Source organism: Pseudomonas sp. 2835 (assembly GCF_050435905.1).
Classification (GTDB): domain Bacteria; phylum Pseudomonadota; class Gammaproteobacteria; order Pseudomonadales; family Pseudomonadaceae; genus Aquipseudomonas.
In genome coordinates this window covers 1-110,707 of the sequence record NZ_JBNDLE010000003.1, presented here as the reverse complement: position 1 = coordinate 110,707, position 110,707 = coordinate 1, and the positions used below count along the sequence as shown (strand labels likewise).

At 62.1% G+C, this 110,707-nt stretch carries 110 protein-coding genes, 1 tRNA gene and 1 pseudogene (1 of these 112 cut by a window edge); 43 read left to right on the top strand and 69 right to left on the bottom strand.

Annotated elements, in window-relative coordinates:
• From ABIE20_RS04675 to ABIE20_RS04655, 5 genes are all read left to right on the top strand, one after another.
• Positions 1-359, top strand: the 3' portion of a protein-coding gene (locus ABIE20_RS04675) for a LysE family translocator (RefSeq protein ID WP_429503197.1). 280 nt of this gene lie to the left of the window's left edge; only the last 359 of its 639 coding nucleotides appear in the window; the start codon falls outside the window, past its left edge; its stop codon occupies positions 357-359.
• Positions 360-436: 77 nt separating this feature from the next.
• On the top strand, positions 437-976 hold the full coding sequence (locus ABIE20_RS04670; RefSeq protein WP_429503195.1) for an RNA polymerase sigma factor: 540 nt from the start codon (positions 437-439) through the stop codon (positions 974-976).
• Entirely contained in the window at positions 969-1,937 is a 969-nt protein-coding gene (locus ABIE20_RS04665; protein ID WP_429503193.1) for a FecR family protein, read from the top strand. Before ABIE20_RS04670 ends, ABIE20_RS04665 begins: the two co-directional genes overlap by 8 nt.
• A 69-nt stretch (positions 1,938-2,006) precedes the next feature.
• Positions 2,007-4,421, top strand: coding sequence for a TonB-dependent siderophore receptor (locus ABIE20_RS04660; RefSeq protein WP_429503191.1), 2,415 nt, complete (start codon positions 2,007-2,009; stop codon positions 4,419-4,421).
• A gap of 7 nt (positions 4,422-4,428) precedes the next feature.
• Positions 4,429-6,024: an alpha/beta hydrolase-fold protein gene (locus tag ABIE20_RS04655; RefSeq protein WP_429503189.1), complete on the top strand. Its 1,596-nt coding sequence runs from the start codon at positions 4,429-4,431 to the stop codon at positions 6,022-6,024.
• Between the two features lie 27 nt (positions 6,025-6,051).
• On the opposite strand, the gene ABIE20_RS04650 is transcribed toward ABIE20_RS04655, so the two are convergent.
• Positions 6,052-7,794 carry a SulP family inorganic anion transporter gene (locus tag ABIE20_RS04650; RefSeq protein ID WP_429503187.1) on the bottom strand — a complete coding sequence of 581 codons (1,743 nt, stop codon included), beginning with the start codon at positions 7,792-7,794 and terminating at the stop codon, positions 6,052-6,054.
• Positions 7,795-7,942: 148 nt separating this feature from the next.
• On the opposite strand from ABIE20_RS04650, the gene ABIE20_RS04645 reads away from it, so the two are divergent.
• Entirely contained in the window at positions 7,943-8,347 is a 405-nt protein-coding gene (locus ABIE20_RS04645) for a DUF2388 domain-containing protein (RefSeq protein ID WP_429503185.1), read from the top strand.
• A 255-nt stretch (positions 8,348-8,602) separates the two neighbouring features.
• Positions 8,603-9,814, top strand: a complete 1,212-nt coding sequence (locus ABIE20_RS04640) for a tyrosine-type recombinase/integrase (protein WP_429503183.1) — start codon at positions 8,603-8,605, stop codon at positions 9,812-9,814.
• A 10-nt stretch (positions 9,815-9,824) separates the two neighbouring features.
• Here ABIE20_RS04640 and ABIE20_RS04635 read toward each other — a convergent pair whose 3' ends face one another.
• From ABIE20_RS04635 to ABIE20_RS04570, 14 genes are all read right to left on the bottom strand, one after another.
• Complete coding sequence (locus ABIE20_RS04635) at positions 9,825-10,037, bottom strand: helix-turn-helix transcriptional regulator (RefSeq protein WP_429503181.1); 213 nt, start codon at positions 10,035-10,037, stop codon at positions 9,825-9,827.
• Positions 10,034-10,660 (bottom strand): hypothetical protein, encoded by a 627-nt coding sequence (locus ABIE20_RS04630; protein WP_429503180.1) that lies wholly within the window; start codon positions 10,658-10,660, stop codon positions 10,034-10,036. Before ABIE20_RS04630 ends, ABIE20_RS04635 begins: the two co-directional genes overlap by 4 nt.
• Positions 10,653-11,195 (bottom strand): DUF2786 domain-containing protein, encoded by a 543-nt coding sequence (locus ABIE20_RS04625; RefSeq protein WP_429503178.1) that lies wholly within the window; start codon positions 11,193-11,195, stop codon positions 10,653-10,655. Before ABIE20_RS04625 ends, ABIE20_RS04630 begins: the two co-directional genes overlap by 8 nt.
• The gene (locus ABIE20_RS04620) at positions 11,179-11,412 is read right to left on the bottom strand and encodes a hypothetical protein (RefSeq protein WP_429503176.1); all 234 of its coding nucleotides are present in this window, start codon (positions 11,410-11,412) and stop codon (positions 11,179-11,181) included. Before ABIE20_RS04620 ends, ABIE20_RS04625 begins: the two co-directional genes overlap by 17 nt.
• Positions 11,405-11,614, bottom strand: a complete 210-nt coding sequence (locus tag ABIE20_RS04615; protein ID WP_429503175.1) for a hypothetical protein — start codon at positions 11,612-11,614, stop codon at positions 11,405-11,407. The genes ABIE20_RS04620 and ABIE20_RS04615 overlap by 8 nt, the downstream gene beginning before the upstream one ends.
• A complete protein-coding gene (locus ABIE20_RS04610) occupies positions 11,607-12,224 on the bottom strand; it encodes a hypothetical protein (protein WP_429503173.1) in 618 nt (205 codons plus the stop codon). The genes ABIE20_RS04615 and ABIE20_RS04610 overlap by 8 nt, the downstream gene beginning before the upstream one ends.
• Before the next feature lie 2 nt (positions 12,225-12,226).
• Positions 12,227-12,490 (bottom strand): hypothetical protein, encoded by a 264-nt coding sequence (locus ABIE20_RS04605; protein WP_429503171.1) that lies wholly within the window; start codon positions 12,488-12,490, stop codon positions 12,227-12,229.
• Between the two features lie 76 nt (positions 12,491-12,566).
• Positions 12,567-12,950 carry a hypothetical protein gene (locus ABIE20_RS04600; RefSeq protein WP_429503169.1) on the bottom strand — a complete coding sequence of 128 codons (384 nt, stop codon included), beginning with the start codon at positions 12,948-12,950 and terminating at the stop codon, positions 12,567-12,569.
• A gap of 50 nt (positions 12,951-13,000) precedes the next feature.
• Positions 13,001-13,144, bottom strand: a complete 144-nt coding sequence (locus ABIE20_RS04595; protein WP_429503167.1) for a hypothetical protein — start codon at positions 13,142-13,144, stop codon at positions 13,001-13,003.
• Positions 13,145-13,196: 52 nt separating this feature from the next.
• Positions 13,197-15,905, bottom strand: a complete 2,709-nt coding sequence (locus tag ABIE20_RS04590; RefSeq protein ID WP_429503678.1) for a toprim domain-containing protein — start codon at positions 15,903-15,905, stop codon at positions 13,197-13,199.
• Between the two features lie 315 nt (positions 15,906-16,220).
• Positions 16,221-16,583, bottom strand: a complete 363-nt coding sequence (locus ABIE20_RS04585; protein WP_429503166.1) for a hypothetical protein — start codon at positions 16,581-16,583, stop codon at positions 16,221-16,223.
• Positions 16,580-16,858: an ogr/Delta-like zinc finger family protein gene (locus ABIE20_RS04580; protein WP_429503164.1), complete on the bottom strand. Its 279-nt coding sequence runs from the start codon at positions 16,856-16,858 to the stop codon at positions 16,580-16,582. The genes ABIE20_RS04585 and ABIE20_RS04580 overlap by 4 nt, the downstream gene beginning before the upstream one ends.
• Complete coding sequence (locus ABIE20_RS04575) at positions 16,855-17,325, bottom strand: YmfL family putative regulatory protein (RefSeq protein ID WP_429503162.1); 471 nt, start codon at positions 17,323-17,325, stop codon at positions 16,855-16,857. Before ABIE20_RS04575 ends, ABIE20_RS04580 begins: the two co-directional genes overlap by 4 nt.
• Positions 17,326-17,354: 29 nt before the next feature.
• Complete coding sequence (locus ABIE20_RS04570) at positions 17,355-17,567, bottom strand: DNA-binding protein (protein WP_429503160.1); 213 nt, start codon at positions 17,565-17,567, stop codon at positions 17,355-17,357.
• Between the two features lie 84 nt (positions 17,568-17,651).
• Here ABIE20_RS04570 and ABIE20_RS04565 point away from each other — a divergent pair, with 84 nt between their 5' ends.
• From ABIE20_RS04565 to ABIE20_RS04555, 3 genes are all read left to right on the top strand, one after another.
• Positions 17,652-17,984 carry a helix-turn-helix domain-containing protein gene (locus tag ABIE20_RS04565; RefSeq protein WP_429503158.1) on the top strand — a complete coding sequence of 111 codons (333 nt, stop codon included), beginning with the start codon at positions 17,652-17,654 and terminating at the stop codon, positions 17,982-17,984.
• Positions 17,985-17,994: 10 nt separating this feature from the next.
• Positions 17,995-18,342 (top strand): DUF2511 domain-containing protein, encoded by a 348-nt coding sequence (locus ABIE20_RS04560; protein ID WP_429503156.1) that lies wholly within the window; start codon positions 17,995-17,997, stop codon positions 18,340-18,342.
• A 130-nt stretch (positions 18,343-18,472) separates the two neighbouring features.
• Positions 18,473-18,634 carry a hypothetical protein gene (locus tag ABIE20_RS04555; RefSeq protein ID WP_429503154.1) on the top strand — a complete coding sequence of 54 codons (162 nt, stop codon included), beginning with the start codon at positions 18,473-18,475 and terminating at the stop codon, positions 18,632-18,634.
• 34 nt (positions 18,635-18,668) lie between these two features.
• Here ABIE20_RS04555 and ABIE20_RS04550 read toward each other — a convergent pair whose 3' ends face one another.
• The 26 genes and pseudogenes from ABIE20_RS04550 to ABIE20_RS04425 all read right to left on the bottom strand — a co-directional run bounded on the left by ABIE20_RS04550 (position 18,669) and on the right by ABIE20_RS04425 (position 37,376).
• Entirely contained in the window at positions 18,669-19,928 is a 1,260-nt protein-coding gene (locus ABIE20_RS04550; RefSeq protein WP_429503152.1) for a phage late control D family protein, read from the bottom strand.
• Positions 19,925-20,365, bottom strand: a complete 441-nt coding sequence (locus tag ABIE20_RS04545; RefSeq protein ID WP_195883575.1) for a phage tail protein — start codon at positions 20,363-20,365, stop codon at positions 19,925-19,927. Before ABIE20_RS04545 ends, ABIE20_RS04550 begins: the two co-directional genes overlap by 4 nt.
• A 6-nt stretch (positions 20,366-20,371) precedes the next feature.
• On the bottom strand, positions 20,372-23,065 hold the full coding sequence (locus tag ABIE20_RS04540; RefSeq protein ID WP_429503150.1) for a phage tail tape measure protein: 2,694 nt from the start codon (positions 23,063-23,065) through the stop codon (positions 20,372-20,374).
• The gene (locus tag ABIE20_RS04535; protein WP_115087735.1) at positions 23,055-23,177 is read right to left on the bottom strand and encodes a GpE family phage tail protein; all 123 of its coding nucleotides are present in this window, start codon (positions 23,175-23,177) and stop codon (positions 23,055-23,057) included. The genes ABIE20_RS04540 and ABIE20_RS04535 overlap by 11 nt, the downstream gene beginning before the upstream one ends.
• Before the next feature lie 8 nt (positions 23,178-23,185).
• Positions 23,186-23,512 carry a phage tail assembly protein gene (locus tag ABIE20_RS04530; RefSeq protein WP_195883577.1) on the bottom strand — a complete coding sequence of 109 codons (327 nt, stop codon included), beginning with the start codon at positions 23,510-23,512 and terminating at the stop codon, positions 23,186-23,188.
• Positions 23,513-23,566: 54 nt separating this feature from the next.
• Positions 23,567-24,082 carry a phage major tail tube protein gene (locus ABIE20_RS04525; protein WP_429503148.1) on the bottom strand — a complete coding sequence of 172 codons (516 nt, stop codon included), beginning with the start codon at positions 24,080-24,082 and terminating at the stop codon, positions 23,567-23,569.
• A 47-nt stretch (positions 24,083-24,129) separates the two neighbouring features.
• A complete protein-coding gene (locus tag ABIE20_RS04520) occupies positions 24,130-25,302 on the bottom strand; it encodes a phage tail sheath protein (protein WP_429503146.1) in 1,173 nt (390 codons plus the stop codon).
• 97 nt (positions 25,303-25,399) lie between these two features.
• Positions 25,400-25,957, bottom strand: coding sequence for a hypothetical protein (locus ABIE20_RS04515; RefSeq protein WP_429503144.1), 558 nt, complete (start codon positions 25,955-25,957; stop codon positions 25,400-25,402).
• 9 nt (positions 25,958-25,966) lie between these two features.
• Positions 25,967-28,252 (bottom strand): phage tail protein, encoded by a 2,286-nt coding sequence (locus ABIE20_RS04510; RefSeq protein ID WP_429503142.1) that lies wholly within the window; start codon positions 28,250-28,252, stop codon positions 25,967-25,969.
• Positions 28,249-28,857, bottom strand: coding sequence for a phage tail protein I (locus ABIE20_RS04505; protein ID WP_429503140.1), 609 nt, complete (start codon positions 28,855-28,857; stop codon positions 28,249-28,251). Before ABIE20_RS04505 ends, ABIE20_RS04510 begins: the two co-directional genes overlap by 4 nt.
• On the bottom strand, positions 28,854-29,768 hold the full coding sequence (locus ABIE20_RS04500) for a baseplate J/gp47 family protein (protein WP_429503676.1): 915 nt from the start codon (positions 29,766-29,768) through the stop codon (positions 28,854-28,856). The genes ABIE20_RS04505 and ABIE20_RS04500 overlap by 4 nt, the downstream gene beginning before the upstream one ends.
• Positions 29,768-30,121: a GPW/gp25 family protein gene (locus ABIE20_RS04495; protein WP_429503138.1), complete on the bottom strand. Its 354-nt coding sequence runs from the start codon at positions 30,119-30,121 to the stop codon at positions 29,768-29,770. Before ABIE20_RS04495 ends, ABIE20_RS04500 begins: the two co-directional genes overlap by 1 nt.
• Positions 30,118-30,678: a phage baseplate assembly protein V gene (locus ABIE20_RS04490; RefSeq protein WP_429503136.1), complete on the bottom strand. Its 561-nt coding sequence runs from the start codon at positions 30,676-30,678 to the stop codon at positions 30,118-30,120. Before ABIE20_RS04490 ends, ABIE20_RS04495 begins: the two co-directional genes overlap by 4 nt.
• A 75-nt stretch (positions 30,679-30,753) precedes the next feature.
• On the bottom strand, positions 30,754-31,206 hold the full coding sequence (locus ABIE20_RS04485; protein WP_429503134.1) for a phage virion morphogenesis protein: 453 nt from the start codon (positions 31,204-31,206) through the stop codon (positions 30,754-30,756).
• Positions 31,199-31,720 (bottom strand): phage tail protein, encoded by a 522-nt coding sequence (locus ABIE20_RS04480; protein WP_429503132.1) that lies wholly within the window; start codon positions 31,718-31,720, stop codon positions 31,199-31,201. The genes ABIE20_RS04485 and ABIE20_RS04480 overlap by 8 nt, the downstream gene beginning before the upstream one ends.
• Positions 31,717-31,980: an Rz1-like lysis system protein LysC gene (gene lysC / locus ABIE20_RS04475; protein WP_429503130.1), complete on the bottom strand. Its 264-nt coding sequence runs from the start codon at positions 31,978-31,980 to the stop codon at positions 31,717-31,719. Before lysC ends, ABIE20_RS04480 begins: the two co-directional genes overlap by 4 nt.
• Positions 31,904-32,266: pseudogene (locus tag ABIE20_RS04470) on the bottom strand (Rz-like lysis system protein LysB); the annotation flags it as partial. The pseudogene ABIE20_RS04470 and the gene lysC, both read right to left, overlap by 77 nt.
• A complete protein-coding gene (locus tag ABIE20_RS04465; RefSeq protein ID WP_429503128.1) occupies positions 32,263-32,469 on the bottom strand; it encodes a hypothetical protein in 207 nt (68 codons plus the stop codon). The gene ABIE20_RS04465 and the pseudogene ABIE20_RS04470, both read right to left, overlap by 4 nt.
• Before the next feature lie 27 nt (positions 32,470-32,496).
• Entirely contained in the window at positions 32,497-33,345 is an 849-nt protein-coding gene (locus ABIE20_RS04460) for an N-acetylmuramidase domain-containing protein (RefSeq protein ID WP_429503126.1), read from the bottom strand.
• Positions 33,342-33,620 carry a phage holin family protein gene (locus ABIE20_RS04455; RefSeq protein WP_429503124.1) on the bottom strand — a complete coding sequence of 93 codons (279 nt, stop codon included), beginning with the start codon at positions 33,618-33,620 and terminating at the stop codon, positions 33,342-33,344. Before ABIE20_RS04455 ends, ABIE20_RS04460 begins: the two co-directional genes overlap by 4 nt.
• 1 nt (position 33,621) lies before the next feature.
• Positions 33,622-33,975, bottom strand: a complete 354-nt coding sequence (locus ABIE20_RS04450; RefSeq protein WP_429503122.1) for a putative holin — start codon at positions 33,973-33,975, stop codon at positions 33,622-33,624.
• Positions 33,976-34,002: 27 nt separating this feature from the next.
• Positions 34,003-34,212, bottom strand: a complete 210-nt coding sequence (locus tag ABIE20_RS04445) for a tail protein X (RefSeq protein ID WP_195883591.1) — start codon at positions 34,210-34,212, stop codon at positions 34,003-34,005.
• The gene (locus tag ABIE20_RS04440; RefSeq protein WP_429503119.1) at positions 34,212-34,676 is read right to left on the bottom strand and encodes a head completion/stabilization protein; all 465 of its coding nucleotides are present in this window, start codon (positions 34,674-34,676) and stop codon (positions 34,212-34,214) included. Before ABIE20_RS04440 ends, ABIE20_RS04445 begins: the two co-directional genes overlap by 1 nt.
• 102 nt (positions 34,677-34,778) lie before the next feature.
• Complete coding sequence (gpM, locus tag ABIE20_RS04435) at positions 34,779-35,480, bottom strand: phage terminase small subunit (protein ID WP_429503117.1); 702 nt, start codon at positions 35,478-35,480, stop codon at positions 34,779-34,781.
• A gap of 3 nt (positions 35,481-35,483) precedes the next feature.
• Positions 35,484-36,491 carry a phage major capsid protein, P2 family gene (locus ABIE20_RS04430; protein WP_429503116.1) on the bottom strand — a complete coding sequence of 336 codons (1,008 nt, stop codon included), beginning with the start codon at positions 36,489-36,491 and terminating at the stop codon, positions 35,484-35,486.
• Between the two features lie 30 nt (positions 36,492-36,521).
• Positions 36,522-37,376, bottom strand: coding sequence for a GPO family capsid scaffolding protein (locus tag ABIE20_RS04425; RefSeq protein WP_429503114.1), 855 nt, complete (start codon positions 37,374-37,376; stop codon positions 36,522-36,524).
• Positions 37,377-37,526: 150 nt separating this feature from the next.
• Here ABIE20_RS04425 and ABIE20_RS04420 point away from each other — a divergent pair, with 150 nt between their 5' ends.
• Entirely contained in the window at positions 37,527-39,281 is a 1,755-nt protein-coding gene (locus ABIE20_RS04420) for a terminase ATPase subunit family protein (protein ID WP_429503112.1), read from the top strand.
• A complete protein-coding gene (locus tag ABIE20_RS04415) occupies positions 39,281-40,318 on the top strand; it encodes a phage portal protein (protein WP_429503111.1) in 1,038 nt (345 codons plus the stop codon). Before ABIE20_RS04420 ends, ABIE20_RS04415 begins: the two co-directional genes overlap by 1 nt.
• A gap of 110 nt (positions 40,319-40,428) precedes the next feature.
• On the opposite strand, the gene ABIE20_RS04410 is transcribed toward ABIE20_RS04415, so the two are convergent.
• The 7 genes from ABIE20_RS04410 to ABIE20_RS04380 form a co-directional block, all read right to left on the bottom strand.
• A complete protein-coding gene (locus tag ABIE20_RS04410; protein WP_429503109.1) occupies positions 40,429-41,070 on the bottom strand; it encodes a hypothetical protein in 642 nt (213 codons plus the stop codon).
• Positions 41,070-42,044, bottom strand: a complete 975-nt coding sequence (locus ABIE20_RS04405; RefSeq protein WP_429503107.1) for an ImmA/IrrE family metallo-endopeptidase — start codon at positions 42,042-42,044, stop codon at positions 41,070-41,072. The genes ABIE20_RS04410 and ABIE20_RS04405 overlap by 1 nt, the downstream gene beginning before the upstream one ends.
• A 908-nt stretch (positions 42,045-42,952) precedes the next feature.
• A tRNA-Gly gene (locus ABIE20_RS04400) sits at positions 42,953-43,026 on the bottom strand.
• Between the two features lie 157 nt (positions 43,027-43,183).
• Positions 43,184-44,068, bottom strand: coding sequence for an alpha/beta fold hydrolase (locus ABIE20_RS04395; RefSeq protein ID WP_045197581.1), 885 nt, complete (start codon positions 44,066-44,068; stop codon positions 43,184-43,186).
• Positions 44,069-44,390: 322 nt separating this feature from the next.
• Positions 44,391-45,083 (bottom strand): pseudouridine synthase, encoded by a 693-nt coding sequence (locus ABIE20_RS04390; protein WP_429503105.1) that lies wholly within the window; start codon positions 45,081-45,083, stop codon positions 44,391-44,393.
• A 27-nt stretch (positions 45,084-45,110) separates the two neighbouring features.
• On the bottom strand, positions 45,111-45,332 hold the full coding sequence (locus tag ABIE20_RS04385; protein ID WP_429503104.1) for a cysteine-rich CWC family protein: 222 nt from the start codon (positions 45,330-45,332) through the stop codon (positions 45,111-45,113).
• An 8-nt stretch (positions 45,333-45,340) separates the two neighbouring features.
• On the bottom strand, positions 45,341-46,819 hold the full coding sequence (locus ABIE20_RS04380; RefSeq protein WP_429503103.1) for a sensor domain-containing diguanylate cyclase: 1,479 nt from the start codon (positions 46,817-46,819) through the stop codon (positions 45,341-45,343).
• Positions 46,820-47,032: 213 nt separating this feature from the next.
• Here ABIE20_RS04380 and ABIE20_RS04375 point away from each other — a divergent pair, with 213 nt between their 5' ends.
• Positions 47,033-47,410, top strand: coding sequence for a hypothetical protein (locus tag ABIE20_RS04375; protein WP_429503102.1), 378 nt, complete (start codon positions 47,033-47,035; stop codon positions 47,408-47,410).
• An 8-nt stretch (positions 47,411-47,418) separates the two neighbouring features.
• Here the strand turns inward: ABIE20_RS04375 and ABIE20_RS04370 are convergent, their stop codons facing one another.
• Positions 47,419-48,528 (bottom strand): enoyl-CoA hydratase/isomerase family protein, encoded by a 1,110-nt coding sequence (locus ABIE20_RS04370; protein ID WP_429503101.1) that lies wholly within the window; start codon positions 48,526-48,528, stop codon positions 47,419-47,421.
• Positions 48,529-48,654: 126 nt separating this feature from the next.
• Between ABIE20_RS04370 and ung the strand changes: the two genes are divergently transcribed.
• The 4 genes from ung (at position 48,655) to ABIE20_RS04350 (ending at position 55,966) form a co-directional block, all read left to right on the top strand.
• Positions 48,655-49,347 carry a uracil-DNA glycosylase gene (ung, locus tag ABIE20_RS04365; protein ID WP_429503100.1) on the top strand — a complete coding sequence of 231 codons (693 nt, stop codon included), beginning with the start codon at positions 48,655-48,657 and terminating at the stop codon, positions 49,345-49,347.
• 128 nt (positions 49,348-49,475) lie between these two features.
• Entirely contained in the window at positions 49,476-51,398 is a 1,923-nt protein-coding gene (locus tag ABIE20_RS04360) for a hypothetical protein (protein ID WP_429503099.1), read from the top strand.
• 188 nt (positions 51,399-51,586) lie between these two features.
• Positions 51,587-53,479 carry a hypothetical protein gene (locus ABIE20_RS04355; RefSeq protein WP_429503098.1) on the top strand — a complete coding sequence of 631 codons (1,893 nt, stop codon included), beginning with the start codon at positions 51,587-51,589 and terminating at the stop codon, positions 53,477-53,479.
• A 222-nt stretch (positions 53,480-53,701) separates the two neighbouring features.
• Complete coding sequence (locus tag ABIE20_RS04350; protein ID WP_429503097.1) at positions 53,702-55,966, top strand: autotransporter outer membrane beta-barrel domain-containing protein; 2,265 nt, start codon at positions 53,702-53,704, stop codon at positions 55,964-55,966.
• Between the two features lie 46 nt (positions 55,967-56,012).
• Here the strand turns inward: ABIE20_RS04350 and ABIE20_RS04345 are convergent, their stop codons facing one another.
• The 5 genes from ABIE20_RS04345 to ABIE20_RS04325 all read right to left on the bottom strand — a co-directional run bounded on the left by ABIE20_RS04345 (position 56,013) and on the right by ABIE20_RS04325 (position 61,387).
• Positions 56,013-57,044 (bottom strand): AbrB family transcriptional regulator, encoded by a 1,032-nt coding sequence (locus tag ABIE20_RS04345; protein ID WP_429503096.1) that lies wholly within the window; start codon positions 57,042-57,044, stop codon positions 56,013-56,015.
• The gene (locus ABIE20_RS04340) at positions 57,037-58,551 is read right to left on the bottom strand and encodes a tripartite tricarboxylate transporter permease (RefSeq protein ID WP_429503095.1); all 1,515 of its coding nucleotides are present in this window, start codon (positions 58,549-58,551) and stop codon (positions 57,037-57,039) included. The genes ABIE20_RS04345 and ABIE20_RS04340 overlap by 8 nt, the downstream gene beginning before the upstream one ends.
• 1 nt (position 58,552) lies before the next feature.
• On the bottom strand, positions 58,553-59,011 hold the full coding sequence (locus tag ABIE20_RS04335; protein WP_429503094.1) for a tripartite tricarboxylate transporter TctB family protein: 459 nt from the start codon (positions 59,009-59,011) through the stop codon (positions 58,553-58,555).
• Between the two features lie 71 nt (positions 59,012-59,082).
• Positions 59,083-60,063 (bottom strand): Bug family tripartite tricarboxylate transporter substrate binding protein, encoded by a 981-nt coding sequence (locus ABIE20_RS04330; RefSeq protein ID WP_429503093.1) that lies wholly within the window; start codon positions 60,061-60,063, stop codon positions 59,083-59,085.
• 34 nt (positions 60,064-60,097) lie between these two features.
• Positions 60,098-61,387 carry an OprD family porin gene (locus ABIE20_RS04325; protein WP_429503092.1) on the bottom strand — a complete coding sequence of 430 codons (1,290 nt, stop codon included), beginning with the start codon at positions 61,385-61,387 and terminating at the stop codon, positions 60,098-60,100.
• Positions 61,388-61,588: 201 nt separating this feature from the next.
• Between ABIE20_RS04325 and ABIE20_RS04320 the strand changes: the two genes are divergently transcribed.
• Both ABIE20_RS04320 and ABIE20_RS04315 read left to right on the top strand, forming a co-directional pair.
• A complete protein-coding gene (locus ABIE20_RS04320; protein WP_429503091.1) occupies positions 61,589-62,260 on the top strand; it encodes a response regulator in 672 nt (223 codons plus the stop codon).
• Entirely contained in the window at positions 62,253-63,632 is a 1,380-nt protein-coding gene (locus ABIE20_RS04315; RefSeq protein WP_429503090.1) for a sensor histidine kinase, read from the top strand. The genes ABIE20_RS04320 and ABIE20_RS04315 overlap by 8 nt, the downstream gene beginning before the upstream one ends.
• Here the strand turns inward: ABIE20_RS04315 and ABIE20_RS04310 are convergent.
• Together ABIE20_RS04310 and ABIE20_RS04305 are read right to left on the bottom strand one after the other, a co-directional pair.
• Positions 63,629-64,435 (bottom strand): HDOD domain-containing protein, encoded by an 807-nt coding sequence (locus ABIE20_RS04310; RefSeq protein WP_429503089.1) that lies wholly within the window; start codon positions 64,433-64,435, stop codon positions 63,629-63,631. The genes ABIE20_RS04315 and ABIE20_RS04310 overlap by 4 nt on opposite strands.
• A gap of 55 nt (positions 64,436-64,490) precedes the next feature.
• A complete protein-coding gene (locus ABIE20_RS04305) occupies positions 64,491-65,432 on the bottom strand; it encodes a YgfZ/GcvT domain-containing protein (RefSeq protein WP_429503088.1) in 942 nt (313 codons plus the stop codon).
• A 165-nt stretch (positions 65,433-65,597) separates the two neighbouring features.
• On the opposite strand from ABIE20_RS04305, the gene ABIE20_RS04300 reads away from it, so the two are divergent.
• A complete protein-coding gene (locus ABIE20_RS04300) occupies positions 65,598-65,852 on the top strand; it encodes a succinate dehydrogenase assembly factor 2 (RefSeq protein ID WP_045185642.1) in 255 nt (84 codons plus the stop codon).
• Entirely contained in the window at positions 65,836-66,288 is a 453-nt protein-coding gene (locus ABIE20_RS04295) for a protein YgfX (RefSeq protein WP_429503087.1), read from the top strand. Before ABIE20_RS04300 ends, ABIE20_RS04295 begins: the two co-directional genes overlap by 17 nt.
• On the opposite strand, the gene nadB is transcribed toward ABIE20_RS04295, so the two are convergent.
• Positions 66,257-67,873, bottom strand: coding sequence for an L-aspartate oxidase (gene nadB / locus ABIE20_RS04290; protein ID WP_429503085.1), 1,617 nt, complete (start codon positions 67,871-67,873; stop codon positions 66,257-66,259). The genes ABIE20_RS04295 and nadB overlap by 32 nt on opposite strands.
• 432 nt (positions 67,874-68,305) lie before the next feature.
• Between nadB and rpoE the strand changes: the two genes are divergently transcribed.
• From rpoE to pdxJ, 10 genes are all read left to right on the top strand, one after another.
• Positions 68,306-68,887: an RNA polymerase sigma factor RpoE gene (gene rpoE, locus ABIE20_RS04285; RefSeq protein ID WP_010220971.1), complete on the top strand. Its 582-nt coding sequence runs from the start codon at positions 68,306-68,308 to the stop codon at positions 68,885-68,887.
• A gap of 31 nt (positions 68,888-68,918) precedes the next feature.
• Positions 68,919-69,509 (top strand): RseA family anti-sigma factor, encoded by a 591-nt coding sequence (locus tag ABIE20_RS04280; RefSeq protein ID WP_038999040.1) that lies wholly within the window; start codon positions 68,919-68,921, stop codon positions 69,507-69,509.
• A gap of 12 nt (positions 69,510-69,521) precedes the next feature.
• Positions 69,522-70,487 (top strand): MucB/RseB C-terminal domain-containing protein, encoded by a 966-nt coding sequence (locus ABIE20_RS04275; RefSeq protein ID WP_429503082.1) that lies wholly within the window; start codon positions 69,522-69,524, stop codon positions 70,485-70,487.
• 171 nt (positions 70,488-70,658) lie between these two features.
• Positions 70,659-72,089: a DegQ family serine endoprotease gene (locus tag ABIE20_RS04270; protein ID WP_429503080.1), complete on the top strand. Its 1,431-nt coding sequence runs from the start codon at positions 70,659-70,661 to the stop codon at positions 72,087-72,089.
• 193 nt (positions 72,090-72,282) lie between these two features.
• The gene (lepA, locus tag ABIE20_RS04265; protein WP_026001187.1) at positions 72,283-74,082 is read left to right on the top strand and encodes a translation elongation factor 4; all 1,800 of its coding nucleotides are present in this window, start codon (positions 72,283-72,285) and stop codon (positions 74,080-74,082) included.
• Between the two features lie 5 nt (positions 74,083-74,087).
• Positions 74,088-74,942, top strand: a complete 855-nt coding sequence (gene lepB / locus ABIE20_RS04260) for a signal peptidase I (protein ID WP_429503077.1) — start codon at positions 74,088-74,090, stop codon at positions 74,940-74,942.
• A gap of 248 nt (positions 74,943-75,190) precedes the next feature.
• Positions 75,191-75,880, top strand: coding sequence for a ribonuclease III (gene rnc / locus ABIE20_RS04255; protein WP_010220977.1), 690 nt, complete (start codon positions 75,191-75,193; stop codon positions 75,878-75,880).
• Positions 75,873-76,775 (top strand): GTPase Era, encoded by a 903-nt coding sequence (gene era / locus ABIE20_RS04250; RefSeq protein ID WP_115085573.1) that lies wholly within the window; start codon positions 75,873-75,875, stop codon positions 76,773-76,775. Before rnc ends, era begins: the two co-directional genes overlap by 8 nt.
• Before the next feature lie 57 nt (positions 76,776-76,832).
• Positions 76,833-77,516, top strand: a complete 684-nt coding sequence (gene recO / locus ABIE20_RS04245; protein ID WP_429503074.1) for a DNA repair protein RecO — start codon at positions 76,833-76,835, stop codon at positions 77,514-77,516.
• 63 nt (positions 77,517-77,579) lie between these two features.
• On the top strand, positions 77,580-78,305 hold the full coding sequence (gene pdxJ / locus ABIE20_RS04240) for a pyridoxine 5'-phosphate synthase (protein WP_429503674.1): 726 nt from the start codon (positions 77,580-77,582) through the stop codon (positions 78,303-78,305).
• Between the two features lie 81 nt (positions 78,306-78,386).
• On the opposite strand, the gene ABIE20_RS04235 is transcribed toward pdxJ, so the two are convergent.
• Both ABIE20_RS04235 and ABIE20_RS04230 read right to left on the bottom strand, forming a co-directional pair.
• Positions 78,387-79,778 (bottom strand): heavy metal sensor histidine kinase, encoded by a 1,392-nt coding sequence (locus tag ABIE20_RS04235; protein WP_429503072.1) that lies wholly within the window; start codon positions 79,776-79,778, stop codon positions 78,387-78,389.
• The gene (locus ABIE20_RS04230; RefSeq protein ID WP_429503070.1) at positions 79,775-80,449 is read right to left on the bottom strand and encodes a heavy metal response regulator transcription factor; all 675 of its coding nucleotides are present in this window, start codon (positions 80,447-80,449) and stop codon (positions 79,775-79,777) included. Before ABIE20_RS04230 ends, ABIE20_RS04235 begins: the two co-directional genes overlap by 4 nt.
• A gap of 204 nt (positions 80,450-80,653) precedes the next feature.
• Between ABIE20_RS04230 and ABIE20_RS04225 the strand changes: the two genes are divergently transcribed.
• From ABIE20_RS04225 to ABIE20_RS04205, 5 genes are all read left to right on the top strand, one after another.
• Positions 80,654-81,907 (top strand): TolC family protein, encoded by a 1,254-nt coding sequence (locus ABIE20_RS04225; RefSeq protein ID WP_429503068.1) that lies wholly within the window; start codon positions 80,654-80,656, stop codon positions 81,905-81,907.
• Between the two features lie 37 nt (positions 81,908-81,944).
• Positions 81,945-83,159 carry an efflux RND transporter periplasmic adaptor subunit gene (locus tag ABIE20_RS04220; RefSeq protein ID WP_429503066.1) on the top strand — a complete coding sequence of 405 codons (1,215 nt, stop codon included), beginning with the start codon at positions 81,945-81,947 and terminating at the stop codon, positions 83,157-83,159.
• 13 nt (positions 83,160-83,172) lie between these two features.
• Complete coding sequence (locus ABIE20_RS04215) at positions 83,173-86,337, top strand: CusA/CzcA family heavy metal efflux RND transporter (RefSeq protein ID WP_429503064.1); 3,165 nt, start codon at positions 83,173-83,175, stop codon at positions 86,335-86,337.
• A 100-nt stretch (positions 86,338-86,437) separates the two neighbouring features.
• Complete coding sequence (locus tag ABIE20_RS04210) at positions 86,438-87,766, top strand: OprD family porin (RefSeq protein WP_429503062.1); 1,329 nt, start codon at positions 86,438-86,440, stop codon at positions 87,764-87,766.
• Between the two features lie 98 nt (positions 87,767-87,864).
• Entirely contained in the window at positions 87,865-88,071 is a 207-nt protein-coding gene (locus tag ABIE20_RS04205) for a hypothetical protein (protein WP_429503060.1), read from the top strand.
• Between the two features lie 70 nt (positions 88,072-88,141).
• Here ABIE20_RS04205 and cmoB read toward each other — a convergent pair whose 3' ends face one another.
• The 3 genes from cmoB to ABIE20_RS04190 all read right to left on the bottom strand — a co-directional run bounded on the left by cmoB (position 88,142) and on the right by ABIE20_RS04190 (position 90,322).
• A complete protein-coding gene (cmoB, locus tag ABIE20_RS04200) occupies positions 88,142-89,098 on the bottom strand; it encodes a tRNA 5-methoxyuridine(34)/uridine 5-oxyacetic acid(34) synthase CmoB (protein WP_429503058.1) in 957 nt (318 codons plus the stop codon).
• Positions 89,095-89,838 (bottom strand): carboxy-S-adenosyl-L-methionine synthase CmoA, encoded by a 744-nt coding sequence (cmoA, locus tag ABIE20_RS04195; protein ID WP_429503056.1) that lies wholly within the window; start codon positions 89,836-89,838, stop codon positions 89,095-89,097. The genes cmoB and cmoA overlap by 4 nt, the downstream gene beginning before the upstream one ends.
• An 85-nt stretch (positions 89,839-89,923) precedes the next feature.
• The gene (locus tag ABIE20_RS04190) at positions 89,924-90,322 is read right to left on the bottom strand and encodes a protease inhibitor I42 family protein (RefSeq protein WP_429503054.1); all 399 of its coding nucleotides are present in this window, start codon (positions 90,320-90,322) and stop codon (positions 89,924-89,926) included.
• A 121-nt stretch (positions 90,323-90,443) separates the two neighbouring features.
• Between ABIE20_RS04190 and ABIE20_RS04185 the strand changes: the two genes are divergently transcribed.
• The 3 genes from ABIE20_RS04185 (at position 90,444) to ABIE20_RS04175 (ending at position 93,700) form a co-directional block, all read left to right on the top strand.
• Positions 90,444-91,607, top strand: coding sequence for an alpha-xenorhabdolysin family binary toxin subunit A (locus tag ABIE20_RS04185; RefSeq protein ID WP_429503052.1), 1,164 nt, complete (start codon positions 90,444-90,446; stop codon positions 91,605-91,607).
• 12 nt (positions 91,608-91,619) lie between these two features.
• Positions 91,620-92,630 carry an alpha-xenorhabdolysin family binary toxin subunit B gene (locus ABIE20_RS04180; protein WP_429503050.1) on the top strand — a complete coding sequence of 337 codons (1,011 nt, stop codon included), beginning with the start codon at positions 91,620-91,622 and terminating at the stop codon, positions 92,628-92,630.
• An 80-nt stretch (positions 92,631-92,710) separates the two neighbouring features.
• A complete protein-coding gene (locus ABIE20_RS04175; protein WP_429503048.1) occupies positions 92,711-93,700 on the top strand; it encodes a hypothetical protein in 990 nt (329 codons plus the stop codon).
• A gap of 69 nt (positions 93,701-93,769) precedes the next feature.
• Here the strand turns inward: ABIE20_RS04175 and lon are convergent, their stop codons facing one another.
• From lon to ABIE20_RS04155, 4 genes are all read right to left on the bottom strand, one after another.
• Positions 93,770-96,193 (bottom strand): endopeptidase La, encoded by a 2,424-nt coding sequence (gene lon, locus ABIE20_RS04170; protein WP_429503046.1) that lies wholly within the window; start codon positions 96,191-96,193, stop codon positions 93,770-93,772.
• A 128-nt stretch (positions 96,194-96,321) separates the two neighbouring features.
• Positions 96,322-98,730, bottom strand: a complete 2,409-nt coding sequence (locus tag ABIE20_RS04165; protein WP_429503044.1) for a glucose/quinate/shikimate family membrane-bound PQQ-dependent dehydrogenase — start codon at positions 98,728-98,730, stop codon at positions 96,322-96,324.
• A 30-nt stretch (positions 98,731-98,760) separates the two neighbouring features.
• Positions 98,761-100,119: a carbohydrate porin gene (locus ABIE20_RS04160; protein ID WP_429503042.1), complete on the bottom strand. Its 1,359-nt coding sequence runs from the start codon at positions 100,117-100,119 to the stop codon at positions 98,761-98,763.
• A gap of 253 nt (positions 100,120-100,372) precedes the next feature.
• Positions 100,373-102,433, bottom strand: a complete 2,061-nt coding sequence (locus tag ABIE20_RS04155) for a TonB-dependent receptor (RefSeq protein ID WP_429503040.1) — start codon at positions 102,431-102,433, stop codon at positions 100,373-100,375.
• A gap of 197 nt (positions 102,434-102,630) precedes the next feature.
• Here ABIE20_RS04155 and ABIE20_RS04150 point away from each other — a divergent pair, with 197 nt between their 5' ends.
• On the top strand, positions 102,631-102,852 hold the full coding sequence (locus ABIE20_RS04150) for a VF530 family DNA-binding protein (protein WP_045197670.1): 222 nt from the start codon (positions 102,631-102,633) through the stop codon (positions 102,850-102,852).
• Positions 102,853-102,856: 4 nt separating this feature from the next.
• The gene (locus tag ABIE20_RS04145) at positions 102,857-103,510 is read left to right on the top strand and encodes a Pr6Pr family membrane protein (protein WP_429503038.1); all 654 of its coding nucleotides are present in this window, start codon (positions 102,857-102,859) and stop codon (positions 103,508-103,510) included.
• A 9-nt stretch (positions 103,511-103,519) separates the two neighbouring features.
• Here the strand turns inward: ABIE20_RS04145 and ABIE20_RS04140 are convergent, their stop codons facing one another.
• Together ABIE20_RS04140 and ABIE20_RS04135 are read right to left on the bottom strand one after the other, a co-directional pair.
• On the bottom strand, positions 103,520-104,287 hold the full coding sequence (locus ABIE20_RS04140) for a siderophore-interacting protein (RefSeq protein ID WP_429503036.1): 768 nt from the start codon (positions 104,285-104,287) through the stop codon (positions 103,520-103,522).
• A complete protein-coding gene (locus ABIE20_RS04135) occupies positions 104,284-104,853 on the bottom strand; it encodes a PadR family transcriptional regulator (RefSeq protein WP_429503034.1) in 570 nt (189 codons plus the stop codon). Before ABIE20_RS04135 ends, ABIE20_RS04140 begins: the two co-directional genes overlap by 4 nt.
• Before the next feature lie 223 nt (positions 104,854-105,076).
• On the opposite strand from ABIE20_RS04135, the gene ABIE20_RS04130 reads away from it, so the two are divergent.
• Positions 105,077-105,571, top strand: a complete 495-nt coding sequence (locus ABIE20_RS04130) for a C40 family peptidase (RefSeq protein ID WP_429503032.1) — start codon at positions 105,077-105,079, stop codon at positions 105,569-105,571.
• Here the strand turns inward: ABIE20_RS04130 and ABIE20_RS04125 are convergent.
• Positions 105,568-108,702, bottom strand: a complete 3,135-nt coding sequence (locus ABIE20_RS04125) for a transglycosylase domain-containing protein (protein ID WP_429503030.1) — start codon at positions 108,700-108,702, stop codon at positions 105,568-105,570. The genes ABIE20_RS04130 and ABIE20_RS04125 overlap by 4 nt on opposite strands.
• A gap of 436 nt (positions 108,703-109,138) precedes the next feature.
• On the opposite strand from ABIE20_RS04125, the gene ABIE20_RS04120 reads away from it, so the two are divergent.
• Complete coding sequence (locus ABIE20_RS04120) at positions 109,139-110,560, top strand: amino acid permease (protein WP_429503028.1); 1,422 nt, start codon at positions 109,139-109,141, stop codon at positions 110,558-110,560.
• Positions 110,561-110,707: the final 147 nt, after the last annotated feature.

Here is a 110,707-nt window from a genome sequence, read left to right as displayed (position 1 = left end):
GCCCGGGCAACGGCGATGGCGAGCAGGGGCCGGTGCGCAAGCCGTTCTGGCATGGCGTGGTGTTCGGCCTGACCAACCCCAAGGCCTACCCGGTGGCGGTGGCGACGTTCACCGCCTTGCTCTCGAGCCGCGCCGAAGCGCTGGACTGGTCGATGCTGCCAGCCTTGATCGCCCTGAGCTTTGTCGGCGGCTTGCTGGCCTACCTGATTCTGATCGGTGTGGTCGGTGCCCGTCATGTGCGCACCCTGTACACCCGCTACGAGCTGTGGATCACCCGCGCCTGCGGGGTGATGTTCATCGGCTTTGCCGTCAATGCCCTGGCCCACGCCTTGCCGGGGCTGCTGCCGCGCAACAGCTGAGGGCTGGCAGAAGGCCGCACAGGTATGTGAGAATGATATGAATTCCTATTCATGTCTTTCTCCCACGCCGGACCTTCATGACTTCGCTCTCAACGCCCTGGACCGCCGCAGCCCCGGCCTTGCAGGCAGTTGTCCACGACCTGCTGGCAAACTACAGCGACTTGCGCCGTTACCTGTGTGGGCGCCTGCGCAACCCGGATGATGCGGCCGACATTGCCCAGTCGAGTTTTGCCCAGGCGTATGCCCACGCCTTGAGCGCGCCGGTGGTCAACGCCCGGGCGTTGTTGTTCCAGGCCGCGCGCAACCTGTGCATCGATCAGTACCGGCGGCGCAGCAACGAGCTGGCGGCGCTGGAAGACTGGCTGACCCGCGCCGATGTGCTGAGCCCCAGCGTTGAAGACATCATCATCGCCCGCGAGCAGTTACAGCAACTGATCGAGCGTATCGAGCGCATGCCGCGCCTGCGCCGCGAGGTATTCGTCCGCGTGCGTTTGCACGGCCAGCCCCATCGCCAGGTGTGTGCCGAGCTTGAGCTGTCGGCCAAGGCCGTGGAGCTGCACATCGCCCGGGCAGTGTTCGATTTGTCCGAGCTGAGCCTGGCGGCACGGCATGCCTGAGTCGTCGCCGGTTTCTCCACGCAAGGTGCAGCAGGCCCTGACCTACCTGGCCGCGCTGAACAGCGACGACCCGCAGCGGGTGCAGCAGGTACACGGCCAGTTGGAGCGCTGGCGCAGCAAAAGCAGCGAGCACGAACGGGCCTGGCAAGAGGCTGAGCAACGCTGGCAACTGGTCCATCGGTTGACCCCGCAACTGCGTACGGCAGTCACGCCGGAGCCGCTCAATGTTAGCCGTCGGCGTCTGCTGCGCCAGGGCGGCGGCTTGCTGGTGGCGGTGGCCGGGGCCAGTTGGCTGGGTTGGCTGTGGCGGCGTACGCCGCAGTTCGATCGCCTGCTGCAGACCGTGCATGCCGAACCGCCGCGCCGGGAGACCCTGCCCGATGGCAGCCAGTTGTTGCTGGCGGCCGAAACCAGCCTGCGTATCGAGTACAGCAACGGCCTGCGCCAGGTTCGCCTGCTGCAGGGCAATGTTTGTTTCGATGTGGCACGCGAGCGCTTGCGGCCGTTTCTGATCACGACCCGCCTGGGTGAAATCGAGGTGCTGGGCACGGCATTCAGCGTCAGCGATCGCGGTGGCGAGATTCAGGTGGCGGTGGCTCGCGGGCGGGTCGAGGTACGTGGCCTGCGCGAAGGCGCGCAGGTACTGCGGGCCGGTGAGCGCATCAACCTTGATGGGCAAGGCCGCTTGCTGACGCTCAGGGCCGACCCGCATGCAGCGGCGAGTATCGAGCACTGGCAGCGGGGCTGGTGGTCGTTCACCGATGCGCCGCTGGCCGAGGTGATCGCCGAGGTCAACGCCTATGCCCTGCAACCGGTGACCCTTGACGATGGCGCCGCCCAGTTGCACCTGACCGGCAGCTTCCCCAGCGACCAGCCGGAAATGCTCCTGCAGACGCTGCCGAAAATTCTCCCGGTGAGCCTGGTCAAGCAGGGGCAGCAGCGCACCCTGCAACGGCGCTGAAAAAGTTTTGAGGGGTAACGGCGAAGTGGCCCGTCTTCATCGCTGAACCCACCTCTGCAAGGACAGATCATGTCGCTTTCCCATGCCCGCCCGGCACATCCTGTGGCTTTCCCCGGTACCCTGCGTCGGCTGGTGCTGGCCTGTGCCCTGGGCAGTGCCAGCCTGTTGCCGTTGAGCGCGGCCCATGCCGCCGTCCTGGCTGCCGATGCGCAAGCCTTGAGCCTGAACCTGCCGGGGCAGTCCCTGGAAGCCGCTGTGCATGCCCTGGCCCGCGAAGCCGGCGTGGCGATCGCCGCCGACAGCCAGTTGCTGGCCGGCCGCAGTGCCCCGGCTTTGCAGGGCCGGTTCACCCTGCAGCAGGCCTTGCAGCGCTTGCTGGCCAACAGTGGCCTGGTGGCCAGCGAAGAAAACGGCGTGATCATCCTGCGCAGCCTCGACAGCGATGGCGCCCTGACCCTTGGCGAGCTGAACATCAACGCCAGCAGCAACCCCAACGGTATCCCCGAGGCCTACAGCGGTGGCCAGGTCGCCCGCGGCGCGCGGCTGGGCATGCTGGGCAATCGCGATGTGATGGAGACGCCGTTCAACGTCACCTCCTACACCGCCCAGCACATGGAAAACCAGCAAAGCGGCACGGTTGGCGCGGTGCTGCGCAGCGACCCGTCGATCCGCTTCAGCACCGGTGAAGGCCACGCCTACGAGAACTTCATGATCCGTGGCTACTCCCTCGATTCCACCGAGCTTGCACTGAACGGATTGTACGGCCTGGCCCCGGACGGCCACGTGGCGACCGAGTTCCTTGAGCGGGTCGAGGTGCTCAAGGGGCCCGGCGCCTTGCTCAACGGCATGGCGCCCAACGGCGGCGTCGGCGGGGTGATCAACCTGGTGCCCAAGCGCGCCGGCGAAGCACCGTTGACGCGCCTGACCAGCAGCTACGTGTCCGACGGTTATGTCGCCAACCATATCGACCTGGGCCGGCGCCTGGGCGATGAGCAGCGTTTCGGCATCCGCTTCAACGGCGTTTACGGCAGCGGTGAAACCGGCGTCGACCAGCAATCCAAGGACCGCACCCTGGCCTCCCTGGGTATGGACTATCGCGGCGATGGCTGGAAGCTCGAGCTGGATGCCTACGAGAGCCATGAAAAACTCGAAGACGGTAGCCCGATGATGGCCGGCTTCAGCAAACTGGGTCATGTCACCAAGGCGCCGAAACCGGACACCAACATCCTCGACGGTATCTCGGCCAAGCAGATCAGCAAGGCCGTGGTGCTGCGCGGTGAATACGACCTCAACGACGACTGGACCGCCTACGCCAGCGTCGGCAGCGCTCGCACCCGCTACAAGGGCTTTCTCAATGGCACCCGGGTGATTGTCACTGGTGCCAACGGCGATGCCAGCGGCGAGACTTACAACCAGGCCGGCTACACCCACAGCCTGTCCACCGAAGCCGGGGTACGTGGCAACTTCGTCACCGGCCCGGTAAACCATCAGGTGGTGTTGAGCACCACCTTGCTGCACCAGGACATCGGCCGCGCCGCTACCGTGACCAGCAAGAAGTACGTGACCAATATCTACCACCCGGGCAAGCCGATCATTGCCGGCGATATCGGCTCCAGCGACAAGACCGGCGACAACACCCTGTCCAGCTTCGCCGTCGCCGACACCCTGGGCTTTATCGACGACAAGGTGCTGCTGACCCTCGGTGTACGCTCGCAGCGGGTGCGGCAGAAGATGAGCAACCCGGCCTACGACGAACGCGCCCTGACCCCGGCCCTGGGCCTGGTGCTCAAGCCCTGGGACGCGCCGGTGTCGCTGTACGCCAACTACATCGAGGGCCTGACCCAGGGCGGCATGGTCACCGACCTTGCCGCTGCCAACTACGGCGAGCAGTTCGCCCCGTACAAGGCCAAGCAGATGGAGGCCGGGGTCAAGTGGGACCTGGGCGACTTCACCCACACCCTCAGCGTGTTCCAGATCGAGAAGCCGAGCATGCTTCTGGATCGGGCCAGCAACCGTTACACCGACGATGGCGAGCAACGTAACCGCGGCGTTGAATGGAACCTGTTCGGCTCGCTGACCCCGAGCGTGCGCCTGCTCGGTGGCGTCACCTACACCCGCGCCGAACTGACCCGCACCGCCGGCGGCACCTTCGACGGCAACACCGCCCGTGGGGTGCCGGCCTGGTCGGCCAACCTCGGCGCCGAGTGGGATACCCCCTGGATCGAGGGCCTGACCCTGACCGCGCTGGGCATCCACAGCAGCTCGCAGTACCTCGATAGCGCCAACGACCTGAAGATCCCGCAGTGGACCCGCTACGACCTCGGCGGCCGTTACAGCACGCGCATCCTCAGCAAGGACGTGGTGCTGCGCGCAAGCCTTGAGAACGTCGAGAACCGCGCCTACTGGGCCGGGGTGTTCAACGACGGTTACGCGACGGTCAGCGAGCCGCGCACGCTGAAACTCTCCGCCAGCATCGATTTCTGAGGTGACCATGCAGACCTTCAATCAATGGCGCTGCGCCCTGGCGCTGGCCCTGTGCGTGAGTGGCAGCGCGATGGCAAGCACCGATAACATCCTGCAACCCGGGCAAACCGTCAGCGCCAGCTTCGCCCAAGGGCTGCAACCGGTCTGGACCTTGCAGCTCAAGGCCGGCGACCTGGTCCAGGGACGACTGCAGGGCGATGCCAGCCTGCGCCTGCTCGATGCCCAGGGCCAACCTGTGCGGATGTTGATCGATGGCCAGGACCAACCGCGCGAGTTCATCTTCATCGCCGAACGTGATGGCGCCTACGGCCTGCGTGCCGAGGCGCTCGCCAGCCGGCCGCAAGTTACCTACGCATTGACCCTCAAGCAGGTGATCGCATCTGCTGAACAGAAGCGCAGCGCTGACCCGTTGCAGAGCCAGACCTTGCGAGCGCTGCAGCAACAACTGGCCCAGGGCGCGAGTACCGAAGCGTTCTGGAGGGCGCGCCAGCAGCAGGGCACGCCGATGGTCGAAAACGTGGCAGACCAGCCCGGCATGGCCCTGGTGACCTTCCTCTGGCGCGGTGCGCAGGACAACGTGCGTGTGTTCGGCGCGCCCTCGGGCAATCATGATGAGCTGCAACACCTGGGCGACAGCGACGTGTGGTTTCGCAGCTATCTGCTGCCGGCGTCTGCGCGCCTGAGCTACCAGATGGCCCCGGATGTTCCGGCCTCCGATGATCGGCGGATGATCCTCGCCAGCACCCGCCGCGATCCCCTCAACCCCAACGGCTTTGCCGATGGCAGCGGCGACCCGTTCCTCTCGCGCTCGCGCCTGGAGCTGCCGGCAGCACCGGAGCAACCCTGGGTTGCCGAGCGTCCCGGCATTGCCCGGGGCAGCCTGGAACGCAAGGTGTTGAGCAGTAAATTGCTGGGCAACGAGCGTGACGTTTACCTGTACCGCCCGGCGCAGTGGCAGGCGGGAGCAAAAGGGCAGGGCTTGCTGGTGCTGTTCGATGCCCACGCCTATACGCGCCAGGTGCCGACCCCGACGATTCTCGACAACCTGATCGCCGACGGCCTGATTCCGCCGACCGCGGCGCTGATCGTCGCCAACCCCAGCGACCTCAGCCGCCAGCAGGAACTGCCGCCCAACCCGCAGTTCGCCCGCTTCATGGCTGAAGAACTGATGCCCTGGGCGCGCCGGCAAGGTCTTGCGGCAGCGCCAGAGCGCACCGTGGTGGCCGGTTCCAGCTACGGCGGCCTGGCGTCGGCCTACCTGGGCCTCAAGCACCCGCAGCTGTTCGGCAATGTGTTGAGCATGTCCGGTTCCTATTGGTGGGGGCGTGAGGGCGAAGAGCCGGGCTGGCTCACCCGCGAATACGTCAAGGCACCCAGGCAAGCGCTGCGCTTCTACCTGCAGTCGGGCCTGTTCGAAGGGCCGAAGATCCTCGATACCAACCGCCATCTGCGTGACGTGCTGCTGGCCAAGGGGTATGCGGTGGCGCAGGTCGAGTACCCGGCCGGGCATGATTACCTGCAGTGGCGGGGGAGCTTGCCGTGTGGCTTGATCAGCTTGATCGGCAACGTTGCGCAAGTGCCCGAGGCCTGTCAGCTCCGGTAATGGCTCGATCGCGGGGCAAGCCCGCTCCTACCCATCTGTAGGAGCGGGCTTGCCCCGCGATGCCGTTTCCATCCCCGGCACCGTTGCCCTGCGACTGCGATTGCGCCACAACCGATATGCCCTGATCCCCGAACGCACCGAGCCAAACAGCAAGCCGTTCTCCATCTCCCGGGCGATCCCCGAGCGCACCAGCATGCGCAAGAAACGCCCGCGTGCCCGGGCGATGCCGAAGTAGATGCCGCGGGCTGTCAGGGTATCGCGCACCTCGCGCAGGGCAGCAATGCCGCTGACATCGATGGAGCTGACCGCTTCGGCATCGAACAGCACCGCGCGTGGTTGCTCCTCGCGCTGTACCGCCTCGAGCAAACGCATCTTGAAGTAGTCAGCGTTGAAGAACAGGATCGCATCGTCAAAGCGATACACCACCAGCCCCTGCACCGTGCGCGCATCCTGGTGGCGGCGGATGTCGACCTGGCCTTCGATGCCCGGCACCCAGCCGAGCACCGCATCGGTGGGCTGGTAGATGCTGTAGAGCAACCGCAGGATCGCCAGGGTCACAGCGATGATGATGCCCGGCAGCACACCGACGCCAAGCACGCCGACGGTGGTCAGCACGCACAGCCAGAACTCGAAGCGGCTGAGGTGGTAGATTTTTTTCAGCGACTGCACATCGATCAGCCCCCAGCCGGCCATCAGCAAAACTGCACCGAGGGCAGCCTGGGGAATCCAGGCCATGGGCGTGGTGAAGGCCAGCAGGATCAGGGCGATGACCAGCGCGGCGATGATCCCCACTAACTGGCTTTTGCCGCCGACCATGTCGTTGACCGCGGTACGCGAGTCGGCGCCGCTGATGGCAAAGCCCTGGGATACCCCGGCGGCAATGTTGGTGACACCAAGGGCCAGGAACTCATGGTTGGCATTGATCGCATAGCCATGGCGGGCAGCAAAGCTACGCGCGGTGAGCATGGCGCTGCAAAAGCTCACGGTGGCGATACCCAGGGCATCGCGCAGCAGGTTTTTCATTTCTTCCAGATTGGTTTGCGGCCAGGCCAGTTCCGGCATGCCGGCCGGCACCGGGCCGAGAATCGCCACGCCAAAACGGTCGAGGCCGAACAATCCGACTATCAGGGTGGCCACGGCCACGGTCACCAGCGCCGCCGGCAGGCGCGGGTAACGGCGCGGTAGCCAGATCAGCAAGCCCAGCCCGGCGAGGCCGATCAGCAGGGTCAGCCAGTGGATTTCACCCAGGCGCTGCAGCAGGTTGATCAGGCTGAGGACAAAGCCGTTACCCTCGACTTGAAAGCCCAGCACCTTGCCCAGCTGCCCGGCCAGCAGGCTCAGGCCGATACCGTTGAGGTAGCCGATGAGGATCGGCCGCGAGAAAAAACTGGCGATGAACCCGGCCCGCGCCAGCCCGGCACCGATCAGCATCAGGCCGACGAGGATGGTGACGATCACCGACAGCTGCGCCAGCCGCGCCGGGTCGCCCATGGCCAGCGGTGCAATCGCCCCGGCAACCATGGCGCAGGTGGCGGCATCCGGGCCGACCATCAGCTGCCGGGAACTGCCGATCAGCGCGTAGACCATCATCGGCAGGATGCACGCATACAGCCCGTATTGCGGCGGCAGGCCGACGATCTGCGCATAGGCAATGGCGATGGGGATCTGGATCGCCGCCACCGACAAACCGGCCTGCAGGTCATGGCGAAACCATTCGCGGCGGTATTGCAACAGATTGGCCAGGCCAGGCAGCCAGCGGGAGAGAAACATGCACGGGTCCTTTCGAGTGTTTCGCGGTGGGCTATTAAAGCGCAGCGCGCGGCGCCTGGGCAGGGCGTCAAGTCAAAAACACTGCTGTTAAGTCTGGCTCAAGCCGTGGAGAATGCCGGCCGATTACAGGGGCACTGAATGGACGCCGATGGAACGCAAGATCAATAGCTGGAAAAAGCCCGCAATTCTGCTGAGCCTGGCCTGGTGCTGCAGCGCTCAGGGTCAGGGCGACATCTTTGGCAGCGGCGGCGACGTCGACGGCATGTTGACTCTGGGAGCAACGGTTTATCTGCCCTTCATGCTCACTGGCGCTACCACCTATGGCCCCACCATGGCCTCCGAGGCCAGTTCCGGCAAAGATGGCAAGCAAGTGATGGCGCAAGCTCGCGACGATGCTGCGGCGTTCATTGCCAGCAACGGCGCTTACCGGGGTGTCTACCTGGAGTCGGCGTTGAATTGGTTGCGTAGCGAAGGGCGTGCGCCTGGCGCAACGGATCGTGAGCTGGCCCAGGGAATACTGGTGCTGGCAGCAGTTGAAGCGAAGGGGCGTTAGCGAAACAGCCACCAGGGCGGTGGCCAAGGCCTCAGCTGTGCTGGCGCCTGGAAGAAGCTGGAGCGGGTGAAGGGAATCGAACCCTCGTTATCAGCTTGGGAAGCTGGGTCTGATGGTGTATCAGGCAGGTTCAGTCTGTATCATTTCGCCCGTAAAGCCCCGTAGTACGGGCCTGCCCGGGGAACGGCCTGTTTCAAGCTGTTTCACCCAATTTCATATTGCTTCGGCCAAACGGCCCCCATAAACGGCCCCCAAATGCTAACTGAGAAACAAATCAAGGCAATGAAGCCTGGCGAAAAGGAATACACGGTCTCGGACGGCCGCAGTGCGAGGGGGGAGGGCGTGCTCTTTCTGCGGGTGCGACCCAACGGCACCAAGGAGTTCTACTTCCAGCGGCGGGTCAACGGGTCCAAGACAAAATCTAAGCTGGGCACTTGGCCGACAATGGGGCTAGCGGCCGCGCGTGAGCTGAGCCGGGTGGAGAAAGAGGTGGCGGTAGCTCCTGCCACTCTCCTGGACCTGATGGACAACTACGTCAACAAGCTGGTCAGTGAAGGCGCGGCCTCTGCCGAGGATGTGAAGTGGTCGTTCAAGCGTTATATCGCCGAGCCATTTCCCGCTCTGGTCAAGCGGCCTGCCTGCCTGATTGGGCCTGCGGACATCCGCGACATCCTGTCCCGAATGATCGCCGGCGGCGTGACTACCTACTGCAACCGCGTCCGATCGCGGCTGCACGCAGCCTTCCAAGTCGGTCTTGAACAAGAGTTCAACCCGCGCAGTTACCAGAAGACGGACCGCAAATTCGGTCTCTCCAGCAACCCCGTGGCCAGCGTCCCCGTCCAGGCCGACTGGGAGCAGCCCGGCGATCGAGCACTGTCGGCGGAGGAACTGGCGTACCTCTGGCAAGTCCTGCCGGAGCACCTGAGCTTGGTGACCTCGGAGCTGATCAAGTTCCTGATCGCGTCCGGGGGACAGCGGCCGGAGCAACTGTTGGCGACTGAGCGACGGAGCTATCTGGACGACCACCTGGTGATCCGCAACAAGAAGGGGCGCGGCATCGAGGGCGAGCGATCGCTGCACGTCGTCCCATATAACCAACTGATGCGTGACAGCCTGCAGGTGATGGATGAGATCAGCGACACCAGCGCCTACCCATTCCAGGGCAAGGCAGAAGGCACGGCGTTGCACACTAATTCGCTGTCCAGGGCGGTGACCAAGCTGTATGGCCGGCACGCCGACAAGTTCAACGGGCCGTTCACGCTTCGGGATCTCCGGCGGACCTGTAAGACGCTGATGGCCAAGGCCAGACTGAGCAAGGAGTTACGGGACCGCATCCAGGGGCATGCGTTCGGGGATGTGTCGTCGAAGCATTACGACCGTTACGACTACTTCGACGAGAAGCGGGCAGGGCTGCGCCGGTGGGAAGCTTGGCTGCGGAAAAACGTCATTGCAGCCGAACAGGAATAGATGAGGCCGCTTACGCGGCCTCGGTGATGGATGTTTGCCAGTTGTCCGGATCGTTCTGCCAGGCCTGCACAGCGGACTGTCTCCAGCCCACCCGGCCGGCAGAGATCACAACCGATGCTGGAAATCTGCCGCGTTTGATCTGCCGCCACAGCGTGGAGCGGGAAAAGGACGTCACTTCCAGGACGTCTTTCTCAGAGATGAAACGATCAAGAGTTCTGGTCATGGCGCATTCTCTTCGCCACAGTTAGGGCAGATGTTGAAACGCTGCCGATCGTTAAGGAAACGCCCGCAGCCACCGCAATTGATCAGGCTGCCATAGCTCTTGGTGCGTTGGCGTTTTGGCGGGGACAGCTTGAGATCTACTGCCCGTAGCGCCTGCTTGTGGTCGAGCTGCACGGCTCGCACGACCGGGCGCGAACGATCGACGATGTAGCCGCACGGCCAGAGCTCAAAGCCTTTCGACCGGTAGCTGGCGGAATCCGGGGCACCAGGATGAATTGCGTCTTCCAGGTTCGCGGTCGGGCCTGTACCGCCGAGCCAGACAAGATCGTTTCCATCCCAGTCGCGTGCGTAGGCCACGTAAAAACGACCATCTACGTTGTGGTAGGCCTCGGCCTCGGATCTGGTGAGGTACTGGCAATCGACTCCTATTTCGGCCCGTGCCCGGATGTATTCCATGGGCCAGGGTAGGTCGGTTTCCCTGCTTTCGTACTGCCTGACTGCGCGTTCACGTGTGAACTGCTCGGCCTCATTGAGGTTTGAGGTATAGCCGCCGCCTAGGCGCCAGAACATTGTTCGGCTACCCACGTTGTTACGACTGTCCTGGAGGTAGAAGAAATCAGTCATGGGTGGCCTCCCTTTGATGTACTAGGCGAGGGTTAACCGCTGTGGGCTGGATAGTTGAAGCCATAGTCATTACGCGGAAGTCGCGCTCGGACAACAGCGGTTCAACGTCGTCGCTGGGTGTAGTCGGAAACAGACGGTTGGCTTGCACGAATGCCGAAAAAGCATCCTGGAAATGCGCTTCGAGGGCTTTGCGCAGCGTGTCGTAATGAAGCTCAAACTCGACAGCCTCCGCCGGGGTTACCTTAACCCCGATCTGCTTCGGCCGCTGCTTGCTGCGGTAAGCGTCGGGACTATCTGTGTTACACACCTTTGCGAGGATCTGGGCAGCGAGGCGGGTTTCGAACTTGGAGGGAGCAGGGAACCAGCAGATTTCGCGACGCTCATCAGCCAGGTCATCAAGCTTAAGTCCATGGCGTGCGAGCAGCGTTTCAAGCATTCGCTGTGCATTAGCCTTCTCGCCTCCCACTCCGCGTTCAGCCAGGGCCTGCAGCTTGCGCAGTTTCTCCTGGACCTTCTGATCAATTGACTGCGTCATTGATAGCCTCATCAACGGGATGGAAATGGAAAAGCACGTGGCCTTGGGGAAGGTGGTTACTGTCTTGCTCCTGCAGCTCGCCACCCCAGAGTTCAAGCTTGCGTAGCAGAGCAACGGCCGCTTGAAGCGGCCCTTCCGAGCGACTCGCGCTGGTCTTCCGCCCTTTGGCGCGGGCCATGTAGCTGCCCAACGTTGGTTTGACGATGATCTCAAGCATGTCGACGTACCTTCTGTGCGTGCTTGGCTTCGACGTTGGCCATGTAGGCTTCCCATTCGGCGCATTTCCGCTGCTGGCGGATCTTGCTGCAGCGCTGGTGGGAGCGCGTTGAACGGGCCTTGCCACATACATCGCAGATGCAGGGAAGGTCGAGAAAGTGAACGGCCAGGCGCGGCCGCTGTTGAGTGCTTGCCTTATCCACGGCTTACCCCCTTGGCTGCTTTGAATGCTTCCTCACGGGCATTCCGGGCCGTTTCGTACTCACTGGCGGTGATCTCGATGACACCTTCGATCCAGCCGTAGGAGGGCTGGCCAGCCGCTACTTTCTCCAGGTGTTTGGCCTGGTCGAGGTGATAACCCAGATTGAAATAGGCCACGCCATCCAGCTCGAACTTGATCCCACCATTCAGCAACAGGTTGCCGGTGTTGATGCCGGTCTTTTCCCAGTAGGTATGGTTGCTCAATCGTGGAGGGCATAGCTTCGCCCAAAGCTCCAGCAGACGGCTGTGCTCAGCTTTGTAAGCTGCCCGATCTTCCTTGCTGCCACCCTTTGGAAGCAGGGGGGTACTTCGAAGGCTGCGATACCCATATTCGTCTGGGCGCCGCCAGTACACGTCCAGTTCTTTACTGGCACTGAGTTTCACCCCACCGGCGTAGTGGCAAGTGATGTCCCGCATCGAGGCGACCTGGCCGCCGAAGGCCTCACCGAGAACTACCAGTGCTGCCTGCTGCTCAGCCTTTTTGGTGTAGAACTCCTGCACGATGGCCACAATGGCTGGAGCTTCTGTTTTGTAAAAGTGACGGATGCTCATAATCAACGCTCCCCCATCAGGGCGCGGGTCAGGGCGTTCGGCTGTCCAGCAGGTGTCAGCTTTTGCAGTGGCTGTACGCTGCAGCGGCCATTGCCGCCCCGAATGGTTGCAACCTGGCCATCGATCTCGATGATCTTCCCGGTGCGGGCACTGAGGCGGTAACCGCGACCTTCTTTCCGCATGGCAACATAGGAGACCTCGTCGCCGACCTGGAAAGCGGTTGTGGTAGCCTGCTCGGTGCTGACTTCTTGGGTTTGTACTTGCATGGTGCTTCTCCTTGGGGTTGGTAGGCGCTGGGGAGTTGCCGCTCTCCAGCGCCGTCTTTTTTCCGGTTATCCGGTTTCAGTTGAGGCGGTACTGCTTGCTGTCCTCTATCACGTACAAATCCACGTCACGCAGGCGGTACAAACCGCCGGGCCCCCCATGAATGACGTAATCATCAAACGGTGCCTTTTTGACACGGACTGAAAAGACTTCGCCCGTCTGGTGGGCGTACTCGCTGGTTTTCTTGAGTTGGGCGTAGAGCTGCTGACCGGCAGGGGCACAGCCAGCTGGGCCGTGTGCGGCCTCAAACCCTAGCCACGCCGCGCGGGTCTCCAAGTTAAGGAACGTGGTGTCGGTCCCCGACAAGTCTCTGGACAGGTCGTAGCCTCGCGGAACCGCCCAGTCCTCGAAGGCCATGACCATTTCAAGATTGTCGATTTGTTTAGTGTTCTTTGTTTGCACAGTGCTTCTCCTTGGGGATACCCAGGCGTTGCCGCGCCCGGGCGGGTTGATCAATGAACCAGGTTGTTGAGCAGATCAGGAACGGCGTAGCCGACTGCCAGCAGCAGGGCCAGGGTCAAGCCACTGGCAATCAGGGTGGCCAGCGTCTCGCGCCGACTGGGGTGGTAATGCTCGTCGTGGTTCTCGTTGCGCATGGTGCTTCTCCTTGGGGTTGATACCTGGGCGTTGCCGCGCCCTGGCGAGTTGTCAGGCCTGGAACATCCAGCACCGGACGGTCTTGCTGGTGTTGAACGCGTCTGTCTGTCTCGCTGAGTTGACGGGCTTGTTCGACTCCAGAAATTTGGGGGACTTGCTGGTTTTGAGTAGGCGCTTCAGTTCGCTCAGGGCCGGCACTTGTTGGCGCTTGTTGGCAGCCAGCTCGACAAATTCATTGAGGTTCACGGCAATCAGGCCTTGTTTGCGGGCATGGTTGAGGGCGCCGTTGTCATCCATGCCGTTGAGGAAGTCGTAGAGGTCCCAGAACTCGCGCACGGTTGGGTGATCGGCGTTGATAGCCTGCTGGCGTTCCTCGGCCATACGGCCGATTTCTTCATGCACCAGGGCGGCGCGCTTGTCGCCAAGTGGCACGACAAGGCACAAGCCATCAACCAGGCTGCGCAGTTGGGCGTGGTTTTTGGCAATACGCACGGTACGGATGCCAGGGCGCTCAAGCAGCTCCTGCTCATACTGGGAAGTCCGCTCTTCCAAGAGCCGCATAATCTCGGCTTCGCGCTGCAGGGCTTTGATCAGAAAGCCGCTGACCCGCTCCATCGGCATACGCTCCAGTTCTTCGGCGAACAACTTGGTCTCCGGCGTGTGGTGCTCGCGGGTCAAGTGAACGTGGCAGATCCGCTGCAAGATCGGCTCGGAGGCATTGACCGGGTTGTTCTGGGCAATCAGCAGCGCGCCACGGAAAGGCGGTTCGCGGGTGTCGTTGCCGTTGTTCTTGACGCCGGTAGAGCGGACGCTGCGGCCGTTGTAGGCGGTCTTCAGTTCGTCCCAGTCGAAGTGCTTCACCGGCGCACCATCCTTCTGCTCTCGTTCGGACTCGATCAGAACCACGGGCAGATTGCCCACCTGGGCGAAGTTACGGGCACGGCTCACCGGGGTGGCCTTGGACGGGTCGAAGCCTTCGTATTCCGTGCGCCCTACCAGCTTCCAGAACAGTTCCACGAGGGTGGTCTTACCTGAGCCCGCTTCGCCGACAAGTTCCAGAAAGCAGATGGTTTTCTGCTTCTGGCGGATTTGCTCGGCGGTCAACGCACCCAGCCACCAGGCCAGCACCACCACGCCACGCACGCCGAAGCAACGCCAGAACACCTCGAACCAGCCCTCGTTGTAGCCATTGAGGTCGGTATTGATGGTGAGCACCGGTGACTGGCTCTGCGACTTGATGCTCAGTTGCCCGAGGTCGAAGAAGTCTTCCTCGTTGAGCTTGTGGACCTTGCCGTTTGTGATGGCGATGTCATTGAAAACATAGACCCCGTGCTCGCGTGAGTAGCCGATCCAGTCAATGGTGTTTACGGTTTTCAGGCGATCGAGCTGCGGTTCAATCAGACGCTCCAACTGCAGAGCGGTGCCGGTGAACATGGCCCCGCTGGAAATGTTGAGCAGTCGCTTCTTGAACTCCGGGGCAGACGATAACTGTGCGGCGCTGAAGGTACTTTTGATTGCCGCAGCGTCAGGTCGCTCGACGCGGAAGTAGTACCAGGCCTCGTCGGTCAGTTCGTTGCGCATGAAATACAGTGCTTGAAAGTGGCAGTTGGCAATGCGAACTACGTGGCCGCATTGGCGCATAGCCTTGTCGCGCTTCTGCTGATCGTTGAGCAACTGATCCTCTTGGCGATCCGAGGTTTCAAGGTCCCGCATCGCACGATCGAACTTCTCCAGGTCGAACCTGAACCAATACAGCCGTGTCCTGAAGGTGAAAGAAAACTCGCTGCGTGGGTGCCAGTCATACATCAACAGCCCTTTTTCCTCAGCGGACTCGGCCAGTAACAAGGCCCCCTCATGCCGGGCTTCCTTCAGGTCTTTTTCAACCCGCTTGGTACGCTCGTCGTCGCCTTCAATGAAGGTCCAGCGCAGGTGCAAGTCGTTCCAATCAAGCTTTTTGCTCCCGGTCTGCGGGATCATTGCCGCTTCACAGGTGAAGCCCAGCTCGCGGGCTTCCTTCACCCAGCGGCGGGTGTTGGCGCGTGCGACCGGTTCGTTGTCCAGAGCCCAGACCAGTCTCGGGAGGCGCTTCCCCGCGTCCTGGCGCAGCTTGATCAGGTCCTTGAGTGAGTCGATCGGCAACGGTGCGCTCGACATCATCGATACTGCGGCAGTGTCATGGTGCAGGAGGGCGATGGCATCAAAGATGCCCTCGACAATCCACAGTTCATCGATTGCTAGCAGGTCCACACTGGGTGGACACCACCAGACACCCTTGTAGCTTTCCCCGGGTTTGAAGCGAGCCTTCTGCTTGCCGAAACGCTCAGGCCGGTCAATCAGGCGTTCCCAGTGGCCGCCTTTGTCCAACGGGAAACGCACAGTGGCGCTGCCGGCGTTGATATCCCTGCTCCAATAGTTTTCCTGGGTGAACCAACCCTTGATCAGGTCGATTCGAAAGCCCCGGGCGAATTCCAGATAGGCGCGAGCGGTGGCAACGGGATCTTCCTGGGTTGCCGGTGCTGTCTTACTCCAGTCGTTGAAGAGGTCATCGTAGATGTCCTTGATGTGTACCCGGTGGCCACACTTTTCTGGGCGTCCACAGATCAACATCCACGGCGAGTCATGGAATGTGTACAGGGTATTTTTCTGGCACCGGTGCGCCGGGCATTTGCCTTTGCGCATGTAATTGGTGCCGGTCATGTGCTTCAGGCCGTAGTCGCGCTCAAGGCGATTCAGCACTTCGCTCCTGAGTTTTTCTTTCATCTGCATGGCGTGGGCCTTAATGATTGGCTTCGAGGGCAGCCCGCAGGGCACCGATCGTTTGTTTATGGCCGTCCAGGGCGGGATAGTCGTCGAGGATTCGCCGGCTGCGCAGAGGCTCAGGAACCTGGCGATAACGGTCGTCGTACCAATGCTCGGACAAGCAACGGCGCAACTCACTGCGCAGGTTCGATAACAAGGCCTGGGCCACTGTTTTGGGCATGTCCAGCTTTATGGCGATGGCGTCTGGCATGGCGTCTACCTCGAATTTCGGATGCAACTTCCCCAAACCCACGACGTGGGACTGGGAATCAAGGGTTAATAGGTGGCCAGTTCGGCCTGGAACCGATGCGGCAGTACACGCAACGGAATCGGTGCACGGTCGCCAGACACAATGTCTATAAGGTGAACCACTCCTGTGGCACAGCTTGGGTCCATTTCCAGGCGGAACAGCCTTGAGCACTTGCCCGGTGTCAGCATGCCCATGGCCTGGCGGACCAGGTCGGGAGCCATGAAGGCCGGCACCTCTAGGTTGTCCACCAGGTAGTGGGTAGTTCGGTCGTGCAAGGTGCCATCGTCCCCCAGGTGTTCAGCCTTGTGACGCTGCAGGTAACTCAACGCCGCCAGCTGCATGCTGGTGCGGTAGTCCTTTTCGCAATCAAGCGGCGTGACAGAGTTCATGCTGTGGCCTCCAGGAGGTCGAGCTGTGTTTCGTTGGGGTTTTGCATCGCATCACGACGCAACGCTGCAGGTGCAACAGGTAACCGAACAGTAGGGTTCGGCATGCCGGAAGGGCTCATTTCGTGGGTGATTTCGAACTGGGCGCGGAAGGTGGCGCCGCAGGCTTCATTGGTGCATTGCAGGTAAGCCGTGCGCAGGAACACATGCTGTCCAACGCTGGTGCGGATACGCAGCGATTTGTGGCAATGCGGGCAGATAAGCTTGTAAGTGCTCATTCCTTGGGCTTCCTGTGCAGAGTAATCACTGCGCCGACCTCAGCGTGGCGAGCGGCGATATGCTCCCGGTGGGCCGCGACAATTTCGGCAAGCTCGCCTTCGTCGATATCACCGTTGGCCAATGCCTTGGCGATGACCTGGTCGACACGGCCTTCTTTCACGTCGGCATCCAGACTGAGTCGATACAGCTCGACATTGTCCAACTCGACACGCTCAGGCATCGGAACAAAGACGCCGCCATACAGACCTGCGGCGTAATCGGCCAGGTAGGCCGTGCCGGTTACTTTCTCAAGCTGGAACAGTTGCTCGTCGCTCAGCGGCCTGTGCCCGGCGCTTTCGTAGGCCTGGTTGTCAAAACGTTTGATGTCCAGGCCCAGGTGCGCTGCTGCACAGTCACGGCCACCGGGATACGCGGTGATGATGGCGCTGACCACCTTGCGGCGGCTTTCGAGGATAGGGCGTTTCATGTTCTCGTTTCCCTCCTTGGCTCGCCGCACTACTGTTCACTCACGTTTTGTTTGAGACCCAGGAGTACAGCTGCGCGGTGAGCTTCACCACGTAGGCACTTCTTTTGTCCCAGAAGAACGGCGTAGACGGTGCTGGGGTGAAGATCATTCTTCAAAGCGAACGCTTTGACGGTCACACCCTGCTGTTCAAGGCGTTTGCGGGCGTCTTTGCAGGCTTGCTCGGATATACAGGTGGCGTGCATAGTGGTTAATCGTGCAAATTCGTGTAGTGGTATGCGAAGGATGATGCACGATTGTTCATTTGTAAATAGGCAGAGGGAACGTTTGTGCATCTTTCTGAAGAAATAGGTGCGCGCCTTCAGTCCGAGCGTAAGCGTCTCAATCTCAATCAAGAGCAATTTGCCGGCATCGTCGGGGTTTCCAAGCGGACCCTGGCCAGCTATGAGGCAGGAACCCGTGAGCCGGGTGCTCTTCTGCTAAATCTCGCTGCTTGCGCAGGTGTAGATGTTCTCTTCGTCATCACCGGGCAGCCGCTGCCTGTGTCTGAACGAGAACTTTCGGTAGATGAGATCGAGATGGTGAATCACGTCCGGGAACTGGGCGAGGAAGACAAAGGTGCGGTTAGGCGCCTGTTGATGGCCTTCAGCCGCAAACCATAAGGAGTGACGAATGTTAAAAGGGATTTCGCTGACAGCGCTGCTCGTTGCAACGCTGGCCATGGCTGGCTGCGGTGCTGATGAGAAAGTGCAGAGCATTTCCAGCAAGGACTACGGCGGGGCTTGGCCTTTCACGGTCGACAAGCTGGATCTGATGTGTGAAGGACCATCACCGAAAGCGCTGGCGAGAACATCGGATGGGACGGTGTACGCGCTGAGCGGCAGCGCTCGAAGTGTTGCCAAGGAACGTGGCTGGGCCGACGGCCGAGATATAACAAAGCCTGATCCTTCGATGCCAAGTGTAAAAATGGACTACAGCGATGTTGTCCAGCGTGCCCAGGCATTGTGTGGAAATTCATAATTTTTATGCCTGAATTCTTTTCGTAGGCTGGTGGCACACCAAATCATGCTGAAAATCGCTCATTCCCCGGGTGCTTTGGTTGGCACCGAAACTGGTGCCGGGTACCCGATCGTGTTGAATGGAGTGACACATGTCGGTGATAGAAAAGGTGCAGACCAACCAGCCCGAAAAGCTCGAGCAGCTTGAACTCAATCAGCGCGAACGGATGATAGTGCTGATGTTCCGGCGACTCGATAAGCAAGGCCAGAGCGATATCATCCGGTTTCTCGATGCGCTCTTACCCACGAAATAGAAATTGAACCCGGCCAGCGCCGGGTTTTTTGTGCTTAGGCTTTCTCGGCCTGCAGCCGTCGCCACTCACGATCAACCGCACGTTTAGCACTACCCTTGCTGGCGTAGAGGTGCGTGAGCCGCTGAGGGTTGGCCTGGTCTCCAGCCGTGACAGTCTTTTGCTTGCCCGTTTTCTCATCGCGGTAGGTGGCGATGATGCCTGTGTAGTTTGTCTTTTTATCGACCAGGTCTTCCACGCCGTCCTGGTCCGGCAACTTGGACTCCAGATCCATGCTGGTGGTGAAACTCTCTGAGGTGAAGCTGTGCCGAAGGTTGCCGCCCAGCCAGATGATTGCGCTGATCTCGGCCTTTACCCCCACCAGGCTGTAGGTCTGGTCGGGCGTGAGTTCTGGCCGGCCTTTGGCCAGGGTGTAGCTCAACGTGGCAGTACCGCGTTGCAGGCGGTTCCACTCGGCTCGGGCCGCCTGCAGCGCGCTGGCCTGGTCGGTGTAGCTGTGCCGCAATTCCTTGAGGTTGTCGCCGGCGCCGGCGATGGCCTCTTTCTTTTCGGCGCTGTTGACCTGGTAGTAGTACGCCTTGACCCCGGTGTAGCTGTCGCGGTCGGCCTGCAGGAAGCGGTGTTGATCGCCGTCCTCTCGGGTCAGTACAACGTGGGGTAGGGCGGCGCCACTGGCGGTGACGCTTTTGCCGGCAGGCATGAACAGCAGCCGGCCAGCCTTCACCGCGGATATCGCATCGTGTTCTGTCCCCAGGCGGGTCAGCAGGTTGGCGTCGCTTTCATTGGTCTGGTCCAGGTGCAGCAGCTCGATCGCGGCCAGCACCGGGCTGATCACCGGTGCCAGGTCATGGGCGGCAGCGATGGCGCCAATCACCGTGCCCAGGGTAGAGCTGCTCCAGCTGCGTTCCTTTTTGACCTTGAGGCCGCCGCGCAGGTCTGCGCTGCGTGCGCGAATGCTGAGGGTGTCCGGGGCCCCGCTGTGCTCGGTTTCATCCACGGTATAGCTACCCTTATCGATCAGCCCGGTATCGCTCCAGCCCAGCCACAGGCGCACTGTGGCGCCGCGTGGTGGGATGGCCAGCAGGCCGTCGTGGTCGCTGAGGTTGATGTCGAGCTGGTCAGCCTCCATGCCCCGGTTGTCGGTCAGCTCGATGCTGACGAGGCGCTGCTCGACGGTGCCGGTAATGTCCTGGCCGTTGACCACGACACGGCAGACGGGACGTGGGTAGGCAGTCGCTTCACGGTAACGGCTGGCTGCGTCCTGGAGCAGATTATCCGCTTGTTCCAGGAGGGTCACAGGATGGCCCTCAGCAGGTTGCCGGCGGTACCGGACAAGGTGCCGAGCAAGTCGACGCGGCCATCATCGATGCGGGTGAGCTTGAGGGTGAACTCGATTCGCCTGGCAGCACCGTCACGGAAGAACACCGTCCGCGTATCACTCAGCGACTCGATCACCCACAGGCCGTAGATCTTGCCGGTACCCTCGACCAGGGGCCAGGCCTTACCGGTGTTGCCCATCATGCGCAGGGTGTCGAGGCTGAGCGGGCTACCGATCAGGCCTGGCAGCAGCACGCCGGGCAGGGTGATGCTGTCGTCACCACGGCCCAGGAACTGTCGCGCAGGGTTGGTCCCGATGCGCGAGGTGCTGCCGTGGCGCCAGTCGGTCTGGCGTTGGAACTCCTGGTACGCGAGGGTTTCCAGGCTGAAAATGAACATGCCGAGGGCCATCATCATGGGGCTTTACTCACTGTCTGATAGCGCGCTACGGCCGCGCGCCTGGGTGGCTCGTTGCTGTTTGGCGACTTCGGCGGCAACCAGGCGGGCCAAGGCCTGCTCGTCCATGCCGGCAGCCGGGTGAATGTTGAATACCATTGGTGGTGGCTGCGTGCTGATGCCAGCGCTTCGTCCTGCGGCCGGTGCCGCAGACAGAGGCGGGCGGTTGTCCACGGTCATGCTCGGGGCGTCACCGAAGTTGAAACCCACAGCGGTGGCGAGGTTCTTGCTCATCGCGGCTACGGCATCCAACGGGCCGCCTTGAGTTTTCGTGGTGATGCCCTGGGCTTCGCCGCTGAGCGTGAATGCACCGGCAGTGGTGAGCTGCTTTCCCAAGGCGGTGACGGCTTCCAGCGGGCCGCCCTGATTGCCCGTCAAGCCCTGTTCGAGGCCCGCCATGGTGAAGCCGCCCAGCTCGGCGAATACCCGGGAAGGGGAGTGGATGCCGAGTTTCTCTTTGAACCAGCCGATGGTGGCGTCACCGGCGCCGGTAATGGCGTCCTTGACCGCACCGAGCTTGTTGGTGATGCCGGATACCAGGCCGTCCAGAAGCATGCCGCCGAAGTCGCTGAACTTGGTCGGCAGCTCGACGCCGAAGTAGTTCATCACTGACGCGAACGCGCTGTAGAACATGCCTTGCGGGCTGAAGTTGGCGATCAGGGCGAGGATGCCGGTAAGGCCTGAGCTGAAGCCTGCCTCGATCTGGGTCCACAGGCCGAGGAAGAACGTTTTGATCGGCTCCCAATTCTTGTAGATCAGGTACGCGGCGCCGGCGATTGCCGCGACGGCCAGGCCGATGGGGTTCATCAGCAGGGCGCGGCCGACGATCATCACCGCTTTACCAACCCACAGCAGAGCGCTGCCGAGGCCCTTGAACGCAGTGACGGCGCCGAGGCTCTTGATACCGACCAGCGTCATCGCGTAGCGGACCATGGCGAACGGCCCGAGCATGCTGGCCAGCATGATGCTGATACCGCCACCGGCTGTCAGCAGCATTGCCAGGCCCGCTACCGTTTTGAAAATGGCTGCTGTAAGCGCGGGGTTGGCGCTGACCCAGTCCTTCACGCTTACGGCCAGCTCGCCAAGCCCGTTGATAATGTCTTTGAGTGCAGGGGCTACCGTAGCGCCGATCTCGGCCATGGCGTTGGTCCAGCTGCCCTGGGCGGCTTCGATGGTATTGGTCAGCGTGCCGAGTTGTTCGTTAACGCGGGTGCGCAGGTCGGCCTGGTTCTGCAGCTTCTGCTGGACTTCCTGATAGCCCGCGATGCCCTTGTTCATCATGGTGTTGAGCACTGTCAGCGTTTCGGAGTCGTCGCCGAACAGATCCTTGATAACCGTGGTGCGGTCTTCGTCGTTGAGGACCTTGAGCTTTTCGATCTGGGCGTAGAGGTTTTCAAGGCCGGCAAAGTTGCCGTCCTTGTTGGTGAAACTGAGCTGGATACCGCGCTTGCTCAAGGCGGCATTCTCGTTCACGTCATCGACGCCGTCCTTGTTCAGCCCGGCCTGGAAGATTTTGCGGTAGGCGTTGCCGGCAGCGCCGCCTTCCATACCGGCTTGGTCCATCATGACCAGCAGCGGGCCGAGCTCCTTCGCCGCATCGATGCCTGACTTCTTGATCACGTCCATTACCGGGGCGATCTTGCTGAAGCCCTGCAGCATGTTGGTGGGGTCGACGCCGCTGTAAAACCCGCGCTGGATGGTATCCATCAGCGCCATCATGTCTTTTTCCGAAGTCCGGGTTGCATCCTGCATCTTCGCCGCAAATTCGGCTGCTTGATCTGCGGGCATCTTCAATTGCACGCCCAGGTACGCAGCAGCCTCCCCGGTACCGCCAAGGATGCTCTGCGCGCTCAAGCCCTGCCGGCGCAGCATTGTCATCATGTTCTGAAAGTCTGCGGTGGAGCCCGGCAGCTTGTCGCCCAGCTTGGTGGCCAGGTCGCTGATCTTCTGGTAGTCACTGGAGACCTGGCCGATGCCATCCATCATCGACACTTTCAGTTGCGTGGCGGCGTCCTCGGCGGGGGCAAAGGCATCGACCATGCCCTGCAGCGGCCGGGAGAGGGCGTAGCCGCTTGCCAGGCCGGCAGCGCCACCTGCAGCCATACTGCCGGCAACATGCTGGGCCTTCTCGAAGCTGGCTTTGGCTGCAGCAGCCTGTCGCGTTTGCCGGCTCAGGGCCTCCATTCGCCGGCCCTGATCACTGATTGCCTGGTTGGTCTGGACGATACGCTGGCGCAGATCCCGTTCGTGCTGGCCGAGATTACGCGTGCTGATGCCGGCGCTGCCCAGCTTGTTGCGCAGCCCCTGGAGTTGAACCTGCTGCTCCTGGTGCTGTTGCTTCAGGCGTGTCGCTTCGCGGATGGCGGCCTTGAGATCGCGGGTCATCTGCCGCGTGGGTACGCTGGCACTGGCCTGCTCCTGGCCCAGCGCCTTGACGCGATCGCGTGCCGCTTGCAGGGCGGTACCGGTTTGTTCGCTGGCGGCGCGCAGGCTTCGCCAGCTGCTGACATCGCGTTGCTGGTCCTGCAGCACCTTCAGCTGGTCGCGGGACTCCTTGAGTGCCCGCCCCAGGCCAACGCTGCCTTGGGTAATGGCACGGATGGGGCGGGTGGCGCGGTCAATGGCCTGGAGAACCACTTCCATCTTCAGGCTATTTGCCATGGGTCTGCTCCCAGCGCGTTATGGCCCGCTCGCGCCAATCCATCAGCTCAGAAAGGGGCAATAGGTCCATGTCGGCCGGGCCCCAGTGAAAGACGATGGCCAGGTCGGCCATCACGTCGTCTACGCAATGAGGGCAGCTTCCCTGTCCGACTTCTTCAGCAAAAAACTGCCGACCGCCACACCGCACTGCAGGAGGTCGGCCGGGTCCATGCGGCCGATCTCGATATCGGTCAGGGTCGGGGTGGTGATGCGTGGCAACACCTTACGCAGCGACAGCACGTCCATGCTGGCCAGGTCCACCAGGCTGACCCCGCGCAGCTCGCCACTGGCTGGCTTGCGCAAGGTAACGGAGGTGATCGAGGTCTCGCCGCGGATGATCGGCGTGTCGAGGGTGATGGTTTCCTCGTTGAAGTTCTTGGCTGGTGCGCTCTGTTCTGGGGTTTTCATGCGGTTGCTCCTTGGTACTGAGGTTGCCGCCGGCAGTTGACCGGCGGTGCGGGATTAAATGCCCAGGGCCTTGCGGTGTTCTTCCAGGCGATCTTTGCCGTCGACGGCATAGATGAAGTTGAGCAAGTCGATCTCGACAATGACCTCACCGTCGACGGTGAGCTTGTAGTAGGTGAGGGCCGTGGTGATCTTGTGCTCGGTGTCTTCGCCGGGTTCGGCATCGCCGAAGTCGACTTCTTCGTGGCGACCGCGCGTGACGATCTCCACCGCGCTGACTTCGCCGGTGTCGTCGCGCTGCACCGAGGCCGAGAAGCGCAGTTGCACGCCGTCCACGCGCACGGCGGCGAACTGGCGCAGGGCGATCAGGTCCCAGCCGCCGAGGGTCCACTCCAGCTGCAGGCCGTCGTCGTTGTGGCCGAGGTCGACTTTGACCGGGCCCTCCATGCCGCCGCCCCGGTAGGCTTCGAGCTTGCGGCCGAGGGTGGGCAGGGTGACCGACTTGGCCACGCCCAGGTAGCTGTTACCGTCGTTGAACAGGTTGAGGTGCTTGAGTTTCTTGGGCAGGGCCATGGTCGGGCTCTCCTACGGCGCGGACGGGGCCACGCGGGCAAATGGGATCAGGCGTTGACGGCGGCAGCGAACTGCACCAGGTGGCGGTCGGTGATGCGCTGGCGCAACAGCAGGTTTTCCAGCGGCGGTACCGGGGTGTAGTCGTAGTCCAGGTACAGCTTGCCGGCCTTGAGGGTGTCCTTGTCGTTGGCCGCTTCGTCGTACCAGCACTCGCCGCCCAGCAGGTAACCGTTGCGCACCAGCTCGCGGAACTTGGCGTTGATGCCTTCGACGATGTCGCGCACCAGGCTTGAGTGCATCGGCTTGTCCACCGCCCAGAAGTGCGCCTCGGCCATGGTGTCGGCCAGCACCTGGGCAGACCGGGTGTAGTTCTCGAAAGCGAACAGCGGGTCGTCGGAGCAGGTGCGCGAGCCCCAGAAGCGGAAGCCTTCGCGGCGGATCAGGGTGGTGACTTCGTCAGCGTTCAGCAGGCCGGCGTCGGTGGCTGGGTTCTGCAGGTCAAAGAAGATGTCCTTGGACAGCCCCGAGACGCCATTGACGGGCACGTTCGAGAGGGTCTTGTGCCAGCCGACCTGCTCGTCGAGCTTGGCGCGTAAGCCCAGCGCCCGGGCGACGGCGGCGGCAGGTTTCTCGCTGCTGGTGGCGGTGTCCCAGTTGATGAAGTCAGGCCAGATCAGCATCAGTTCGCGGGCGCCGAAGCCTGCGCGGTAGGCCAGCGCTTCGGACACGGTCTCGCAGTCAAAGCAGTTGGCGTAGGCAAAGCCCCGCAGTTTTTGCGCGATGGCCACCAGTTCGGTGGTCACCGCCAGGTTGTCCAGACCAGGTACGCCGAGGATGCGCGGTTTGACACCGAGCTGCGCCTCAGCGGCCAGCAGGGCCTTGAGTCCGGTGTACTGACCGGTGGACGTGACGCTGCCGACGATGTTAGTGGTGGTTTGCGCCTCGGTCTCGCCCTCGGCAACCCGTACCACGACGGTGACTGGGCTGGCCTGGTCGGCAATCGCATCCAGGCTGCGGGCCAGGGTGCCGGCTTCACCGGCCTTACCGGCGGCGGTGAGGACGTCGGTCAGCAGGACGGGCTTGTTCAGGGGGAAGACGGTGGCGTCGGCATCCTGCGCGGTGCAGACCATGCCCACCACGGCGGTGGCGACCGTGCGAATGGGGCGGGTGCCTTCGTTGATTTCGAGGACGCGGACGCCATGATGGTAATCGGTGGCCATGGAGGTGTGCCTGTGCAGTGGGATGACACTGCACAGGCTGCCGCGCGCGCGGCGTACTGGCGATCAGGGCGGGTTGTACCCGTCTGCGCTACAACGATCACTCGATGGTTTGCACCACTGCATCCATTGCTTCGGTGATTTCCCGGGCGCGCAACAGCGCATCCTCACCGTCCAGGGCGAGCACCTCGCGCTTGCGCATGCGTAGCGCCGCCAGCTGCGCGAAGGCATCGGCCAGCGCCTCGGCCTGGCTGATGATGCGATCGGCGGCCGGTGCGGGTTCGAGCCCAGCCGCCTCGGCAAACGAGGTGATCCAGATCCCCGGCTCGCCGCTGTAGCCGGCCTCGCGATAGCGGCGCGCTGCCGTTGCGCGTTCGCGGTACTCGACTTCAAAACGGTTGAGGTAGGTGTACTGGGTCACGGCGTAGGCATCGATCCGCTGCACCAGCTCTGCCGGGGTCGGCAGGCTGGCCTGGCGCTCCAGCAAGCGCGGGTAGCCGTTGTCGTCGGCGACGATCTGTTTCATGTCCGACTGACCCTGCAGCAGCGCCTGATGATCCTCTTCGGTGATCTCGACCACATCGGCCGGCAGGGTGTCGGCATCAAACAGCGCGTCATCAAAGAAGCCACCGGTTGAAGCACTGTAGAAAATGGTCATGTGTACTCCTTACCAGCCATAGGAAACGTATCGGGCCGCCACGACGTTGTTGACCCAGGGGCCACCTGCCGCTGCCTGCGATTGCGTGAGCAAGCGGAAAAAGTTCGTGCCCAGCTCGCCGATGTAGCAGTTGTCGATATCGCCGGTGGAGTTGTAGGCACAGACGACGGTCTGAAAGTGTTCGTTCGGGTAGGTCATGGGCAGGGTGATAAGCGTGCCGTTCACCATGTCGCCGTTGTTGGCGTAGCCCCACTGGCGAATGATTCCGCTCGGTGACTTCTCCCAGCCGTTGGGCTGCTTGAGGCTGGCGAAACTGGCCAGCTTGTCCAGAACTGCCGTGCCGTTGACGAACCAATCACTGGTACCCACGCGGGTGAAGTACGCATCACCACCGGTGGGGATCACCACTACCGGCGTCAGCACACCCCCCACCTGCACCGTGTCAGTGCCGGCGCGACTGACAAACACCTGATTGGGCGCCATGTTCTGGAAGTGCAGCTTGCTGCCCACCGGCAACGAGCTGGCCGGGGGCAGCGTCAGCGTCTGGTTTTGTGCGGAACCGGCAAAGTAGATCAGCTTGCCTGCGTCCGTGGCCGGCAATTGCGCTGATGCGGTGTATACGCCTACGCCGCCGAACTGGTTACCGAAGCGCCGGACAAAGGCCGTCGACGCCAGCTGGCTGGAGTCGTCGAACAGTGCCGCCAGCGGCGTCGTCGGGGCGCCGGTCAGGGCCGGGCTGGCCAACGGCGCTTTGAGCGACAGGTAGTAGGTCATGGTCGCGGCAAAGTTCGGGTCGTTGCCCAGGGCGGCGGCCAGCTCTTTGAGCGTGTCCAATGCGCCCGGCGCCGAATCTACCAGCGCCGCAACCACCAGTCGGCAATAGTCCAGGCTCGCCGCCTGGTCACCCGTGGCGCTGACTGCTGCTGTGGGCACGCGGGGCACACCGGTAAACACCGGCGATGCCAGCGGCGCCCGGCTGGTATCGGTCGGATGCCGGTGATCCTCTCGCGCTTTCTTGACTGCCACACCGGCAGCGGCCACGCCATCCATCAGCGGGGCAGCACTGCCACGTTCGACCGCCAGTTCCTGCTGGACAAAGGCTGTGCTCGCCAGTCGGCCGTCATTTGCGCCTGTGCCCACCAGCGGCATGCTGTTCAGCCGGTGCAGGGTGCCGGTGCCCTGGGCAAACCATTCGGTGGGGCTGACCCGTACCAGCTCGAGCTCGGTGCAGGGGTACATTGTCAAACTGGCAACCGTACTGGCCCCGACCCAAATCCGCTCAGTTCCAAACGCGGCAAGCTCACAGGGCACGCCGCTCATGCTTTGCAGGTTGAGCTTACCGCCCGTGGGGAAGTCGGCGGCGCTGGGTAAGGTCAGTACCTGGCCAGTCGCGCCACCATAGAAGTAGATCAGCTTGCCTGCCTCAGCGGTGGTAATCGGGCCACCCACATTGCGCGGTGCGATTCCGCTGTACCCGGCAGCCACGTTCTGGAACTGCAGCGGTGTGGTGCCCACCACGATGGGCGCGTCGGTGACCAGCTTCCATTGAGTATCGGCCAGCTTGGCACCTTGCTCGACCGTCACCGTCAGTCCCGGAGTTACCTCGGCATTGCCATCCGCGTCCTGCGCCCGAGCCCACAGGCCAGGGCCGACGACGTACAGTCCGTTCTCCCGCCCTTGTACCTGGTCCTTGACCAGTACCCGGTCACCGGCTTGCAGGGTCACCCCGTCCAGGGTGGGGATCCCGCTGAGATCAATAGGGCCGAGGGTCGCGACACGTACGCTGTTCTTGCCATCGAGCTTGCCGATCTCTTCGGACAGGCGCAGTTCGACAAACTCCCGCGTGGCCAGCACCACGGCCGGGTCGATCTTCAAGGTAACGTTGGCGGCGCTGGTGACGATGAAGTTCATCCGCACCACCTGGGTCTTGCCAGTGCCCTGACTCAGCAGCGGCTTGAAGCTCGGCGCGCAGTTGGCCACGGCCACCAGGTCGTTGTCGGCGTCATACAGACCGATCTCGCGGATCCACCAGCCGCCGACGTCGGGCGGAATGATCTGCTCGGCGATGACGATGTTGGCGTTGGCTGGGTCGACCTTGACCTGGTTCAACGGCGCTCGGCGCCGCTCGTTGATCAGGCGGGTTTGCGTGCGTGAAGGGATCGGCTCGGTGCCGTTGGCATCACCAACGCCCATCTGGCTGAAGGTCCAGGGGATGCCCAGGGCGTTGGCATTGGCCTGCTTGGCTTCACCAACGGCGGTGAGAATGGCAAAGAACTGGCTGTTTTGGTCAGTCATGGGTAAACGTCCAGGGTTTCAATGGTGTGTTCGCGACCTGCGGGACCGAAGCTGCCGGTGACCACGATGTCGCGGGAAGTTGGCGGGTAGACGTCAATCTCATCGCCTTCATGGACGGCAGCCGCCAGGCGCAGATAGCCGGTGGTGGCCAGGGTGATCGCCAGCCCGGTGAGATGGCGGGTCAGGGGCCGGGCGTCATCGATGAGCCATACCAGTTCCTGATACATCTCTTCGGTGATGCCGGTATCGAGCACGCCGATCTTCAGGGCGAAGGTGCCGGGCACCCCCTGCGGCACGGTCTGGAACCACTCGATTACCTCGATCAGGTACCCCAGCGGCTCGACCACGCGGCGCAAAGCGCCAATGGTTCCCTTGCGCGAGTGAATGAAAAACGCGGATCGGATCGCGGTGCGTTTGGCGGCCTCGGGCCAGCGGCTGTCCCAGCGGTCAACGGAAAACGCCCAGGCCAGGTAGGGCAGCAGCGCCAGTGGGCAGCGGTCAGGGTTGACCAGGTCGCGCAACGGCACCGGCACCCGCTGCATTTGCGCAAGCGCCTCAGCCGCCAGGCGCTCCAGCGGCGTGGCATTGCCCGGCAGCAAGGTCACGGCTCGACGCCTGTGGTCAGGTGAATGGCGGTGCAGTAGGGCGCCTGCGCGCTGCTGGCGTTGAGGTCCTGCCAGTCGTCGAGCTCGACTTTACGCACGCCCTCGACGTGCAGCGCCGCATGGATGGCCGATTCGGATACCTGCATACCCAAGCGGCGGCGCTGGTGGACATAGGCCTGGAGCTTCTGGGTGGCGGCCGCGAGAATCGGCTCGCTCTCCGGCCCCTGGGTCTTCAGGAACAGCCGCGCCTTGACCTGGTAAGGCAGGACTTCAGCGCCCTGGACGATCAGGCGATCAGCAACCGGCCGGCGGTCTTCATCGTTGAGGTAGGTGCGGACTACTTCGAGCAGTGCGGCGCTAGCAGTGCCGTCGGCGATGATCGATTGCACCGTCACTACGGCCACGGCCGGGGATGGACTGTCTGCCGAGGCGTCGGCGACACGGCCATCTGCTCCACGGGCGTGGAAGATGTATGCATTGCGCGGCCCGGCAGTGCTCAAACCCTCAAAGGCCATCTGCGCCCGCTCCCGCAGGGCGTCGTCGCTTTCCTTTTCCTCGGCAATTGGCGGTACTGCGCGCGGGTTCGCGGCACGAATGACCAGACGTTTGACGTTGAAGTTGCCGGCGAGCTGGTCCAGGTCGCTGCCACGCGCCGAGCTGAGCATGACAGCGAGCGAGGCCTCGTTGACGCGCTGGCGCAATACCGTCTCGCGGTAGGCGCTCTCCTGTAGGAGTTTGGTGAGAGGCTCTGACTCCAGCTCCAGTGTGGCGGCAATGGCGGCTTGCTGTACTTCCGGCCATAAGCTCACGGCATAGACCTTGCGCTCGGCAAGGATCTGCTCGTAGTCGATCTGCTCCACTACGTCGGGCGCGGGTAACTGAGAGAGGTCGATGGGGGTAAAGGTCGTGATCATGCGGCGGACCCCAGAGTCAGCGGGACGCGAAGGCTGAACGGCTCGTTCGAATCGGCGAGGGCGCCCTCAACATCCAGAATGGCTTGGCCGGGAATGTCGCCCAGGCTGAGCTGAACACGCCCCAGGCGAATACGTGGCTCCCAGCGCATCAGCGCGGTAGCCGTGGCGGCATAGGCTTGCAGGCGCGTGGTGTTGTTCAGTGGCCAGTCGATCAGGTCGACCAGCTGGCTGCCGTACTCGCGGCGCATCACCCGGCTGCCGAGGGGCGTGGTCAGAATGTCGGCGATGGACTGGGCCAAGTGCTCCCGATCGGCGATTGTGCGGCCGGTGTAGGCGTTCATGCCGATCATTGCGTCGGTGCTCCCGATGTGCCTGAGCCGGGCATCACCCCAGACGTGCGGTGTTTGACCAGGCTGATGCTGTTGGCGCCGGCGATCACATCCTCGGATGCGGTCACTGTGCCGGTAATGGTGTAGTCACCGATATGGTTGATTGGGCCGACGATGTTGATACCACCGGGGCTGGTGAGGTCGGTTATGCCGCCCACGGGGAGAATGGCGCGCAGATGGTGGGCAACGCTGTCGTACTCGATTACCGCACCGTCGCGGTAGGTACGGCGGTGCAGGCCTTCGCGGTCGCCGTTGGGCGGGACCAGGTCACTGAACAAGCCGGTCAGCACTACGCCCTGGGCAAGCAGGCCAGAGGGGCTGATCAATATGACCTGCTCACCCTCGGTTGGCGGGTCCCACTCGCGGTCAGCACCGGCGCGCAGGCTCAACCAGGGGCGCCAGGCGGTGATGATGCTGCCGCTTTTAACCTTTACGCGGGGCGGCTGCATTTGCACCGCTTCGACGGTGCCGAGGCGGACAAGGTTTTCGATGAGTCGGGCGAGGTCGGCGATGTTCATGCCGGTCATGCTGCGATGCGCGCGCGTGAAGCGCACGGCCGGCGGTTTGTACCGGGGGGCACTACAGCGGCAGGGTCAGCGGGTGAGGTGATCGAGCAGGCGGTCGCGGATCAAATCGAGGTCGGTGTCGCTGAAGCCCAGTAGTTCGCGGCGCTCGTACCGGACCTCGGCGACGCCCTTGCCTGGACGATCCTGCAAGCCCTCTTGGTGGACCCGGGCAATGCGCGCTGTCCGCGCCATGAAGCCAATGGCGATAGAGTTCGGCGTGCTCTGTAGCTTCAGGTGCTTGGCCTGGCGCAGCTTACTGAACATCTGTCGCTTGATCCGGCCTGCCTTGCCGCGCAGTTGGCGCGGCTTGCGCTTGGCGTACGGTGAGCCGTCCGGGTTGCGCTGCGTGGCGATACGCTGCTGCTGACTGCGGCGTAGATCGCGGGCGATCTCCTGGTTCAGCTTGCGTCGAGCGCCGGGTTCCAGCCGAGCCAGCAAGGCACCGGCCCAGTCCTCCAGGGCGTGAAGGTTATCAGCCATGATGCGGGTGCGGGCTGGCGATATCGCCGCCGTCCTGGGCGGTGCTCTGCCATGCGGCGAGCAGGGATTCACCGGCGTACAGCTCCCATGCCCCGGCCGGGAGGTAGGGCACGAGCTGGGGCTCGTCCGGGTGGGCGACTTGCAAAATACCGTCATCCTGCTTTTTGACGATCACCCGTTCGGTCAGGGCCAGCGCGATCGACAAATCGACCTTGCTGTCATCGAGGATGTCGGCCTCAAACCGAATAGCTTCCTTGCCCTTTTCCAGGTTGGCCAGCAGTTCGTGCTGATGGACCAGCAACCAGGCCAGCAGGGGGATCATCACAGCATCTGGATGCCCGGCGAAGTCCGTGAGGATCACATTAAGGGTGTAGGCATACTCGAAGGAGAGCCCCACTGCAGCGGTGCTGCGAACGGTGCCATCGTCGATGTAAACCAACAGACGGTCGGGGTCCTTACTCAGCCCTGGAACGGCGGCGAGCAGGTGATTGCGCAGGGAGTCGGGCTTGTTCATGGCTGCTGCGCTTCTTGTTGGGCCTGGTAAACGGTGTCGACCTGAGCGGCGCAGTCGGCCCAGGCGGCTTCGACCAGCTCGACGTCTCGTAGTAGCTCGCCGTTAGCGGCTGGCTTCGCCGGCGGCAGGCTGCAGGGCACCACGGCTGGACAGCCACGCACGATAACCAGCGGCTCCGGTGATGGCGGGGCGCTCGCGCAGCCGGCGAGCAACAGCAGGCAGAGGCTGGCGGGACCAATCGCGAAGTTCATCGTTTTCATGCTCGAGCTCCTGAATCTGGTTGAGGCTGTCGGCCAGGCTCTGGCGCAGCTGGTTCTGGGTTGCCCGCAGTGAGGCCTGTGCGCTGCGCTCCGCCTGTACTTCGGCGCCGAGGCTGACGATGGTTGCGGCTTGACGGTTGCTGCGTTCAGTGACGGTCTGCAAGCGGTCTTCGGCGTTGGCCGATCTGGCTTTCTCGACCTGTAGGCGTTGGTGCTGGCCCCAGAACAGCAAGGCCAAAACAGCCGCCGCTGCAACGGCCAGGCCGATCTGGCGCAAGGTGTTCATGCCCGGTACCAGCCGGCGGCATTCATCGCGGCCACATCCAGGCGCCGGACATCGGCCATGACTACCAGACACTTAACGCCCGGACACGCCAGGTGAAGTGCTTCGGCGAAGTCCTTGGCCAAGTTGTAGTCAGTACCCTCGGGCAACACGAACACGTCGCCATCCTGGGGGCTGTGCTTGCGGATCTGGTCGATGTCGAGCATGTGAACTCCTGGGCCAGAAGTTGGCGGTCACGCGGCGTCGAGTGTGCAGCCGCAGTCGGCGTGCCGTTCGTAGGCGCGCTCAAGCTTCACGTCGTAGAGATTCCGGGCGTAGGCCGGGCCGTTGTAGAGCTTGGCGAACTGCGCCCACTTCTTACCCTTGAGGGCTTTGTGCAACGTGGCGTCGGCCTCGATGAAGCGGACGAAGGCTTCGAAGTGCTCGTTTTCGTCGCGGGACATCCGGGCAACAAAGTCGGCCAGGCTGGAATAGCCCAGGTATTGCCAGTGGTAGCCCATGACCTGGAAGGCGCCCCAACTGGCTGACTCGTCGGCGCGTTGGGCGTCGAGCATGCGCGCTTGCGCCAGGCGCTGATGCTCGCCGGCACCGCCGATGTAACCGCCTGGGCGCGGGTTAACCAGGTGGGGATGCGAGACCGCCAATTCGTCGGCGTGGCGCTTCAGCGCGGCGGCATCGTCGCCTTCGTGCTGCGGTAGTGCCAGGCGGTTGTACATGACGTGTCGCTCGAAGAGGATTTTCGGCTTGCCACTGGCGAGGAACCCGCCGCCCAGGCTCTCCACCTCGTTGACCGCGTAGATGGCGGCAAGCTCAACGCCCAGGCGCTTGGCTGCGGCTACTAAGGCGGCATTGCCAAGCAACTTGCGGCAGTCGGCCCCGGTCAGGGCGCCTTGGGTTTTCGGGCCGGCAATACCGTCATCGACCAGGCCGGACTTGGCCTGGAACGCGCGCACCGCCTTTTCGGTGGCGTCCCCGTAGTCACCATCGACTACCAGGGCAGGTTTGGCGCCGGCCTGGTTGAGTTGCTTCTGCAACTGGCTGACAGCTTGGCCACGGTCGCCGTGGCGTAGGGTGAGGGTCATACACTTGGCCTCAGCAGGGCGGCGACGTTGCCGCGCGATCGATATATCAGGGTGCAGAGCAATACGGCGGTAACGGCTTGCCAGAGGCTGACTGGTGGCCGGTACAGCAGCAGTTCAAGGCCGCACATGCACAGCGCGGCGCCGAACAGGCTGGCCAGCAGCGAGATACCGCGCCGGTACCGGGCGCTGCCTCTGCTGTAGCAGGCCAGGCGCAGGGCGCCGAGTAGGTAGGCGCTGGCGGTGATCAGCGGAATGACCAGGGCGACGATGGACATATCAGCTTCCCCCTCTGATGCGGCGCAGGATCTCGAACAGATCGGCCTGCTCGACCCAGAGCATGGCCTTGATGCTGATCGGGATGACTATCAGGGCGCAGGCAAATGCGGCGCCGCCGCTGTTGATGAACGGCGCGAGCTTCAGAGCTACCGGGGCGAACAGGTAGCCAACCCCGGCCGAAAGCAGCAGTGAACCGAGCCGCTGCCAGGCCTTGAGGTCGCGCTTGATACTGGTCACCAGCCAGGCGCCGAGGATGGCGCCGAACAGCGCCTCACCATCGATCAGCGGCACGGCGGTGGCCAGGCCCAGGCCCATCAGCAGGCCGGTGATAGAGCTGGAAGTCGGGTCAGCCATGGCTTGGGGTCCTTTGATTGGCGGCGGTCAGTCCCATAGGTTCACCACCTGGCGTTGTTCAACTTGAGGCGCGGCGTCCGGCAGGATGACCTGCGTGCCGTGCGCAATGATGGGGCCGTGATCGGCCAGGCCGGGGTTGGCTTCGAAGACGGCTTCGGTGACGCCGGCGGTGCGGCCGTAGTAACGCCAGCAGATGGCGTCGACGGTGTCGCCCTGGTTGGCGATCACGGCGGGCATCACAGCAGCTCCACGGTGGTGTGGCTGAGACCGAGCAGGGTGCGCAACGCCTTGCGGGCGTCGCGGCGCAGCTGGTCAGCACTGGTCTCTTCCTCGGTGACCTTCTTCTCGCCGCTGTTGGTGGCATCGAAGCTGCTGTAGCGCTCCACCAGCTCGGCCAGCGCGTTGCAGTAGATGACGCGGCGGTAGAGGTGCAGGAGCTGGCTTTCACCGCTGATCTGCTCCGCTGGCACATCTGCAAGGGCGGTGAAGCCTTTTGCCTCGTTGGCGGTCCGGTAGCCGGCAAGCTCCCGGTTGGCCTCGATCATGGCGTTGACGGCCGCGACTTCGAGGCGGTCGTCGGTGACAGCGTCGGTGATACGCATGGCGGCGCGCAGGTGCTGGCCGTCGATATCGGGCCAGAAGTCGCTGTTGCTGATCGGGAAGGCGGTGGTTGGGACGCCGCCGGCGATAAATCCGCTCATGCTCGCTGCTCGAATAGGTCGGCGGTGGTCGGGACTTCACAGCAGGGCAAGGAGTAAACCCGCTGATCCGTCCCGAGCCGCCGGGTGCGTGGGGACGCTCGGTTAGCTGGCGGGGCCAGCGTATTTCTTGAGGAGGCGCTCGGCGCGTTCCAGATCTTTCTTGCCACCGCAGCTGCTGTGCAGCTCGATTGCTCGCTTGAGTAGGTCGATGCCGGCTTGCAACTGGCCCGGCTGTCCTGGGAGCTCATCGGTGATGCCTTCCAGGGTTGCGCGGCCGAGGGCCAGGAACAGCTTGGCGCGGGCCTCGTCCGGCATGTCCTGGCCGTCGGTCAGCACGGCAGTGGCGGTGAGTACTTCCAGTGGGAAGGTGCCGCCGGCCTTTTGCGCTTTGAGCGCGGCGGTGGCCACTTCTTCAGCCACCAGGCAGCCGGTGGTGCGGTTGAAGCGGTCCGGCATCAACAGGCCATGGCGCAGAACGTACTCGGCGACCTGCAAGCCGCCGGCGTAATCGCCTGCGTCCAGTCGCCAGACCATCAGGGTGGTGAGCACGTCGTCCTGGGCGCCTTGGCCGGCCAAGAGCACGCCATCAACGTAGGGCACGTATTCCGGCAGGATCTCGGCCTTGAGCTGTGCCTTGCCCTCCTGGGACTGCACCTGTTTCAGCCGGAACTGGTCCTGCTGCAACTTGGCGAGCATCACTTCGTAGCCGGTGGCGCCATCCATCAGGGCGGCAGGGGCGACGGCGGCCGCCTCCTGGGCTGCGCGCTTGCGCAGCTGGTTGCGTTGGGCAAGGGTGAGGGCCATGGGTTATACCCGCTCGATGTTTTCGACCAGGGCAACGAGGCCGAGGTCTTCGATGACATAAGCGTCGTTGGAGGACTGGTAGTCGGCGATCCGGTCGTATTCCGGTTCGTCCTTGAGGTGTCGGCGACGGGCGCTTTCTTGCCAGTAGATGGCCAGGTTTGCCAGGGTGGTGACCAGCACGCCGCCCTCAATGAAGAACGGCGCGTCTTCGATCTTCAAACCGCCCACGCGACCTTTGGTGACGATCTCATCAGCAGCGTTTTCTTCCTGGTTGGAGGCAGCGCCTTTCTCAACAGCGGCCAACTGCTTTTCATGCAGCAAGGCGCGGTCGACGATAGCCACCAGATCGGGACGCTTGCGGTGCCATGGGTCCAGCATTTCGATGGCATCGAATACCAGGCCGTCGAGGGTCTTGTAGTCGCCAGTCGCACCAATGGTGACCTTGCCCGGGGTGGCACCTTCATCAAGCACGCGATCCGGAGCAGAAACGCGGATTTTCTGCAGCCAGCCGATATTGACGTCTTGCAAGAGCTGATTGGTAGCGCGGTTGGTAACGGCGGCGGCGCTGGTACCGTTGAAGCCGATCATGATGCGATCAAGGCCTTGGCGTTGAGCGATGGCGGTCGCCAGCTTCACCTGGAAGTCAGGGAACTTGGCCCAGGCATCCAGCAGCGCATAGGGGAAGGACGTATCGAAGTCCGTCTTTTTGCAGCTGTAACTGTCTTTTTTCAGGTCAGCAACGTTCGCTGGATTGCGGCGGTTTCCACCTGCGGTGTTGGTGCGGCTGGCAGTCGGGCCGTTTACGCCCAGGGCGATAGCTTCGCCTTCCTGGTCGTTCACGCCGATGATGCTGATCTTCTTCAGGAAGTCGCTCGACTCCTGGATGGCTGTTTCAAGCTTCTGCTGGACGGACGGGGTGACGTTGAAGCTTTCGGCAGCGTTGGGTACGCCGTTGAGCTTGGCGACGTGGGCCAAGAGGCCGTTGTAGACGAGGCGAGTTTCGTTACGCATTGGTGGTTCTCCGGTGATCGGTCGGGCGGATTAGAAGGTGGACAGCACGGCACCATCGCCGCCGGTCGCGACCGGGCGTTGCGTTTGCGCGTGATCTTCGGTGTCACCCAGGCGCTTGACCAAGTCGGTGAACGCGGTTTCCAGCTTCTCGAACTTGGTTTGCAGGTCCTGGCGGGCTTTCTGTTCAGCAGCGAAGGCGGTGGCTTGTTCGCTGCCGTGGGTGGCCAGGCTTTCAATCAGTTCGGCCAGGGCGGCGAAGCTGGCGGCGTCCTTGCCATCTTTTTCCTTGCTCTTGCCGAGTAGTTCGCCAACCTTGTCCTTCAGCGCTGTTAACATGCTGGGGGTGTCGGTGACTTCTTCGAATTCGAGGGTGGTTTCTTCCGCAGCGGTGAAGAGGTTGTCCTTGTCCTGCTTGCGGTTGGCCAGGGTGCCGTGCTGGGCGCTAAACGACAGCGCTTCGGTACCGAGGCTGGCCGGCGTATCGGTGACAGCGAGGCCGACCAGGTACGCCTTGCCGCTGTCGGCAAACTTCGGCTGGACCTCGATCGAGGTGTACACCTTCTGGCCAGCTTTGTTCAGGGCGAGCAGGGCGTCATTGGGCTGAAGTTGACCGAACAGAGCCAGTTTCTTGACCCCGGCAATCTCGACCTCTTCGGCTTTCAGGGCCAGCACATCGCCGTAGGCACCAAACTCACCACCGGGCCAGTAGCCCTTGATGTGCTCGCAATTGATTCGCGCGCCGTAGGTGTTGGGGCTGTAAGTGGTGGCCATGTCCTCGATCCAGCTGCGCTCGATGGTGCGGCCATCAGTGGTGGCGCCTTCAACGGCGATGCGAGTCCATTTGGAGCGGTACTTCTTGGCTGGGATGTCGGTCTTGCCGGCCATGCTGGGAGTCCTCATGCGGTGGCGTTGTGCCTGGCGATGAGGGCATGGTCGGCATCGCGCGATGGCGCGGCAACGTGGGGGAGTTGTAGCGGGACGGCCTACAGGGCGCGGCGATAGGGCCACGCGCGCGGGAACGGCAGCATCTGCGGCATGAACGCTATCGTCGACCTACCCACCGATCACCGCCGGCATGCCAAGCACCTGTATTGGCAGGGCTACCGTGTGTGCGAGATCGCCGAGCTGATCGGCGAGAAGGAAAAGACCCTTCACAGCTGGAAGACTCGGGACGAATGGGACCGGGCCACGCCGCTGGAACGCATCCAGGCAGCGACTGAGGCGCGCTTGGTTCAATTGCTGCTCAAGGATCCCAAGTCCGGCACGGATTTCAAGGAAATTGACCTGCTCCACCGGCAACTGGAGCGCCAGGCTCGAATCCAGCGCTACCAGGAAGGCGGTACCGAAACCGACCTCAACCCTGAGCTGGCCAAACGCAACGCCGGGGAGAAGCGTAAACCCAAGCGCAACGACATCCCAGAAGATCTGGTCGAGAAACTGGTCGAGGCGTTTCTTGATGGCTGCTTTGACTACCAGAAAGACTGGTACCGGGCAGGCAACCAGCGCACCCGCGCCATTCTCAAGAGCCGGCAGATCGGTGCGACCTTCTACTTCGCCCGCGAAGCCTTGATCGATGCGCTGACCACTGGGCGCAACCAGATCTTCCTGTCGGCCAGTAAAGCGCAGGCGCATATCTTCAAGGCCTATATCCAGGCGTTCGCCCGGGACACGGTTGGGGTGGAGCTGACAGGTGACCCGATCATCTTGCCCAACGGCGCCGAGCTGCACTTTCTCGGTACCAACGCGCGGACTGCCCAGGGCTATCACGGCAACTTCTACTTCGACGAATTCTTCTGGACGTTCAAGTTCAACGAACTGAACAAGGTCGCCTCGGGCATGGCGATGCAGAAGCAATACCGCCGGACGTACTTCTCGACGCCCAGCTCGATGGCGCACGAGGCCTATACCTTCTGGACCGGGGAGCGGTTCAACAAGGGCAAGCCGAGCGCCCAGCACCTGAAGCTTGATGTCAGCCACGACGCGCTGCAGCAGGGCAAGCTCTGTGACGACCGCATCTGGCGCCAGATCGTCACCATCCTCGACGCCGAAGAGCGGGGCTGCGACCTGTTCGACATCGACGAATTGCGGCTTGAGTACGACGCTGCGGCGTTCCAGAACCTGCTGATGTGCCAGTTCGTCGACGACGGGGCGAGCATCTTCCCGCTGAACATGCTGCAGCCGTGCATGGTGGACAGTTGGTCGATCTGGGAGGACTACAAGCCATTTGCTGCCCGGCCATTCGCCGACCGCCAAGTATGGGTGGGGTATGACCCGGCCGAGAACGGCGACTCTGCGGGGTTGATCGTGGTGGCACCGCCACTGGTGCCGGGGGGCAAGTTTCGCGTGCTCGAGCGCCACCAGTTCCGGGGGATGGACTTCACCGCGCAGGCCGAGACGATCCGCCAGGTGACGCGCCGCTTCTGGGTCACCTACATCGGTATCGATACCACAGGCCTTGGCAGCGCAGTAGCCCAGCTGGTGCGCCCGTTCTTCCCGGCCGTGCGAACGTTCTCCTACAACCCCGAGATCAAGGCGCGCCTGGTGATGAAGGCGTGGGACGTGATCAGCAAAGGCCGGCTAGAGTTCGACGCCGGCTGGACAGACCTTGCCCAGTCCCTGATGGCCATTCGCAAGACAGTCACCCCTGGCGGGCGGCAGTTCACTTTCGTTGCCGGGCGCAACGACAACACCGGCCACGCTGACCTGGCGTGGGCGCTCTTTCACGCATTGCACAACGAGCCGCTGGAGGGCCAGACCGTGGCCAACACCGGCATTATGGAGATCTACTGATGAACAGCCCCCAGGAACTGGCCAGCACGTCGACCGCAACAGAAGGCGAGCTCCTGGCCCAGAGCAAGGGCGGGCAGTCGATGGCCTTCACCTTCGGCGATCCGGTACCGGTGCTCGATGGCAGGGAGATCCTTGACTACCTGGAGTGCTGGTCCAACGGCCGCTGGTATGAACCGCCGGTATCACTGGACGGGCTGGCCAAGTCGTCGAAGGCGAGCGTCTACCTGCAGTCGGGTCTGATCTTCAAGCGCAACGCGCTGGCCCGTACGTTCATTCCGCACCGGCTGCTGACCCGCCAGGCCTTCGAGCAGATCGTCATGGACTGGGGCTGGTCGGGCAACCTGTACCTGGAGAAGCGCGACAACATGCTGCGCCAGGCCATCGGCCTGCAGCCGTGCCTGGCCAAGTACATGCGCCGGGGCAACGACCTGGTCACCTACTACCAGGTGCGCGGCTGGAAGGACGAGCACGAATTCAAGGCCGGGAGTGTGTGCCACTTGCGGGTGGCGGATATCAACCAGGAGATCTATGGCCTGCCCGAGTGGCTGCCTGCTCTGCAGAGCGCGCTGCTCAACGAGAGCGCCACGCTGTTCCGGCGCAAGTACTACCAGAACGGCAGCCATGCCGGTTTCATTATGTACATGACCGATGCGGCCCAGAATGAGGACTTCGTCAACGACCTGCGCACCGCGATGAAGAACAGCAAGGGGCCTGGCAACTTCCGCAATCTGTTCATGTACGCACCAGGTGGCAAGAAGGATGGCCTGCAGTTGATCCCGATCAGTGAGGTGGCAGCGAAGGATGACTTCGGTGCGATCAAGAACATCAGCCGAGATGATCAGTTGGCCATGCTGCGCATTCCGCCGCAGTTGATGGGGGTGGTGCCGCAGAATGCTGGGGGCTTTGGCTCGATTCGAGATGCATCGGAGGTATGGGCGATCAATGAACTGGAGCCAGAGCAAGCCAGGTTACTGCAGGTCAATGAATGGTTGGGGGAGGAGGTGGTGCGCTTCAAACCTTACGTGTTGCCAGTGTAGGAGAGCCGAAAAATGCTGCGGTACGATGGGCATTCAGAAGCCGCCCTTGAGGCGACTAGCTTTGAATCCAGGCTGATCGCAGGCAGGGAATACTGGAGAGTGGTTGGCGATCAATATGAAAGTAGCCAGCGGATATCGCTTGAATAATTGCTAAGGCACTCTAAACAGTGATCCTTGTTCCGGTCCGCTCCGAACGCAGCGCGCAGTACTTGATCGTACTTTGATTCACCGACTTGTTCCCTTGCTGCAATGACTTTTTGATTGACCTGGTCGAATCCAACAACATCGATCATGTCCATCATGCATGATTCAAGGCAGACAATTTTCGTTCGAAGGAACGCAAACGCCTCAAGCTGTTCATAATTGCAGATCGCTCGTAACGCTCGTTTATCACCGGTGAGGATTCGGTAATCGATCGCTTTTGAGTCATTGTCCTTGGCGTGCAGGAACAGGGCCTGCTCACCGGCATCAATGCTTGGGATCTCGTTCAGATGCTCCAGCAGGTCGAACTCTATAGGTGCTTCACTCAGTACCTGGCAGGTATCGAGCAGCTCGTTGATGCGCTCGAATGCCTGGGTGCTGCCCACATACCTTGCAATTGACTTGTCAGGATCGTTAAGTCGAAGGCTGTATTTTATGGTGCTGAGGACAAAGCAGTCCTTTCTGGTCGCCTCAAGGGACTCTAGCGCCTCTCCAATAAGGTCGCACTGAGCCAGCTTTATAATAAGGTCATTATCCGACAGTAGAATCATTATTGACCAACTAAAGTCCCTAATAATGCAAGGCTGTCTTCCTTGAGATCACTTTGCACATTTGCGAGCAGGTGCTGGGCGATGAGCTCTTGGTCTTTTCTGCCTTCGGCAAGAACGCCCAAAGTTGCAGTGCAAAGCGGCCAAAAATTCCCATTATGCGCGCTATTCAGCAGAACATGGGTTGGGTCGATTGCATGTTGTGTTCCAAACTCTTTGGCCATTCGAGCAAGCACTGGTGCTGCTACAAAGCGGCTGAGAGTAAGCTGGGCCTGCTTTCCTGCAAGCAGCTCTAGCGCGTAGGCATCGGCGGCTCGCTCGGCTTCGTCTTTACCATCTGGGTCATCCTGAATGTTGTTGTCAACGATGGCACCGTTGGGATCAAGATGACCAAGCGCTACATGCCCCAGCTCATGAGCCAAGTGGAACAGCAAATAGCCGCATGCTTTGCGGGACGAAAGAACGATAGTCGGCCGTCCTTTTGTAGCCATAGCGATACCATCCATCTTCCGCTTCATCAAACTTGATGCCAGATGGATAACAGGAATGCCCACTTTCCAGCAGTATTCGACCAGACCTTCGAGATCTACCCACGGCCTGCCGGTTGCCAAGATTTGACGCCGAACTTCTTCCGCAGAGTCTGGGCGTTGAAACTCACGATCAAATGCGGAAAGTACGAGCTTGCTTGCACTGCGCGCCAGAGCAACTGCAAGCTGTACATCGTCTTCCGTCGTACCCTTCATCAGCTTGAAACGTCGCATCTCAGGAAGGTCAAACTCCACACGTGGAGGATCTTCAACCAAGGGTCGAACCTTGAGGTTCAAGGCTTTTGCCACAATCAGTTTGGCTTGCTGAAGGCCTGCAGGAGTCTCCGCGATTCCGTCTTCCCACCACGAGGGTAAGATCGCTTGAACGTCCTTTTTTTTAAGGCCGTGCGCGGTGAGGGCGCTGTAAAGATTCTGGATAGATTCAGCCATTTCCCCCTCCTTTGGTTTGTGCACTGAGCTGTTGACGGCGCGGATGATAGCAAAACCACACGTTATTGCACGTATTAGCCATCACTTTGAATGTACCGCCGACCAGCTGCGTATTTCGCCTCGATTGACTACGGTGCGGACCGGTACCTCTCGGACCGGTACCTCTCTATGTATAGGTCTAGACCATCTTAACGGGTTTTTTCTCCCCGGTTGCTGCTCGGCTGCTCATACCCTGGCGCGCGCACTCGTCCCCCCGCCACGCCGGCGGTCTAAATGTGCCGTTTTTTCTGCACCCCTGTGGAGGAGGCGTGCCGGCCCGGGCTGTGGGCTGCTGGAGGGGTAGTCGGGACGTGGAAGCCTGCGAATCCCTGCACCAGGACCCCGATTTGAGGTGGTCAGCTAGTGGGGTGGAGTACGGGATAGGGGGGTATTTGAAAAAAGAGTAATTTCCGTAATCGTGGATGCCAGCTCTGCTGGAGCCCTTGTATTTCGGGGCTCTCACTGGTTACAGAAAGGAGTAACAGAGAGGTAATCGAAAAGGTAATTTTCTGCTAAGCCATTGATTTTAAAGGCATTTAAAGAGGTCCGATATCACCTTTAAAAAGAGTAATCAGATTACTTAAAGGTTACTTAAAGGTTACCTTAGGCCGAACCGCTAAAACCCTTTCTATTCAAGGGCTTGGGTGCGTCGATCGGTCAAGATTACTGATGTTACTCTTTTTGCAGACCCCCCTATACCTCAAATCTAGAGGCCTTGCGCACGGGAGGCGCGTGTATCGGCTTGCGCGTATGTTGTCGTGCGGTGGACTTGGCTATCAGCCGGATCGGCTGAAACTCGAAACGTCCCCCGAAACGTCCCCCAACGTCATGCAGCTATGTGCAGGTACCGCTGGAGGCCTTGAAAACATTGGAGCGGGTGAAGGGAATCGAACCCTCGTTATCAGCTTGGGAAGCTGGAGTAATGCCATTATACGACACCCGCTTTCAGGGCTGACTTTGTACCAGAACTTCGCCGCGATTTGAAGCCCTATGTTGCGGCGCAGCCATCTGCTGGTGGCCAGTAGCGCGAGGTCGTGCATCTTCTGTCGGGCCTTTTGGGCCGTTGATGCAGGAGGCTGCGCTACCGGCGACCGTGTCGCTCAGATAGCCAGTGCATGATGCTCCTGGGTGTAGCTGTAACGCGGGCGCGATTCTTTCAGTGCCGGCTTGAGGAAGCCCAGCAGGGCTTCGCGGGTATCGCGGCAGGCGGCCTTGTGTTCCATGTCGAGGAAGTGGCCAGTGGCGCGGATCTCGCGAAAGTGGCTGTTACGCACGTGCTGGCCGAACTGGCGGGCATCTTCGGTGGTGGTGTATTCGTCCCACTCGCCATTCATGAACAGCACTGGAATGTCGATCACCCGCGCCGCCCGCAGGGCATTGCCCAGGTCGTGGTCGAGCACCTGGTTGATGTGAAAGTGCATCTGCGCGTATTCGTGGTTGTCCAGGCTGCTGACGTGGCGGTAGTTGAAGCGCTTGAACAGCGACGGCAGGTGCTTGCCGATGGTGTCGTTGACCAGGTTGCCGACCCGGTAACGATCGCAGGCGCTCAGGTATTGGCAGCCGCGTTCGAGGTAGTCGCGCATCGGTTCGTTGATCACCGGCGAGAACGAGCTGACCACCGCCTTCTCGATGCGCCGCGGCTTGTGCGCCAGGGCCAGCAGGGTGCAGGCGCCGCCCCAGGAAAACGACATGACATGATCGGCGCCGAAGTGGTCGATCAGTTCCAGGAGGATCTGCCCTTCGGTTTCCTTGGTCAGCAAATGCTCGTTGCGGTTGTGCGCCTTGGACTTGCCAGCGTAGGGCTGGTCATACAGCACCACGTTGAATTGCGGGTGCAGGTTGCGCACCGTCTGGGCAAACGAGGCCGTCGTGGCCAGCGAGCCATTGATCAGGATGATCGTCTTCTCAGCGGCATCTGCGCGATAGAACTCCGTGTAAACCCGATACTGACCTTGTATATCAAGCACAGCGATTTCTGGCCTCATGTCGTCGACTCCTGGCGCAAAAAGGGTGTTCGCACATGCAAGGATGCGCGTTCTTTATGACAGGTAGGCATACGCCTTGAAGAGAAGCTGAGGGCCCTGGTCGATCCGCGTGGCACGTTGGTCGACCGGTATTGTTCTAGGAGGGCAATCTGCCGGACGCCGGCGCTTCGAGGCACTGGTCGCTGGCAAAAAGGTGTCTTGGACTACGGGCGTGACTGGTTGGTCACATGAAGACCGACGATTGGATTCAAGCAGGCACCCGGCCAACCCGCAAGTGCCGTTGGGACAATTGACGAAAAATTTCCGCCAGGCGGTCGCTGGCTCAGATCGCCTGGATTTCTTCAGGGTAGAGCGCGCGGTACTGGCCCGGTTGCAGGGTCGGGTCCAGATGCAGCGGGCCCATGCGTTCGCGGTGCAGGCGCACGACCTTGTTGTCGAAGTGGCCGAACATGCGCTTGACCTGGTGGTAGCGACCTTCGACGATGCTCAGGCGCGCGCTGCGCGGGCCCAGTAGGGTCAGTTCGGCGGGCAGGGTGGTGAGGTCTTCGAAGGCGAAGTAGAAGCCTTCGCGGAACTTGTGGATGTAGTGTTCGCCGATCTCTTGCTCGGTCTCGACGTAGTAGACCTTGGGCAGCTTGGTTTGCGGCTGGGTCAGGCGCCGCGACCACAGACCATCGTTGGTCAGCAGCATCAGCCCGGTGGTGTTGAAGTCCAGGCGCCCGGCAATGTGCAGGTCCTCGGTGTCGGGCAGGTCGATCAGTTCGATCACCGTGGGGTGCTGCGGGTCGTGGGTGGCGCTGACACAACCCTGGGGCTTGTGCAGCATCAGGTAGCGCAATGGGCGCCCGGCCTGCAGCACTTGCTCGTCGACTTCAATGCGGCTGAATTCGCGCACCTCGAAGCGTGGATCGCTGACCTGCTGGCCATCCACGCGCACGCGCAGCTGTACCAGCAGCAAACGGACTTGCTGACGGCTGAAACAAGGCAGGTTGCTGAGGAATCGATCGAGACGCATACAAAACCAGGTGCAGGGCGCGACAGTTTAACCGTCGGATGTGCCCTTGGCTGCCTGCAATTGCGCCTCGACCTCGGCGCAGCGCGGGCACAGGCAGGCCTTGTTGCGCAGCTCGGCGGGCAGGGCTTCGAGCACCTTAGGGTCGATGCTCACGCCGTAGCACCAGCAGACCTGGGCGACCGTGCGCGGGTCGGCCAGGCTGCAATCGTTGCTGGCGCCGCAGGCGGGGCAGCGGCGGCTGTCATTCATGATCGGGGCTATTCATTGTCAGATCGGGGTATCTCGCTGCAGACACGGTTGCGTCCACTCTGTTTGGCCCGGTACAGGGCACGATCGGCACGGGCGATCAGGCTGTGCAGGGTATCGTCGGCCTGCAGGTTGCTCAAGCCGATGCTGACGGTGAGGTGGATCGGTTGCTCGGCATAGGTAAAGGCCAGTGCTTCGGTCTTGCTGCGAATCTTCTCAGCCACCGCCAGGGCACTGTGGCTGTCGGTGTCCTTGAGCAGCACGATGAATTCCTCACCGCCCCAGCGACAGATGATATCAGCATGGCGCAGGCATTCTTCCAGCACCTGGGCGAACTGGCTCAGCACTTCGTCGCCGGCCAGGTGGCCATGGGTGTCGTTGAGCGCCTTGAAGTGGTCGAGGTCGATCAGCAGGGCGATCAACGGCTTGGGTTCGCGCTGGGCTTCCTGTAGCGCTTGCGCGGCCAGCAGGTCGAAGCCGCGCCGGTTGGGCAGGCCGGTGAGGCTGTCGAGGGTGGCCAGGGCTTCGATGTTGTCCTGGTGGCGCTTTACCATGGCATTGAGCAGCGACAGCACTACCAGGGTGATCATCGCGCAGATTGCCAGGTTCAGGTACAGCGATTGGCGAATGGCGTCCATGGCCCCGCCTTCACGCTTGTCGACGAACAGATACCAGTTCAGCTCCGGCACCAGGCGCACGTTGAGAAAATGACTGTGGCCATCGCTGCTGTTGTATTCGTGGCTGCCGCTGACCGGTTGCGGCATTTGCCCGAACCCGTCCAGCTCGGCCAGTGGCTGCCCGGTCCTGGCGCCATGGGGCCCGCCATTGGAGCCGGTAAGCACGATACGGCCCTGCGGGTCGACGAAGAACACCTGGCGCTGGTAGCGCTGCTGGTAATCATCGATCAGGCGGACCACTGCTTCTACCGTCAGGCCGATACCGGCAACGCCGATGAACTTGCCGTCGTAGTCGAACACCCGGTAATTGATGAATACCGTGAGGCGCTCCTGATTGGCCATGTCGAGGTCGACGTTGATCTCGTAGGGCGTGTTCATTTTCAGTACCCGCTGGTACCAGGCATCCCGCGGTTCCTGTGGGTCGATCTTCTTCAGTACGCCTTTGGTCTGGTAATAAATACCGGTGTTGCTGGAGACGAAGAACGCCGTATAGGCCTGGTACTGGCGCATGATTTCGCCCAGGTAGCGGGTGACCTGGGCGGTGTCGCGCTCGCCGGCCAGGGCCCAGTCGCGCAGGAAGGTGTCGTGGGCCATCATCGACGAGATCAGGATTGGCCGCACCAGGTCCTTCTGGATTTCCGAATAGACCGTTTCGGAGATCAATGGCAGCTCGGTGTTGACGATGTTGTCGCGGATCGAGCTACGGGAGGCGAAGTAGCTGAGCAGGGAGGTCGCCAAAAAGCCGCAGGCGAGCAACAGCAGTAATGTCAGGATCAGCGAGCGCTGCGAAAACAGGGCGGAACGAGGCGGCATGACATTCCCGGTCTGTGGGCCAATGGCCTTCATTCTAGTGGTGTGGAAGAAAAATAACTTTACGATTTTTAAGGGTATCGTCCTTGTTTCAATTTATTGCAGCAATGGCACCGGACCTGGTTTTGGCAGTCTTAATCAATGTCGATGAACGCTTGCCGATCGACGCCGACCAGCGCCGCTGGGATGGGCAGTTTCGCGGTCCAGGAGGCCGCCATGTATCGCCGACTTTTGCTGATTGTAGTGCTGGGTTTGCTGACAACCGCCTGTGTCCCCTATGGAGGTAATGGTTACTACCGCACTGAGGTCTACACCGCTGATCGCTATGGCTATCCGGGTTACTACCGGCCGTCCTATCCCTACAACCGTGGCTATTACGTAGCGCCGCAGCCTCGCTATCACGTGGCGCCACCGCCGCGCTACTACACGCCACCACCGCACTACTACCGCCCGGCGCCCCACGGTTACTACCGGGAAACGCCGCATAACTACTACAAGCCCTACCCGGGCCGCGGCCATGACCGCTACCGCCAGGGCTCGTCACGTCACGAACGCAATCGTGACGGCTGGCCGGATCGCAATTGGCGCCGTTGAGGCGCCATTCAGGCCAGGTCCGCCAACGGGTGACGACCTTCCCACGCCTTGCTGAAATGCGCTTGCACAACCGCCGTTGGCACCTGGGCAATGTCTGCCCAGTGCCAGCGCGGTTTCTGGTCCTTGTCTATCAGCCGCGCGCGTACCCCTTCGCTGAACTCCGGATGCTGGCAGCAATTGAGGCTCAGGGTGTATTCCATCTGGAACACCTGGGCCAGCGACAGGTACTTGGCACGCTGGATTTGCTCCCAGACCAGGTGCGCGGTCAGCGGGCAGCCTTCGAGCATGGCCTGCGCGGCCTTGGCCAGCAGCGGGTCGGCGTGGTTGCGCAGCGGGGCGATGGCGCGCCAGGCGCACACCGGGTCGGCGACATCGAGCAAGGCATCGATCTGCTGGCGCCTTGGCAGCCACTGGGCTTCGGGGCGTTGCGCCTGAGCGCCGTGCTGCTGAGCCTTGAGCAAGCTATTGAGCTGCAGGGCGGTCTGTTCCTGCCAGTTCAATTGCAGCAGGTCATCGAGTAGCTCCTCCTGCTGGCTTTCGCCGAGCAGGCGGTCGGCCAGGCCCAGGTCGAGGGCATCGCTGGCGTTGATCGGCGCGCCGGTAAGGCCGAGGAACAAGCCCAGCTTGCCGGGCAGACGCGACAAAAACCAACTGCCGCCGACATCCGGGTACAGGCCGATGCTGATCTCCGGCATGGCCAGGCGGCTGCTGGGGGTGACCACGCGCACACTGGCCCCCTGCAACAAACCCATGCCGCCACCCAGCACGTGGCCATGGCCCCAGCAGATCAGCGGTTTGGGGTAGGTGTGCAGGCGATAGTCGAAACGGTACTCGGCGGCAAAGAACTGCGCCGCCAGGGGCGGAACCCGGCCAGGATGGTCAAGGCAGGCCTGGGCCAGGCTGCGTACCTCGCCGCCGGCGCAGAAGGCCTTGGCGCCTTCGCCGCGCAGCAGCACGCAGACTACATCCGGGTCATCGGCCCAGGCCTTGAGCTGCTCGTCGAGTACCTCGATCATCGGCAGCGACAAGGCATTGAGGGTTTGCGGCGTATTGAGGGTGGCGACGCCGATGCGCGCGCCGTCGACGCCGGTGAGTTCTTCGCACTGTACTGCAGCCATGGGCGACCTCGTGGTTGATCCGCACAAGTATGGCCGCTGCTGGCGATTTCGGCGGTCGCCGGTCGGATCGATTGACAAGCGCAGGCGGCTTTCCTAGTGTCGCGCCATTGTTTTACGGACCCGACCATGACTGACGACGATCGCATCAAACTTGAACCGAGCTGGAAAGAAGCCCTGCGCGCCGAATTCGACCAGCCCTACATGCACCAGTTGCGCCAATTCCTGCGCGAAGAGCACGCTGCCGGCAAGGAGATCTATCCGCCCGGCCCGCTGATTTTCAACGCCCTCAACTCCACCCCGCTGGACCAGGTCAAGGTGGTGATCCTCGGTCAGGACCCGTACCACGGCCCAGGCCAGGCCCATGGCCTGTGCTTCTCGGTGCAACCGGGGGTGGCGACGCCGCCGTCGCTGGTGAACATCTACAAAGAGCTGCAGCGTGATCTGAACATCGAGATCCCCAAGCACGGCTGCCTGCAGTCCTGGGCCGAGCAGGGCGTGTTGCTGCTCAACACCACCATGACCGTCGAGCGCGCCAACGCTGCTTCCCATGCCAACAAAGGCTGGCAGTTCTTCACCGACCGCATCATCGAAGTGGTCAGCGAGCACCAGCCCAACAGCGTATTCCTGCTCTGGGGCGCCCATGCCCAGAGCAAGCAGAAGCTGATCGATGCCACCAAGCACCTGGTGCTCAAGTCGGTGCATCCATCGCCGTTGTCGGCCTACCGGGGCTTTCTCGGTTGCGGCCATTTCAGCCAGGCCAACCGCTTCCTTGAGCAGCGCGGGCTGACCCCGATCGACTGGCGCTTGCCACCGGTTTGAGGCCGGGTACCTAGCATTTTTGTCAGTTTCGGCCGATTTGAAATAGGCATCTAATACTTCCAGGTTTTCCACCGCAGCCGGCGACTAGCTGGCTGCCACGGTCCTCTTCTCTGGAAGGAGCTGCCGCCATGGCTCGCGATGCTGATGATCCTGCAAATCCCCGGGAACGCTACGCCGCGCCGGTCATCCCGGCCGCGATGGAACTGACGGACGATGACATTCTGGGGCATTTGGTCCGCAAGGACGATCAGTTACGCCCATTGGAAATCAGGATCGAGGAGATCTGGGCTGATTACAGTGCCGCTCCTCCGGACATGGATACGAAAGTTGAGTTCCTCTGGCGAAGCGATGTAGTTGAAACATTTACCTTTGCTCAGCCAGTCATCCCGGATGATGTGATCCCGGTTGTCTGCAAGATGCCCTCGGAGTACATGGCGGCGCCTGGCCCCGCCCGGGTCGAGTACCGCGTTACGGTATCGTTGAACCCGTCCACTTCTCACGCAACACACTTGTTCATCGACAAGCAAGCACCCAATGGCGACGAAGAAGCCCAGCCCTTGCAGTTCGACCAGGAGGTCCTGATCAGCGGCGTAACCGAGGATTATCTCAGCCGCCACGACACGGTCGATGCCCGGGTCGATCCTTGGCCAGACATCAGGGTGGGTGACCTGCTGACCTACTATTGGGAAAAGTTGCCGGTCATCGAAAGGGATGAACAATCACGTGAATTGCCCTATGCCGGTGAACTGCGCATTACCGATGTCAACGCTCCGATCATCGTCCAATACGATGCAATGCTGGTTCGTGAGAGCGGTTCAGGCCCGCATGAAGCCTACTATCGCCTGGAAGATCGAACCGGTAACCGCGGGCCAAAGTCCGAGGTCCAGCCAATTGAGGTAGTGCTGGATGAATTGCCGGGCGACCTGCCTGACCCTCGGGTGCCCAGGTTCGATGTCGATGGGCTGATTGACCTGGAAGATGCCCGGGCAGGTGTCGAGGTTCACATCGACGTCATCAGCGATGCACAGCAAGGCGATCAGGTTCAGGTCTACTGGCGTAGTTTGGCGCTTCGCCTTATCACCATTGCCGAGAACCAGCAGTGGCCTTTGAAGGCCCCGGTCAGTTGGGCAATCCTCGCGGCAGGCGGCTTTGCTGCACCTTTTGTTGATCGGGTGCACTACACCTGGCGACGTGGCGGGGCTTCGCTTACTTCTACGACCCTATGGGTGGACGTCGACCTGACGGTGGCCGGTCCGCCTCCCGGTCCGGATCCGGTCAACCCCTTGTTGCTACCGGCGGTGGTCAAGGGCCTGACAGCCGATGATGTACTCACAGGCGCCGATGCCGGGCAGGACGCGCGCGTCGAGATCCTTCTCTACGACAACCCGCAAGACGGCCAGGTGCTGGAGTTGTTCTGGGGGAGCCATCCGCAGGCGGTAGATCGCTATGAGGTGAGGGCTGAGGATGTCGGCGGGCAGTTAATTGTGCTGAGCGTTCCTTGGGCAATTATCCATAGTGTCGGCAATTCACCTGCCCTCCCGATGCAGTACACCACTTTCAATGGGGTTAACCGGCAACGGTCGCCCATTACACCCGTGCGTGTCGAGGTGCGAGTCATCGAAGGCCTGGCACCCGCCACTTTCCCAGACGCCGATCGAAACCAGTGGATCAACTGCAGTAACGAACCGTGGCTGGGCGTGCGGGTTGAAATTCCGAAAGACTCGCAATTTCAGGTAGATGACAAAATTACTCTGCACTGGGAAGGCGACTACGGCCAGATAGGCAATAACCCTATTCCCGGGACCCAGGCAAGTTTCGAACATGTGCTGACGCGTGAGGATCTTGAGTCCGAGCAGGGTTACATCTTTACCGTGCTGCCCTACGACCCGTTGATCAAGTTGGCAGCACGGGAGGACGGGCGTGGCGGCGGGAATGTCCGTTACCGACTTGATAAGGGTGACGGAAGCGGTGCGGGCAACTCTGGATTAGCGCGTGCGCGACTCTCTGTCGTCGATCTGAGCACGGGTTTGTACTGTGATCCGGAAACTTGAACAGTGTCGTGCATGAGGTTTTGTTCAGCATGGTGAAGTGCTGAGCAGCCGTACTTAAGGTGATGTTCTGCTTTGAACAATGTTTGGCTTTGTTACCACTTGGCTGCTGGACGGCAGGGTGGCGGCTGGGCCGACGGTGTGGTGCTGATGGTGTTCCAAATCTATTTATATTTTCAGGAGATACCAAGATGACAAGGTTTGAAGCGACAACCAATGTATCGGCCGCAAAAGCCAAAACGCGGGCCCCGAAGCCTAGGAACTTTCGAAACTTGTATCAACCGCCGGTGCCTACTAACACAGCGCCGAATATTCCCGGGGGGCAAATTAATTTACTGCGAACACCGAAAATTCCAGAAGGGCTCAAGGTGACAATTCCGGCTTTCCCTAGCGTGGGGCCGCCTGAATCGATCGATACGGTAACCGTTTATATTAACGAAAGGCCGGTTTATACCTTTGAGAAACCTGTGCCCCATGCAGACTCGAACCCCACTCCCCTGACGCTGCGAGACCCGGTGCTTGAGTCACACGGTGAGAAAATTGTCTATTTTGAAGTCGTCAACTCCCACAACCCCAATAATGGGACTTCGCAGAGTGTTAGGGTAACAGTAGACAGGCTCAGTCCGACTCATGGTGGTTTCCCGGAGGCCATCATTCTTCCGGCGGATCTGGTGGATGCTACGGTGACGCCCGAGTATCTGGAGGCGCACGACAATAAGTTAGTGTTGCAGATTCCAGACTACCTTGACCCGCAAGTGGGTGACTATTGGGCAATCCTCTTTGGCGATGAGCAGTCCCAACCCAACAAGGGCATGGTGGTCAGCGAAAGACCTATCATTGTAGAGATGACAAAGGACGAGCTGCTCCTTGCCGGGCCTGGCCTCAAGCGGGTGACCTATATACTGGAAGACCGGGCCGGCAATCCGACTAGCCTGGCGCACCGCCAGGAAGTGTTCGTCATCCTTGAGCCAACACCCATCGACTTGCTGGCACCCAGGGTGGATGCTGCACCCATTGATATTGTCGAAGCACGTGAGGGGGTGCTGATCAAGGTGGATGAGTATACCAATGCGGCGTCGAATGACGAAGTGCGCGTTTACTGGAATGATATTTATGTGGATCGGGTTTTTCTGCCGCCCACGCCTAACTGGCCTTTACTGTTTACTGCACCATGGAGAGTCATCTCCAGTGGCGTCGAAGGGACTGCGCATACGGCCCAGGTGCGCTATGAAGTCATCCGTAGCAAGACCTATCCCTCCCCAGTACTGGACGTGGAATTAGATCTGGAGTTGATTGGGCCACCTAATCCAGACGAACCCGAGCCGGTCAACCCGACGCTGGATGTGCCGCTACTGACCTCGTCGACGGGGGAAGAGAATCTTCTGCGCCCAGAGGATGAAGGCCAGCCTGCCGATGTCAGTTTTGCTCTTTATGACCCTGCGCAAATGGGAGAGGTTATTCGGCTTTATTACGGTACAGAAAGTCTGCTGGTGGCTGAATACACAGTGAGTGACACAGACAATCCCGGTGACTCGATCCCGTTGCAAATCAGCTGGGACGATATTGCCACGGTTGGCAATGGAACAGACATTCCGCTGTTCTACAAGATTTTTGCCAATGCCACTACCACCAATTATCAGTCGTCGGGTAGTCAGTTGGTGGATGTCAGTGCCATTCCATTGGCAGAGGTCAACGAGCCAACATTAACCGTGAAAAATGCCGGCGCTATTGCTTGCGAGGACGATCCGTGGAATGGTGTAACTGCCAAGATTGTTGATGCTCAAAATCTTCAAATAGGCGACACCGTTACGGTGTACTGGATAGGTCTGGAAGGCTTTGTTGACAAGCTGCCTGTCGAATCGACGCGTAGGTCATTTTCACGGGAGGTGCTCAATCAGAACGAAATTGATACTGGGGTAAACCTTACTATCCCGTGGGTTCCCTGCATGGAGCCGCTGTTCAGCGGATATGTCGAGTTATATTGGATTCAGGAACGTGGTGGCCAGGCTATCGGCCGTTCTCCAGTGAAATCTTACTATTACTATGGCGAACAGGGGACCGGGCTTTGCCCAGGAAGGCCATAAGCTGAGTGTTTGATGATGAATGAGGCCGAGCAATGCTCGGCTTCATCTTTTTCTATATAAACGCAACACCACCTGTTGATTACGCCTACTTTTTATGAGGAATATTCCTACATAAGATTTTGTCAGAAGTTTCTATTCTGCGCTCCGAACAAACGGGGCTTGAACTAGTTGGCTCTGTTTAATCCGGAACTGAATAGTCTCAATGCTGCGGAGTAGAATCTCATGACCAAGCCAAGCATTTTCAAACCCTCGGCGCTTTCGTGCGCCTTGCAGGCAGCCCTTGTCGCACCTTTGGTGATGGCATCGGCTCAGGCCCTGGCTATTACCAAGGTTGTCGAAAGCAACCAGACCTTTACCGCTACCTCGGGGACGCCGTCCTACAACTATCGCGTATTGGAAAATGCCACTCTGAATGTACAGGGTGCGCGTACCGAGCACATTCAAGTGCGCAAGGGCCAACTGAACATCGAGGGTGGCACCGTCACTGCCGGCGGCTCGAACAACGCTGTTGCCCTGGTGAGCAGTACCGCCCGTATCGCCAACGCACGAATCGATAGCGCCCAGGGCAACGGCCTGACGATTGGTCGATTGCTCGATGGTTCGGCGACCGGGTCCGAGGTCCAGGTCCAGAGCAGCGAAATCAACGGTGGCCGATTTGGTGCAACCCTCAGCGCCTATAGCAATCTGTCGCTCAAAGACTCGAGCCTGACCGGTGCTACGGCTGATGGTCTGTTGATGATCGGCGGCCAGGCCCAGGCGCACAACAGCGTGATCAAGGGCGCCGAGAGCGGTGTGCGTTTGTCTCATGAATACTATGGCTCTGAAGCCAACGAGCAGGCCCCGACGTTGCTCCTGGACAACAGCAAAGTGATCGGGGGGACTGGAGCGGCCCTGGTGGTGGATTCTGCAACCACCGCCCGTATCGACGTACTCAATGGTTCGAGCCTGGAAGGCGCTAATGGCACCTTGCTTGAACTCAAGGACGGCGGTTCGGCAGAGATGCAGATTGGCCGCAGCGACCTGGTCGGTAATATTCAGGTTGGTGACGGCAGCACTGCGCAACTGACCCTGAGCAATGCCAGCCTGGAAGGTGATGTGATTGTCGCCACTGGCGGCGCGGCGCAACTGAGCCTGAACGATCAATCGCTGTTCAAGGGGCGCCTGGAAAACGTCGACGCACTGGCGCTCAACGGCGACAGTACCTGGGCGCTGGTGGGTGACAGCCAGGTTGAACAATTGAGCCTGCAGGGCGGCCATGTGCAGTTTGGCGAGCCTGGCCAGTTTTATCGCCTGGACCTGGGCGAGTTGTCTGGCAACGGCACCTTTCATATGTCGGCTGACTTCGCCACTGGCGAAGGCGACCTGCTCAATGTCAGCGGTCAGGCCAACGGTCAGCACACCCTCGCCATCAGTGCCAGTGGTCACGACCCGGCCGCTGTCGAGCGGATTACCGTGGTCACTACCGGCGGCGGCGATGCCGAGTTCAGCCTGTTGAACGGTCCTGTCGACCTGGGTGCGTTTTCTTATGACCTGACCAAGGAAGGCAACGACTGGCACCTGGACACCGAGAAGAAGGTCATCAGCCCCGGTACCCGTTCGGTCCTGGCGCTGTTCAATACCGCACCGACCGTGTGGTACGGCGAGCTGTCGTCGCTGCGTACCCGCATGGGCGAGTTGCGCTACAACGAAGGTAAAAGCGGCGCCTGGGGCCGGGCTTACGGTAGCAAGTACAACGTTGCCGAGTCGTCTGGCACCGCCTACAAGCAAACCCAGCAGGGTTTCACCCTGGGTGCCGATGCCCAGGTGGGCGACAGCCAGTGGCTGGTCGGCGTGCTGGCCGGTCATAGCAAGTCCGACCTGGACCTGAGCCGCGGTACTACCGGTACGGTCGACAGCTACTACGCCGGTGCCTACACCACCTGGCTGGACCAGGACAGCGGTTACTACTTTGACGCGGTGGCCAAGGTCAACCGCTTCGACAACAAGTCCAAGGTGGCGATGAGCGACGGCAGCCAAGCCAAGGGCAACTACAAGACCAACGGCGTCGGTGCGTCGGCCGAGTTCGGTCGTCACATCAAGCTCGATGACGGCTACTTCGTTGAACCTTTCGCCCAAGTGTCGGCAGTGAGCATCCAGGGTGCGTCTTACGACCTGGACAGCGGCCTGAAGGCTGAAGGTGACCGCACCATGTCGGTACTCGGCAAGGCCGGTGCCACGGTAGGTCGCAACTTTGATCCTGGCGAGGGGCGCTTTGCCCAGCCGTATCTGCGCGCTGCCGCGGTGCACGAGTTCGCCAAGAACAACCAGGTCAAGGTCAACGACAACGTGTTCAACAACGACCTGTCCGGCTCGCGCGCCGAGGTCGGTGCCGGTATTGCCGTGTCGCTGTCCGAGCGCCTGCAGTTGCATGCCGATATCGACTACAGCAACGGCGACAAGATCGAGAAGCCGTTCGGTGCCAATGTTGGGGTGCGTTTCACCTGGTAAGCCCGTCACTGAAAAGAGGAAGCCTTGGCTTCCTCTTTTTTTTGCTTCAGTCGCAGCGTTTGTCCCAGTGCCTGAACAACGGCTCGGCCAGAAACAGCACGAACAGCAAACGCATAACCTGCAGCGCCGTGACCAGTGGCACCGACAGTTGCAGGGTTTCGGCGGTCAGGCTCATTTCGGCGATGCCGCCGGGCATCATCCCCAGGGTCAGCGAGCGCAGGTCGAGGTTGGTCATGACGCTGAGCACGCACGCGGCCAGGCCTGCGATCAGCATGGTCAGGGCTGTGGCAATCAAGGTGCGGCCGAGAAACGACGGTGCCCGGCGAAAGAACGCGCGGTTAAAGTGGCAACCCAGGCCGCTGCCGATTAGCCATTGGCCGATCTGGCTGGCGCCATCGGGCAGGGCCACCTGCAGGTTGGCGCTGACACTGGCCACCGCCGCCACCAGCAACGGCCCGAACAGCCACGGGTTGGGTTGTTTCAAGCGCTGCCAACCCAGGGCCAGCAACACGCCCAGCGGGCAGATCACTACCAGCCAGCTCCAGTTGACGCTGCCGGCGTGGGTCAACGGCACGCCATTGCCGAGCAAAAACTTGAACAGCGCCGGCACGCACAGCACCACCGCCAGCACCCGCAAACTCTGCGCTGCCGCCACCTGGCTGAGCACCGCGCCGTTGCGGGCGCCGAGGTTGACCATCTCCCCGGAGCCACCGGGCATGCTGGAAAAGAACGCCGTGGCGCGGTCTTCACCCGTACGGCGCAGCAACCACACCCCGACCACACTGGAGACGCTGGTGATCAGCGCCCCGCAGAAGATCAGACCGAAGTTGCTCGCCACCTGTTCGACCACCGCCGGGGTAAAGTGCAGGCCGATACCGATGCCGATGATCCATTGCCCGCACTTGCGCCCGCCGGGGATCTCGCTCAATTGCCAGGGTGTCAGGCAGCGCACGAGGATGATCGCCAGCAACGAGCCGACCATCCATGGCAGCGGCCAGCCGACCCTGCTGGCGAGGTAACCGCCGGCCAGGCCGACCAGGCCGGTGGCCCAGTACAGTTTCAGGCGGCCATCAGACATCGGCCAGGGCACGGCGCTGAAGGCTGCGCTTGCGCCAGATGCGCAGCAGCGGCAGGAGCATCATGGCGATGGTCAGGGCCCAGACACTGATGCTGATCGGGCTCGACCAGAGGATATCCAGCGCGCCATTGGAGATCGACAGCGCGCGGCGCAGGTTCTGCTCCATCAACCCGCCGAGGATGAACCCCAGCAAGATTGGCGACAGCGGGAAGTCCAGCTTGCGCAGGATGTAGCCGAAGATGCCGATGCCGATCATCAGGAACAGGTCGAAGGTGGTGGCATGCACCGCGTATACACCGATCGCGGTAATGATCGCGATCACCGGCACCAGTGCCCAGTTCGGCACGGCGAGGATGCGGGTGAAGATGCGGATCATCGGGATGTTGAGGATCACCAGCATGATGTTGGCGATGAACAACGACGCGATCAGGCCCCAGACGATGTCCGGTTGCTGGGCGAACAGCATCGGCCCCGGGGTGATGTTGTACAGGGTCAGGGCGCCGATCATCACCGCGGTAGTGCCCGAGCCGGGTACGCCGAGGGTCAGCATCGGCACCAGAGCGCCGCAGCAGGAGGCGCCGATGGCGGTTTCCGGTGCGGCCAGGCCGCGCTTGTCGCCCTTGCCAAAGGTACCGCTGGCACCGGCGATACGTTTTTCGGTCATGTAGGCCACAGCGCTGGCCAGGGTTGCGCCGGCACCCGGCAGCACGCCCATGATGAAACCGAGCAGGCCGCAGCGAATGTTGACCACGAACACCGAGGCCGCCTCCTTGACGTTGAACAGCATGCGCCCGGTGGCTTTCACCGCTTCGTGGCCATGGTGGGTTTTTTCCAGCAGCAGGAGGATCTCGCTGATGGAGAACAGGCCCAGCACCAGCACCACAAACTGAATGCCGTCGGCCAGGTGCACGCTGTCACCGGTGAAGCGGTACACGCCGCTGTTGGCGTCGATGCCGACACTGGAAAGAAACAGCCCGATCAGCGCGGCGATGAAGGTTTTCAATGGCCGATCGCCGGCCATGCCGCCGAGACAGACAATGGCAAACACCATCAGTACGAAGTACTCCGCCGGGCCGAAGGCGATCGCCCATTTCGCCAATAGCGGCGCGAACAGCACCATGCCGCAGGTGGCGATAAAGGCGCCGATGAACGAACTCCAGGCCGACAGCGACAGCGCCACCCCGGCCAGGCCCTGGCGGGCCATGGGATAGCCGTCGAGGGTGGTCATCACCGTCGAGGCTTCACCGGGGATGTTGAGCAGGATCGAGCTGATCCGCCCGCCATATTCGCAGCCCAGGTACACCGCTGCCAGCAGGATCAGCGCCGACTCCGGCGGCAGGCCCAGGGCGAAGGCAATCGGAATCAGCAGCGCCACGCCGTTGATCGGGCCCAGGCCCGGTAGCAGGCCGACCACGGTGCCGATCAGGGTGCCGGCGAGGGCGGTGACCAGATTGTAGGGGCTCAGGGCGACGCCGAAGCCCTGGCCGAGATAACCAAGCGTATCCATGTCAGTTCTCCAGAACGTCGAGCAGGCCGAGGGGCAGGGGCACATCCATCACGCGGTCGAACAGCCAGTACAGGGCGATGCTCATCAGGCCGATGATCACCACGCTGGGCAGCCAGCGCCCGCCATACAGGCGCGCCATCGGTACGCCGATAAGAATGCTGCTGACAATGAAACCCAGCGGCTCGAAGGTAGCGGCGAAGACCAGCAGCAAGGCGACGCACAGGCCGATCTTGATCAGGGTTTCGCGGTCCAGTTCAGGTTCGTCGTCCTTGTGCACGATCGGCGTGGGGCGAAAAGCCAGGTACAGCAAGCCTGCAGCCATCAGGCCGAGCATCAGCAAGGGGTAGGCGCGAGGGCCGACCGGTTCGTAGGAAAAGGCTGCCTGGTAGGGCCAGGCCATGACGGCCAGCGCGGCGCACAGCGCCAGCAAAAACAGGGCGAAGAGGCGTTGCAGGATCATTGGGGAATCCTCTATTCGCGGGGCAAGTGGGAGCGGGCTTGCCCCGCGATGCAGTCCGAAAGGTTGGAGGCTTACTGAATCAAGCCAAATTCCTTGGCCAGGGCTTTGTAGTCAGCCACCTGCTTCTTCACGTAGGTGTCCAGCTCGGCACCGGTCATGGCGAAGGGGAACAGCTCGCGCTGGTCGCGCAGCTTGGCGAACTCTTCGGAGGCCAGCAGCTTGTCGAACGAGGCTTTCCACCAGTCGTACTCTTCATCGGTCACTTTTGGCCCGAGGTAGAAACCGCGCACCACCGGCCAGACGATGTCGTAGCCTTGTTCCTTGGCGGTGGGGATGTCCTTCATTTCCGGCTCGTCCAGGCGGGTTTCGGCAAACACCGCAAGCAGGCGCATGTCACCGCTCTGGATGTGCGGCATGGAGTCGGAGATGTCGGTACTGCCGACCTGAATGTGCCCACCGAGCAGCGCCGTAGCGATTTCGCCGCCGCCTTCCAGGGCTACATAGCGCAGGTCGCGCGGGTTGATCCCGGCGGCCTTGGCGATCAGCGCGGTCTGCATCCAGTCCTGGCTGCCGACGGTGCCGCCGGAGCCGATCACCACCTTGCTCGGGTCTTTTTTCAGCGCCGCGACCAGGTCGTCGAGGGTTTTGTAGGGCGAATCGTTTTTCACCGCGATGGCACCGTAGCTGGTGCCCACCGCCGCCAGCCAGCGCACGGCGTTCTCGTCGAAACGGCCGAACTTGCCCTGGGCCAGGTTCAACAGCGAACCACTGGACCAGGCCACCAGGGTGCCGGCATCGGCCGGACGCTGGGCGACCACCGCGTTATAGGCCACCGCGCCGACACCGCCGGGCATGTAGGTGACGCGCATCGGCTTGCTGAGGATCTTTTCGTTGACCAGGGCGCTTTGCACCAGTTTGCAGGTCAGGTCGAAACCGCCGCCGGGCGAAGCCGGGGCGATGCATTCAGGGCGTTTCGGTTCGCCCGCCAGAACGTTGCCGGCCAGCAGCAGGCAACCGGTGGCGAGGGCAATGCGGCGCAGTGAAAAAGTCATCGTGTCTCTCCGTGAACGTTATTGTTATCAGGGATTACCACAGCGCAAGGCTGTAACTCACCAGCAGTCGCACTTCGTCGGCATCGCGGGCGAAGTTGGAACGGAAGGTGGCGTTGCGCAGGCGCACGGCGACGTTTTTCAGGGCGCCACTTTGCACCACGTACTTGAACTCGGTGTTGCGTTCCCACTCCTTGCCCTCGCCACCGTTGGCCAGGCTGACATTATCGCCGCTGATGTAGCGGGTCATGAAGGTCAGGCCGGGGATGCCGAGCTTGCTGAAGTCATAGTCGTAGCGCGCTTGCCAGGAGCGCTCGTCGGCACCGGCGAAGTCGTTGATCTGCACGAAGTTGACCAGGTACGGGTCGGCGCCATCGACATAGGGGAACGCGGTGTCGCCGGACAGATGCTGGTAGCCGGCGCTGAGCTTGTGGCCGTTGAGGCCGTAGCTGAGCATACCGTTGAGCGCGGTGTTGTCGATGTTGCCGCCGCGGGCCTGGCCCTGGTCGTCACTGAAGGCCATGCGCAGGTCGGCGCCGAAGGTGCCCGGGCCCCACGGCTGGGAGGCAATCAAGCCGACGAAGTGCTGGCGGTAGACATCATCGAGCTGGGCCCAGTGGTAGCTGCCGGTGATCTTGTCGGTGAATTTGTAGTCCAGGCCGGCCATGTCGAAATGGTTGCCGGCGACGGTGCCGAGAAAGCGGCTGTTCTTGTTGTTGAGGGCGATGTCCTCGTTGTCGGTGCTGTCGCGGTCGCGGGCTTTTTCCAGGCGCCCGCCGGTAAAGGTCAGGTTCTTGATCTCGCCCGAGGTCAGCAGGCCGCCCTCGAAGGTCTGCGGCAGGATGCGCCCGTCGTTGGGCTGCAGGGTTGGCAGCTCCGGGATCAGCGTGCCGATCTTGAGTTCGGTTTCGGAGATTTTCACCTTGCCGGTCAGGCCGAGCTTGGAATACTCGTCGGCGGCGCGGCCATCGTCGTGGGTTGGCAGCAGGCCGGTGCCGGTGCGGTCGGGGCTGGAGTCGAGCTTGATACCGAGCATCCCCAGGGCATCCAGGCCGAAGCCTACAGTACCGTCGGTATAGCCTGACTCGAAATTGAGCATGAAGCCTTGGGCCCATTCGTCACGCTTGGATTGCTGGGCGCTGGTGCCATCGCGAAAGTCGCGGTTGAAATACATGTTGCGGGTTTCAAAGCTCGCCTTGCTGTCATCAAAGAAGGCGGCCTGGCTCAACGGGGCAACGCCGGCAAGGGCGAGGGCGCTGGCAACTGCGGTCTGGCGGGAAGGTAGACGTCGGGTAGGCGCGTACGCCTGCGGCTGCATGGACAGCATCGTGGAGTGACTCCGTTATTGTTCTTATTAGTTCGGACCTTGGGTCCGGTTTTACGGCAAGCAGAGTGAGCCGTGAGAGGATGCTAGGGCGTGAACCTTTCGCTAACCTTTCAGCAGCTTTTGATTGCTGCGAAGGCTTCACAGGCGGGCTGTCGGCTGTACACTCCGCGCCATTGAACGCGACGCAAAGGGGAGAAATCGATGCGTGTGCTGCTCGTCGAAGACCATCTGCAACTGGCCGAAAGCGTGGCCCAGGCCCTGAAAAGCACCGGCCTGACCGTGGATGTACTGCATGATGGCGTGGCTGCCGACCTGGCCCTGGCCAGCGAGGAATACGCCGTGGCGGTGCTCGATGTCGGCCTGCCGCGCATGGACGGCTTCGAGGTACTGGCGCGCTTGCGGGCCCGCGGCAAGACCGTGCCGGTACTGATGCTGACCGCGCGCAGCGACGTCAAGGACCGGGTTCATGGCCTCAACCTGGGCGCCGACGATTACCTGGCCAAGCCGTTCGAGCTGACCGAGCTTGAGGCGCGGGTCAAGGCCCTGCTGCGCCGTAGCGTGCTCGGAGGTGAGCGTCAGCAGCGCTGCGGGCCGCTGGTCTATGACCTCGATACCCGGCGCTTCAGCCTCGGCGAAGAACTGCTGACCCTGACCTCCCGCGAGCAGGCTGTGCTCGAAGCACTGATTGCGCGGCCCGGGCGGGTGATGAGCAAGGAGCAACTGGCCGCCCAAGTGTTCGGCCTGGATGAAGAAGCCAGTGCCGATGCCATCGAGATCTACGTGCACCGCTTGCGCAAGAAGCTCGATGGCCAAGCCGTGGCCATCGTCACCTTCAGGGGGCTCGGCTACCTGCTCGAGCACAAAGATGCGTGAAAGCCACAGCCTGCGCGGGCGGCTGCTGTGGAACCTGGCGATCCTGCTGGTGGTGCTGATGCTGGCCAGCGGCCTGAGCGCCTACTGGAACGGCCGCGAAGCCGCCGACACGGCCTACGACCGTACCTTGCTGGCCTCGGCGCGGACCATTGCCGCCGGCCTGTCGCAGCGCGACGGCACCCTCAGCGCCGACGTGCCCTATGTGGCGCTGGACACCTTCGCTTACGACAGCGCCGGGCGTATCTACTACCAGGTCAACGACATTCACCAGCGCTTGATCTCCGGCTACGAAAACCTCCCGGCGCCACCGCCCAATACCCCGCGCACCGACGACTATCCGGCCCTGGCGCGCTTCTACAACGCTCGCTACCTGGGCCAGGATGTGCGCGTGGTCAGCCTGCTCAAGGCGGTCAGCGAGCCGAACATGAACGGCATGGCCGAAATCCGCGTGGCCGAAACCGAAGAGGCGCGGGTGCGCATGGCCCGTAGCCTGATGGCCGATACCCTGCTGCGCCTGGGCATGCTCGCCCTCGGTGCGCTGATGCTGGTGTGGTTTGCCGTCAGCGCTGCCTTGCGCCCGCTGGAGCGCTTGCGCAGCGCCGTGGAAGAGCGCCAGCCCGATGACCTGCGGGCCTTGCCGGTGGTCCAGGTGCAGCGCGAGCTGAGTCCGCTGGTACGCGCCCTCAACCACTTTACCGAACGCTTGCGCGGCCAGTTCGAACGCCAGGCGCAATTCATTGCCGAGGCCGCCCATGAACTGCGCACGCCGCTTGCGGCGCTCAAGGCGCGGGTCGAGCTGGGCTTGCGCTCGAACGATCCGCAGGTCTGGCGCGAAACCCTGGAGTCCGCCGCACAAGGTACCGATCGCCTGACTCATCTGGCCAATCAGTTGCTGTCACTGGCGCGGGTCGAAAACGGCGCCCGGGCGATTGCCGAAGGCGGCGCGCAATTGCTCGACCTGAGCCAATTGGCCCGTGAACTGGGCATGGCCATGGCGCCGCTGGCCCATGCGCGCGGCGTGGCCCTGGCGCTGGAGACCGAGGGGCCGGTGTGGGTACGCGGCGAGCCGACGCTGCTCAATGAACTGCTGAGCAACCTGGTCGATAACGCGATGGCGTATACGCCCAAGGGCGGCGATGTGATTTTGCGTGTGGTTGAACCGGGCATTCTCGAAGTCGAAGACGACGGCCCCGGGATTCCTGAACACGAGCGCGAAAAGGTCTTCGAGCGCTTCTACCGGCGCGGCGCCCAGGGCACCGGCCTGGGCCTGGCGATTGTCGGCGAGATCTGCCGCGCGCACCTGGCGCAGATCAGCCTGCACGATGGTGAGCGCGGCGGCTTGAAGGTGCGGGTCAGCTTCAGCGCTGACTAGTGGAACATCGCCTTGGCATTGAGCAGGTCGCTGGCCTGCAGTTCGGTACCGGTGGGCAGGCCGAGGTGCCGGTAGGCGGGCAGGGCGGCCAGCGGCCGTTCCTTGCTGTTGCTGCTGAGCACCTGGGCGATCTGCACGATGTCGACGTAGTCGACCTTGTCGGTGCCGCGGTCCAGGTCCTGGATCAGCCCGGGCAGGTGCACCAGTTGCTCAGGAAACTCCCAGACGCTGAGGATCTTGTCACCCAGTGCCGGGTGAATCTGTTCGATCACGTAGTTCAGGCTGACCGGGTCGGAAAGCAGCTCATTGTGCTCTTCGGCATACAGCAGGATCGGCAGCGCGCCAATCTGATGAACCAGCCCGGCGAGCGCCGCCTGGTCCGGCTTGAGCTGGGTGAAGCGCAGGCACAGCTCATAGCTGATGCCCGCCACTTCCAGACTTTTCGCCCAGATCTCACGCATCTTCTGTTCTACGACATCGGAGCGGGCATGGAAGATCTGCTCGATCACCAGGCCAATCGCCAGGTTGCAGCTGTAGTTGATGCCCAGGCGGGTGATGGCTGTGTGCAGGTCGGTGACCTCGGTGGCGGCGCGTAGCAAGGGGCTGTTGACCACCTTGATCAGGCGTGCCGACAACGCCGCATCGCGGCCGATCACCTTGCTCAGGGTGCTGACGCTGATCTCGCTGTCTTCGGCGGCTTCGCGAATGCTCAAGGCCACTTCCGGCAGGGTTGGCAGCACCAGGTCATCGTTGTCGATGGCGCTCAGCAGGTGGGCCTGGATCATCTCGGCCATCTTGTTCATGGTGGTTCTCTACCGCAATTGACGAGTGCCCCGCCCGTCACGGGCGGGAACAGGCTCAGCGCTGGATTTCGCGGTCGCGGTCCAGTTCGTAAGGAAGCGTCAGCAGTTCCAGGCGCGGGCCTTCGGCGCTGCCCAGGTGCAGGTTGTTGTCTGCAACCGCATCAGCGGTCAGTACGGCCAGCAGTTCGCTGCCCTGTTCGCTGCGGGCGGCCAGCACCACTTCACCAACGGAGGAGCTGTGGGTCGGCGAGAATATTTCAGTGCCGGGTTCCGGCAGGCTGCCGTCGGCCAGGGCCACGCGGTACTGGCGGCGCTTGAGCTTGCCCAGGTACTGCATGCGCGCGACGATTTCCTGGCCGGTGTAGCAGCCCTTCTTGAAGCTCACGCCACCCACGGCCTGCAAGTTGATCATCTGCGGGATGAACAGCTCGCGGGTCTGCAACATGACCTGGCCGATACCGGCGCGGATCTGCCCAAGCAGCCAGTCGTTGAGGTCGGCCTCGGCCAGCTGTGTCGCCAGTTGCGCTTGCACCGCCGGGGCCTGCTCGGCAGGTACCCACAACTCCACACGCCCGACCGAAACGGCTATGGCGATCAGGCCGTTGTGACGGGTGACGGCGTCGGTTTGCGCCGGTACTTCCAGACCCAGGGCCTGCAGCGCGGCTTCACCGTCGTGCAGGCCGAACCGCACCCAGGCGGCGCTGTCGTCGGTCAGCTTGGCCTTGGAGAACACCGCGTACTTCTTAAGGTCCGCCAGTTGCGGTTCGAGCAGTTCGCGGGTCATCGCCAGCAGGTAGCCATCGCCCTCGGGGAGGATGCGAAAGCTCGACTGCATGCGGCCCTTGACCATGCAGCGGGCGCCGAGGCTGGCGGTATGGTCGTTGAGGTAACTGATGTTGCAGGTCAACTGGCCTTGCAGGAACTTGCCGGCGTCCGAGCCGCGGACGGCGAGAACGCCTTCGTGGGAAAGGGTGCAGAAAAAAGCGGAATCGGCCATGGTTTATCGCAAGGTGATAGGTCTGGGGGCCATGATAGAGCGCTGTCGGCAAAATAGGTAGTTGAGTGCAGTCCTCTGTCATTATTTGCTCACATCTGCGGACCAACGTCGCGTGTCCCCCGGGCGCTGGCTCTGTATACTGGCGGCCTATTTTTGGAGGGCTTCATGGTCGAACAAATTGAACTCAACAAGCTCTTTTGGCACAGCCGCCGTGGCATGCTCGAGCTGGACGTGTTGCTGGTTCCTTTCAGCCAGGACGTTTTTCCAACCCTGAGCCCGGAAGACCGGGAACTGTACTGGCGCTTGCTCGGCTGCGAAGACCAGGACATGTTCGGCTGGTTCATGGAGCGCAGCGAGTCCGAAGACCCGGAGCTGCAACGCATGGTTCGCATCATCCTGGACCGTGTCCAGCCCAAGTGAGCGCTTCGAATGCCGCTGGCAGGGCTCAAGGGCCCTGCTGGCGGCGTACCTGGCCAGCCTGCTGCTGGCCTTGCTGGCCCTGAGCCTGCTGCAGGTGCCCCTGTGGTTGCGCCTGACGGCCATTGCCTTGTGCCTGCTGCACGGCGCCTGGGTCATTCCCCGGCGCATCCTGCTGACCCACCCCAACGCCATTACCGCCCTGCGCCGCGATGCCCACGGCTGGCAGTTGTTCAGCCGCGCCCAGGGCTGGCAGGCGGTGCAGCTCAAGCCCGACAGCCTGGCTTTGCCCGGCTGTGTGGTGCTGCGCTTTCGCCGGGCCGGGCGGCGTTTCAGCGAGGGGCAGTGCATCGCCTTCGACGCGCTGGAACCGGTGCAGCACCGGCGCCTGCGTTTGCGCCTGAAGTTCAGTCGGCGTAGGTGGGCGGCTGCAGGATAGTGTCGCGGGCTTCACCGAGCATGCCCGGGTAATCCAGGGTGTAATGCAGGCCGCGGCTTTCCTTGCGCTGCATGGCCGAGCGGATCATCAGTTCGGCAACCTGGGCCAGGTTGCGCAATTCGATCAGGTCGCGGCTGACCTTGTAGTTGCTGTAGAACTCGTCGATTTCATCGAGCAGCAGGCGTACCCGGTGTTCGGCGCGCTGCAGGCGCTTGTTGGTGCGCACGATACCCACGTAGTCCCACATGAAGCGCCGCAGTTCATCCCAGTTGTGGGCGATGATCACGTCCTCGTCCGAATCGGTCACCTGGCTGGCATCCCAGCACGGCAGCGCCTGGGGCATTGCAGTCTGGTCCAGGCGGGCGACGATGTCGTTGGCAGCCGAACGCCCGTATACGAAACATTCGAGCAGCGAATTGCTGGCCATGCGATTGGCGCCATGCAGGCCGGTAAAGCTGGTTTCGCCGATGGCGTACAGGCTCGGCACGTCGGTCAGGCCTTGCTCGTCGACCATCACTCCGCCGCAGGTGTAATGGGCGGCCGGTACTACCGGGATCGGCTGGCGGGTAATGTCGATGCCGAAAGTCAGGCAGCGTTCATAAACGGTGGGGAAGTGGCTTTTGACGAACTCGGCCGGCTTGTGGCTGATGTCCAGGTAGACGCAGTCCACCCCCAGGCGCTTCATTTCATGGTCGATGGCGCGGGCGACGATATCGCGCGGGGCCAGTTCTTCGCGCGGGTCAAAGCGCGGCATGAAGCGCTCGCCATTGGGCAGCTTGAGCAGGCCGCCTTCGCCGCGCAGGGCTTCGGTGATCAGAAAACTCTTGGCCTGCGGGTGGTACAGGCAGGTCGGGTGGAACTGGTTGAACTCAAGGTTGGCCACCCGGCAACCGGCGCGCCAGGCCATGGCGATGCCATCGCCGCAGGCGCCGTCGGGGTTGCTGGTGTACAGGTAGACCTTGGCCGCACCGCCGGTCGCCAGCACGGTAAAGCGCGCGCCGAAGGTGTCGACTTCGCCGGTATTGCGGTCCAGGACGTAAGCCCCGAGGCAGCGATCACCGTCCTGGCCCAGGCGCCGCTCGGTGATCAGGTCGACCGCCACGCGTTGCTCCAGCAGTTCAATGTTCGGTCGCAGTCGCGCTTGCGCCAGCAAGGTGGTGAAGATTGCCGCGCCGGTGGCATCAGCGGCGTGGATGATGCGCCGGTGGCTGTGGCCGCCTTCGCGGGTCAGGTGGAACTCAAAGCCGCTTTCTTCATCACCGGCGTGTTCGTCGCGGGTAAAGGGCACGCCCTGGTCGATCAGCCACTGGATCGCTTCGCGGCTATGCTCAACGGTGAAGCGTACGGCGTCTTCGTGACACAGGCCGCCGCCGGCATTGAGGGTGTCTTCGACGTGGGACTGCACTGTGTCGGTGTCGTCCAGCACCGCGGCCACGCCGCCCTGGGCCCAGAAGGTCGAGCCATTGGCGAGGTCGCCCTTGCTGAGCACGGCGATGCGCAGGTGCGTGGGGAGGGTCAGGGCCAGGCTGAGGCCGGCGGCGCCGCTGCCGATCACGAGAACATCATGTTGGAATTGTTGGCTCATGTCAGGACACTAGTATCTGAAGGGGGGGATCGGCACAATAGTCAGGCGCTTATGGCATTGTGAAACTATCGTGAATCTGGACCGGCTGCCTTTATAGCAGCCCCAAGGCCCTGATTTCCAATGGCGCTTGCGCAGTCCAGGCAGCCTTTTGTGGGAACTTTCCGTGATGTACGGATATCCATAGAAGGATGCCCGCACGCCACAATGCCGCGGCGACGCATGGCAGGTGCCCCTTGAAGGCACTGTTTGCGTATTCGAGACCCGATTATCGACGCAGCCGGCCGTGACCGCGCTGCGTTTTTCGTGCGAGCCGACCAAGGGCCGCAGGAAACTTGCTTGGAGGGGAGAACTTTTGCGAAAAGCCCGAGTCTATGGTTGCAAGCCTGAACGATGGCTGGTGCAACGCTCCTTCGAGTTCACTGAGGAGTGTTCATGCTAACCCAGGAAGAGGATCAGCAGCTTGTCGAGCGCGTGCAGCGTGGCGACAGGCGAGCTTTCGATCTGTTGGTGCTGAAGTATCAGCACAAGATTCTCGGGTTGATCGTGCGTTTTGTACACGACACCCATGAAGCCCAGGATGTGGCGCAGGAAGCTTTCATCAAGGCTTACCGGGCGCTTGGTAATTTTCGCGGTGACAGCGCTTTTTATACCTGGCTGTACCGCATTGCCATCAACACGGCAAAAAACTATCTGGTGTCTCGCGGTAGGCGGCCACCAGACAGCGATGTGAGTTCCGAGGATGCGGAATTTTACGACGGCGATCATGGCCTCAAGGATCTGGAGTCCCCCGAGCGCGCGTTGTTGCGAGATGAGATCGAAGGCACCGTCCATCGGACCATCCAGCAACTGCCAGAAGATTTACGTACAGCGTTAACTTTACGTGAATTCGATGGTCTGAGTTACGAGGACATTGCGAGCGTCATGCAGTGTCCGGTGGGTACCGTGCGCTCTCGAATCTTCCGCGCTCGGGAGGCCATAGACAAAGCCCTGCAGCCGTTGTTGCAGGAAACCTGAGACAGCGGCGACAGCCAAGAGAGGAACCGCCATGAGTCGTGAAGCTTTGCAGGAATCGCTGTCCGCGGTGATGGATAACGAAGCGGACGAACTGGAATTACGTCGGGTATTGAATGCCGTCGATGATCCCGAAACCCGTGCCACCTGGTCGCGTTACCAGGTAGCCCGTGCAGCCATGCACAAGGAACTGGTACTGCCACAGCTGGATATCGCTTCGGCCGTATCCGCAGCCCTGGCCGACGAAGCCGCTCCCGCCAAAGTCTCCCGTGGACCATGGCGCAGCCTGGGCCGCCTGGCCGTTGCCGCTTCGGTGACTGTCGCGGTACTGGCCGGTGTACGTCTGTACAACCAGGATGAAATCAGCGGTGCCCAGCTGGCTGCCCAGCAACCGGCCCAGCAAGGCTTGAGCTTGCCACAAGCACAGGGCCCGGCCGTATTGGCAGGCTATAGTGAAAGTGCAGAACAGCCAGGCCCGATGGCCAATGGCGTGCTGCAAGGGCAAACCGGCTGGCACGACCAGCGTCTGCCTGGCTACCTGCGTCAGCATGCTCAGGAAGCAGCCCTGAAGGGTACTGAGAGCGCTCTGCCGTATGCACGTGCAGCCAGCCTGGAAAATCGCTAAGTAAGGAGGATCATGCGCGCGCTACCTCTCATACCGCTGCTGCTGGGTGGCTGGTTGACGCTGCCGGCCCTTGCCGCCAACTCCTCTGCGCAGGCAGGTGACTGGCTCAAGCGTCTGGCCCAGGCCGAGCAACAGCAGAGTTATCAGGGTACTTTCGTTTACGAGCGTAACGGTAGCTTCTCCACCCACGACATCTGGCATCGTGTCCAGAACGGCAAAGTCAGCGAGCGGCTGTTGCAGCTCGATGGCTCGGCCCAGGAAGTCGTGCGTGTCGACGGGCAAACCCAGTGCGTAAGCGGGGCTCTGGTACCGGGAGTGGCCAACACTCCGGAATCTGCGGCGCGAGTGCTTGATCCTCTGAAACTGATGAGCTGGTACGACCTCGGGGTCGCCGGCAAATCCAGGGTGGCGGACCGTGAAGCGGTGATCGTCACCCTTACCCCGCGTGATCAACACCGTTATGCCTTCGAGCTGCACCTGGATAAAGACACCGGGCTGCCGCTCAAGTCGTTGATGCTCGACGACGGCGGGCGTTTGCTCGAGCGCTTCCAGTTCACTCGCCTGGATACCGCCGACGCGCCAAGTGATGAAGAGCTCAAGGCCAGTGGCATTTGCAAGCCGGTCGCCCAGCTGACCGCGCAGGCTACACAACCTGTCACGGGCTGGCGTTCGGACTGGTTGCCGCCTGGTTTCGAGCTGATCACAAGTTCCGTGCGCAAGGATCCGCAAAGCAAGAATGCCGTCAGCAGCCTGATGTACGACGACGGCCTGGCACGCTTTTCGGTGTTTGTCGAAGCCCTCGACAAAGGCACCGCCGCCGATATCCGCACGCAGCTGGGCCCGACTGTCGCCGTCTCGCGGCGCCTGACCACGCCCCAGGGCGAAATGATGGTGACGGTGGTCGGCGAGATCCCCATCGGTACCGCCGAACGCATTGCGCTGTCGATGCGCGCCCAGGGTGCCCAGGCTAAAAAATGAGGCGCAGGCAATGAGGCTGACAGGTCGAGGATTGCTTGGCTGACATGATTGGCAAGCTTTGCAGTTTGCAAAAACTCCAGAATTTTTCTATAGGTCAGTCCTTTCGGGGGCTGGCCTTTCCTGCTTCTGCAGGTCCCTACTGCTAACCACGCTCGTTGTGACGGGAGCCGTATGTCAATACCACGCTTGAAAACCTACCTATCGATGGTCGCTGCCGTGTTCATGCTCGGTCAGGCGCTCACCGCCCAGGCCGAAGCCCTGCCGGACTTCACTACCCTGGTCGAGCAGGCTTCGCCTGCGGTGGTGAATATCAGTACCAAGCAGAAACTGCCGGATCGCAAGTACGCTACCGGTCAGGTGCCTGATCTTGAAGGCCTGCCGCCGATGTTCCGCGAATTCTTTGAACGCAACATGCCGCAGACCCCGCGCTCGCCGCGCGGTGACCGCCAGCGTGAAGCGCAATCGCTGGGTTCGGGCTTCATCATCTCCAGCGACGGCTATGTGCTGACCAACAACCACGTGGTCGCCGACGCCGACGAGATCATCGTCCGCCTGTCGGACCGCAGCGAGCTGCAGGCCAAGCTGGTCGGCACCGACCCGCGCACCGACGTGGCACTGCTCAAGGTCGAAGGCAAGGACCTGCCGACCGTCAAGCTGGGTGATTCCGAGAAGCTCAAGGTCGGTGAGTGGGTGCTGGCCATCGGTTCGCCGTTCGGCTTCGACCATTCGGTAACCAAGGGCATCGTCAGTGCCAAAGGTCGTACCCTGCCCAACGACACCTATGTGCCGTTCATCCAGACCGACGTCGCCATCAACCCGGGTAACTCCGGTGGCCCGCTGTTCAACATGAACGGCGAAGTGGTGGGCATCAACTCGCAGATCTTTACCCGTTCCGGTGGCTTCATGGGCCTGTCGTTCGCTATTCCGATCGATGTGGCGCTGGATGTGTCCAACCAGCTGAAGAAAGACGGCAAGGTCAGCCGCGGCTGGCTGGGCGTGGTGATTCAGGAGGTCAACAAGGACCTGGCGGAATCCTTCGGTCTCGACAAGCCGGCCGGTGCCCTGGTCGCCCAGGTCCTGGAGGACGGCCCGGCCGCCAAGGGTGGCCTGCAGGTGGGTGACGTGATCCTGAGCATGAACGGTCAGCCGATCGTCATGTCCGCCGACCTGCCGCACCTGGTCGGTGGCCTCAAGGATGGCGCCAAGGCCAAGCTGGACATCATTCGCAACGGCAAGCGCCAGTCGCTGGACATCACCATCGGCGCCCTGCCGGATGAAGATGCCGACATCACCACCAACGCCAACGGCGGCGTCGAGCGCAGCAGCAACCGCCTGGGTGTCTCGGTGTCCGACCTGACCGCCGAGCAGAAGAAAACCCTCGAGCTCAAGGGCGGCGTGGTGATCAAGGAAGTCCAGGACGGCCCGGCTGCGCTGATCGGCCTGCGTCCAGGCGACGTCATCAGTCACCTGAACAACCAGGCGATCCTCTCGGCCAAGCAGTTCACCGAAATCGCCAAGGAGCTGCCGAAGAACCGTTCGGTGTCCATGCGCGTCCTGCGTCAGGGCCGCGCCAGCTTCATTACCTTCAAACTGGCTGAATAAGTCGGGTTGAGCAAAAAAGGGCGGCCTCGGCTGCCCTTTTTTCTGGGCGCTGCCAGAGGTTTCCCAGGGCAAGTAAACATTTCCCACAATCGCGGTGCCCACAGTTCACGTGACGCCAACGTCAAGCTTCAGGTACAATTCCCGGCTATTTTTCGGTGGGCGTCCGGCCCGCAGCCTTTTTGAGTGTTGACCCGTGAGTGATTTGAGTCATATCCGCAATTTCTCCATCATCGCCCACATTGACCATGGCAAGTCGACCCTGGCCGACCGCTTCATTCAGATGTGCGGTGGCCTGACTGCGCGTGAAATGGAAGCCCAGGTACTCGATTCCATGGACCTGGAGCGTGAACGCGGTATCACCATCAAAGCCCACAGCGTCACCCTGCATTACAAGGCGCAGGACGGCAAAACCTACCAGCTGAACTTCATCGACACCCCCGGCCACGTTGACTTCACCTACGAAGTCAGCCGCTCGCTGGCGGCCTGTGAAGGTGCCTTGCTGGTGGTCGATGCCGGCCAGGGTGTAGAAGCCCAGTCGGTCGCCAACTGCTACACCGCCATCGAGCAGGGCCTCGAGGTCATGCCGGTGCTGAACAAGATGGACCTGCCCCAGGCCGACCCGGACAAGGTCAAGGACGAGATCGAGAAGATCATCGGTATCGACGCCACCGACGCCGTGGCCTGCAGCGCCAAGAGCGGCATGGGCGTGGACGAGGTGCTCGAGCGCCTGGTCCACACCATTCCGGCCCCTACCGGTGACATTGAGGCGCCGCTGCAGGCGCTGATCATCGACTCCTGGTTCGACAACTACCTGGGCGTCGTTTCCCTGGTGCGTGTCCGTCACGGCCGGGTGAAGAAGGGCGACAAGATCCTGGTCAAGTCCACCGGCAAGATCCACCTGGTCGACAGCGTCGGTGTGTTCACCCCCAAGCACACCCAGACCGCAGATCTCAAAGCCGGCGAAGTAGGCTTCATCATTGCCAGCATCAAGGACATTCACGGTGCGCCAGTCGGTGACACCCTGACCCTGAGCACGACCCCCGAGGTCGAGGTGCTGCCAGGTTTCAAACGTATCCAGCCGCAAGTTTATGCCGGCCTGTTCCCTGTCAGTTCCGATGATTTCGAAGATTTTCGTGATGCATTGCAGAAATTGACCCTGAACGATTCGTCGCTTCAGTACCTGCCGGAAAGCTCCGACGCCCTGGGCTTCGGCTTCCGTTGCGGCTTCCTCGGCATGCTGCACATGGAGATCATCCAGGAGCGCCTGGAGCGCGAATACGACCTGGACCTGATCACCACCGCGCCAAGCGTAATCTTCGAGGTCAAGCTCAAGACCGGCGAAACCATCTACGTCGACAACCCGTCGAAGCTGCCGGATGTCTCCTCGGTCGAAGATTTCCGTGAGCCGATCGTTTCGGCCACCATCCTCGTGCCTCAGGAGCACCTGGGTAACGTCATTACCCTGTGCATCGAGAAGCGTGGCGTACAGCGCGACATGCAGTTCCTCGGCTCGCAAGTGCAAGTACGCTACGATCTGCCGATGAACGAAGTGGTACTGGACTTCTTCGACCGCCTGAAGTCCACCAGCCGCGGCTACGCTTCGCTGGACTACCATTTCGACCGCTACCAGTCGGCTAACCTGGTCAAGCTTGACGTACTGATCAACGGCGACAAGGTCGACGCCCTGGCGCTGATCGTGCACCGCGACAATGCGCACTACAAGGGCCGCGCATTGACCGAGAAGATGAAGGAACTGATTCCTCGGCAGATGTTCGATGTGGCAATCCAGGCCGCCATTGGCGGGCAGATTGTTGCGCGTACGACTGTCAAGGCGCTCAGAAAGAACGTACTGGCCAAATGCTACGGTGGTGACGTTAGCCGTAAGCGCAAGCTGTTGGAGAAGCAGAAGGCCGGTAAGAAACGCATGAAACAGGTCGGCAACGTGGAAATCCCACAAGAAGCCTTCCTCGCCGTGCTCAGGTTGGATAGTTAGGTCCTATGTCGCTAAATTTCCCGCTGTTGCTTGTCATCGCCGTTGCCGTCTGCGGTCTGTTGGCCCTGGTCGATCTGCTGTTCCTGGCTCCGCGCCGGCGTTCGGCAATCGCCAACTATCAGGGCAGCGTCAGCCAGCCAGAAATGGCAGTGGTCGAGCGCCTGAACAAGGAACCGTTGCTGGTCGAGTACGGTAAATCGTTCTTCCCGGTGCTGTTCATTGTCCTGGTGTTGCGCTCCTTCCTGGTCGAGCCGTTCCAGATCCCTTCGGGGTCGATGAAGCCGACCCTGGAAGTGGGCGACTTCATCCTGGTGAACAAGTTCTCCTACGGGATTCGCCTGCCGGTGCTCGACAAGAAGGTCATCGAGGTGGGTGATCCGCAGCGTGGCGATGTCATGGTGTTCCGCTACCCGAGCGACCCGAACGTCAACTACATCAAGCGTGTAGTGGGCCTGCCGGGCGATCAGATTCGCTACACCAGCGACAAGAAGCTGTTCGTCAACGGTCAGGCGATTGCCGAACAGCTGGTCGGCACTGAGCCGGGTACCCTGGGCAGCGCCGAGCTGTACAAGGAAAAACTCGGTGAAGCCGAGCACCTGATCCGCAAGGAAATGAGCCGCTACCGCATGCCGCCTGACCAGCAATGGACAGTCCCGGCCGGTCATTACTTCATGATGGGCGACAACCGCGACAACTCCAACGACAGCCGTTACTGGGATGACCCCAACATTCCCAAGGAGCTGCACGGCATGGTTCCGGACCAGAACATCGTCGGCAAAGCCTTCGCGGTCTGGATGAGCTGGCCAGAGCCTAAACTGAGCCACTTCCCGAACCTGTCGCGAGTCGGCTTGATCAAGTAACACTACAACGGCGCTGTCCTGGGACAGCGCCGAATGCGTTTCTGGCATAGGCTGTGTTCAGGGAACCCTGGATTCAACCGATCACCCCGGCCAGCGAGCATGAGCCAAACAGTCTTTCAGGATGTTGATTTGAACAATGCGTTAAATCCGACGGTAGCCCCGATGGCGGCGTACCGAGTTGCAAAGTGTGAGCCTCACGCCCAGGCGTGCGGGCTGAATTTCGGCCACGAACTGCGCGTGGGTACACTGTGAGCGTTTCCTTGAGCCGCCTCGAGCGTCAGCTCGGCTACACCTTCAAGAACCAGGAGCTGATGCTCCTGGCCCTGACGCACCGCAGTTTTGCCGGGCGCAACAACGAACGCCTCGAGTTCCTCGGCGATGCGATCCTCAACTTCGTCGCCGGTGAAGCGCTGTTCGAGCGCTTCCCCCAGGCCCGCGAAGGCCAGTTGTCGCGCTTGCGCGCACGCCTGGTCAAGGGCGAGACCCTGGCGGTACTGGCCCGGGGCTTTGACCTGGGCGAATACCTGCGCCTGGGTTCGGGCGAGCTGAAAAGCGGTGGTTTCCGCCGCGAGTCGATCCTGGCCGATGCCCTGGAGGCGCTGATTGGCGCCATCTACCTGGATTCGGACATGCAGACCGCCCGCGAGCGGGTGCTGGCATGGCTGGCAGGCGAGTTCGAAAGCCTGACCCTGGTCGATACCAACAAGGACCCGAAAACCCGTCTGCAGGAATTCCTGCAGTCGCGGGCCTGCGAACTGCCGCGTTACGAAGTGGTGGATATTCAAGGTGAACCCCATTGCCGGACGTTTTTCGTCGAATGCGAAGTGACCCTTTTGACTGAAAAAAGCCGAGGGCAAGGCGTCAGCCGGCGTATCGCCGAGCAAGTCGCGGCCGCCGCAGCACTGATCGCCCTGGGCGTGGAGAATGGCAATGACTGATACCAACACTACCCGCTGCGGCTATGTCGCCATTGTCGGCCGCCCTAACGTCGGCAAGTCGACCCTGCTCAACCACATCCTCGGGCAAAAGCTCGCGATCACCTCGCGCAAGCCACAGACCACTCGCCACAACATGCTCGGGATCAAGACCGAGGGTGATGTCCAGGCGATCTACGTCGATACCCCGGGCATGCACAAGAGCAACGAGAAAGCGCTCAACCGCTACATGAACAAGACCGCCTCGGCCGCCCTCAAGGACGTCGACGTGGTGATCTTCGTGGTTGACCGCACCAAGTGGACCGACGAAGACCAACTGGTGCTCGAGCGCGTGCAGTACGTGCAGGGCCCGGTAATCCTGGCGATCAACAAGACCGACCGGATTGAAGAGAAGGCCGACCTGATCCCACACCTGCAGTGGCTGCAGGAGCAACTGCCGAACGCTGAAATCGTGCCGATCTCGGCCCAGCAGGGGCACAACCTCGAGGCCCTCGAAGGCCTGATCGCCAAGCACCTGCCGGAAAATGATCACTTCTTCCCGGAAGACCAGATCACCGACCGCAGCAGCCGCTTCCTGGCCGCAGAACTGGTGCGCGAGAAGATCATGCGCCAGCTCGGCGCCGAGCTGCCGTACCAGATCACCGTCGAGATCGAAGAGTTCAAGCAGCAGGGCAAGATCCTGCACATCCATGCGCTGATCCTGGTCGAACGTGACGGCCAGAAGAAGATCATCATTGGCGACAAGGGCGAGCGGATCAAACGCATCGGCTCCGAAGCGCGCAAGGACATGGAAGTGCTGTTCGACGCCAAGGTCATGCTCAACCTCTGGGTCAAGGTCAAGGGTGGCTGGTCCGACGACGAACGCGCCCTGCGTTCGCTGGGCTACGGCGACCTCTGATTGCCCCAGGCCCGGTAGCGTCCGCTGCCGGGTCGAACCTTTTCTGAAGCGCCGCTTATGGAACTGCCAGTTGGCCAACCGGCCTACGTGCTGCACAGCCGGGCCTACCGTGAAACCAGTGCGCTGGTGGATTTCCTCACCCCGCAAGGGCGCCTGCGCGCGGTCATGCGCCGTGCCCGTGGCAAAGGCGGCAGTCAGGTGCGGCCGTTCGTCCCGCTTGAAGTCGAGTTTCGCGGCCGCGGTGAGCTGAAGAACGTCGGCCGTCTGGATAGCGTCGGTGTCGCCGCCTGGCTGCATGGCGATGCGCTGTTCAGCGGGTTGTACCTCAACGAGTTGCTGATCCGCCTGCTGCCGGCTGAAGACCCGCATCCGGTGGTATTCGAGCACTACGCGGCAACTTTGCAGGCCCTGGCCGCCGGTCGTCCGCTGGAGCCGCTGCTAAGGGCGTTCGAGTGGCGTCTGCTGGACGAGCTGGGGTACGCCTTTGCCCTTGATCAGGACGTCAACGGCGATCCACTGGCCACCGATGGCCTGTACCGCTTGCAGGTCGATGCCGGGCTTGAGCGCGTCTACCTGCTGCAGCCGGGGCTGTTCAACGGTGCCGAGCTGTTGGCCATGGCGGAAGCCGCCTGGGAAATCCCCGGTGCCTTGGGCGCCGCCAAGCGCCTGATGCGCCAGGCCCTGGCCGTGCACCTGGGCGGTCGGCCACTGGTCAGTCGCGAACTGTTTCGCAAGCGCTGAACAACGTCGTATGCTGTGGGGCTCAATCTTCAGGAGAGCCTCTTCGTGACTCAAAGCAACCGCATGCTGCTCGGCGTGAACATCGACCACGTGGCGACCCTGCGCCAGGCGCGTGGCACCCGCTACCCGGACCCGGTCAAAGCCGCGCTGGACGCCGAAGAGGCCGGTGCCGATGGCATTACCGTGCACCTGCGCGAAGACCGCCGGCACATCCAGGAGCGTGACGTGCTGCTGCTCAAGGACGTGCTGCAGACGCGCATGAACTTCGAAATGGGCGTCACCGAAGAAATGATGGCCTTTGCCGAGCGCATTCGCCCGGCGCACATCTGCCTGGTTCCGGAAACCCGTCAGGAACTGACCACCGAAGGTGGCCTGGACGTCGCCGGCCAGGAAGCACGGATCAAGGCTGCGGTTGAGCGCCTGTCGCGTCTGGGCGCGGAAGTGTCCTTGTTCATCGATGCTGACGAGCGCCAGATCGAAGCCTCGCGCCGCGTCGGTGCACCGGCCATCGAGCTGCACACCGGCCGCTATGCCGATACGCAAACCCCGAGCGAAGTGGCTGAAGAACTCAAGCGCGTGGCCGATGGCGTAGCCTTTGGCCTCGGCCAGGGCCTGATCGTCAATGCCGGTCACGGCCTGCATTACCACAACGTTGAAGCGGTGGCGGCGATCAAGGGCATCAACGAGCTGAACATCGGCCATGCGCTGGTGGCCCATGCGCTGTTCGTCGGCTTCAAGTCGGCGGTGGCGGAGATGAAGGCGCTGATTCTGGCAGCCAGCCGGCACTGAGATTGTCCGGGGCTGCTTTGCAGCCCATCGCCGGCGAGGCCGGCTCCCACAAAATGTGCATCCCTGTAGGAGCCGGCCCGATCAGCCAACCTGATCGGCAAACACCAGGCTAAACCGCGTCACCCCCTGCAGCTCGCTCTGCACCTCAACCCGCCCGCCATGCACCTGCATGATCGAGCGCACGATTGCCAGCCCCAGCCCGGTACCGCCTTCCAGGCGCGAGCGCCCCGAGCCCACGCGGTAAAAGCGCTCGAACAGGTGCGGCAAATGCATCGCGGCAATACCGGGACCGCGATTTTCCACTGATATCCACACCGAGCCTTCCCGGCGCTCAATCGCGATGTTGATCGGCTGCCCTTCATAGCCATGGCGGATGGCATTGCTGAGCAAGTTCGACAGCGCCCGCTGGATCATCAAGCGATCCCCCAAGACCGTGCCCCAGCCCTGCACACGCAAAACGATGCTTTTTTGCTCGGCGTTGCATTCAAACAGCTCGCACACCCGCTGCACTTCGTCGGCCAGCACCACCGGCTTGAGCGGCACCTGCACCTGCGGCTGGCTGACCTGGGCGAGGAACAGCATGTCGTTGATGATGCGGTTCAGCCGGGTCAGCTCTTCGATGCTGTTTTCCAGCGCCTCACGGTACTCGTCGTTGGAGCGCTCGCGGGTCAGGGTGACCTGCGCCTTGCCCATCAGGTTGCCGATGGGCGTGCGCAGTTCATGGGCAAGGTCGTCGGAAAACTGCGACAGCCGCTGCACGCCGTCGTCCAGGCGGTCGAGCATGATGTTAATACCACCGGCCAGATCGCCCAGCTCTTGCGGTAGGCCGGCTTCCGGCAGGCGGTGGCTGAGGGTTTGCGCCGACACCTGTTCGGCCACCCGGCGAAAGCGGCGCAAGGGCAGCAACCCGCGCTGGACCAGCTTCCAGGCGCCCAGGCCGATCAGCACCAGCAGCAGCGGCAAGGCCCAGAGGGTCGATCCCAGGTAGGCCTGGAGCAGGGCATGGTCATCGGCGCGGTTGACCGTCAGCAGCACCCGCACCAGGGTGCCATCCTGCAAGCGCATCAGCCGCGAGGCAGTGAGCAGGTGCTCGCCGTCCTGGTCGCGCCACGGGTTGAAGCTCAACTGCGGGCCGCTTTCGATTTGCAGCAAGGCGTTGGCTTCAAGAGCCGGGCCCAGGGTCAGCAAGGCCGAGTGGCGGCCGGTCAGGGCAATGACGCTCAGGCTCAGGTTGTCGTGGCCCATGACCACATCCAGCAGCGGATGCACCGGCGCGCCGAGGTCAGCGGCTTTCAGGTCAATGGTCAGGCTGTGTTCGATCTGTGCCATCTTGTTGGCCAGGTGCTTGCGCGCGCGGCTGTCCAGTTCATGGTCGAGGGCAAATACCGCCAGGCAGGCGAGCAGCAGCACCAGCGCCGCGCCCATCAGGCTGACGCTCAGGCCCAGGCGCAGGGACAGGCGCGCAGGTTTCATTCGCGAGCCTCCAGTACATAGCCGACGCCGCGCAGGGTGTGGATCAGTTTGTTGTCGAAGGGGTCGTCGATCTTCGCCCGCAGGCGGCGGATCGACACTTCCACCACGTTGGTGTCGCAGTCGAAGTTCATGTCCCAGACCAGCGAAATGATCTGCGTGCGCGACAGCACCTCACCACTCTGGCGCATCAGCAGGTGCAGCAGGGCGAACTCCTTGGCGGTCAGGTCGATGCGCTGGCCGCTGCGGTAGGCGCGGTGGCGGCTGGGGTCCAGCTCCAGGTCGGCGACCTTGAGGGTATTCGGTTGCAGGGCCTGGTCGTTGCGCCGCAACAGGCTGCGGATGCGCGCCAGCAGTTCGGGGAACTCGAAGGGCTTGAGCAGGTAATCGTCGGCGCCCAGGTCCAGGCCCTTGACCCGATCGGCCAGGCGGCCGTGGGCGGTGAGCATCATGATCCGCGTGCTGGACTCGGCGCGCAGGCGCTGCAGCACGGTCCAGCCATCGAGCTCGGGCAGGTTGACGTCGAGAATGACCAGGTCATAGGGCTGCTGCCGAGCCAGGTGCAGGCCGTCGGCGCCGGTGTGGGCGCAATCGACAATGTAGCCGTTTTCGCGCAGGCCCTGTTGCAGGTATTCGGCGGTGCGCAGTTCGTCCTCGACAATCAGTAGACGCATGGGATGACCCGTTGGCAGTGAAAGGCGCTGATTCTCAACCCTATAGTAACTGTAAGGTCAAGCGCTGGAGTGCATTGAGCGGCGGATACTAAGCCATCCGCGCCTGCGGTTTGCCTGGATTACAGATTTGTAATACTTGAGTCATCCTGGCGATAAACCCCGATTACTAGAGTGCGGGCTCCGATCACGGCGCAGGAGTCCGCCATGTTTTGCACCCTGGACCGGCCAGGCACAGGCCCTGGCCGACTATTGCTGGCCATGCTGTTGCTGGCCTTGCCGTCGCTGGCCCTGGCGCAGGAGCCCGTATTAACGCTGGAATCGGCGCTGCAGACCGCCCGCGACAACAACCCCGAGCTGGCTGCGGCGCGTTGGGGCATCGACATTGCCGAAGGCGAGCGGCGCCAGGCCGGGGTGCTGCCCAACCCGGAACTGACCTGGGAAGTGGAAGACACCCGCAAGGGCTCGCAGACCACCACTGTCGGCGTCAGCCAGCTGTTCGAGCTGGGCGGCAAACGAGGGGCGCGCCTGGACGTTGCCGGCCGCGATGCCGAGCTGGCGGCACTGGAACTGGAGCGCCAGCGCAATGTATTGCGGGCCGAGGTCATCGCTGCTTTCCAGGCCGCTGCACAGGCCCAGGAAGGCTTGCAACTGGCCGAGCAATCGCTGCGCCTGAGCGAGCGTGCGCTGCAAGTGGTGCAAGGCCGGGTCAGGGCCGGCAGCGCCTCGCCGGTCGAGGCCACCCGCGCCCAGGTGCAACTGTCCGAGGTGCGCCTGGAGCAGGGCCGCGCCGAGCAGGCGCTGACCATTGCCTACCAGCAACTGGCCGCCGTCACCGGCGCCGCCAGGGTGCAGTTCAGCCGCGTTGACGGCGGCCTGCAGGCGAACAACGACATCCCCAGCCGCACACTGCTGCTCGATCGCCTGGAGCAGACTGCCGACCTGCGTCTGGCCCGCCTGCAGATCGACCAGCGCGAAGCGGCCCTGGGCCTGGCCCGTAGCCAGCGTATTCCCGACCTGACCGTCAGCGTCGGCAGCCAGTACAGCGAAACCGACCGCGAGCGCATCAATGTGGTCGGACTGTCCGTGCCCATTCCCTTGTTCGACCGCAACCAGGGCAATGTGCTGGCCGCCGCCCGGCGCGCCGACCAGGCCCGTGACCAGCGCAATGGCGCCGAATTGCGCCTGCGCAGCGAAGTGGTCCAGGCCCTGGCCCAGTGGAGCACGGCGGCCAGCGAGGTGCAGACCTTCGACCGTTCGATCCTGCCTTCGGCGCAGCAGGCGCTGGATGCCGCCACCCGTGGCTTCGAGCGCGGCAAGTTCGCCTTCCTTGATGTACTCGACGCCCAACGCACCCTAGTGGCGGCTCGCCTGCAATACCTGCAGGCCCAGGCCCAGGGCAGCGAGGCACGGGTGCGCCTGGAACGGATCTTTGGCGACCTGAGCCTCGCCAGTCGCTGATCGCGACCATCACCCGACACTTTGCTGAGGAACCTGCATGAACAACAAGTCCATCACGCTGTTGGTCGCGGCCCTGCTGCTCGGCCTGGGCCTGGGCGTGCTGCTGGCGCGCCAGGGCGGCCCGGTTGCCGCCGCCCCGGCCTCCGCTCACGCCCATGCCGAAGGCGATCATGAGGAAGAAGAACATGGCGAAGCGGAAAAAGCCGAAGAAGGTCATGAAGAGGAGGGCGTGCTGACCCTCAGCCAGGAACAGATCGATCTCGCCGGTATCGAGCTGGCCGCCGTCGGCCCGCGTCAACTGCAGCGCAGCCTGGCGCTGCCCGGCGAGATCCGTTTCGACGAAGACCGCACCGCGCACCTGGTGCCGCGCGCGGCCGGGGTGGTCGAGTCGGTCGCCGTGGTGCTCGGCCAGCAGGTCAAGGCTGGCGACCTGCTGGCGGTGATCGCCAGCCCGCAGATCTCCGAGCAGCGCAGTGAACTGGCGGCCAGCCAGCGCCGCCTGGAACTGGCGCGCAGCAGCTACCAGCGCGAGAAGGACCTGTGGCAGGAGGGTATCTCCGCCGAGCAGGACTACCAGCAGGCCCGCCAGGCTCTGCAGGAGGCGGAAATCGCCCAGGCCAATGCCCGGCAAAAGATCAGCGCCCTCAGCGGCAGTGTGGTGCTGGCCGGCGGCAACCGATACGAGCTGCGCGCGCCGTTTGCCGGGCAAATCGTCGAGAAGCACCTGGTGCCGGGCGAGGTGGTCAACGAAACCAGCGCCGCCTTCACCCTTTCGGACCTGTCGCGGGTCTGGGCGACCTTCGGCGTGGCGCCCCGTGACCTGCCCAAGGTGCGCGCCGGCATGCCGGTGACCATCGTTGCCAGCGAGCTGGGCCAGCAGGTAAGTGGCACGGTTACCCATGTCGGCAGCTTGCTCGGCGAACAGACCCGCACCGCTGCGGTGCGCGTCACCCTCGACAACCCGCAAGGCGCCTGGCGCCCCGGTCTGTTCGTTGCCGTGCAGGTGCCCACCGAGCAGTACGCCGCAGCCCTGAGCGTCCCGGACCAGGCCCTGCAGACCCTGGAAGAAAAGCCCACGGTGTTTGTGCGCACCGCCGAAGGCTTCATCGCTCAGGCGGTTGAGCCGGGCGCCAGTGCCAACGGCTTCGTCGAGATCCGCAAGGGCCTGCAGGCCGGCCAGCAAGTGGCGGCGCAGGGCAGCTTCATCCTCAAGTCGGAGCTGGGCAAGGCCAGCGCCGAACACGCCCACTGACCGGGAACCTCACATGTTCGAACGCCTCATACAATTTGCCATCGAGCAGCGCCTGATGGTGCTGCTGGCGGTGCTGCTGATGGCTGGGCTGGGGGTTGCCAGCTATCAGAAGCTGCCGATCGACGCCGTGCCGGACATCACCAACGTCCAGGTCCAGATCAACACCCAGGCCGCGGGCTTTTCGCCGCTGGAAACCGAGCAGCGCATTACCTTCGCCATCGAGACCGCCATGGCCGGCCTGCCGGGGCTGGAACAGACCCGTTCGCTGTCGCGTTCGGGGCTGTCGCAGGTGACGGTGATCTTCGAAGAGGGCACCGACCTGTTCTTCGCCCGGCAACTGGTCAACGAGCGCCTGCAGCAGGCGCGTGAACAATTGCCAGAGGGCGTTGAAGCGGCCATGGGGCCGATCTCGACCGGCCTTGGCGAGATCTTCCTGTGGACCGTCGAAGCCGCTGACGATGCGCGCAAGGCCGATGGCAGCCCGTACACGCCGACCGACCTGCGCGAGATCCAGGACTGGATCATCAAGCCGCAACTGCGCAATGTGCGTGGGGTGGCGGAGATCAACACCATCGGTGGTTTCGCCAAGGAATACCAGATTGCTCCGGACCCCAAACGGCTGGCGTCCTACAAGCTGACCCTGGGCGACCTGCTCACCGCCCTTGAACGCAACAACGCCAACGTCGGCGCTGGCTATATCGAGCGCCGCGGCGAGCAACTGCTGATCCGCGCGCCGGGGCAACTGGCCGGCATCGATGACATCGCCAATATCGTCCTGGCCAACGTCGACGGCACGCCGATCCGCGTGCGCAACGTCGCCGAGGTCGGTATCGGCCGCGAGCTGCGCAGCGGCGCGGCGACCGAGAACGGCCGCGAAGTGGTGCTGGGCACGGTGTTCATGCTGATCGGCGAGAACAGCCGCACGGTGTCCCAGGCGGTGGCGCAAAAGCTGGTGGAGATCAACCGCTCGCTGCCGCCAGGGGTGAGCGCGGTCACCGTCTACGACCGCACCAACCTGGTCGACAAGGCCATCGCCACGGTGAAGAAGAACCTCATCGAAGGCGCGATCCTGGTGATCGTCATCCTCTTTCAGTTCCTCGGTAACATCCGCGCGGCGCTGATCACCGCCATGGTCATTCCGCTGTCGATGCTGTTCACCTTCACCGGCATGTTCAGCAACAAGGTCAGTGCCAACCTGATGAGCCTGGGTGCGCTGGACTTCGGCATCATCGTCGATGGCGCGGTGGTGATTGTCGAAAACGCGATCAGGCGCCTGGCTCATGCCCAGCAGCACCATGGCCGCCTGCTGACCCGTTCCGAGCGCCTGCATGAAGTCTTCAATGCCGCCCGCGAAGCGCGCCGGCCGCTGATTTTCGGCCAGTTGATCATCATGGTGGTGTACCTGCCGATCTTTGCCCTGAGCGGCGTCGAGGGCAAGATGTTCCACCCGATGGCCTTCACCGTGGTCATCGCCTTGCTCGGCGCCATGCTGCTGTCGGTGACCTTCGTGCCGGCGGCCATCGCCCTGTTCGTCACCGGCAAGGTCAAGGAAGACGAAAACCTGCTGATGCGCAGCGCCAAGCGTGGCTATGCACCGTTGCTCAAATGGGTCATGAGCCATCGCCCGCTGGCGTTCTCCCTCGCGGCGATTACCGTGTTGCTTTCGGGCGTGCTGGCCAGCCGCATGGGCAGCGAATTCGTGCCGAGCCTGAGCGAGGGCGACTTTGCCCTGCAAGCCCTGCGCGTGCCCGGCACCAGCCTGAGCCAGTCGGTGCAGTTGCAGCAGCGCCTGGAGCAAAGCGTGCTCAGCCAGGTGCCGGAAGTCGAGCGGGTGTTTGCCCGCACTGGTACCGCCGAAATCGCCTCGGACCCGATGCCGCCGAATATTTCCGACAGCTACGTGATGCTCAAGCCACAAGAGCAATGGCCCGATCCGGGCAAGAGCCGCGAGCAACTGATCGCCGATATCCAGCGCGCCAGTGCGCGGGTACCGGGTAGCAACTATGAACTGTCGCAGCCGATCCAGTTGCGCTTCAACGAGCTGATCTCCGGAGTGCGCAGTGATGTTGCGGTGAAGGTGTTTGGCGATGACATGGCCGTGCTCAATAGCACGGCGGCGAAGATCGCCAGTACCTTGCAGGCAGTGCCGGGGGCGTCGGAAGTGAAGGTTGAGCAGACCTCGGGGCTGCCGGTACTGACCATCGACGTCGACCGCGACAAAGCGGCGCGCTATGGCCTTAACGTCGGCGACGTGCAGGACACCATCGCCGTGGCCGTCGGCGGTCGCCAGGCCGGGACGCTGTATGAAGGCGATCGTCGTTTCGACATGGTGGTGCGTTTGTCCGACACCCTGCGCACCGATATCGACGGCCTGTCGCAACTGCTGATACCGGTGCCGGCCAGCAACGGCAGCGGCGGCCAGATCGGCTTTATCACCCTCGGCGATGTCGCCAGCCTTGAGCTGGTGCAGGGCCCCAACCAGGTTAGCCGTGAAGACGGCAAGCGCCTGGTGGTGGTCAGCGCCAACGTGCGCGGCCGGGATATCGGTTCGTTCGTTGACGAGGCGGCGGCGCGCATCGACAGCCAGGTGAGCATCCCGGCCGGTTACTGGACCCGCTGGGGCGGCCAGTTCGAGCAGTTGCAGTCGGCGGCGCAGCGTCTGCAGGTGGTGGTGCCGGTGGCCTTGCTGCTGGTCTTTGGCCTGTTGTTCATGATGTTCAACAACCTCAAGGACGGCCTGCTGGTGTTCACCGGCATTCCATTCGCCCTGACCGGCGGGGTGGTTGCCCTGTGGTTGCGGGATATCCCCCTGTCGATCTCGGCGGGCGTGGGCTTTATTGCGCTGTCTGGGGTCGCGGTGCTCAACGGCCTGGTGATGATTGCCTTTATCCGCGGCCTGCGTGAGCAGGGCCGTTCGCTGCACCAGGCGATCGACGAAGGCGCACTGACGCGTTTGCGCCCGGTGCTGATGACTGCCCTGGTGGCATCCCTGGGCTTTATCCCCATGGCCCTGGCCACCGGCACCGGCGCCGAAGTGCAGCGACCGCTGGCCACTGTGGTGATCGGCGGCATCCTCTCGTCGACGGCGCTGACCCTGCTGGTACTGCCGGCGTTGTATTACTGGGCGCACCGCAAGGATGAAGAGCAGGAGGTCGCATCCGAGGTGACGAAACTGTAATTCGCCGCTCATCTTCGGGTTATTCAGCCCTTGTCAGCATACCCATGGCGCCCGCATTGCGGGCGCCTTGCGTATCTCTGCCAATAATCAGGAGTTGAAGATGGGGAACACATCCACAGCCTGTTTTACCGGCGCCCTGGCCCTGGCCAGTTGTGCGACCGCCAATGCCGTCAGCCAGCCCGCGGGCGGGGGCTTTGTCGAAGACAGCAGCCTGACGGTGCTCAGCCGTAACTTCTATTTCAACCGCGACTACCGTAACGGTGAGCAATCGCCCACCGGCAAGGCCGGTTACGCCGAAGCCTGGGCCCAGGCCTTTATCGCCCGCTTCGAGTCGGGCTACACCGAGGGCACCGTGGGCTTTGGCCTGGATGCCCACGCCATGCTCGCCCTCAAGCTCGACAGCGGCGATGGCCGCAGCGGCGGGCGCAGTTCATTCGACATGTTGCCGGTGGACCGCAATGGCGACGTGGCCAGCAACTTCAGCAAGCTCGGTGGCGCGATCAAGGCGCGCTTGTTCGATACCGAGATCAAGTTCGGCGACGTATTCCCGACCACCCCGGTGGTGCACTTCGGTGACTCGCGGCTATTGCCGGAAAGCTTCACCGGCTGGACCCTGGAGAACACCAGCCTGGCTGGCCTGAAAGTCCAGGGCGGGCGCTTGCATGCCATGAGCCAGCCGCTGTCGAGCAACAATCGCGACGGCTTCGTGACCTTCTATGCCGGCCCCGTCGACTCGCCCTGGCTGGGCTACTTCGGTGGCGATTACCAGGCCAGCGACAACCTCAGCCTGAGCCTCTACAGCAGCCGTCTGAAAGACGCCTGGGACCAGCATTACGCCGGAATCAGCTACAAGTACCCGATCACCCGCGACCTCACCGGTTTCACCAGTTTCAACTACTACAAGGCCAAGGATGAGGGCCAGCAATTGCTGGGCAAATTCGACAATGACATCTGGAGCGCCCGCGTCGGCGTGAGTTATGGCGCCCATACCCTGGCCCTGTCGCACCAGCGCAACCAGGGCGACAACGATTTTGACTACCTGCGTCAGTCCGACTCGATCTACCTCGACAACTCGATCCAGTACAGCGACTTCAACTCGCCGAAAGAGCGCTCGTGGATGCTCCGTTACGACCTCGACATGGCCGCCTATGGCGTGCCGGGACTGTCGTTCATGAGCCGCTACGGGCGCGGCAGTGGCGTTGATTACTCCGATGCCAATGGCGTGTACATGCGCCGCGATGCCGACGGCAAGCCGCTGACCGGGCAGAAGCGCTGGGAGCGCGATTTCGAGGCGAAGTACGTGGTGCAGTCCGGCAGCCTCAAGGATTTGTCGCTGCGCGTGCGTCAGGCCACGACCCGGGCCACGGCTTTCGAATCGGACCTCGATGAGGTGCGCCTGATTGTCGAGTATCCGCTGACCGTGCTGTAGGGCGAATCTTGCAGCACTGTAATGTCCGCCTCACCTTGGCGTTAGCTTGCCCTCCGTAAGATTGAACTGTCCTGAAATTCAATCACGAGGTGAGCAACATGAGCCTGAACAAATATGTGCTGATGGCCGTATTGGCCCTGGGCAGTAGCGCGGCACTTGCCGAAGGCGGGGCGGAGCGTTCGAAGCAGTTCTGGGAAAACTTCCGCCTCAGCCAGGAACAGATTCACGGCAAGAAGGACCAGGCAGTGGCCAAGTCCGACGCGCAAAAAACTGACACGGCGACCAGGCAGGTGGCCAAGGAGTAGCTCCACTCACCTTCGAAGCTCCCGCTCCAACGGAAAAGGTGAACTTTGGCGCCCTACACGGGCGCCTGTTTTATTTGCGCGCCACCAGCACGGCGCGGCGAGGTGCCGGCAGGCCTTCGATGGTGCGGCTGTGGTCGGCGGGGTCGAGGAAGTCGCTGAGCGACTGGTAGCGCATCCACTCGGTGCTGCGCTGTTCTTCGATACTGGTGGTGCTGACATCGACGCAGCGCACATCGCTGAAACCGGCGCGGCGCAACCAGCGCTCCAGGGCCGGCACCGATGGCAGGAACCAGACGTTACGCATTTGCGCGTAGCGGTCTTCCGGCACCAGCACCTGGTTTTCGTCACCTTCGATCACCAGGGTTTCCAGCACCAGTTCACCGCCCTTGACCAGGCAGTCCTTGAGCGCGAGCAGGTGCTCGATGGGCGAGCGGCGATGGTAGAACACGCCCATGGAGAATACTGTGTCGAAACCTTCGAGGTTGGCCGGCAGGTCCTCCAGGGCGAACGGCAGGTGCCAGGCCGGCAGCTGCGGCAGGTAGCGCTGCACCGCCTGGAACTGGCAGAAGAACAGCCAGTTGGGGTCGACGCCGATGACGCTGTCGGCCCCGGCGCCGAGCATGCGCCACTGGTAGTAACCATTGCCGCAACCGACATCCAGCACCCGCTTGCTCCTGAGGTCCAGGTGCGGGGCGACGCGCGACCACTTCCAGTCCGAGCGCCATTCGGTGTCGACGTGCACGCCGAACAGGTCGAACGGCCCCTTGCGCCACGGCGACAAGCCCATCAGCGCCTGCTGCATGCGCGCACGGGTGTCATCGTCGCAGTCGCAATCCAGGTTCAGGCCGTTTTGCAGGTCAATGCGCGTGGGTTCCAGCACTGGCAAGGCATCCAGCGCCGCTTGCCAGCGTTCCAGGTCGCCATGACCTTTTTCCATCTTGGCGTCGAGTTGCGCTTGCAGGCCTTGCGCCCATTGCGCCAGGGGTGTGCCCGCCATGCGGCGGACCAGGGGGGACAGATCAATCATGGCAGGGCAATCAACGAGGCAAAGTTAAGGCATTGGAACCAGGGCACGACCTTGGAGAAACCAGCCGCCAGCAGGCGCTGGCGGTGTTCTTCGAGGCTGTCGGGCTTCATCACGTTCTCGATGGCGCTGCGCTTCTGGGCGATTTCCAGTTCGCTGTAGCCATTGGCGCGCTTGAAGGCCACGTGCAGGTCGGTGAGCAGCGCGTGTTCCTCGGTGTCATCGAAGCGCAGCTTCTCCGAAAGGATCAGCGCACCGCCCGGCAGCAGCGCCTGGCGAATGCGCGTGAGCAGCTCCAGGCGTTGTTCGGGGGCGATGAACTGCAGGGTGAAGTTCATCGCTACCACCGAGGCCGGCTGGAACGCTAGGGCAAGGATGTCGCCTTCGATCACCTCGACCGGCAACAGCTCCTGGAACATCGAGTCCTGGGCATTGAGGTACTGTCGGCAGCGCTCGACCATGGCCGCCGAATTGTCGATGGCAATCACCCGGCAACCGTCGCTGCGCACATGCCGGCGCAGCGCCTGGGTCACCGCGCCGAGCGAGCTGCCCAGGTCATACAGGGCGGTGTTGGGCTGGGCAAACTGGGCGGCGAGCACGCCGAGGTTCTCGACGATGGTCGGGTAACCGGGCACCGAACGCTTGATCATGTCCGGGAACACCCGCACCACATCTTCGTTGAAGGCGAAGTCGGGCACCTGGCCAAGGGGCTGGGCGAATAGGCGGTCGGGTTCTTTGCTCACGGGGGCAATCCAGGCGTTGGGCGGTAAAGGGCCGGCATTTTAGCCAAACTGGCGCCAGGATGCATGGCCCGCTGACCAGCGCGGCTTACTTCACCGTGATTGCGCAGTCGAAGGTCTGCACCGGGCGCACTTCCGGGGCCCAGGGTTGCTGGTAGACCAGCAGCAGATGGCCTTCACCGGCGGCCTGGGCCTGGAAACGCCACACCGATTGCCCGGCGCTGCCAACCACGCCAGCGTCCTCGGGGTGGCTGTAGACCTCGGGGCCCAGGCTTCGCAGGATGCCCGCGGCCGGGTTCTGTACCAGCCAGCGATAGCCGGTGCTGGGGTTGCTGGGCAGGGTCAGGGTCAGGGACTGGCCCGACTGCAGATGTACAGGGCACTGGCTGGCCTTTTCCAGCACCACATTCTCGTGCCGGCCTGGTGTTTGTGTACAGGCTGCCAGGAGTGACAGGCCAAGGACCAACAGCTTGCAATTGGTGTTCATCGACAATTCTTTCCGTCAGGTTGGTATTGGCTTTCAGGAAAGCCTGCCCTCTGCAGGGCACTTCACAGCGGGATTAGTTTGAAGGTCCCCGCCGAATCGGCGTTTTAACAGGGACGTGATCATGAGCAGTACACAGATCAATTTTGACACATTGCAGACTGAGGCTGAGCACCTGCCTGGCAATCTCATTCAGGCAATGGCGGAGCGCGATGGCCCCGACGAAGGTGGGTTGACGCTGACGCGAGAACACATCGTTACCCTCAACCAGTATGCCAACTATACCTTCCAGCTTCCTGTTGCCAAGGATGCCGTGATTCGCTCGCTGGGCTATTCCACCATCCCAGAGCCGGACCTGATGCCGAGCAAGATGGAGGAGATGCACAAGCAGTTGCAAAAACACGGGCGCAGTTGGACGGTACTTGCCGACAATAGCAAGAAACTTGGTTTCGAGCTGGCGGCCAGCGCCAACGCCATCAACACCACTGGCGACGAGATCCTGGTGATTCTCGAAAACAGTAAGGCGCTGGGCAAGCGCCGGGACGCTTGGGAGACCATCAAGTTCGACAAGGCTATCAGCCTGGGGACAGGAGACCGACACCGGGTTCTTGACCTCGTTGACTATATGGAGGTGCTGCGTGAAGACGTGGACCTTTTTTCCCGGCGGGTGAGCGCTGTACGTGAAGAAACCGAAACGTTTCGCGATACCGCGCGCGAACAGTTGCTTCCCTTGGTTGCGGTGAAAAGCCAGGCGGTCAAGCGCCAGAAGGCGAGTGGGGCAGTGCAGCAACTGCGTGAAGATCTGGCCGAACTGGACAATGAAATCAAAAAACTTGAAGCCGAATATAGCCAGTATGTCAAAGCCGCACTGAGTGGCTTGGCAGCAGGGCCGCTGGGTGCGGCTATAACCGGCGGCATATATGGCAGCAAGGCGGCGAAAGTCCGCAAGGAACGTAACAAGCTGCAGGGCCAACGCGGTGAACTCAGCCAGAAACTCAAGGCGGCCGTTCGCCTGGAAGGTCTGGTGGAAGAGCTGGGTACGCAAATGGGGCAACTGGATACGCGGCTGAGGGATGTGGTCACCGCCTCTTCTCACCTGCAGTCGGCCTGGGAGTTGATCGGGGTCTACATCGATACATCGATTGAACACCTCCAGCGTATCGAAAACGATCAGGAATTGTTCAAGTTTGCGTTGTTTTTTAAACGATTCATCGGGCAATGGAAAAATATTGAGAAATTTGCCCAGCACATGAATCGTGTCTTTGATGATGCCGCAGCCGCCAAGTAAGGATAACCCTAAATGAGTGATAACATCGTTGCCATGAGTGCCGCACTTAACGTTCCGAAAATGGATAAAATTCTCTGCGCAGTGTCGGCATATGCGACGTCGTGGGAACAGCGTACCTACAGTTTTCTGCCGTTACTGCATGAGTCAATCGAGCGACACTACAAAGGAATGCAAAGCTACGTCGATGGCTTGGCTAAACATTCGGAAGTGCTCGCGGTCACTATAAAGTCACACAAGCTTGATGAGCTGCTTGACGATTTTCGCCAAGCCGCGGAAGACCCTGAAGAGGTGGAGTTCTTTCTTGAGGAACTGCAGACTTCAAAAAGCAAGATCGCTACAGAGCTTGATGTCGTAGTTTCCGGTGTGGTGACGGCGTCCAAGGCGATCGCCAGTCTGCCGGTTTATGACGCAGGTCGCGACCAGACAACGTACCTGGAAACTCAGGAGCGCCTGGTTAGCAGCCTGCAAGCACTGATCGAGGCGCTCGGCAGCAAACGCGAGAACCTTGCCGAACTGGAAAAGGCCATCGGTGTATTTGAGGCCAATGGCATCGAGCAGCTGTTCCAGGGCAAATTGCCCACGGTTGAACAACTTCAGGGGCTGGTCGCTCAGGGCGCCACTACCGCAGGTGCCGCAGCCGCGGTCGAGCAGGCATTGGAGGCGCTGGGCAAGTTGATGGAGGGCGTGCAGCAAGGCATGCACTACTCACGGCTTCAGGACCAGCGCCGGGCGCTACGCAACGACATAAACGCTCTGGTCGCTGAACAACGCGAAAAGGAGCAACAAGCGAAAAAAGTGGAGTCCCATCTACAAGCGCTGTCGGCGTATGCGCTACTGCATCCGAAACGCTCGGAATGGCTGGCGGAAAAACAGCAGATTGGCGTGCAACTGGAAACGGTGGCCCTTCAACTGCGCAGACTGAAACTGGGAAGTTTTGAACAGGCGCAGGCGTTAAATCAGTTGCTGACAAAACTGGTTGCCTATGTTCAGAGCATTGTCCTCCAGTTCCGTCAGGCATTTTAAGTACAGTGAAAAGCAGCGTTTGTTGTGCCCCGGTGTAATAACCGGGGCGCAGCGCTGCAGCGCACAGGGAGTGGATAAATATGAATGCAAAGCTGTTGGATGACACTTGGCAGAAACAAGCTTCGGGCCTGCCAGGTGACCTGCTGAGTGCACTATCATCAAACCTGGATACCGGCGCCCTGAGTTTGACGCCAGCCCATGTCACGAGCCTCAATGATTATATAGTTTATGCCAGACGCTTGCCGGGTTCACCCCGGGAACTGTCCACCTGGCTAGGCGTCGGTAGTAACCTGATAGGTGTTTTGTTATCTAACGCTTCATTTGCCGTTAACCCGGAGCTCAACAGCAGTGCTTTGACGACGTTTTTTCGTCAGGTAAAAGGGAACGCCACGAGTTGGGAAGTGTTGTTTGGGAAAAACCTGCAATTGGCAAACCATTTATTCACGGTCGCGGGCAACATCAGTCGTTCAGGCGCAGTGATTCTCGATGTCTGTGCTCAAACCAAGGCATTGGGTAAACGCCGAGAGGCCTGGGATGCTCTGCAAGCGGGGGAATGGGTGAGCCTCAGCCAGGCAGACCGGGAGATACTTTCGTCCTTGCCCAACCAGATGAGTGCACTCAAGGAGCAACTGAAGGGCTATACCCGGCAAGTTGAGCGTGTGCACCTGGAGGGCACCCGGTTTCGCGACGAAACGCGCATGCAGGTGATCCCTGCTGCGTCTAGAAAGCTGCAGGAAGTAGGGCGCTACATAAAACCAGTGAACCGCGACATCAGTTCCAACACGCTGAGACTTGTGGGAATGCAAAACCGTTTTCTGGAACTGTCAGATCGCCTGCAGGCATTGGAAAAACTGCTGAGAGCGGTATTGACTGCCGCGTCGCATGTGCATTCATCCTGGCAAAGCCTGACCGCTTATATTGATGCGTCGAGCCATCAGTTGCAGCTGATTACCTCTGGCCAACAATTGGCCCGATTCGCGATTTATTTCGGGCGGTTTCTGGGGTTGTGGAAAACCATCGAACAGCGTGCGCTGCAGATGAGTCGCACGCTGAGCGGTTATCAACTGTGAGCGCAAGTTAATTGCAGTCAACCAGGCAGGCGCGGGCTTTTAACTCCCGCGCCTGCTGCCAGGACAACTTCAGTTGAACAGCACCTTGGCGACATCACCAAAACGCTTGGCAAAGTGCACACTCAAGCCCTCCTTGAGATAAGCCGGCAACTCCTCGAAATCACCGCGGTTGGCTTCCGGCAGGATCAGCTCGAAGATCTTCTGTCGCCGCGCCGCAATCACCTTCTCGCGCACCCCGCCGATCGGCAGGACCTTGCCGGTCAGGGTCAGCTCACCAGTCATGGCCACGCCTTTCTTCGGCGCCTGGTCGCGCGCCAGTGACAGCAGTGCACTGGCCATGGTCACCCCGGCGCTGGGGCCGTCCTTGGGCGTGGCGCCTTCCGGCACGTGCAGGTGAATGAAGGCTTCGTTGAAGAAGCTCGGATCACCACCGTATTGCTTGAGGTTGGCGCTGACGTAGCTGTAGGCGATCTCAGCGGACTCTTTCATCACCTCGCCCAATTGGCCGGTGAGCTTGAAGCCGCGGTTGAGGGTGTGGATGCGCGTTGCCTCGATTGGCAGGGTGGCGCCGCCCATGCTGGTCCAGGCAAGGCCGGTGATCACCCCTTTGCCGGCTAGCACCTGTTCGCTGCGAAACACCGGCATGCCCAGTGATGCCTCAAGGTCCTTGGGGCCGATCTTGATCTTTTTCTCGGGGTCGTCTAGCAGTTGCACCACCGCCTTGCGCACCAGCTTGCCCAGCTGTTTTTCCAGCTGACGCACACCGGCTTCGCGGGCATAGCCCTCGATCACCGTGCGCAGGGCGCTGTCGCTGATGCTCAGGCTGGTCTTGGCCACCCCGGCTTTTTGCAGCTGTTTGGGCCATAGGTGGCGCTTGGCGATGGCCAGTTTTTCTTCGGTGATATAGCCGGACAGGCGAATCACTTCCATGCGGTCAAGTAACGGCCCGGGGATCGAGTCGAGGGTGTTGGCAGTACACACGAACAGCACCTTGGACAGGTCCAGGCGCAGGTCAAGGTAGTGGTCGAGGAAGTCGACGTTCTGCTCGGGGTCGAGGGTTTCCAGCAGCGCCGAGGCCGGGTCGCCCTGGTAGCTCTGGCCCATCTTGTCGATCTCGTCGAGCATGATCACCGGGTTCATCACTTCGACGTCTTTCAGCGCCTGCACCAGTTTGCCCGGCTGGGCGCCGATGTAGGTGCGGCGGTGGCCCTTGATCTCGGCCTCGTCGCGCATGCCGCCGACGCTGAAGCGATAGAACGGCCGGCCGAGGGATTCGGCGATGGACTTGCCGATGCTGGTCTTGCCGACGCCCGGCGGGCCTACCAGCAGCACGATGGAGCCGCTGATCTCGCCTTTGTAGGCACCCACGGCGAGGAATTCGAGGATGCGTTCCTTGATGTCATCAAGGCCGGCGTGATGCTGGTCGAGCACCTTGCGCGCGTGCTTGAGGTCGAGCTTGTCCTTGCCGTAGACGCCCCAGGGCAGGGCGGTGGCCCAGTCCAGGTAGTTACGGGTGACGGCGTACTCGGGCGAGCCAGTCTCGAGGATCGACAGCTTGCCCAGCTCTTCGTCGATGCGCTTTTGCGCGGCGGCGGGCAGGGTCTTGCTTTGCAGGCGTTGCTCGAACTGTTCGATGTCGGCGCTGCGGTCGTCTTTGGTCAGGCCCAGCTCCTGCTGGATGACCTTGAGCTGTTCCTTGAGGAAGAACTCGCGCTGGTGCTCGCCGATCTGCCGGTTCACTTCGGCCGAGATCTCGTTCTGCAGGTGCGCGACTTCGACCTCCTTGCGCAGCATCGGCAGGACCTTTTCCATGCGCTTGAGCATGGGCACGCAGTCGAGCACTTCCTGCAGCTGGTTGCCGGTGGCCGAGGTCAGCGCGGCGGCAAAGTCGGTCAGCGGCGACGGATCGTTGGGACTGAAGCGGTTGAGGTAGTTCTTCAGCTCTTCGCTGTACAGCGGGTTGAGCGGCAGCAGCTCCTTGATCGCGTTGATCAGGGCCATGCCGTAGGCCTTGACCTCGTCGGTCGGCTCACTGGGTTGATGCGGGTATTCGACCTCGACCAGGTAGGGCGGGCGATGGTGCTTGAGCCAGGTACGAATGCGCACCCGGGTCAGACCCTGGGCGACGAACTGCAGTTTGCCGTTCTCGCGGCTGGCGTGGTGAACCTTGACCAGGGTGCCGTACAGCGGCAGGGCCGAGGTGTCGAAATGACGGTGGTCTTCCGGCGGCGTGTCCATGAAGAACAGGGCCAGGGAGTGGTGTGGGGTCTTGGCTACCAGATCCAGGGTTTCGGCCCAGGGTTCTTCATTGACGATCACCGGCAACACTTGCGCGGGGAAGAACGGGCGGTTGTGGATCGGGATGATATAGACCTTGTCGGGAAGCTGCTGGCCCGGCAAAGCAAGGTTATGGCCGCTGTGTTCGGCGGCTTCGAGATGCTCGACTTCGGCGTCTTCCTCGGGATGTTCCGGTAGATCCTGCTGATCGCTCATGGCGCACCTGCTTAATGACTATGGTGCTTAGATGGGGCGGGTGGAGCAAAGATTCAAGCTTCAAGCCACAAGCCGCAAATGAGGAGCGCGGTGCTTGCAGCTTGCAGCTTGAAGCTTGCAGCTAAGGCCTACTCAGCCAATTTGTAAGCGATTACGTAATCGCCCATCTTGGTGCCCAGCGAGCCGTGACCACCGGCGGTCACCAGCACGTATTGCTTGCCGTCCTTGCCGGTGTAGGTCATCGGCGTGGCCTGGCCACCGGCCGGCAGGCGCGATTTCCACAGCTCTTTGCCGGTGTTGGTGTCGTAGGCACGCAGGTATTGGTCCAGGGTGCCGCTGAGGAAGCCCAGGCCGCCTGCAGTGACGATCGAGCCGCCCATGCTTGGCACGCCAATCGGCAGGCCGATCGGGATCGGCGAGCTGTCGCGGCTGGTGCCGTTCTTGTGCTTCCACACCACCTGGTTGGTGGTCAGGTCGATACCGGCTACGTAGCCCCAGGCGGGGGCCTGGCACGGTACGCCCAGTGGCGACATGAACGGGTGCATGATCACCGCGTACGGTGCACCGGTGTTCGGCTGCACACCGCTGGTTTCGCTCTCACGCTTGCTGCCGGCGGCAACTTCGGCGCGCGGCACCATCTTCGAGACGAAGGCCATGTAGTTCGGGCTGGTGAACAGCAACTGGCGCACCGGGTCGACCGAGACGCTGCCCCAGTTGAACACGCCGACGTTACCCGGATAGACCAGGCTGCCCTGTACCGACGGCGGAGTGTACTGGCCTTCGTAGCGCAGTTCGCGGAACTGGATGCGGCAGAGCATCTGGTCGAACGGGCTGGCGCCCCACATGGCCTGTTCGGTCAGGTCCGGGCCGAGCAGGTTGAGGTCTGAACGGGCCTGGGTCGGCGCGGTGTGGTCACCTTCGACGGCGCCTTGTGGTACCGGGATCTCGCGGATCGGCACGATCGGCGTACCGTCACGACGGTCGAGCACGTACAGGCTGCCCTGTTTGGTCGGGGCAATCAGCGCAGGTTTGACGCCGTCGGCGGTTTTCAGATCGAGCAGAGTTGGCTGGCTGCCGACGTCCATGTCCCACAGGTCGTGGTGGGTGAACTGGTAGTTCCAGCGTACCTTGCCGTTGGCAAGGTCGAGGGCGACGATACCGGCGCTGTACTTCTCGGCGCCCGGGGTGCGATCAGCACCCCATTGGTCCGGGGTCTGGTTGCCCAGCGGCAGGAAGACCATGCCCAGTTTCTCGTCGACACTGGCCAGCGACCACATGTTCGCCGAGTTGCGGCTGTAGGTCTTGCCAGGGGCCAGCGGTGCGGTGTCATCCGGGTTGTTGCTGTCCCAGTTCCACACCAGGCGACCGTCGTGTACGTCGTAAGCGCGGATGACGCCGGACGGCTCGTTGGTCGACTCGTTGTCGGTGACATGGCCGCCGATGATCAACAGATCACGGGTGATCGCCGCAGGCGAGGTGGAGTAGTAACCGCCGGCGGTGAACGGGCCGATGCCGGTGGTCAGGTCGATCACACCCTGGTTGCCGAAACCTTCACAGACTTTGCCGGTGTCGGCGTTGAGGGCGATCAGGCGGGCGTCGGCGGTCGGCAGGTAGAGGCGGCGCGGGCAGGCGACGGCAACGGCCTGGCCGGCGTCGCTGATTTTCGGCGCGGGGCTGCCGTCAGCGCTGACGTAGTTGTTCTCGTCGTAGTACGACACACCACGGCAGGTCATGTGGGCAAAGCCCTTGAAGCCCACCGGGCTCTTGATCTGCGGGTCGAAACGCCAGATTTCGGCACCGGTGTCCGGGTCCAGGGCCAGCACTTTGCTGTGGGCGGTGCAGGCGTACAGCTTGCCGTTGACCTTCAGCGGGGTGTTCTGATTGGTCAGCTCGACCGGGTCGTTATCGGTCGGCAGGTCGCCGGTACGGATGCGCCAGGCTTCCTGCAGCTTGTGTACGTTCTGCGGGGTGATCTGGCGCAGCGGCGAGTAGCGGTCGCCGAATTCGGTGCGGCCATAGGCTTGCCACTCGCCATCCGGCATTTGCGGCGCAGTGCTGCTCATCTCGGCGCTTTCGCGGCCCAGCTCGCCCTTGATTTCACCCGGGTGGGTGAACTGGCTGGCCACTGCAGTGGCACCCGACAGCACGACGGCCAGGCTCAGCAGGCCGGTGTTGACCTTGGACGGGTTGCCCAGCAGCGGACGGCGCGCCCACGGCAGCAGCAGAACCCCACCCAGGGCGAACCACAGGGCCAGGCGCGGCACCAGTTGCCACCAGTCCAGGCCGACTTCCCACAAGGCCCACAGGGTGCTCCCCAGCAGCACCAGGCCATACAGGCCCAGGGCGTTGCGGCGCAGGGCCAGCAAGAGGATGCCGGACAGGGCGAAGCCGATGCCGGCAATCAGGTAATACAGCGAACCGCCCAGCTGGCTCAGTTTGATACCGCCAGCCAGCAGGGCCAGGCCCATCAGCAACAACAGCACACCGATCAGTCGCGGCAGCCAGCGGGTTCTACTCAAGGCACCATCAGTGCTCATCGTGTGTTCTCCGTTAGGTGAAAAGGGTGGTTAGAAACTGCTCTGGATCTTGATCCCGCCGATCAGCGCGTCATCGACCTGGCTCACGCCACCGGGGTGGCGGATGTACTGCAGGTTGGGGCGCACGGTCAGCCAGTCGGCCAGGTGGATGCCGTAGTACAGCTCGGCGCTGTATTCGGTGTCCTGGATCGGACGGAACAGGGAGTCGTTGAAGTCGCTGACGCCGCGGGCCTGGTTGATGGCCTGGGCGTTCTTGCGGTAGGCAGGGTTGACGTGCACGCGTGCCAGGGCGAAACCGATGTCGTCCTTGGCGCGGGCATCGAAGGGCCCCTTGTACACCACACCTGCCTGAACATAGTTGTCGATGGCATTGGTCTTCTTGTCGTGCAGCGTGGCGTTGGCGAATACGCTCAAACCACGCGAATGGTCAGATGCCAGCGACGTCACCTGTTGCTGGGCACCGAGCCAGAAGCCGTGCTTGCTCGAACTGCTGCGGTAAGCCTGGCCGCTCAGTGCTGCCGGTTGATCGTTGCTGTCCTTGTAGACATCGCTTGCCTTGGCATTACTGTAGTAGTAACCGGCGCGATATTCCCCTTTCAGGCCATTGACCGCCGGGCTCCACACCAGTTCGACCGGAATCACCGCGCCCTGGGTGCCGCTGCCGCTAAGCTTGAAGCCGTTGCCGCGATCGAGGTTGGAAGGGTTCTGCTCGTAGGCACCGATTTGTGCGTATAGCTCAGGGGTCAGGTTGTACTTGACCCGCAGGGCCCACTGGCTGACCGGCCAGTTGTACCAGATGTCACCGACCCAGTTGCCCACCTGCGAGCCGCAGAACGCCAGGTTCTGGAAGTCGCAAGGGAAGCTGTTGAAGTCCTCGCCCTGGCCGAAGCGGCCGAATTTCACGTCCAGCGCGCCGTCGAAGTACTTCTGTTTGATCCACATCTGGGTCAGCCGCCAGGTCTGGCCGCGGCCCCAGACTTCCTGGGCCGAGGTAAAACCGCCGACGCGCGGGTCATTGATGCGGTCGTTGCTGATGTTGTTGCCGTGGCGCTCGGTGACCGTCAACTGGAACTCGGCATCGTGCCAGCCGAGGATCTTCTGCAGGTCCAGGTGGGTGCCGAGGGCAAACTGGTCGCTGTAGCGCGCAGTCTTGTCGTTGTCATGCCCGCCGTGCAGGTTGGCGCCCATCTCGCCGGTGTAGCCGAGGGTGAAGTCGTAGCCGCGTTCAGCCAGCTCCGTGCGGGTGCCGCCCCAATCGCCAAGCATCCATGGCGAGTCGCTGGCGAACATCGCGGCAGCCTGGGCGCAAGGCGCGAGGCTGGCGATGGCCAGACCCGAAAGCAGTGTCCGGGTGGCGGGGGAAAAGCGGAAACGATCGTTCTGAGGCATGAGATAGCGCTATCTTTTGATTATTGAAAAAACGGCAAGGCCACCGAGTTACGAGGAGCATCGGCGATAAGGCTGCAGGGAAATAGACTGAAGCGGTTCAGCTTGCGGCGGGGAGGATATAGCTGAACTTGTAAGAAAAAAAGTCAATTCAGCAAGAGGCACCGTTGCCGAATTGGTAACAGTGCGGTTGAGGCAGGTGACTCTGATCCGCTGTGGGAGCCAGCAAGGCCGGCGCCCACAGGGGGCTATTGCTTTAGAAGGTGGTACGCAAGCCGACTTCGACACTGCGCCCTGGTGCCGGGGCGATGTCACGCAGGATCGAGCTTGAGTAGCGCACGGTCTGGTCGGTCAGGTTCTCACCCCGGACAAAGGCCAGCCATTGGCTCTGGCCGATATCGAAACGGTAACCGACGCTGGCGCCGAGGGTGGTGTAGCCGTCGGTGCTGGTCTCGTTGGCCGGCTTCTTGTGCTGGGCACTGGCGTGCTGCACGTCCACCCGTGCCTGCCAGCGATCCAGTTCCCACAACAGGCCGCTGTTCAGGCGCAGCGGGGCGATGCGCGGCAGGTCTTCGCCGGTGTCGAGGTTCTTGGCCCGGGTGTAGTCGCCTGAAAGCTCCAGGGCAAAGCTGCCATAGCGGTTCTGCGCCAGTTGCCAGCGGTCCTGGGCCTCGATGCCGTAGAAGCGCGCGCGAACCCCGTGGTAGAGGTATTCCGGTACATCACCGCCGTGGTCATGATCATGGTCGTGATCGTGGTCTTCATCGCCGTGATCATGGTCGTGGTCATGACCTTCGCGCAGGTTGCCGCTGGCCAGCAGGCCGATGTAATTGCGAAAGTGGCTGTAGAACACGCCGACGCTGCCCTTGTGCGTGCCGTTGTCGAAACGCAGGGCCAGGTCGCTGGAGATGGCTTTCTCCTTGCTCAGGTTCGGGTCACCGACCTCATAGGTGCCGGTGGCGACGTGGGCGCCGTTGGCGTACAGCTCGTAGAAGGTCGGAGCACGTTCGGTGTAGCCCAGGGTCGCGGCCAGGGACCACACCGGGGTCAGTTCGTAGACCGCGCCGGACGACAGGCTGGCGGCGGTGAAGCTGCTGGAACGATCTGCCTCGGCAAAACGTTCGCTGCCCTTGCTGTCAGGTTCGACCCGGGTGTGCTCCAGGCGCCCGCCAAGGCTCAGGTTCAGGCGTTCGGTGGCTTGCCACTGCTCGAGCATGAACAGCGCCAGGCTGTTGGTGTCGGTGTGCGGCACGAAGGCTTCTTCGCCTAAGGCAGAGAACTCGTTGCGGCTGACCTGGGCGCCAATCACCCCTTCGACCGGCCCCAGTGGTTGATGCCGGGCCTCGACCCGCGCCTCGTAGCCCTTGTTCTTAAAGGTGGTGTGCACCTCGCCGCTTTCCAGTTCGCGGTGTTGATAATCGGTGTAGCCAAGGTCGACCTTGAGCGAACTGAACGGGCCGTCGAGGTCCCGCAACTCCGAGGCGAAGCCGTAATGATCCTGCTGCATGTCCAGGCGCACACCCGGTTCGGCCACCGAGCCGTAGTTGGAGTCATAGCGGCTGTAGGAAAGGCCGGCATAGCCGTGATCCCAATGGTAGGAACCGCCAACGGCGCCGCCGTCCTGGCGACCGTCGCTGTTGTCCAGGCGATGCTTGCTGCCCGGTTCGTCGGCGTCGCGCACTTTCGAGCTGCGGGCGTAACCGGGAATACGCAGGTCATTGAACTGGCGGCTGTTGGCGTCCAGGTGCAGGGCGAAGCGGCCGTCACCCGCTTCCAGCTTGCCGGCGCTGCTGCGGGTGGTGTCGGCGCCGCCGTAGCGCAACTCACCGGCGCCGTGAATGCCGTCGATGGGCGAGGTCGGAATGCGGTTGTCGAAGCTGTTGACCACCCCGCCGATGGCGTTGCCGCCGTAGAGCAGGGCGGCCGGGCCGCGGACGATCTCGATGCGCTCGACGGTGGCCGGGTCAAGTGGCACGGCGTGGTCATAGGACAACGACGAAGCATCCAGGGCGCCAACGCCGTTGCGCAGGATACGGATACGGTCGCCGTCCAGGCCGCGGATCACCGGGCGGCTGGCACCCGGGCCGAACCAGGTCGAGGCGACGCCGGGCTGGTTGTTGAGGGTCTGGCCGAGGCTGCCTTTTTGTTGCAGGGCAAGGTCGTCGCCATCGAGCACAGTGGTGGGCGCAGCCAGTTCGCTGTTGCCCAGCGGGTTGGCGGTGATCACCTGGGGTTGCAGCTCGACAGCCTGGCTCAAGGGTGAAGCGAGCCAGAGCGCAGCGGCAAGGGGGGACAGGCGCAGGGGTAAGTGACGCATGAAGGGAAGAGGTCCTTGGCAGTGTTATAGTGTTGATACAATATAACATTACCATTAAAGATAAAACGCTCAAGCGCTGGCTAGAGCCCTTGCCCACACTAGAATGTCTGTAAGCAGCACCTTGAAGGCGAAAAGTCTGAAGACTTGCAGCCGTGGCTCGGCTAAGGTGCGCACCTTTCGTAGGCTGGAGCACAGGCATGACCGCCGCTAATCAAAACCCGCTGCATGGCGTGACCCTGGAGCAGATCCTTACCGCGCTGGTCGCGAAGTACCAATGGGACGGCCTGGCTGAGCGCATTGATATCCGCTGCTTCAAGAGCGACCCGAGCATCAAGTCGAGCCTGACCTTCCTGCGCAAAACCCCCTGGGCCCGGGAGAAGGTCGAGCGCCTGTACCTGAAAATGCAGCGCGGCCGCTGAGCGCGTGAACCGGCGCACGCTCTTGATTGCCTCGGCGGCATGCCTGGGCTGGAGCGCGCTGGCAATCCAGATGTACCTGCTGTTGCTGGCGCGCTGGCAGGAGCAGGCGAGCCTGCTGGGTGGCCTGGTGACTTTGTTCAGTTTTTTCACCGTGCTCAGCAACACCCTGGTAGCCGTGGTCCTCAGTCACGCGGCATTCGGCCGCGAGTCGGCGCTGCGGCGCTTCTTCCTCGCGCCCTGGGTCAGTTCCGGGATTGCCGCGAGCATTATCCTCGTGGGCCTTGCCTACAGCCTGTTGCTGCGTCATTTGTGGCACCCGCAAGGCTGGCAATGGCTGGCGGATGAGCTGCTGCACGACGTCATGCCGCTGCTGTTCGTGGCCTATTGGTGGTGCTGCGTGGAGAAGGGCAGCCTGCGCTTCTGGCATCTGCTGGCCTGGCTGCTGTATCCGCTGGGGTATTTTGCCTATGCGCTGCTGCGCGGGCATGTGATAGGCGTCTATCCCTATCCGTTTATCGACGTGGCCGAACTGGGCTATGGCCAGGTGCTGCTCAATGCGCTGGCGATTCTCGGTGGGTTTGTCGCCATCAGCCTGCTGTTGCTCGGCCTCGATCACTGGCAGGGCGGGCGCCTGGCCAAGGCCAGGACGCAACCCTGAGGCAGCCGTTCAGTCGTCGTGAGGGTCAAGCTGCCAGTAGGAGGCAGCCTTGATCAGGTCTTCCTTGACGCCCTTGTCATCGATCAGCAGGCGCTTGGTCCTACGCATCAGCGATTTTTCCAGGGCCACCCAGGTATACAGCTGACCGCTTGGCAGGGGCAGATCCTTCACTACTTGAAGCAGATCCTGCTGCTGGCGCTGAACCCAAATCACCTCGACCTGCGCGGCGCTGGCCAGTGCTTGTTGCTCCTGGGCATTCTCGATTTCGATCACTGCCAGTACCTTGCGGCCCGCCGGTAGTTCTTCCAGGCGCCGGGCGATGGCCGGGATCGCGGTTTCGTCACCGATCAGCAGGTAGCTGTCGAAGATATCCGGGACCACCAGCGAGGCCCGTGGCCCGGCCATGTGCAGCACCTGGCCGACCTGCGCCTGGGCAGCCCAGGTCGAAGCAGGGCCATCGCCGTGCAGGACAAAGTCGATATCCATCTCGCCGCCCGCCAGGTCGATGCGCCGTGGGGTGTATTCGCGCATGGTCGGGCGCAGGCCGTCGCGGCTGAAGTCGAGGTTGTCGAGCACGGCCTGTTCTTCTGCCGAGCAGGCAAACATCAGTTTGACGTGGTCATCGCTGCCGACGCTGGTAAAGCCCTGCAGCTCTGGCCCGCCGAGGGTGATGCGGCGCATGCGCGGGGTCAGCTCGGTGACCCGCAGCACGTTCAGGCGGCGGTGCTTGATCTCGTGGTTGACGCGGTGAATGGTGGCGTTTTCGCTAACAGTCATTCGGCTTGCTCCGGTGAGGTCGCAGTGGGCCCTGCGACGATGGCTTTGGCGGTGTCGTTGAGCAGGGTGCGGACCCGCTCGATTTCCGCCGGGTTCCAGCGCCCGCTGTGCATCTGCAGGGCGTGGCGCAGGTTGTGTACGGCTTCGTGGATCTCTGCCGGGCGGTCGTGGCCGCGCAGCGAACGCTTGCTGACCTCAATGCGCATGCGCACTCCGTCCAGGGCGATGGCCTGGTCGGCCAGGGATTTCTCCCCAGCTGCGGTAATGCCGTAGAGGCGCTTGCTGCCCTGGGTCTGGCCGCTGATCAGCTCGGCTTCTTCAAGAAAATTCAAGGTCGGGTAGATCACTCCGGGGCTGGGGCTGTAGCTGCCATCGAAGAGGCTTTCGATCTGGCGGATCAGGTCGTAGCCGTGGCAGGGCTGCTCGGCCAGCATCGACAACAACAACAGCTTCAGGTCGCCTGGGGCAAACACGCGGGGGCCGCGATCGCCACGTTCACGGCCGTGACGACGTTCAAAGCCGTCATGCCGGTCGCCGTGTTCGCGGTGGGGATGATGGTCACGCATGGGAATCTCCGGTTGCGTTAGATGTATCTTCAGATATTACTCAAGATATATCTTAAAGCAAGCGCGAGAATAAGAATATTTCTCATGATCAGCGTAGGACGTGCTGAATTCGTGTAGGAATGCTTAAGGTTTTTCCTACAAACGCCTCAGATTGGCTTGATCTACACCCACGGAAATCACCCCTAAGATTCGCCACGTTTTCTTCACCTGTGAGTATTTCACCGTGGCGCGTTCAATTTTTTTCATCAGCCTGCTCTGGGGGCTGTCGTTTTTTGCCCAGGCCAATTTCTCCGTTACCCAAGTCGCTCGCGAGCACACGGTACGGCACGAGCTGGAAGCCAATCTCGATCGTCTGGTCGAGCGCGCGCACGAGTTGATCGGCGTGCCGTACCGCTGGGGCGGCATGTCGGTCAAGGGCGGATTTGATTGCAGCGGACTGCTGGTCTACCTGTTCCGTCACGAAGCCGATATCAGGATTCCACGCACCACCGCGGCGATGCTCAAGTCCGGTGCCCGGACCATCAAGCAGAGCCAGCTAAAACGTGGCGACGCGGTGTTCTTCAATCGCAACGGCCAGGGCCGGATCGGCCACGTCGGCCTGTACATCGGCGAAGGGCGTTTCATTCACGCCCCACGCACTGGCAAGAACATTCGTATTGATTCCCTGAGCAACAGTTACTGGGCCAAAAGCTATACCACCGCCAAGCGCTTCCACTAGCGCTGTACCATCCGCGGCGGCTTGCACAGGGTGTGGCTGCCTGGTTCCAGGTACGGCATCAGGATGGGCGCCATGCCCTTGAGCACCTGTACCGGCAGCGCTGAAGTAAAGCGGAAGGACTCCGCCGCACGCCCGGGAACGAAGGCGGTGAGGGTGCCGAAGTGGTTTTCGCCGAGGTAGAACACGAAGGTGGCGGTGCGGTTCAACGAACGTGAGCCGATCAGCCGCCCGCCCGCGCCGAAGCTTTCGATGCGGTTGTCGCCGGTGCCGGTCTTGCCGCCCATTACCAGCGCAGCGCCGTCGGCCAGTTTGAAGCTGCCCGACACCCTCCGCGCAGTACCGGCATCTACCACTTGCGAGAGGGCGCCGCGCAGGGCCCGGGCGACCTCCACCGAGAGTACCCGCTGGCCCAGGTCGGGGTCGCTGGTCAGACGGGTTTCATAGGGGGTGTCGGCGGCAAAGTGCAGGGTGTCGATGCGCAGCACTGGCAAGCGCACGCCGTCGTTCTGGATTATCCCGATCAGCTCGGCCAGGGCTGCCGGACGGTCGCCGGAGCTGCCGATGGCGGTGGCCAGCGACGGCACCAGATGATCGAACGGATAGCCGACGCGTTTCCAGCGTTGATGGATATCGAGGAACGCTTCGATTTCCACCAGGGTGCGGATGCGACTGTCGCGTGCGCCCTTGTGCCGGCTCTTGAACAGCCAGCCATAAACTTCCTGGCGTTCGAAGTGGCTGGCTTGAGCCGCTTCCTGGAAGGTGGCACTCGGGTGTTGCAGCAGGTAGCCAAGCAGCCACAGGTCCAATGGGTGCACCTTGGCAATGAAGCCTTGGTCGGGCAGGTCATAGGCGCCCGGCCGGTAGGCTTCGTACAGCTCTTGCAGACGTTTTTCGGTAACGGTGTTCTGCTTGGTGGCTGCCGCCTTGTTCTCGATCCGGTCTTTTTTCAGGTGCGCCTGGACGAAGGAGTTGAAGGTCGCCTGGTCGGCCTCCGGAAACAGGTAACGGTGTACTGCGGCCAGGCGGATCGGGGTCACCCGCAGGCTGTCGAGGAAAGTATCCAGGCGTTGCTGCGAGGTCTTGCGCTGGTACTTTTTCCAGAACCTGCGCATGTAATCGGTGCCTTCCTTGTCGGCAAAGCGCGCCAGGTATTCCTGACGGCGCGGCTCGGCATCGTCCTTGAGCAGGCTGGCACTGTTGCCCGGCTGCTGGTAGGTGCTGTAGCGCACCAGGTCGCGCATCAGGCGAATGAACGGCAGGTTGATCGACTCGCGAAGGGCGTCCTTGAGCGTGGGAATGCGGCCGTTGTCTTCCTTGCGAAAGTTGTTGAATACATGCAGGCCACCGCCGGTAAAGAAGGCTTCGCCGGGGCTGGCGGAGTACTTGCGCTCAAGGGCGGCGTTGAGCATGGCGCTGAGGTCGCGGTCCTTGTTCTGAATCAGGTAGTCGAGGGACCAGCGGGTAATGAAGTCCAGTTCGGCCACCGGGACTGTCTTCAGCTCCGCAGCCGGGGTGTTGGCGTACTTGTCGTGCAGTTCACCGATGATTTCCAGGTAGCTGGTCAGCACTCGCAGCTTGGCGGTCGAACCCAGCTCCAGCTTGCTGCCTTCGTTGATATCGAACGGCTGGTCGGTGCTGTCGGTCTGTACCCGCACCCTTGAGCCGTCGGCGGTGCGTTCGAGCAGGGTGAAGCTGTAGCGCACCTGTGTAGTACTGGTCGGAGTCAGCAGGCGCTCGCCGAACAGGCCCATTTTTTCCGCGAAGGCCGGGTCGGCAAGGTCCTTCAGGTACTGGCTGACCTGGGCCTGCAAGTCCGACTGCAGGGTGCTGGTCGCCGACAGGTCGAGGCGGTCGAGGTCGTACAGTGGCCGGCCGAGGGCCGAAGACAGCCGGCTGCGGGCAACGCTGATGCCCTTGTTGGTGACGATTGGCTGGATGGTCGGCTGGGCCACCCAGTCGCGGTAGATGGCCTTGCTGGCCAGGGCGGCGTCGGCCAGCGGCTTGTCGATGATGTTGCTGGCCGAGAGGATGCGGATGTGGCTGTCGGTCAGCAGCGCCAGTTCCGCGCGGCCCTTGGACAAAAAGTGCGATGGGCGGCGCTGGGCGATCATCAGCGACAGCACCTGGCGCAGGGCCAGGCCCCGGACGGCGAGGCTTGCCGGGTCAGTCTCGGTGGAGGACAGGGCCTGGTTGACCTGGGCGAAGTCGGCGCCGTACCAGACCCGCAAGCCTTCGGCCATGCCATGGACTTCACCATGCCCGGGAACGGCTGAAAGCGGCACGCTGTTGAGGTAGTCACGCACAATGCGCTGGCGGGCTTCCAGGGTCTGCGGGCCATCCTGATAGGCGCGCACGCTGGCGGAAATCATCTGGCGGATCTTCTCGCTGCCCGAGGCGGTCAGGCCGTCGGGCGAATGCCGGTACTTTTCCAACTGGGTAGCCAAGGTACTGCCGCCCGCCGACTGGCCGGGCAGGGCCAGGTATTTGGCCACCTGGGTGTAGGCCGCCTTGGCAAAACGCGGCCAATCGACGGCGGGGTTGTTCAGTGGGTCATTGGCGTCGAGCAGGTCGCGGTTCTCGATAAACAGCAGGCTGTGGACGATGACCGGCGGGATCGACGCGAAGTCGGGGTACAGGTGCTGCGGGTAGTGAAACTGATACAGGGCGTCGCCCTTACAGTCGGTAATCGACAGTCCGGCTTGAATCTTCTCGGCATAAGGCACGAAAAATCCGTGATCGACGTAGTCCATGAGTGCCGGCGAAAAACGCGCCTGTTCATTGATGACGTAGTCACGTTTGAGCAGGCGCGGCAGGAACTCCCCCAGCGAGCTGTAGCCCAGTCGCTTGTCGAACGGGCCGTCGCCAGGGTAGCGGATGGCATCGCTGGGGCCGGGTTGCATGGAGTAGCTGAGGGTCGCGGCGAACTGGCTGAATTCGCGCGCCTGCAGGCGCGAAGTGCGCATTTCGACGCTGGCGGCATAGCCCAGGGCGATCAGGGCAAGCAGCAGTACCAACCAGAACAGCCGCCACCAGAGGCGGCGCTGGCGTGGGCTTTTCGGCGATGGCGAAGGTTCGAGGTGTTCAGAGGGAGCTTCCGTACTGTTCGGTTCCGATTGCCACAATGCGCCCATAGTCTTCAGCCCGGCTACGTATTTTCGTCTTGCTTGCCTGAAGCTTAGACGGTGGCCGGGTTTGGTGAAAAATTTGTAGTCAGTTGCCGGGTATTTCCTAAAAACGTGTCAGAAATGCGCCTTTGGTGGAGCTTGAATTGCCCCGTTTTGGTGCTATGTTACCCGCCCTGTTTCCTGCAGAGGCTCTAGCACGGGGAATGCCCCTCCGTAGAAGCGGTTTTTGCCGAGAGTTCTCGCCAAATATCGTGCTTTATACAGTGAAATGCCCTGCAGGGGCCTTTCTATACTGCTCGCCCCTTTCGCTCTGCCGGTTTTCAGACCTGGCAGACGGGTCCGCTCACAAGGTGGCGCCCGGCGAGGCAATGCATCCAGCCTATCGGCGGTGCCAGGCCTGCACGAATGGTCATATCCAATAACAAAATGAGGTTGTACTTTTATGCCAGTCGGCAACCACCCTTCTCACGGTGAGACCGCTCAGGGCGGCCCACTCAAGCGAGAGCTCGGCGAACGCCACATTCGCCTGATGGCGCTGGGCGCCTGTATCGGTGTCGGCCTGTTCCTCGGTTCGGCCAAGGCCATCGAAATGGCCGGTCCGGCCATCATGCTGTCGTACATCATCGGCGGCCTGGCGATTCTGGTGATCATGCGCGCCCTCGGCGAGATGGCCGTGCACAATCCGGTCGCCGGCTCGTTCAGCCGCTACGCCCAAGACTACCTCGGCCCGTTGGCGGGCTTTCTCACCGGCTGGAACTACTGGTTCCTGTGGCTGGTGACTTGCGTGGCGGAAATCACCGCGGTGGCCATCTACATGGGCATCTGGTTCCCGGAGGTACCGCGCTGGATCTGGGCGCTGGCGGCCCTGGGCAGCATGGGCGCGATCAACTTGATCGCGGTCAAGGCCTTCGGTGAGTTCGAGTTCTGGTTCGCCCTGATCAAGATCGTCACCATCATTGCCATGGTGCTGGGTGGCGTCGGCATCATCGCCTTCGGTTTCGGCAACGACGGCGTGGCCATGGGCATCTCCAACCTCTGGAGCAACGGCGGCTTCATGCCCAACGGTGTGACTGGCGTGCTGATGTCGCTGCAGATGGTGATGTTCGCCTACCTGGGTGTCGAGATGATCGGCCTGACCGCCGGTGAAGCGCGCAACCCGCAAAAAACCATTCCGCAGGCCATCGGTTCGGTGTTCTGGCGCATTCTGCTGTTCTACGTCGGCGCACTGTTCGTGATCCTGTCGATCTACCCGTGGAACGAAATCGGCAGCCAGGGCAGCCCGTTCGTGATGACCTTCGAGCGTCTGGGCATCAAGACCGCTGCCGGTATCATCAACTTCGTGGTAATCACTGCCGCGCTGTCGTCGTGCAACGGCGGCATCTTCAGCACCGGGCGCATGCTCTACAGCCTGGCGCAGAACGGCCAGGCGCCAGCCACCTTTGCCCGCACCTCGAGCAACGGCGTACCGCGCAATGCCCTGCTGCTGTCGATCGCAGCCTTGCTGCTGGGCGTGCTGGCCAACTATCTGGTGCCGGAGAAAGTCTTCGTCTGGGTAACCGCCATTGCCACCTTCGGCGCGATCTGGACCTGGGTGATGATCCTCCTGGCCCAGCTGAAGTTCCGCGCCGGCCTGAGCAACGCTGAGCGTGCTGCCCTGAAGTACCGCATGTGGCTGTGGCCGCTGAGCTCCTACCTGGCGCTGGCGTTCCTGATCCTGGTGGTCGGCCTGATGGCCTACTTCGAGGAAACCCGCGTGGCCCTGTACATTGGCCCGGCGTTCCTGGTGATGCTGACGGTGCTGTACTACGTGTTCAAGCTGTCGCCAAACAGCATGGAACAACGCGCGGCAAGTTCGGCGTCCTGATCCTCGCGTAAATAAAAAAGCCCGTATCCATGGATACGGGCTTTTTTTTGGCTCACGGAATCCCGGGTTGGGATGTTGAGGCTGCGAGTTTATCCATTCAGTGTGGGGCTGCTGCTGGCCCCTTCCGCCTTTACGGCGGCCTACTTT

Excerpts from the sequence above, each read along its gene's own strand:
- ABIE20_RS04305 (WP_429503088.1), bottom strand. The coding sequence starts at position 65,432 with ATGGCCGATTCCGCTTTTTTCTGCACCCTTTCCCACGAAGGCGTTCTC.
- ABIE20_RS04325 (WP_429503092.1), bottom strand. The coding sequence starts at position 61,387 with ATGCTGTCCATGCAGCCGCAGGCGTACGCGCCTACCCGACGTCTACCT.
- ABIE20_RS04205 (WP_429503060.1), top strand. The coding sequence starts at position 87,865 with ATGAGCCTGAACAAATATGTGCTGATGGCCGTATTGGCCCTGGGCAGT.
- ung (WP_429503100.1), top strand. The coding sequence starts at position 48,655 with ATGACTGACGACGATCGCATCAAACTTGAACCGAGCTGGAAAGAAGCC.
- ABIE20_RS04235 (WP_429503072.1), bottom strand. The coding sequence starts at position 79,778 with ATGAAACCTGCGCGCCTGTCCCTGCGCCTGGGCCTGAGCGTCAGCCTG.
- ABIE20_RS04665 (WP_429503193.1), top strand. The coding sequence starts at position 969 with ATGCCTGAGTCGTCGCCGGTTTCTCCACGCAAGGTGCAGCAGGCCCTG.
- ABIE20_RS04610 (WP_429503173.1), bottom strand. The coding sequence starts at position 12,224 with ATGAGCATCCGTCACTTTTACAAAACAGAAGCTCCAGCCATTGTGGCC.
- recO (WP_429503074.1), top strand. The coding sequence starts at position 76,833 with ATGGAACTGCCAGTTGGCCAACCGGCCTACGTGCTGCACAGCCGGGCC.
- ABIE20_RS04140 (WP_429503036.1), bottom strand. The coding sequence starts at position 104,287 with ATGACTGTTAGCGAAAACGCCACCATTCACCGCGTCAACCACGAGATC.
- lepB (WP_429503077.1), top strand. The coding sequence starts at position 74,088 with ATGTCGCTAAATTTCCCGCTGTTGCTTGTCATCGCCGTTGCCGTCTGC.
- ABIE20_RS04650 (WP_429503187.1), bottom strand. The coding sequence starts at position 7,794 with ATGTTTCTCTCCCGCTGGCTGCCTGGCCTGGCCAATCTGTTGCAATAC.
- ABIE20_RS04525 (WP_429503148.1), bottom strand. The coding sequence starts at position 24,082 with ATGGCCCTGCCCAAGAAACTCAAGCACCTCAACCTGTTCAACGACGGT.
- ABIE20_RS04455 (WP_429503124.1), bottom strand. The coding sequence starts at position 33,620 with ATGTCCATCGTCGCCCTGGTCATTCCGCTGATCACCGCCAGCGCCTAC.
- ABIE20_RS04185 (WP_429503052.1), top strand. The coding sequence starts at position 90,444 with ATGAGCAGTACACAGATCAATTTTGACACATTGCAGACTGAGGCTGAG.
- ABIE20_RS04300 (WP_045185642.1), top strand. The coding sequence starts at position 65,598 with ATGGTCGAACAAATTGAACTCAACAAGCTCTTTTGGCACAGCCGCCGT.
- ABIE20_RS04375 (WP_429503102.1), top strand. The coding sequence starts at position 47,033 with ATGTATCGCCGACTTTTGCTGATTGTAGTGCTGGGTTTGCTGACAACC.
- ABIE20_RS04555 (WP_429503154.1), top strand. The coding sequence starts at position 18,473 with ATGTCGGTGATAGAAAAGGTGCAGACCAACCAGCCCGAAAAGCTCGAG.
- ABIE20_RS04155 (WP_429503040.1), bottom strand. The coding sequence starts at position 102,433 with ATGCGTCACTTACCCCTGCGCCTGTCCCCCCTTGCCGCTGCGCTCTGG.
- ABIE20_RS04495 (WP_429503138.1), bottom strand. The coding sequence starts at position 30,121 with ATGATCGGCATGAACGCCTACACCGGCCGCACAATCGCCGATCGGGAG.
- ABIE20_RS04310 (WP_429503089.1), bottom strand. The coding sequence starts at position 64,435 with ATGAACAAGATGGCCGAGATGATCCAGGCCCACCTGCTGAGCGCCATC.
- ABIE20_RS04175 (WP_429503048.1), top strand. The coding sequence starts at position 92,711 with ATGAATGCAAAGCTGTTGGATGACACTTGGCAGAAACAAGCTTCGGGC.
- ABIE20_RS04480 (WP_429503132.1), bottom strand. The coding sequence starts at position 31,720 with ATGAACAAGCCCGACTCCCTGCGCAATCACCTGCTCGCCGCCGTTCCA.
- ABIE20_RS04415 (WP_429503111.1), top strand. The coding sequence starts at position 39,281 with ATGAACAGCCCCCAGGAACTGGCCAGCACGTCGACCGCAACAGAAGGC.
- lysC (WP_429503130.1), bottom strand. The coding sequence starts at position 31,980 with ATGAAAACGATGAACTTCGCGATTGGTCCCGCCAGCCTCTGCCTGCTG.
- ABIE20_RS04590 (WP_429503678.1), bottom strand. The coding sequence starts at position 15,905 with ATGAAAGAAAAACTCAGGAGCGAAGTGCTGAATCGCCTTGAGCGCGAC.
- ABIE20_RS04540 (WP_429503150.1), bottom strand. The coding sequence starts at position 23,065 with ATGGCAAATAGCCTGAAGATGGAAGTGGTTCTCCAGGCCATTGACCGC.
- rpoE (WP_010220971.1), top strand. The coding sequence starts at position 68,306 with ATGCTAACCCAGGAAGAGGATCAGCAGCTTGTCGAGCGCGTGCAGCGT.
- ABIE20_RS04360 (WP_429503099.1), top strand. The coding sequence starts at position 49,476 with ATGGCTCGCGATGCTGATGATCCTGCAAATCCCCGGGAACGCTACGCC.
- ABIE20_RS04585 (WP_429503166.1), bottom strand. The coding sequence starts at position 16,583 with ATGAACTCTGTCACGCCGCTTGATTGCGAAAAGGACTACCGCACCAGC.
- ABIE20_RS04355 (WP_429503098.1), top strand. The coding sequence starts at position 51,587 with ATGACAAGGTTTGAAGCGACAACCAATGTATCGGCCGCAAAAGCCAAA.
- ABIE20_RS04560 (WP_429503156.1), top strand. The coding sequence starts at position 17,995 with ATGTTAAAAGGGATTTCGCTGACAGCGCTGCTCGTTGCAACGCTGGCC.
- ABIE20_RS04380 (WP_429503103.1), bottom strand. The coding sequence starts at position 46,819 with ATGCCGCCTCGTTCCGCCCTGTTTTCGCAGCGCTCGCTGATCCTGACA.
- ABIE20_RS04215 (WP_429503064.1), top strand. The coding sequence starts at position 83,173 with ATGTTCGAACGCCTCATACAATTTGCCATCGAGCAGCGCCTGATGGTG.
- ABIE20_RS04315 (WP_429503090.1), top strand. The coding sequence starts at position 62,253 with ATGCGTGAAAGCCACAGCCTGCGCGGGCGGCTGCTGTGGAACCTGGCG.
- ABIE20_RS04575 (WP_429503162.1), bottom strand. The coding sequence starts at position 17,325 with ATGAAACGCCCTATCCTCGAAAGCCGCCGCAAGGTGGTCAGCGCCATC.
- ABIE20_RS04465 (WP_429503128.1), bottom strand. The coding sequence starts at position 32,469 with ATGCTCGACATCGACCAGATCCGCAAGCACAGCCCCCAGGATGGCGAC.
- ABIE20_RS04460 (WP_429503126.1), bottom strand. The coding sequence starts at position 33,345 with ATGACCCTCACCCTACGCCACGGCGACCGTGGCCAAGCTGTCAGCCAG.
- ABIE20_RS04510 (WP_429503142.1), bottom strand. The coding sequence starts at position 28,252 with ATGACTGACCAAAACAGCCAGTTCTTTGCCATTCTCACCGCCGTTGGT.
- ABIE20_RS04520 (WP_429503146.1), bottom strand. The coding sequence starts at position 25,302 with ATGGCCACCGATTACCATCATGGCGTCCGCGTCCTCGAAATCAACGAA.
- ABIE20_RS04570 (WP_429503160.1), bottom strand. The coding sequence starts at position 17,567 with ATGCACGCCACCTGTATATCCGAGCAAGCCTGCAAAGACGCCCGCAAA.
- lon (WP_429503046.1), bottom strand. The coding sequence starts at position 96,193 with ATGAGCGATCAGCAGGATCTACCGGAACATCCCGAGGAAGACGCCGAA.
- gpM (WP_429503117.1), bottom strand. The coding sequence starts at position 35,480 with ATGGCCCTCACCCTTGCCCAACGCAACCAGCTGCGCAAGCGCGCAGCC.
- ABIE20_RS04345 (WP_429503096.1), bottom strand. The coding sequence starts at position 57,044 with ATGTCTGATGGCCGCCTGAAACTGTACTGGGCCACCGGCCTGGTCGGC.
- ABIE20_RS04420 (WP_429503112.1), top strand. The coding sequence starts at position 37,527 with ATGAACGCTATCGTCGACCTACCCACCGATCACCGCCGGCATGCCAAG.
- ABIE20_RS04535 (WP_115087735.1), bottom strand. The coding sequence starts at position 23,177 with ATGGCCGACCTGGCCATCGTCTTTCACTGGGGCCCGGCCGACATGGAC.
- ABIE20_RS04330 (WP_429503093.1), bottom strand. The coding sequence starts at position 60,063 with ATGACTTTTTCACTGCGCCGCATTGCCCTCGCCACCGGTTGCCTGCTG.
- ABIE20_RS04660 (WP_429503191.1), top strand. The coding sequence starts at position 2,007 with ATGTCGCTTTCCCATGCCCGCCCGGCACATCCTGTGGCTTTCCCCGGT.
- ABIE20_RS04270 (WP_429503080.1), top strand. The coding sequence starts at position 70,659 with ATGTCAATACCACGCTTGAAAACCTACCTATCGATGGTCGCTGCCGTG.
- ABIE20_RS04280 (WP_038999040.1), top strand. The coding sequence starts at position 68,919 with ATGAGTCGTGAAGCTTTGCAGGAATCGCTGTCCGCGGTGATGGATAAC.
- ABIE20_RS04275 (WP_429503082.1), top strand. The coding sequence starts at position 69,522 with ATGCGCGCGCTACCTCTCATACCGCTGCTGCTGGGTGGCTGGTTGACG.
- ABIE20_RS04670 (WP_429503195.1), top strand. The coding sequence starts at position 437 with ATGACTTCGCTCTCAACGCCCTGGACCGCCGCAGCCCCGGCCTTGCAG.
- ABIE20_RS04430 (WP_429503116.1), bottom strand. The coding sequence starts at position 36,491 with ATGCGTAACGAAACTCGCCTCGTCTACAACGGCCTCTTGGCCCACGTC.
- ABIE20_RS04120 (WP_429503028.1), top strand. The coding sequence starts at position 109,139 with ATGCCAGTCGGCAACCACCCTTCTCACGGTGAGACCGCTCAGGGCGGC.
- ABIE20_RS04625 (WP_429503178.1), bottom strand. The coding sequence starts at position 11,195 with ATGACGCAGTCAATTGATCAGAAGGTCCAGGAGAAACTGCGCAAGCTG.
- ABIE20_RS04390 (WP_429503105.1), bottom strand. The coding sequence starts at position 45,083 with ATGCGTCTCGATCGATTCCTCAGCAACCTGCCTTGTTTCAGCCGTCAG.
- ABIE20_RS04150 (WP_045197670.1), top strand. The coding sequence starts at position 102,631 with ATGACCGCCGCTAATCAAAACCCGCTGCATGGCGTGACCCTGGAGCAG.
- ABIE20_RS04165 (WP_429503044.1), bottom strand. The coding sequence starts at position 98,730 with ATGAGCACTGATGGTGCCTTGAGTAGAACCCGCTGGCTGCCGCGACTG.
- ABIE20_RS04230 (WP_429503070.1), bottom strand. The coding sequence starts at position 80,449 with ATGCGTCTACTGATTGTCGAGGACGAACTGCGCACCGCCGAATACCTG.
- nadB (WP_429503085.1), bottom strand. The coding sequence starts at position 67,873 with ATGAGCCAACAATTCCAACATGATGTTCTCGTGATCGGCAGCGGCGCC.
- ABIE20_RS04385 (WP_429503104.1), bottom strand. The coding sequence starts at position 45,332 with ATGAATGACAGCCGCCGCTGCCCCGCCTGCGGCGCCAGCAACGATTGC.
- ABIE20_RS04630 (WP_429503180.1), bottom strand. The coding sequence starts at position 10,660 with ATGACTGATTTCTTCTACCTCCAGGACAGTCGTAACAACGTGGGTAGC.
- ABIE20_RS04440 (WP_429503119.1), bottom strand. The coding sequence starts at position 34,676 with ATGAGCGGATTTATCGCCGGCGGCGTCCCAACCACCGCCTTCCCGATC.
- pdxJ (WP_429503674.1), top strand. The coding sequence starts at position 77,580 with ATGCTGCTCGGCGTGAACATCGACCACGTGGCGACCCTGCGCCAGGCG.
- ABIE20_RS04640 (WP_429503183.1), top strand. The coding sequence starts at position 8,603 with ATGCTAACTGAGAAACAAATCAAGGCAATGAAGCCTGGCGAAAAGGAA.
- ABIE20_RS04655 (WP_429503189.1), top strand. The coding sequence starts at position 4,429 with ATGCAGACCTTCAATCAATGGCGCTGCGCCCTGGCGCTGGCCCTGTGC.
- era (WP_115085573.1), top strand. The coding sequence starts at position 75,873 with ATGACTGATACCAACACTACCCGCTGCGGCTATGTCGCCATTGTCGGC.
- ABIE20_RS04370 (WP_429503101.1), bottom strand. The coding sequence starts at position 48,528 with ATGGCTGCAGTACAGTGCGAAGAACTCACCGGCGTCGACGGCGCGCGC.
- ABIE20_RS04190 (WP_429503054.1), bottom strand. The coding sequence starts at position 90,322 with ATGAACACCAATTGCAAGCTGTTGGTCCTTGGCCTGTCACTCCTGGCA.
- ABIE20_RS04405 (WP_429503107.1), bottom strand. The coding sequence starts at position 42,044 with ATGGCTGAATCTATCCAGAATCTTTACAGCGCCCTCACCGCGCACGGC.
- ABIE20_RS04395 (WP_045197581.1), bottom strand. The coding sequence starts at position 44,068 with ATGAGGCCAGAAATCGCTGTGCTTGATATACAAGGTCAGTATCGGGTT.
- ABIE20_RS04340 (WP_429503095.1), bottom strand. The coding sequence starts at position 58,551 with ATGGATACGCTTGGTTATCTCGGCCAGGGCTTCGGCGTCGCCCTGAGC.
- ABIE20_RS04180 (WP_429503050.1), top strand. The coding sequence starts at position 91,620 with ATGAGTGATAACATCGTTGCCATGAGTGCCGCACTTAACGTTCCGAAA.
- ABIE20_RS04335 (WP_429503094.1), bottom strand. The coding sequence starts at position 59,011 with ATGATCCTGCAACGCCTCTTCGCCCTGTTTTTGCTGGCGCTGTGCGCC.
- ABIE20_RS04135 (WP_429503034.1), bottom strand. The coding sequence starts at position 104,853 with ATGCGTGACCATCATCCCCACCGCGAACACGGCGACCGGCATGACGGC.
- ABIE20_RS04125 (WP_429503030.1), bottom strand. The coding sequence starts at position 108,702 with ATGGGCGCATTGTGGCAATCGGAACCGAACAGTACGGAAGCTCCCTCT.
- ABIE20_RS04490 (WP_429503136.1), bottom strand. The coding sequence starts at position 30,678 with ATGAACATCGCCGACCTCGCCCGACTCATCGAAAACCTTGTCCGCCTC.
- ABIE20_RS04580 (WP_429503164.1), bottom strand. The coding sequence starts at position 16,858 with ATGAGCACTTACAAGCTTATCTGCCCGCATTGCCACAAATCGCTGCGT.
- ABIE20_RS04515 (WP_429503144.1), bottom strand. The coding sequence starts at position 25,957 with ATGACCATTTTCTACAGTGCTTCAACCGGTGGCTTCTTTGATGACGCG.
- ABIE20_RS04635 (WP_429503181.1), bottom strand. The coding sequence starts at position 10,037 with ATGACCAGAACTCTTGATCGTTTCATCTCTGAGAAAGACGTCCTGGAA.
- cmoB (WP_429503058.1), bottom strand. The coding sequence starts at position 89,098 with ATGATTGATCTGTCCCCCCTGGTCCGCCGCATGGCGGGCACACCCCTG.
- ABIE20_RS04210 (WP_429503062.1), top strand. The coding sequence starts at position 86,438 with ATGGGGAACACATCCACAGCCTGTTTTACCGGCGCCCTGGCCCTGGCC.
- ABIE20_RS04485 (WP_429503134.1), bottom strand. The coding sequence starts at position 31,206 with ATGGCTGATAACCTTCACGCCCTGGAGGACTGGGCCGGTGCCTTGCTG.
- ABIE20_RS04595 (WP_429503167.1), bottom strand. The coding sequence starts at position 13,144 with ATGCGCAACGAGAACCACGACGAGCATTACCACCCCAGTCGGCGCGAG.
- ABIE20_RS04645 (WP_429503185.1), top strand. The coding sequence starts at position 7,943 with ATGGAACGCAAGATCAATAGCTGGAAAAAGCCCGCAATTCTGCTGAGC.
- ABIE20_RS04445 (WP_195883591.1), bottom strand. The coding sequence starts at position 34,212 with ATGCCCGCCGTGATCGCCAACCAGGGCGACACCGTCGACGCCATCTGC.
- ABIE20_RS04425 (WP_429503114.1), bottom strand. The coding sequence starts at position 37,376 with ATGGCCGGCAAGACCGACATCCCAGCCAAGAAGTACCGCTCCAAATGG.
- ABIE20_RS04225 (WP_429503068.1), top strand. The coding sequence starts at position 80,654 with ATGTTTTGCACCCTGGACCGGCCAGGCACAGGCCCTGGCCGACTATTG.
- ABIE20_RS04450 (WP_429503122.1), bottom strand. The coding sequence starts at position 33,975 with ATGGCTGACCCGACTTCCAGCTCTATCACCGGCCTGCTGATGGGCCTG.
- ABIE20_RS04350 (WP_429503097.1), top strand. The coding sequence starts at position 53,702 with ATGACCAAGCCAAGCATTTTCAAACCCTCGGCGCTTTCGTGCGCCTTG.
- ABIE20_RS04545 (WP_195883575.1), bottom strand. The coding sequence starts at position 20,365 with ATGATGATGGCCCTCGGCATGTTCATTTTCAGCCTGGAAACCCTCGCG.
- ABIE20_RS04410 (WP_429503109.1), bottom strand. The coding sequence starts at position 41,070 with ATGATTCTACTGTCGGATAATGACCTTATTATAAAGCTGGCTCAGTGC.
- ABIE20_RS04605 (WP_429503171.1), bottom strand. The coding sequence starts at position 12,490 with ATGCAAGTACAAACCCAAGAAGTCAGCACCGAGCAGGCTACCACAACC.
- ABIE20_RS04160 (WP_429503042.1), bottom strand. The coding sequence starts at position 100,119 with ATGCCTCAGAACGATCGTTTCCGCTTTTCCCCCGCCACCCGGACACTG.
- ABIE20_RS04530 (WP_195883577.1), bottom strand. The coding sequence starts at position 23,512 with ATGAAAACCCCAGAACAGAGCGCACCAGCCAAGAACTTCAACGAGGAA.
- ABIE20_RS04220 (WP_429503066.1), top strand. The coding sequence starts at position 81,945 with ATGAACAACAAGTCCATCACGCTGTTGGTCGCGGCCCTGCTGCTCGGC.
- ABIE20_RS04620 (WP_429503176.1), bottom strand. The coding sequence starts at position 11,412 with ATGCTTGAGATCATCGTCAAACCAACGTTGGGCAGCTACATGGCCCGC.
- ABIE20_RS04320 (WP_429503091.1), top strand. The coding sequence starts at position 61,589 with ATGCGTGTGCTGCTCGTCGAAGACCATCTGCAACTGGCCGAAAGCGTG.